Annotated in this window: 116 protein-coding genes, 1 tRNA gene and 1 pseudogene (1 of these 118 running past the window's edge); 58 read left to right on the top strand and 60 right to left on the bottom strand. The window is 66.2% G+C overall.

All coding sequences use genetic code 11. The annotated features are described in order from the left end of the window. Window positions 1-261 precede the first annotated feature (261 nt). From LJ725_RS19655 to LJ725_RS19665, 3 genes are all read right to left on the bottom strand, one after another. Window positions 262-1,188 carry a DMT family transporter gene (locus LJ725_RS19655; RefSeq protein ID WP_230552416.1) on the bottom strand — a complete coding sequence of 309 codons (927 nt, stop codon included), beginning with the start codon at window positions 1,186-1,188 and terminating at the stop codon, window positions 262-264. Between the two features lie 86 nt (window positions 1,189-1,274). After that, complete coding sequence (locus LJ725_RS19660; RefSeq protein WP_230552417.1) at window positions 1,275-1,994, bottom strand: gamma-glutamylcyclotransferase; 720 nt, start codon at window positions 1,992-1,994, stop codon at window positions 1,275-1,277. A gap of 10 nt (window positions 1,995-2,004) precedes the next feature. Further along, window positions 2,005-2,472, bottom strand: a complete 468-nt coding sequence (locus LJ725_RS19665; protein ID WP_230552419.1) for a MaoC family dehydratase — start codon at window positions 2,470-2,472, stop codon at window positions 2,005-2,007. Window positions 2,473-2,623: 151 nt separating this feature from the next. Between LJ725_RS19665 and LJ725_RS19670 the strand changes: the two genes are divergently transcribed. Beyond that, on the top strand, window positions 2,624-3,445 hold the full coding sequence (locus LJ725_RS19670; RefSeq protein ID WP_230552421.1) for an enoyl-CoA hydratase: 822 nt from the start codon (window positions 2,624-2,626) through the stop codon (window positions 3,443-3,445). Window positions 3,446-3,577: 132 nt separating this feature from the next. On the opposite strand, the gene LJ725_RS19675 is transcribed toward LJ725_RS19670, so the two are convergent. The 7 genes from LJ725_RS19675 to LJ725_RS19705 all read right to left on the bottom strand — a co-directional run bounded on the left by LJ725_RS19675 (window position 3,578) and on the right by LJ725_RS19705 (window position 9,328). Next, entirely contained in the window at window positions 3,578-4,375 is a 798-nt protein-coding gene (locus tag LJ725_RS19675) for an ABC transporter permease (RefSeq protein ID WP_230552422.1), read from the bottom strand. A 1-nt stretch (window position 4,376) separates the two neighbouring features. Next, window positions 4,377-5,204: an ABC transporter ATP-binding protein gene (locus LJ725_RS19680; protein ID WP_408015759.1), complete on the bottom strand. Its 828-nt coding sequence runs from the start codon at window positions 5,202-5,204 to the stop codon at window positions 4,377-4,379. Between the two features lie 6 nt (window positions 5,205-5,210). Next, window positions 5,211-6,245, bottom strand: coding sequence for an ABC transporter substrate-binding protein (locus tag LJ725_RS19685; protein ID WP_230552424.1), 1,035 nt, complete (start codon window positions 6,243-6,245; stop codon window positions 5,211-5,213). Window positions 6,246-6,332: 87 nt separating this feature from the next. Beyond that, window positions 6,333-7,196: a crotonase/enoyl-CoA hydratase family protein gene (locus LJ725_RS19690; protein ID WP_230552426.1), complete on the bottom strand. Its 864-nt coding sequence runs from the start codon at window positions 7,194-7,196 to the stop codon at window positions 6,333-6,335. An 11-nt stretch (window positions 7,197-7,207) separates the two neighbouring features. Next, window positions 7,208-7,540, bottom strand: coding sequence for a DMT family transporter (locus LJ725_RS19695; RefSeq protein ID WP_230552428.1), 333 nt, complete (start codon window positions 7,538-7,540; stop codon window positions 7,208-7,210). Window positions 7,541-7,554: 14 nt separating this feature from the next. Then, window positions 7,555-8,595 carry a glycosyltransferase family 2 protein gene (locus LJ725_RS19700; RefSeq protein WP_230552430.1) on the bottom strand — a complete coding sequence of 347 codons (1,041 nt, stop codon included), beginning with the start codon at window positions 8,593-8,595 and terminating at the stop codon, window positions 7,555-7,557. Further along, on the bottom strand, window positions 8,588-9,328 hold the full coding sequence (locus LJ725_RS19705) for a class I SAM-dependent methyltransferase (RefSeq protein WP_230552431.1): 741 nt from the start codon (window positions 9,326-9,328) through the stop codon (window positions 8,588-8,590). The genes LJ725_RS19700 and LJ725_RS19705 overlap by 8 nt, the downstream gene beginning before the upstream one ends. 122 nt (window positions 9,329-9,450) lie before the next feature. On the opposite strand from LJ725_RS19705, the gene LJ725_RS19710 reads away from it, so the two are divergent. Further along, window positions 9,451-10,974: a hypothetical protein gene (locus LJ725_RS19710; protein ID WP_230552433.1), complete on the top strand. Its 1,524-nt coding sequence runs from the start codon at window positions 9,451-9,453 to the stop codon at window positions 10,972-10,974. A 183-nt stretch (window positions 10,975-11,157) separates the two neighbouring features. Here the strand turns inward: LJ725_RS19710 and LJ725_RS19715 are convergent, their stop codons facing one another. Genes LJ725_RS19715 through LJ725_RS19730 form a run of 4 tightly spaced genes read right to left on the bottom strand, consistent with a single transcriptional unit; the run spans window position 11,158 to window position 13,389 of the window. Then, a complete protein-coding gene (locus tag LJ725_RS19715; protein WP_230552434.1) occupies window positions 11,158-11,643 on the bottom strand; it encodes a PaaI family thioesterase in 486 nt (161 codons plus the stop codon). After that, window positions 11,640-12,083: an acyl-CoA thioesterase gene (locus LJ725_RS19720; protein WP_230552435.1), complete on the bottom strand. Its 444-nt coding sequence runs from the start codon at window positions 12,081-12,083 to the stop codon at window positions 11,640-11,642. The genes LJ725_RS19715 and LJ725_RS19720 overlap by 4 nt, the downstream gene beginning before the upstream one ends. A gap of 5 nt (window positions 12,084-12,088) precedes the next feature. Then, entirely contained in the window at window positions 12,089-12,934 is an 846-nt protein-coding gene (locus LJ725_RS19725; RefSeq protein WP_230552436.1) for a VOC family protein, read from the bottom strand. After that, window positions 12,931-13,389 carry a MaoC family dehydratase gene (locus LJ725_RS19730; protein ID WP_230552437.1) on the bottom strand — a complete coding sequence of 153 codons (459 nt, stop codon included), beginning with the start codon at window positions 13,387-13,389 and terminating at the stop codon, window positions 12,931-12,933. The genes LJ725_RS19725 and LJ725_RS19730 overlap by 4 nt, the downstream gene beginning before the upstream one ends. Window positions 13,390-13,475: 86 nt before the next feature. Here LJ725_RS19730 and LJ725_RS19735 point away from each other — a divergent pair, with 86 nt between their 5' ends. Both LJ725_RS19735 and LJ725_RS19740 read left to right on the top strand, forming a co-directional pair. Then, window positions 13,476-15,116: an adenylate/guanylate cyclase domain-containing protein gene (locus LJ725_RS19735; RefSeq protein ID WP_230552438.1), complete on the top strand. Its 1,641-nt coding sequence runs from the start codon at window positions 13,476-13,478 to the stop codon at window positions 15,114-15,116. Between the two features lie 157 nt (window positions 15,117-15,273). Further along, window positions 15,274-15,477: a (2Fe-2S)-binding protein gene (locus LJ725_RS19740; RefSeq protein WP_230552439.1), complete on the top strand. Its 204-nt coding sequence runs from the start codon at window positions 15,274-15,276 to the stop codon at window positions 15,475-15,477. 212 nt (window positions 15,478-15,689) lie between these two features. Here the strand turns inward: LJ725_RS19740 and bfr are convergent, their stop codons facing one another. Next, window positions 15,690-16,175 (bottom strand): bacterioferritin, encoded by a 486-nt coding sequence (gene bfr, locus LJ725_RS19745; RefSeq protein WP_230552441.1) that lies wholly within the window; start codon window positions 16,173-16,175, stop codon window positions 15,690-15,692. Between the two features lie 387 nt (window positions 16,176-16,562). Between bfr and LJ725_RS19750 the strand changes: the two genes are divergently transcribed. Then, entirely contained in the window at window positions 16,563-17,159 is a 597-nt protein-coding gene (locus tag LJ725_RS19750) for a superoxide dismutase (RefSeq protein ID WP_230552443.1), read from the top strand. 10 nt (window positions 17,160-17,169) lie between these two features. Beyond that, the gene (locus tag LJ725_RS19755; RefSeq protein WP_230552445.1) at window positions 17,170-17,325 is read left to right on the top strand and encodes a DUF3309 family protein; all 156 of its coding nucleotides are present in this window, start codon (window positions 17,170-17,172) and stop codon (window positions 17,323-17,325) included. A gap of 65 nt (window positions 17,326-17,390) precedes the next feature. On the opposite strand, the gene LJ725_RS19760 is transcribed toward LJ725_RS19755, so the two are convergent. Next, on the bottom strand, window positions 17,391-18,641 hold the full coding sequence (locus LJ725_RS19760) for an MFS transporter (RefSeq protein WP_230552447.1): 1,251 nt from the start codon (window positions 18,639-18,641) through the stop codon (window positions 17,391-17,393). 297 nt (window positions 18,642-18,938) lie between these two features. Here LJ725_RS19760 and LJ725_RS19765 point away from each other — a divergent pair, with 297 nt between their 5' ends. Next, window positions 18,939-20,753 carry a B12-binding domain-containing radical SAM protein gene (locus LJ725_RS19765; RefSeq protein WP_230552449.1) on the top strand — a complete coding sequence of 605 codons (1,815 nt, stop codon included), beginning with the start codon at window positions 18,939-18,941 and terminating at the stop codon, window positions 20,751-20,753. A 234-nt stretch (window positions 20,754-20,987) separates the two neighbouring features. Here LJ725_RS19765 and LJ725_RS19770 read toward each other — a convergent pair whose 3' ends face one another. Then, window positions 20,988-21,866 carry a TauD/TfdA dioxygenase family protein gene (locus LJ725_RS19770; RefSeq protein WP_230552451.1) on the bottom strand — a complete coding sequence of 293 codons (879 nt, stop codon included), beginning with the start codon at window positions 21,864-21,866 and terminating at the stop codon, window positions 20,988-20,990. A 112-nt stretch (window positions 21,867-21,978) separates the two neighbouring features. Between LJ725_RS19770 and LJ725_RS19775 the strand changes: the two genes are divergently transcribed. Further along, a complete protein-coding gene (locus tag LJ725_RS19775; protein ID WP_230552452.1) occupies window positions 21,979-22,761 on the top strand; it encodes an NAD kinase in 783 nt (260 codons plus the stop codon). Continuing rightward, window positions 22,758-23,846 carry an AbrB family transcriptional regulator gene (locus LJ725_RS19780; RefSeq protein WP_230552453.1) on the top strand — a complete coding sequence of 363 codons (1,089 nt, stop codon included), beginning with the start codon at window positions 22,758-22,760 and terminating at the stop codon, window positions 23,844-23,846. Before LJ725_RS19775 ends, LJ725_RS19780 begins: the two co-directional genes overlap by 4 nt. A gap of 39 nt (window positions 23,847-23,885) precedes the next feature. Here the strand turns inward: LJ725_RS19780 and LJ725_RS19785 are convergent, their stop codons facing one another. After that, window positions 23,886-24,707 carry an SDR family NAD(P)-dependent oxidoreductase gene (locus LJ725_RS19785; protein WP_230552454.1) on the bottom strand — a complete coding sequence of 274 codons (822 nt, stop codon included), beginning with the start codon at window positions 24,705-24,707 and terminating at the stop codon, window positions 23,886-23,888. A 128-nt stretch (window positions 24,708-24,835) separates the two neighbouring features. Here LJ725_RS19785 and LJ725_RS19790 point away from each other — a divergent pair, with 128 nt between their 5' ends. Next, window positions 24,836-25,288: a nucleoside deaminase gene (locus LJ725_RS19790; protein WP_230552455.1), complete on the top strand. Its 453-nt coding sequence runs from the start codon at window positions 24,836-24,838 to the stop codon at window positions 25,286-25,288. A gap of 130 nt (window positions 25,289-25,418) precedes the next feature. After that, window positions 25,419-26,378 carry a Bug family tripartite tricarboxylate transporter substrate binding protein gene (locus tag LJ725_RS19795; protein WP_230552457.1) on the top strand — a complete coding sequence of 320 codons (960 nt, stop codon included), beginning with the start codon at window positions 25,419-25,421 and terminating at the stop codon, window positions 26,376-26,378. Window positions 26,379-26,390: 12 nt separating this feature from the next. Here LJ725_RS19795 and LJ725_RS19800 read toward each other — a convergent pair whose 3' ends face one another. The 3 genes from LJ725_RS19800 to LJ725_RS19810 form a co-directional block, all read right to left on the bottom strand. Continuing rightward, on the bottom strand, window positions 26,391-27,773 hold the full coding sequence (locus LJ725_RS19800; protein ID WP_230552458.1) for an MFS transporter: 1,383 nt from the start codon (window positions 27,771-27,773) through the stop codon (window positions 26,391-26,393). Between the two features lie 69 nt (window positions 27,774-27,842). Beyond that, complete coding sequence (locus LJ725_RS19805) at window positions 27,843-28,502, bottom strand: dienelactone hydrolase family protein (protein ID WP_230552459.1); 660 nt, start codon at window positions 28,500-28,502, stop codon at window positions 27,843-27,845. A gap of 156 nt (window positions 28,503-28,658) precedes the next feature. Then, window positions 28,659-30,179, bottom strand: coding sequence for an AMP-binding protein (locus LJ725_RS19810; RefSeq protein WP_230552460.1), 1,521 nt, complete (start codon window positions 30,177-30,179; stop codon window positions 28,659-28,661). A gap of 63 nt (window positions 30,180-30,242) precedes the next feature. Between LJ725_RS19810 and LJ725_RS19815 the strand changes: the two genes are divergently transcribed. Both LJ725_RS19815 and LJ725_RS19820 read left to right on the top strand, forming a co-directional pair. After that, a complete protein-coding gene (locus LJ725_RS19815) occupies window positions 30,243-31,379 on the top strand; it encodes an NAD(P)/FAD-dependent oxidoreductase (protein WP_230552461.1) in 1,137 nt (378 codons plus the stop codon). Between the two features lie 159 nt (window positions 31,380-31,538). Next, a tRNA-Leu gene (locus LJ725_RS19820) sits at window positions 31,539-31,627 on the top strand. A 10-nt stretch (window positions 31,628-31,637) separates the two neighbouring features. On the opposite strand, the gene LJ725_RS19825 is transcribed toward LJ725_RS19820, so the two are convergent. Then, entirely contained in the window at window positions 31,638-31,919 is a 282-nt protein-coding gene (locus LJ725_RS19825; protein WP_230552462.1) for a hypothetical protein, read from the bottom strand. Window positions 31,920-32,251: 332 nt separating this feature from the next. On the opposite strand from LJ725_RS19825, the gene LJ725_RS19830 reads away from it, so the two are divergent. Then, window positions 32,252-33,565, top strand: a complete 1,314-nt coding sequence (locus tag LJ725_RS19830) for a hypothetical protein (RefSeq protein ID WP_230552463.1) — start codon at window positions 32,252-32,254, stop codon at window positions 33,563-33,565. Between the two features lie 449 nt (window positions 33,566-34,014). Here LJ725_RS19830 and LJ725_RS19835 read toward each other — a convergent pair whose 3' ends face one another. From LJ725_RS19835 to LJ725_RS19855, 5 genes are all read right to left on the bottom strand, one after another. Further along, a complete protein-coding gene (locus LJ725_RS19835) occupies window positions 34,015-35,031 on the bottom strand; it encodes an ABC transporter ATP-binding protein (protein WP_329958380.1) in 1,017 nt (338 codons plus the stop codon). Further along, window positions 35,028-35,939 (bottom strand): ABC transporter ATP-binding protein, encoded by a 912-nt coding sequence (locus LJ725_RS19840; protein ID WP_230552764.1) that lies wholly within the window; start codon window positions 35,937-35,939, stop codon window positions 35,028-35,030. Before LJ725_RS19840 ends, LJ725_RS19835 begins: the two co-directional genes overlap by 4 nt. A 72-nt stretch (window positions 35,940-36,011) precedes the next feature. Further along, window positions 36,012-36,959 carry an ABC transporter permease gene (locus tag LJ725_RS19845; RefSeq protein ID WP_230552465.1) on the bottom strand — a complete coding sequence of 316 codons (948 nt, stop codon included), beginning with the start codon at window positions 36,957-36,959 and terminating at the stop codon, window positions 36,012-36,014. Further along, complete coding sequence (locus LJ725_RS19850) at window positions 36,925-37,887, bottom strand: ABC transporter permease (RefSeq protein WP_289298387.1); 963 nt, start codon at window positions 37,885-37,887, stop codon at window positions 36,925-36,927. The genes LJ725_RS19845 and LJ725_RS19850 overlap by 35 nt, the downstream gene beginning before the upstream one ends. A 60-nt stretch (window positions 37,888-37,947) precedes the next feature. After that, window positions 37,948-39,738, bottom strand: coding sequence for a peptide ABC transporter substrate-binding protein (locus LJ725_RS19855; protein WP_230552467.1), 1,791 nt, complete (start codon window positions 39,736-39,738; stop codon window positions 37,948-37,950). 129 nt (window positions 39,739-39,867) lie between these two features. On the opposite strand from LJ725_RS19855, the gene LJ725_RS19860 reads away from it, so the two are divergent. The 3 genes from LJ725_RS19860 to LJ725_RS19870 are packed head-to-tail and all read left to right on the top strand — an operon-like array spanning window position 39,868 to window position 41,551. Further along, complete coding sequence (locus LJ725_RS19860) at window positions 39,868-40,185, top strand: DMT family transporter (RefSeq protein WP_230552468.1); 318 nt, start codon at window positions 39,868-39,870, stop codon at window positions 40,183-40,185. A gap of 11 nt (window positions 40,186-40,196) precedes the next feature. Further along, complete coding sequence (locus tag LJ725_RS19865; RefSeq protein ID WP_230552469.1) at window positions 40,197-40,955, top strand: glucose 1-dehydrogenase; 759 nt, start codon at window positions 40,197-40,199, stop codon at window positions 40,953-40,955. Beyond that, window positions 40,955-41,551, top strand: coding sequence for an NUDIX hydrolase (locus LJ725_RS19870; RefSeq protein ID WP_230552470.1), 597 nt, complete (start codon window positions 40,955-40,957; stop codon window positions 41,549-41,551). The genes LJ725_RS19865 and LJ725_RS19870 overlap by 1 nt, the downstream gene beginning before the upstream one ends. Before the next feature lie 201 nt (window positions 41,552-41,752). Here the strand turns inward: LJ725_RS19870 and LJ725_RS19875 are convergent, their stop codons facing one another. Beyond that, window positions 41,753-42,178, bottom strand: a complete 426-nt coding sequence (locus LJ725_RS19875) for a DoxX family protein (protein WP_230552472.1) — start codon at window positions 42,176-42,178, stop codon at window positions 41,753-41,755. A 138-nt stretch (window positions 42,179-42,316) separates the two neighbouring features. On the opposite strand from LJ725_RS19875, the gene LJ725_RS19880 reads away from it, so the two are divergent. The 5 genes from LJ725_RS19880 (at window position 42,317) to LJ725_RS19900 (ending at window position 47,165) form a co-directional block, all read left to right on the top strand. Beyond that, a complete protein-coding gene (locus LJ725_RS19880; RefSeq protein WP_230552474.1) occupies window positions 42,317-42,709 on the top strand; it encodes a DUF2946 family protein in 393 nt (130 codons plus the stop codon). Window positions 42,710-42,773: 64 nt separating this feature from the next. Then, a complete protein-coding gene (locus LJ725_RS19885) occupies window positions 42,774-44,984 on the top strand; it encodes a TonB-dependent receptor (protein ID WP_230552476.1) in 2,211 nt (736 codons plus the stop codon). Further along, on the top strand, window positions 44,984-46,177 hold the full coding sequence (locus tag LJ725_RS19890) for a sialidase family protein (protein ID WP_230552478.1): 1,194 nt from the start codon (window positions 44,984-44,986) through the stop codon (window positions 46,175-46,177). The genes LJ725_RS19885 and LJ725_RS19890 overlap by 1 nt, the downstream gene beginning before the upstream one ends. Further along, window positions 46,174-46,659, top strand: a complete 486-nt coding sequence (locus LJ725_RS19895) for a TlpA family protein disulfide reductase (protein WP_230552480.1) — start codon at window positions 46,174-46,176, stop codon at window positions 46,657-46,659. Before LJ725_RS19890 ends, LJ725_RS19895 begins: the two co-directional genes overlap by 4 nt. Before the next feature lie 32 nt (window positions 46,660-46,691). Continuing rightward, entirely contained in the window at window positions 46,692-47,165 is a 474-nt protein-coding gene (locus tag LJ725_RS19900; RefSeq protein ID WP_230552482.1) for a copper chaperone PCu(A)C, read from the top strand. 177 nt (window positions 47,166-47,342) lie between these two features. Here LJ725_RS19900 and LJ725_RS19905 read toward each other — a convergent pair whose 3' ends face one another. From LJ725_RS19905 to LJ725_RS19925, 5 genes are all read right to left on the bottom strand, one after another. Further along, entirely contained in the window at window positions 47,343-47,738 is a 396-nt protein-coding gene (locus LJ725_RS19905; RefSeq protein ID WP_230552484.1) for an MAPEG family protein, read from the bottom strand. A 20-nt stretch (window positions 47,739-47,758) separates the two neighbouring features. Next, entirely contained in the window at window positions 47,759-48,397 is a 639-nt protein-coding gene (gene upp / locus LJ725_RS19910; RefSeq protein ID WP_230552486.1) for a uracil phosphoribosyltransferase, read from the bottom strand. A gap of 150 nt (window positions 48,398-48,547) precedes the next feature. After that, window positions 48,548-49,708 carry a URC4/urg3 family protein gene (locus tag LJ725_RS19915; protein WP_230552488.1) on the bottom strand — a complete coding sequence of 387 codons (1,161 nt, stop codon included), beginning with the start codon at window positions 49,706-49,708 and terminating at the stop codon, window positions 48,548-48,550. A 78-nt stretch (window positions 49,709-49,786) separates the two neighbouring features. Further along, window positions 49,787-51,022: a GTP cyclohydrolase II gene (locus LJ725_RS19920; RefSeq protein ID WP_230552489.1), complete on the bottom strand. Its 1,236-nt coding sequence runs from the start codon at window positions 51,020-51,022 to the stop codon at window positions 49,787-49,789. A 215-nt stretch (window positions 51,023-51,237) separates the two neighbouring features. Further along, window positions 51,238-52,140, bottom strand: coding sequence for a 2-hydroxyacid dehydrogenase (locus LJ725_RS19925; protein ID WP_230552490.1), 903 nt, complete (start codon window positions 52,138-52,140; stop codon window positions 51,238-51,240). A 66-nt stretch (window positions 52,141-52,206) separates the two neighbouring features. Here LJ725_RS19925 and LJ725_RS19930 point away from each other — a divergent pair, with 66 nt between their 5' ends. The 4 genes from LJ725_RS19930 to LJ725_RS19945 all read left to right on the top strand — a co-directional run bounded on the left by LJ725_RS19930 (window position 52,207) and on the right by LJ725_RS19945 (window position 54,007). Further along, a complete protein-coding gene (locus LJ725_RS19930) occupies window positions 52,207-52,641 on the top strand; it encodes a hypothetical protein (RefSeq protein WP_230552491.1) in 435 nt (144 codons plus the stop codon). A 129-nt stretch (window positions 52,642-52,770) separates the two neighbouring features. Continuing rightward, complete coding sequence (locus LJ725_RS19935) at window positions 52,771-53,109, top strand: hypothetical protein (RefSeq protein WP_230552492.1); 339 nt, start codon at window positions 52,771-52,773, stop codon at window positions 53,107-53,109. Between the two features lie 51 nt (window positions 53,110-53,160). After that, the gene (locus LJ725_RS19940) at window positions 53,161-53,601 is read left to right on the top strand and encodes a cupin domain-containing protein (RefSeq protein ID WP_230552493.1); all 441 of its coding nucleotides are present in this window, start codon (window positions 53,161-53,163) and stop codon (window positions 53,599-53,601) included. A 109-nt stretch (window positions 53,602-53,710) separates the two neighbouring features. Next, on the top strand, window positions 53,711-54,007 hold the full coding sequence (locus LJ725_RS19945) for a hypothetical protein (RefSeq protein WP_230552494.1): 297 nt from the start codon (window positions 53,711-53,713) through the stop codon (window positions 54,005-54,007). A gap of 4 nt (window positions 54,008-54,011) precedes the next feature. On the opposite strand, the gene LJ725_RS19950 is transcribed toward LJ725_RS19945, so the two are convergent. The 3 genes from LJ725_RS19950 to LJ725_RS19960 form a co-directional block, all read right to left on the bottom strand. Beyond that, a complete protein-coding gene (locus LJ725_RS19950; RefSeq protein ID WP_230552495.1) occupies window positions 54,012-55,709 on the bottom strand; it encodes an N-acyl-D-amino-acid deacylase family protein in 1,698 nt (565 codons plus the stop codon). A 76-nt stretch (window positions 55,710-55,785) separates the two neighbouring features. Further along, window positions 55,786-56,211, bottom strand: a complete 426-nt coding sequence (locus tag LJ725_RS19955) for a hypothetical protein (RefSeq protein ID WP_230552496.1) — start codon at window positions 56,209-56,211, stop codon at window positions 55,786-55,788. Window positions 56,212-56,281: 70 nt separating this feature from the next. Then, window positions 56,282-57,820, bottom strand: a complete 1,539-nt coding sequence (locus LJ725_RS19960; protein WP_230552498.1) for an SGNH/GDSL hydrolase family protein — start codon at window positions 57,818-57,820, stop codon at window positions 56,282-56,284. A gap of 103 nt (window positions 57,821-57,923) precedes the next feature. Between LJ725_RS19960 and LJ725_RS19965 the strand changes: the two genes are divergently transcribed. Next, a complete protein-coding gene (locus LJ725_RS19965; protein WP_230552499.1) occupies window positions 57,924-58,988 on the top strand; it encodes an LLM class flavin-dependent oxidoreductase in 1,065 nt (354 codons plus the stop codon). Between the two features lie 189 nt (window positions 58,989-59,177). Further along, window positions 59,178-60,008 (top strand): Crp/Fnr family transcriptional regulator, encoded by an 831-nt coding sequence (locus LJ725_RS29355; RefSeq protein ID WP_408015760.1) that lies wholly within the window; start codon window positions 59,178-59,180, stop codon window positions 60,006-60,008. Here LJ725_RS29355 and LJ725_RS19975 read toward each other — a convergent pair. The 3 genes and pseudogenes from LJ725_RS19975 to LJ725_RS19985 form a co-directional block, all read right to left on the bottom strand. Then, window positions 59,956-60,369, bottom strand: a pseudogene (locus tag LJ725_RS19975) (DUF3617 domain-containing protein); the annotation flags it as partial. The gene LJ725_RS29355 and the pseudogene LJ725_RS19975 sit on opposite strands and share 53 nt — an antisense overlap. Before the next feature lie 38 nt (window positions 60,370-60,407). Beyond that, complete coding sequence (locus LJ725_RS19980; RefSeq protein ID WP_230552502.1) at window positions 60,408-60,617, bottom strand: hypothetical protein; 210 nt, start codon at window positions 60,615-60,617, stop codon at window positions 60,408-60,410. A 230-nt stretch (window positions 60,618-60,847) separates the two neighbouring features. After that, window positions 60,848-61,393: a creatininase family protein gene (locus LJ725_RS19985; RefSeq protein WP_230552503.1), complete on the bottom strand. Its 546-nt coding sequence runs from the start codon at window positions 61,391-61,393 to the stop codon at window positions 60,848-60,850. A gap of 34 nt (window positions 61,394-61,427) precedes the next feature. Between LJ725_RS19985 and LJ725_RS19990 the strand changes: the two genes are divergently transcribed. The 4 genes from LJ725_RS19990 to LJ725_RS20005 are packed head-to-tail and all read left to right on the top strand — an operon-like array spanning window position 61,428 to window position 65,235. Further along, window positions 61,428-62,360: a hypothetical protein gene (locus LJ725_RS19990; RefSeq protein ID WP_230552504.1), complete on the top strand. Its 933-nt coding sequence runs from the start codon at window positions 61,428-61,430 to the stop codon at window positions 62,358-62,360. 47 nt (window positions 62,361-62,407) lie between these two features. Next, window positions 62,408-63,376, top strand: coding sequence for a TRAP transporter substrate-binding protein (locus tag LJ725_RS19995; RefSeq protein WP_230552505.1), 969 nt, complete (start codon window positions 62,408-62,410; stop codon window positions 63,374-63,376). A gap of 6 nt (window positions 63,377-63,382) precedes the next feature. After that, a complete protein-coding gene (locus LJ725_RS20000) occupies window positions 63,383-63,925 on the top strand; it encodes a TRAP transporter small permease (RefSeq protein ID WP_230552506.1) in 543 nt (180 codons plus the stop codon). A gap of 2 nt (window positions 63,926-63,927) precedes the next feature. Continuing rightward, window positions 63,928-65,235, top strand: coding sequence for a TRAP transporter large permease (locus LJ725_RS20005; RefSeq protein ID WP_230552507.1), 1,308 nt, complete (start codon window positions 63,928-63,930; stop codon window positions 65,233-65,235). Here LJ725_RS20005 and LJ725_RS20010 read toward each other — a convergent pair. The 3 genes from LJ725_RS20010 to LJ725_RS20020 are packed head-to-tail and all read right to left on the bottom strand — an operon-like array spanning window position 65,201 to window position 68,885. Beyond that, a complete protein-coding gene (locus LJ725_RS20010) occupies window positions 65,201-65,902 on the bottom strand; it encodes an aspartate/glutamate racemase family protein (protein WP_230552508.1) in 702 nt (233 codons plus the stop codon). The genes LJ725_RS20005 and LJ725_RS20010 overlap by 35 nt on opposite strands. Beyond that, the gene (locus LJ725_RS20015) at window positions 65,895-67,481 is read right to left on the bottom strand and encodes an FAD-dependent oxidoreductase (protein ID WP_230552510.1); all 1,587 of its coding nucleotides are present in this window, start codon (window positions 67,479-67,481) and stop codon (window positions 65,895-65,897) included. The genes LJ725_RS20010 and LJ725_RS20015 overlap by 8 nt, the downstream gene beginning before the upstream one ends. A gap of 12 nt (window positions 67,482-67,493) precedes the next feature. Then, the gene (locus tag LJ725_RS20020) at window positions 67,494-68,885 is read right to left on the bottom strand and encodes an amidase (RefSeq protein WP_230552512.1); all 1,392 of its coding nucleotides are present in this window, start codon (window positions 68,883-68,885) and stop codon (window positions 67,494-67,496) included. Between the two features lie 117 nt (window positions 68,886-69,002). Here LJ725_RS20020 and LJ725_RS20025 point away from each other — a divergent pair, with 117 nt between their 5' ends. Continuing rightward, window positions 69,003-70,310: a hemolysin family protein gene (locus LJ725_RS20025; RefSeq protein WP_230552513.1), complete on the top strand. Its 1,308-nt coding sequence runs from the start codon at window positions 69,003-69,005 to the stop codon at window positions 70,308-70,310. Between the two features lie 32 nt (window positions 70,311-70,342). On the opposite strand, the gene LJ725_RS20030 is transcribed toward LJ725_RS20025, so the two are convergent. Both LJ725_RS20030 and LJ725_RS20035 read right to left on the bottom strand, forming a co-directional pair. Further along, entirely contained in the window at window positions 70,343-71,407 is a 1,065-nt protein-coding gene (locus LJ725_RS20030) for an AbrB family transcriptional regulator (protein ID WP_230552515.1), read from the bottom strand. 151 nt (window positions 71,408-71,558) lie between these two features. Then, the gene (locus LJ725_RS20035) at window positions 71,559-72,320 is read right to left on the bottom strand and encodes a competence/damage-inducible protein A (RefSeq protein WP_230552517.1); all 762 of its coding nucleotides are present in this window, start codon (window positions 72,318-72,320) and stop codon (window positions 71,559-71,561) included. 112 nt (window positions 72,321-72,432) lie between these two features. Here LJ725_RS20035 and map point away from each other — a divergent pair, with 112 nt between their 5' ends. Together map and LJ725_RS20045 are read left to right on the top strand one after the other, a co-directional pair. After that, window positions 72,433-73,305, top strand: coding sequence for a type I methionyl aminopeptidase (gene map, locus LJ725_RS20040; RefSeq protein ID WP_230552518.1), 873 nt, complete (start codon window positions 72,433-72,435; stop codon window positions 73,303-73,305). Between the two features lie 63 nt (window positions 73,306-73,368). Further along, window positions 73,369-76,515 carry a multicopper oxidase domain-containing protein gene (locus tag LJ725_RS20045; RefSeq protein ID WP_230552520.1) on the top strand — a complete coding sequence of 1,049 codons (3,147 nt, stop codon included), beginning with the start codon at window positions 73,369-73,371 and terminating at the stop codon, window positions 76,513-76,515. A 6-nt stretch (window positions 76,516-76,521) separates the two neighbouring features. On the opposite strand, the gene LJ725_RS20050 is transcribed toward LJ725_RS20045, so the two are convergent. Continuing rightward, on the bottom strand, window positions 76,522-77,949 hold the full coding sequence (locus tag LJ725_RS20050; RefSeq protein ID WP_230552521.1) for a serine hydrolase domain-containing protein: 1,428 nt from the start codon (window positions 77,947-77,949) through the stop codon (window positions 76,522-76,524). Between the two features lie 40 nt (window positions 77,950-77,989). Then, window positions 77,990-79,384: a hypothetical protein gene (locus LJ725_RS20055; RefSeq protein ID WP_230552522.1), complete on the bottom strand. Its 1,395-nt coding sequence runs from the start codon at window positions 79,382-79,384 to the stop codon at window positions 77,990-77,992. A 120-nt stretch (window positions 79,385-79,504) separates the two neighbouring features. Between LJ725_RS20055 and radC the strand changes: the two genes are divergently transcribed. Then, entirely contained in the window at window positions 79,505-80,497 is a 993-nt protein-coding gene (radC, locus tag LJ725_RS20060; RefSeq protein WP_230552523.1) for a RadC family protein, read from the top strand. Between the two features lie 111 nt (window positions 80,498-80,608). Then, window positions 80,609-81,484, top strand: coding sequence for a TauD/TfdA dioxygenase family protein (locus tag LJ725_RS20065; protein ID WP_230552524.1), 876 nt, complete (start codon window positions 80,609-80,611; stop codon window positions 81,482-81,484). Between the two features lie 9 nt (window positions 81,485-81,493). Here the strand turns inward: LJ725_RS20065 and LJ725_RS20070 are convergent, their stop codons facing one another. Then, window positions 81,494-81,898 carry a response regulator gene (locus LJ725_RS20070; RefSeq protein WP_230552525.1) on the bottom strand — a complete coding sequence of 135 codons (405 nt, stop codon included), beginning with the start codon at window positions 81,896-81,898 and terminating at the stop codon, window positions 81,494-81,496. Between the two features lie 103 nt (window positions 81,899-82,001). On the opposite strand from LJ725_RS20070, the gene LJ725_RS20075 reads away from it, so the two are divergent. The 4 genes from LJ725_RS20075 to LJ725_RS20090 all read left to right on the top strand — a co-directional run bounded on the left by LJ725_RS20075 (window position 82,002) and on the right by LJ725_RS20090 (window position 84,735). Beyond that, window positions 82,002-82,742, top strand: a complete 741-nt coding sequence (locus tag LJ725_RS20075) for a DUF72 domain-containing protein (RefSeq protein ID WP_230552527.1) — start codon at window positions 82,002-82,004, stop codon at window positions 82,740-82,742. 173 nt (window positions 82,743-82,915) lie between these two features. Further along, entirely contained in the window at window positions 82,916-83,347 is a 432-nt protein-coding gene (locus LJ725_RS20080; protein ID WP_230552529.1) for an SRPBCC family protein, read from the top strand. Further along, window positions 83,344-84,210, top strand: coding sequence for a transglutaminase-like domain-containing protein (locus LJ725_RS20085; RefSeq protein WP_230552531.1), 867 nt, complete (start codon window positions 83,344-83,346; stop codon window positions 84,208-84,210). The genes LJ725_RS20080 and LJ725_RS20085 overlap by 4 nt, the downstream gene beginning before the upstream one ends. An 81-nt stretch (window positions 84,211-84,291) precedes the next feature. Continuing rightward, window positions 84,292-84,735, top strand: coding sequence for a VOC family protein (locus LJ725_RS20090; protein ID WP_230552532.1), 444 nt, complete (start codon window positions 84,292-84,294; stop codon window positions 84,733-84,735). A 26-nt stretch (window positions 84,736-84,761) separates the two neighbouring features. Here the strand turns inward: LJ725_RS20090 and LJ725_RS20095 are convergent, their stop codons facing one another. Together LJ725_RS20095 and LJ725_RS20100 are read right to left on the bottom strand one after the other, a co-directional pair. Continuing rightward, window positions 84,762-85,238: a gamma-glutamylcyclotransferase family protein gene (locus LJ725_RS20095; protein ID WP_230552533.1), complete on the bottom strand. Its 477-nt coding sequence runs from the start codon at window positions 85,236-85,238 to the stop codon at window positions 84,762-84,764. Beyond that, window positions 85,223-86,506 carry an adenylate/guanylate cyclase domain-containing protein gene (locus LJ725_RS20100; protein WP_230552534.1) on the bottom strand — a complete coding sequence of 428 codons (1,284 nt, stop codon included), beginning with the start codon at window positions 86,504-86,506 and terminating at the stop codon, window positions 85,223-85,225. Before LJ725_RS20100 ends, LJ725_RS20095 begins: the two co-directional genes overlap by 16 nt. Before the next feature lie 71 nt (window positions 86,507-86,577). Between LJ725_RS20100 and LJ725_RS20105 the strand changes: the two genes are divergently transcribed. Continuing rightward, a complete protein-coding gene (locus LJ725_RS20105) occupies window positions 86,578-87,636 on the top strand; it encodes an alpha/beta hydrolase (RefSeq protein WP_230552535.1) in 1,059 nt (352 codons plus the stop codon). 26 nt (window positions 87,637-87,662) lie between these two features. Then, window positions 87,663-88,298 (top strand): TetR/AcrR family transcriptional regulator, encoded by a 636-nt coding sequence (locus tag LJ725_RS20110; RefSeq protein WP_230552537.1) that lies wholly within the window; start codon window positions 87,663-87,665, stop codon window positions 88,296-88,298. 64 nt (window positions 88,299-88,362) lie between these two features. On the opposite strand, the gene LJ725_RS20115 is transcribed toward LJ725_RS20110, so the two are convergent. Continuing rightward, window positions 88,363-89,235 carry a fumarylacetoacetate hydrolase family protein gene (locus tag LJ725_RS20115; protein WP_230552538.1) on the bottom strand — a complete coding sequence of 291 codons (873 nt, stop codon included), beginning with the start codon at window positions 89,233-89,235 and terminating at the stop codon, window positions 88,363-88,365. A gap of 101 nt (window positions 89,236-89,336) precedes the next feature. Between LJ725_RS20115 and LJ725_RS20120 the strand changes: the two genes are divergently transcribed. After that, window positions 89,337-89,975, top strand: coding sequence for a family 16 glycoside hydrolase (locus LJ725_RS20120; RefSeq protein ID WP_230552539.1), 639 nt, complete (start codon window positions 89,337-89,339; stop codon window positions 89,973-89,975). Here the strand turns inward: LJ725_RS20120 and LJ725_RS20125 are convergent, their stop codons facing one another. The 6 genes from LJ725_RS20125 to LJ725_RS20150 form a co-directional block, all read right to left on the bottom strand. After that, window positions 89,976-90,773, bottom strand: coding sequence for an HAD-IIB family hydrolase (locus tag LJ725_RS20125; protein ID WP_230552540.1), 798 nt, complete (start codon window positions 90,771-90,773; stop codon window positions 89,976-89,978). A 26-nt stretch (window positions 90,774-90,799) separates the two neighbouring features. Further along, on the bottom strand, window positions 90,800-92,119 hold the full coding sequence (locus LJ725_RS20130; RefSeq protein WP_230552541.1) for a TRAP transporter large permease: 1,320 nt from the start codon (window positions 92,117-92,119) through the stop codon (window positions 90,800-90,802). Then, on the bottom strand, window positions 92,116-92,595 hold the full coding sequence (locus LJ725_RS20135; protein WP_230552542.1) for a TRAP transporter small permease: 480 nt from the start codon (window positions 92,593-92,595) through the stop codon (window positions 92,116-92,118). The genes LJ725_RS20130 and LJ725_RS20135 overlap by 4 nt, the downstream gene beginning before the upstream one ends. Before the next feature lie 7 nt (window positions 92,596-92,602). Next, window positions 92,603-93,655, bottom strand: a complete 1,053-nt coding sequence (locus LJ725_RS20140; RefSeq protein ID WP_230552543.1) for a TRAP transporter substrate-binding protein — start codon at window positions 93,653-93,655, stop codon at window positions 92,603-92,605. A gap of 109 nt (window positions 93,656-93,764) precedes the next feature. After that, complete coding sequence (locus LJ725_RS20145; protein WP_230552544.1) at window positions 93,765-94,040, bottom strand: hypothetical protein; 276 nt, start codon at window positions 94,038-94,040, stop codon at window positions 93,765-93,767. An 84-nt stretch (window positions 94,041-94,124) separates the two neighbouring features. After that, a complete protein-coding gene (locus tag LJ725_RS20150) occupies window positions 94,125-94,376 on the bottom strand; it encodes a hypothetical protein (protein WP_230552545.1) in 252 nt (83 codons plus the stop codon). 211 nt (window positions 94,377-94,587) lie between these two features. On the opposite strand from LJ725_RS20150, the gene LJ725_RS20155 reads away from it, so the two are divergent. Beyond that, complete coding sequence (locus LJ725_RS20155; RefSeq protein WP_230552546.1) at window positions 94,588-94,956, top strand: OmpA family protein; 369 nt, start codon at window positions 94,588-94,590, stop codon at window positions 94,954-94,956. Window positions 94,957-95,169: 213 nt separating this feature from the next. Here LJ725_RS20155 and LJ725_RS20160 read toward each other — a convergent pair whose 3' ends face one another. Continuing rightward, complete coding sequence (locus LJ725_RS20160; protein ID WP_230552549.1) at window positions 95,170-95,643, bottom strand: hypothetical protein; 474 nt, start codon at window positions 95,641-95,643, stop codon at window positions 95,170-95,172. 113 nt (window positions 95,644-95,756) lie between these two features. Here LJ725_RS20160 and LJ725_RS20165 point away from each other — a divergent pair, with 113 nt between their 5' ends. From LJ725_RS20165 to LJ725_RS20220, 12 genes are all read left to right on the top strand, one after another. Next, window positions 95,757-97,316, top strand: coding sequence for a benzoate-CoA ligase family protein (locus LJ725_RS20165; protein WP_230552551.1), 1,560 nt, complete (start codon window positions 95,757-95,759; stop codon window positions 97,314-97,316). Window positions 97,317-97,411: 95 nt separating this feature from the next. Beyond that, window positions 97,412-98,587 (top strand): ABC transporter substrate-binding protein, encoded by a 1,176-nt coding sequence (locus LJ725_RS20170; protein ID WP_230552553.1) that lies wholly within the window; start codon window positions 97,412-97,414, stop codon window positions 98,585-98,587. 176 nt (window positions 98,588-98,763) lie between these two features. Beyond that, window positions 98,764-99,678 (top strand): branched-chain amino acid ABC transporter permease, encoded by a 915-nt coding sequence (locus tag LJ725_RS20175; protein ID WP_230552555.1) that lies wholly within the window; start codon window positions 98,764-98,766, stop codon window positions 99,676-99,678. Then, the gene (locus LJ725_RS20180) at window positions 99,678-100,643 is read left to right on the top strand and encodes a branched-chain amino acid ABC transporter permease (RefSeq protein ID WP_230552765.1); all 966 of its coding nucleotides are present in this window, start codon (window positions 99,678-99,680) and stop codon (window positions 100,641-100,643) included. The genes LJ725_RS20175 and LJ725_RS20180 overlap by 1 nt, the downstream gene beginning before the upstream one ends. A gap of 7 nt (window positions 100,644-100,650) precedes the next feature. Beyond that, window positions 100,651-101,403 (top strand): ABC transporter ATP-binding protein, encoded by a 753-nt coding sequence (locus LJ725_RS20185; protein WP_230552766.1) that lies wholly within the window; start codon window positions 100,651-100,653, stop codon window positions 101,401-101,403. Next, complete coding sequence (locus LJ725_RS20190; protein WP_230552557.1) at window positions 101,403-102,104, top strand: ABC transporter ATP-binding protein; 702 nt, start codon at window positions 101,403-101,405, stop codon at window positions 102,102-102,104. Before LJ725_RS20185 ends, LJ725_RS20190 begins: the two co-directional genes overlap by 1 nt. Window positions 102,105-102,120: 16 nt before the next feature. Then, entirely contained in the window at window positions 102,121-103,206 is a 1,086-nt protein-coding gene (locus LJ725_RS20195; protein ID WP_230552558.1) for a polyamine ABC transporter substrate-binding protein, read from the top strand. Between the two features lies 1 nt (window position 103,207). Then, window positions 103,208-104,218: an ABC transporter ATP-binding protein gene (locus tag LJ725_RS20200; RefSeq protein WP_230552559.1), complete on the top strand. Its 1,011-nt coding sequence runs from the start codon at window positions 103,208-103,210 to the stop codon at window positions 104,216-104,218. Between the two features lie 214 nt (window positions 104,219-104,432). After that, window positions 104,433-105,272, top strand: a complete 840-nt coding sequence (locus LJ725_RS20205; protein WP_230552560.1) for an ABC transporter permease — start codon at window positions 104,433-104,435, stop codon at window positions 105,270-105,272. A gap of 10 nt (window positions 105,273-105,282) precedes the next feature. Next, the gene (locus LJ725_RS20210) at window positions 105,283-106,074 is read left to right on the top strand and encodes an ABC transporter permease (protein ID WP_230552561.1); all 792 of its coding nucleotides are present in this window, start codon (window positions 105,283-105,285) and stop codon (window positions 106,072-106,074) included. 86 nt (window positions 106,075-106,160) lie between these two features. Further along, window positions 106,161-107,330 (top strand): sulfite oxidase, encoded by a 1,170-nt coding sequence (locus LJ725_RS20215; protein ID WP_230552562.1) that lies wholly within the window; start codon window positions 106,161-106,163, stop codon window positions 107,328-107,330. Next, window positions 107,327-107,767 (top strand): hypothetical protein, encoded by a 441-nt coding sequence (locus LJ725_RS20220; protein ID WP_230552564.1) that lies wholly within the window; start codon window positions 107,327-107,329, stop codon window positions 107,765-107,767. The genes LJ725_RS20215 and LJ725_RS20220 overlap by 4 nt, the downstream gene beginning before the upstream one ends. Here LJ725_RS20220 and LJ725_RS20225 read toward each other — a convergent pair whose 3' ends face one another. Beyond that, window positions 107,768-108,079: a winged helix-turn-helix transcriptional regulator gene (locus tag LJ725_RS20225; protein WP_230552566.1), complete on the bottom strand. Its 312-nt coding sequence runs from the start codon at window positions 108,077-108,079 to the stop codon at window positions 107,768-107,770. It abuts the gene before it with no gap. 85 nt (window positions 108,080-108,164) lie between these two features. Here LJ725_RS20225 and LJ725_RS20230 point away from each other — a divergent pair, with 85 nt between their 5' ends. After that, window positions 108,165-108,719 carry a carboxymuconolactone decarboxylase family protein gene (locus LJ725_RS20230; protein ID WP_230552568.1) on the top strand — a complete coding sequence of 185 codons (555 nt, stop codon included), beginning with the start codon at window positions 108,165-108,167 and terminating at the stop codon, window positions 108,717-108,719. On the opposite strand, the gene LJ725_RS20235 is transcribed toward LJ725_RS20230, so the two are convergent. Then, on the bottom strand, window positions 108,700-109,863 hold the full coding sequence (locus LJ725_RS20235) for a benzoate/H(+) symporter BenE family transporter (RefSeq protein WP_230552570.1): 1,164 nt from the start codon (window positions 109,861-109,863) through the stop codon (window positions 108,700-108,702). The genes LJ725_RS20230 and LJ725_RS20235 overlap by 20 nt on opposite strands. Before the next feature lie 132 nt (window positions 109,864-109,995). After that, window positions 109,996-110,915, bottom strand: the 3' portion of a protein-coding gene (locus LJ725_RS20240) for a Zn-dependent hydrolase (RefSeq protein ID WP_230552572.1). It continues 322 nt past the right edge of the window; only the last 920 of its 1,242 coding nucleotides appear in the window; the start codon falls outside the window, past its right edge — the gene reads right to left on this strand; it ends in the stop codon at window positions 109,996-109,998.

The following is a 110,915-nucleotide window of genomic DNA, read 5'->3' on the forward strand; positions in this document are numbered from 1 at the left end:
AAATCAACGGTGGAGGCACCGAGCTCAGGAACGGGCTTGTAGGCCCCAGGAGACTCCGGGCTCTCCACCGAGACCGCGCCCGCAACTCTACGCCGACGCGGCCGTCTCTTGATACAAGGAGGCGCGAAGCGCCGTCTCGAAGGATGGGCAACGGGCAAGGGCGGGTTCCCATCCTTCGAGACGCGACCCTGCGGGTCGCTTCTCAGGATGAGGTCGTGAGTTGAGAAGCCGACACGTGTCGGCCCTCCCTCTCGACGCCTCTCACGCCTCCGGATTGGCCTGCGTGCCCGCTGTCTTGATCTGGGCCCGGCGCACCGCCTCGCGGTGGGAGATGTAGAGAGCGCTGCCGAAGATCACCGCCGCGCCGACGAAGGTCCAGATATCGGGCTTCTGGAAGAACAGGAAGTAGCCCAGCATCGTGTTCCAGATCAGCGACAGGAAACCGATGGGCTGCAGGAGCGTGATGTCGGCGAGCTGGTAGCCGCGCTGCTGGCAGATATGGCCGAGGGTTCCGGCCGCTCCCGCCAGCAGGAACCAGAGAATGTCGCCCCAGGCCGGCGTCTGCCAGAACCACAGCGCGAACGGCAGGGCGCAGATCACGATCACGATGTTCTGCCAGATCACGATGGTGGTCGAGGAGTCGGTGCGGGCCAGCGCCTTGGAGATCAGGTTCGAGGCCGAGAAGATCGGCGTTGAGATCAGGATGCAGATCACACCGAGATGGATGTCGCCGAAGCCCGGCCGGATGATGATCATCGCGCCGATGAAGCCCACGATGACGGCGATCCAGCGCCGGAGGCGAACGTCCTCGGCGAGGAACAGCGCCGCGCCGATGGTGACGAAGATCGGGCCGGTGAAGCCCAGCGCCGTGATCTCCGCCAGGGTCGTGAGCGGCAGGGCGACGAACCACAGCATCATGCCGGCCGTGTGGATGGCGCCGCGCGAGATGTGCAGCGGCAGGCGCCTGGTGTGGAGCGAGCGGTAGAGGCCGAGCCGCATGACGAACGGCACCAGGAACAGCGCGCCGAAGAAGTAGCGCAGGAACGCCATCACGTAGGGATTGAGATGCTGCGCGGGGATCAGCGTGAAGACGTTGAGCAGCGCGAACAGGACGCCCGAAAAAGCGACCCAGAGGATGCCGCGAAAATTCGGCGGCAAAGCGAGCCAGCGGGCGACGAGGACGGACACATCGCGACTATGTCACAGGCACTGAAAGCCTGCATCCTGCGACGGCGATTCCCTTCCGAGAGGCGAATCCGGAGGCGGTCGGGGACTTACTTGGCCGGTGCGTGCAGGGCCGCGCTTGCCGGCACGCAGGCCGGCGCCGGCTGCTCGCGAAGGCGCCTCACGCGGGCGACCATGTCCTCGATATAGGGATCGTGGATACCGAGCGAACGTGCATGCTCGGCGGTGTTGGTCAGATAGTCCCGGCACGCACCGCGGCGGCCCTCGGCGAAAGCGATGTGGTGAGCGGCGCGTTCGACGGGCAGATCGCCGCAATACTGGCAGTGCGCGGGATCGACGACGAAGGTGATGGCCGAGACCGTCCGCCCGTCCTTCAGCAGGGTCGGCACCCAGCGCGCCTTGTAAAGTCCCGCCAGCATCTCCCGATTCCACAGCAGGCCGAGTTCGGTCAGCACATGCGGCGCCGCGAGGCGATAGGCGATGCCCTCGCACCCCCCACCCTCCTCGAGGGCCAGCATCAAACCCGGCAGCTCCGGCGTCCCGCGCCCCATGGGCGTCCAGAAGCAGAACGACCTCCGCCAGCCGTCGACCTTGCACGATTGGGCTTCGACATATTCGAGCGCGGGGTTCCACATCAGCGAGCCGTAGGCGAAGACCCAGACATCGGCACCGGGCGGGTGGTCGGCCATCGTCTCCCGCAGGCTGGCTTCGCGCTCGGCCGAGGACAGGAAGAAGTGGTAGCCCGCGGCACGCGCATCGGCCACGATCTGGTCGATACGCTCCGACGTCAGGTCCTCGCGCGTCAGCAAACGCGAATCCTCAGGTGCCGTAGACGATGGACATGGTCTCGGCCACGCAGGCCGGGCGCTCCTGTCCTTCGATTTCGATGGTGACCTGGTTGGTCAGGCGTACGCCGCCCTTGTCCATCGGATCGGCGGCAATCAGCTTGGCGCGGGCGCGCACCCTCGAGCCGGCCTGGACCGGGCTGGTGAAACGCACCTTGTTGCAGCCGTAGTTGATGCCGTTGCGCACGTTGTTGATGTGCGAGATCTGGCTGTTGAGCATCGGGATCAGCGACAGCGTCAGGAAGCCGTGGGCAATCGTCTTGCCGCCCGGCATGTCCTTCTTGGCGCGCTCGACGTCGACGTGGATCCACTGATGGTCGCCGGTCGCATCGGCAAAGAGGTTGATTCGTTCCTGGGTGATCTCGACCCAGTCGCTGACACCGATTTCCTCTCCCACGTGCTTCTGCATTTCACTGGGATGGGCGAATTCACGCTTTGCCATCTACCTGCCTCGTCTTCATTGACTTCATTTTATCTGCAATTAATTGCCGAGGCGCACGTTTGCGCGTCTCCGGCGGCTCCCTCGGATTTGTATCGTCGCGGGGATTTGCCCATCATGCCATCCACAAGAATGCACAGGAGGAGACCCCCAGATGGCATACGAGACCGTCCTTTTCGACGTTTCGGAGCGGATCTGCACCATCACGCTGAACCGCCCGGAGAGGCTCAATGCCTGGACACGGCAGATGCATCTCGACCTCAAGGACGCCATGCACAGGGCCGGCTCCGATCCGGACGTCCGGGCGATCATCCTGACCGGCGCCGGCCGCGGCTTCTGCGCCGGCGCGGACATGGGCGGCCTGCAGGCGATCGGCTCCGGCGCCTCGGCCGACCGGTCGACGAAGGCCCAGGACGGCCTGCCGGGCGGCAGCACGCTGCCCGAATTCAGGATGAACTACTCCTATTTTCCGGCGATCCCGAAGTTCATCATCGCCGCCATCAACGGCCCGGCGGCGGGCCTCGGCATGGTCATCCCGCTCTATGCGGACCTCCGGTTCGCAGCGGAATCGGCGGTCTTCACGACCGCTTTCGCCCAGCGCGGCCTGATTGCCGAGCACGGGGTGAGCTGGCTCCTGCCGCGGCTGGTCGGCCTGCCGACGGCGCTTGACCTGCTCTGCTCGGCCCGCAAGTTCCGGGCGCCGGAGGCGCTGGCCATGGGACTGGTGAACCGGGTCATTCCCGACGACAGGCTGCTGGCCGAGGCCCGCGCCTATGCCACCCTGCTCGCCAACACCGTCTCGCCCCGCTCGGTCGCGGTGATGAAGCGCCAGCTCTGGGAGGCCCAGTTCCAGACCCTCGCCGAGGCGACGGTCCAGGCCAACCACGAAATGGAACTCTCGTTCCAGACCTCGGACTTCAAGGAAGGTGTCGCGCACTATCTCGAAAAGCGCGCGGCGCGATTTACGGGGAAGTAGCCCCCATCATGTTCCTCTACCCCGACAAGGGGGAGAGGTTAGGCGAGAGAGTTACACATGGCGAGAGTGTGCGCCGCCGCCTCACCCAGCCTCTCGCCCTAGCGGCGGAGAGGAGTCTGAAGCAGAGCGATTCTAGACCTTCTCCGTCTGCCCGGCTTTCGGCTGCCAGGTCATGAGGCGGCGCTCGACGGTTCCCACGAGACTGTCGAGCGCGAGGGCACACGCGGTCAGCACGAGGATGCCCGCGAATACTGTATTGATGTCGAATGTCCCCTCGGCCTGGAGAATCAGGTAGCCGACGCCCATCGAGGAGCCAAGATACTCGCCGACCACGGCGCCCACGAAGGCGAGACCCACGGCGTTGTGCAGGCTGGCGAACACCCAGCTCATGGCGCTCGGCAGGTAGATCGAGCGCAGGAGCTGGCGCTTCGAGGCGCCCAGCATGCGGGCATTGGCGATCAGGTTGGGGCTGACCTCGCGCACGCCCTGATAGACGTTGAAGAACACCACGAAGAAGACGAGCGTCACGCCCAGCGCAACCTTCGACCAGATGCCGAGCCCGAACCACACTGCGAAGATCGGGGCCAGTACGACACGCGGCATCGAATTGAAGCCCTTGATGTAGGGATCCATGATCGCCGAGGCGGTGGGCGACAGTGCCAGCCACAGGCCGATGCCGAGCCCCGAAGCCGCGCCGATGGCGAAACCCAGCGCCGTCTCCAGCAGCGTGATGCCGAGATGAGGGAAGATTTCGCCGCTCAGAAACCAGTCGACGACCACCCAGAAGACCTTCTGCGGCTCGCCGAAGAAGAAGGCGGCGCGATTGTCCTTGTCGAAATAGAAGGGCGGCACGAGGCCCGGCTTGGTCATCACGTACCAGAACAGCACGAGCAGGCCGAGCACGAGCAGTTGGGCGATCCTGAGCTTCATCTCAGACCGCCTTCTGCCGCTGATAGGCTTTCAGCACTTCTTCCTTCATGGCCGCCCAGATCTCGCGGTGGAGATCGAGGAAGGCCGGCGTCATGCGGATCTCCGAGACGTCCCGCGGCCGCGGCAGGTCGACCTTGAAGTCGCCGATTGGCCGCGTCCCGGGACCGGCCGAGAGAACGACCACGCGGTCCGACAGCGCGATCGCCTCCTCGAGATCGTGGGTGATGAACAGCACAGACTTGCGATCCTCCGCCCACAAGGCCAGCAGTTCGTTCTCCATGAGCTGGCGGGTCTGCACATCGAGCGCCGAGAAGGGTTCGTCCATCAGCAGGATGTCGGGGCTGAGGATCAGCGTCTGCGCCAGCGCGAGCCGCTTGCGCATGCCGCCCGACATCTGGTGCGGATAGCGGTCGCCGAACCCCGCGAGCCCGACACGGCGCAGCCAGGCCTCGCCCTGCGCCAGTGCCTCGGCGCGAGGCACGCCACGGAATTCCAGTCCCGCGATGACATTGTCGATGCCGGTACGCCACGGCATCAGCGCGTCGGCCTGGAACATGTAGCCCGCGCGCCGGTTCACGCCATGGGCCGACAGCAGCCGCTCACCGAACACCTCGACCGTACCGGTCGAGGGCTCCAGCAGGCCGGCCGCCACGTTCAGCAGGGTGGACTTGCCGCAGCCGGTCGGCCCGACCACCGACACGAACTCACCGCGCGCGATGTTCAGGGTCGTGTTGGCAACGGCGGTGTAGGGCTCGCTCGTCGCGTCGCGCGCGGCGAAGCGGCAGGTGATGTCGGCCAGCGCCAGCGCCGGCCCTTCCTTCGGCGTCACGTCGAACTAGCTGCGCTTGGCGGCGCGCTGGGCGAATTCGTTGTTCCAGGTATCGGCGAGCTTCACGGTCGCCGGCTTGATCGCCGGGTCGCTCTCCGCAAGGAACTTGAGGCAGTTCTCCATCGCCCCGGCGGGCATGGTGCCGTCGGGCGAGATGGTCTCGCGCACGCCGGCGAAGGACTTCTCGTAGACCGCGCGATCGCCCAGCAGGTAGCCTTCGGGGACCGCGTTCGCCACGTCGGCCGGCGTGGCGGTCTGAAGCCACTGGTTGGCGCGCACGATGCCGGTGGCGAGCGCCTGCACCGTGGCCGGGTTCTTCTTGATGAAGTCGGTTTGCGAATAGAGGCTGGCGGCCGGAAACGCCCCACCGAACACTTCCTGGTTGCCCTTGGTCGTGCGCGTGTCGACCAGCACCTTCACCAGGTTCTTGTCGGTGAGGATCGTGAGCGCGGGATCGGTCTGGGAAACGCCGTCGACCTCGCCCTTCTCGATCGCGGCGATGACCGAAGCGCCGGCGCCGACGCCGATCGCCACCACGTCGCTGGCCTTCAGGCCGCCCTTGGCCGCCCAGAAGTTCAGCAGCATGTGGGTCGAGGAGCCCGGCGCGGTGACGCCGAACTTCATGCCCTTGATGTCGGCAGGACCCTTCACCCGGGCGGCCACGTCGTTGCGCAGCGCGATGCAGATCTGCATGCCGCGGCCGATCAGGGCGAAGCCGGTCACGTCCTGGCCGCGCTGCTGCATGCGGATCGTGTGTTCGTAGGCGCCGGCGACCACGTCGGCACTGCCGCCCATCAGGGCCTGCAGCGACTTGGCGCCGCCCTGGAAGTCGTTGATCTCGACGTCGATCCCGGCTTCCTTGAAGAAGCCTTTGCGCTCCGCGATGGTCAGCGAGAGGTAGTAGAGTGCCGACTTGCCGCCGACCGCGAGGATCACCTTGCTCTTCTCGGGCTTGCCCTGGGCTCGCGCCACATGAGGCGCAGCCAGCATCACCGGGGCGGCCGCCAGCAGGGTCCGGCGCCACATCTGCAGCTTGGTCATCGTTTCCTCCGCGACAGGCTTGTTTTGCGGCAGCTTGCCGTAAGCCCCCCGTCGCGGCAACCGTCAGACCACTCGGCGGATTCTCCGCTACTTGAACTTACGCTCCTGCCACCACGGGAAGTAGGACGGCATCCCGTCGCTCACCTTCATGGGGAAGCGCGCCGGGCGCTTTTCCAGGAAGGCGGTCACGCCTTCCTTCACGTCGTCCGACTTGCCGCGCGAATAGATGCCCTTGGAATCGACCTTGTGTGCTTCCATCGGATGATCGGCACCCAGCATCTTCCAGATCATCTGGCGATTGAGCGCGACCGAAACCGGCGCGGTGTTGTCGGCGATCTCGCGCGCGAGCGCATAGGCGGCCGGCAGAAGATCGTCCGCCTTGTGGATCGAGCGCACGAGGCGGCCGTTCAGCGCCTCCTCGGCCGAGAAGACGCGGCCGGTCATCACCCATTCCAGCGCCTGCTGCGGCCCGACGAGGCGCGGCAGGAACCAGCTCGAGCAGGCTTCCATGACGATGGCGCGGCGGGTGAACACGAAACCGTAGCGCGCCGCCTCCGAGGCGAGGCGGATGTCCATGGCGAGCTGCATGGTGATGCCGACGCCGACCGCCGGGCCGTTGCAGGCGGCGATCGTCGGCTTCAGCGATTCGTAGAGGCGCAGCGTGAAGAGACCGCCGCCGTCGCGATGGCCATCGAGGCCGGGATCAATCGGCCCGCGATTCTCGGCGTTGAAGGTGTTGGCGCCGCCGGAGAGATCGGCACCGGCACAGAAGCCGCGGCCGGCACCGGTGAACACCACAGCGCGCACGTCGTCGTCGCGGTCGGCACGGTCCATCGCGTCGAGCAGTTCCGACAGCATCCTGCCGGTGAAGGCATTGAGCTTGTCGGGCCGGTTGAGCGTGATGGTGAGGATGCCGTCCCTGGTCTCGTACTTGATCTGCTCGTAATCCACGGAACGCTCCCTCACGCCTGGTTGATGAGAACGACACCGCCCACGATCAGGGCGATGCCGCCGATCTGCTTGATGCCGAATGGCTCGCCGAAAAGGAAGTGCCCGAGCACTGCAACGATCGCATAGGAGAGCGACACGCTGGGAAAGGCGACCGACACGGGAATCTTGCGCAGCGCGACAATATAGAGGAAAGCCGCCGATCCGTAGAGCGCCAGGCCCATGATGGTCGAGGGGCGGAACAGCTGGCTCATGAAGTCTGGCGCATCGGCGCCCGCCTTGAGGAGCATCTGCCCGCCGATGCCGGTCAGGATGCCGATCCCCAGCGCCACGTAGTAGATCATCATCCCCTGCTCTCCCCTCAACCCTGATCTTGCGGCGGCTCGCGATGCGGCTGGCCGGCCGCCCGCGTATCGACCTTCGGCCGTTCGATGTCGAGCCCCCCCGGGCCGGGACCGCGACGGAAAACTTCGCGCACCAGGTATTGCGGCTTGCGGTTCACGGCCAGGAACATGCTGCCGAGATACTCGCCGATCATGCCGATCACGAGCAGTTGCACGCCCGCCAGCACGAGCACGGCGACCATCAGCGACGCCCAGCCCTGGGGCGGCTTGTCGGAGAGGATCGCCTCGATGATCGTGATGCCGGCGGCCAGCGCGCCCAGGGCGCCAAACACCAGTCCGAGAATCGTCGCCCCGCGCAGCGGCATTACAGAGAAATTGAGGAACATCGCTAGCCACAGGCGCAGCAGCCGACGCAGCGTGTAGTTCGACCGCCCTTCGGCCCGTGGCAGGTGATTGACCTGCAACCGGCTCACGTTCTGGGTGATCTGGAAGATGAGCCCGTCGACGTAAGGAGACGGCCCCTCGTAGCTGGCGGTGACTCGCTCGACCAGGAACCGGGACATGCAGCGAAAGCTCGAGAGGTAAAGGCCGGGCGGCTTGTCGATCAGCTTGTCGGCGCACCAGTTGGTGAAACGGCTGCCGAGGTTGCGCCAGGCCGCGTGCTTCTTTTCCTCGTAGTAGGTGTAGACCGCGTCGTAGTTACCGTCGCGGGCATGCTCGAACAGGCGCCGTACTTCCTCCGGCGGGTTCTGCAGGTCGTCGTCCATGGTGATCGTGTAGGCGCCACGTGCCCGCGCGAGACCGGCCATGACCGCATTGTGCTCGCCGAAATTGCGGCTGAGGCTCAGCACGATCACCGGCGCACCGGGCTGTGCGGCCAACTGCTTGCAGACGTCGAGGCTGTTGTCGGGACTGCCGTCGACCACCAGCACGATCTCCAGCGCGCCGTCGATTTCGAGCGCCCGAAGCGCCGCGACGAGGTCGCCGACGGTGGCGGCGCCGTTGTAGACCGGAACGACGATGGAGAGCGCCGGTGCGGTTTCCGAAGTCTCAAGCATCACGTACCGCCACGATCATGAGGGAACCGCCGAAGGGAAGGTTGAGGCCTGCGCCGATGGCGGCGCGCTCGATGGCGAGCGCTGTCGAGAAAATCGCGTCCAGCCATCTGGGATAGTCGCGCACGTCGCTTTCGGCGTCGCCGCGTTCGACCAGTCGATGGAGAAGCATCAGGGGAAACAACAGCGTGTTCCAATAGCTCGCGCGAACGACGCGGAAGCCGTGGGCGGAGACGAGGGCGCGGGCCTCCCCGCGGGTGAAGCGGCGGGCATTGTGGACGCGCCTGTCGTGCGCCGACAGCATCCAGGAATAGGCAGGCAGATTGAAGACGGCGATCGCGCCGGGCCCAAGGCAGCGATGCGCCTCTTTCAGGGCACGCGCGGGATCCACGTTGGCATGGCAGAGCACATCGAGCGAGACATAGGCCGCGAGGACACCGTCGCGCAGCGGCAATTCGTTCACCGAACCCGAGACGACGGGGCGAGCGGCCTTCGTCCTCGCCATGGAGGCTGCGACGGGATCGTATTCGAGGCCGATGGCGGGCCGCCCCGCCACGTCCGGCCCCAGAAGACGCAACATCCCCCCGGTGCCGCATCCCGCGTCCAGCACGGAACCGGCGGCCCCGGAACGCGCCAGCGAGCGGGCAAGCTGCCCGGACGCCAGTCGGCGCAGGCCGCGATACCACCACATGCGGTCCTCGACCGCATGCATCAGCTCGTACTCGGCCCGTTCCATGAAGCGCGGCGTCTCCCAGGAAATGTCGTCTTCCCGTCCGCTTATGATATCTTCGCCCCGCCTTGCCAACCGCTCAGACCACCCCGCCGACAATCCCGCCGCGTATTGAGCGGCTTCTGTCCGTGCCGCTGTTCGCGCTGCCGATCCTGTGGCTGGCCGGCTACTTCTTCCCGCCCATCAATCACGACGTCGCCGCCATCCTCGACGTGTCGACCCGCTGGATCGGCGGGGAGAAGCTCTATGTCGAGGTTCTGGACGAGAACCTGCCGCTGACCTTCATTGTCCACGGCCTGCCGGTCCTCACCGCGAAGCTGTTGCCGGGGACCGTGGCATTCTGGTTCACCGCCTGGGTGGTCGCCGGCATCTTCGCTTCCTTCTGGGCCTGCCGGCGATTGATCCGCCTCGTGCCGTCGGCGGACCATGCGCTGACCGAGGCGCTGCTGCCCCCGGTGCTGCTGTTCCTCTTCTCGGTGCTGCCCAACGAGCATTTCGGCCAGCGCGAGCACATCATGTTCGTGGCCTGCGCGCCCTATCTGGTCGCCTCGATGGCGCGCGCGGAGGGCGTGAACCCGTCGCGCCTGGCCTCGATCCTGATCGGCCTCGTGGCCGGTGTGGCGCTGGCCATGAAGCCGCACTATCTCGCCATCCCGGCCGCGGTCGAGATCTACCTGCTGATGCGCCGGGGCTGGCGGGCGACCTTCACCGACCCGATCCCCTGGGCCATCGGCCTGCTGGCGGTCGCGCATCTCGCCATCATGTACCTGGTGTTCCCGGAGTTCGGGCACTTCGTCCTGCCGCTCGCCATCGAGGCCTATGCGCCGATCGGCGATTCGGGCTGGCGCGAGGTGCTGACCAGCAACGTGCTGGGCCCGACCCTGATCGCCCTCGCGATCTTCGGTCTGCTGGCCATTGTCTTCACCAAGACCATCGCCGCCCGCGTGCTGGTGGTGTTCGGCGTCGGCGCGGCCCTGTCGGCGATCGGCCAGGCCAAGGGCTGGCCCTATCACGTGCTGCCCGCGCTTTCGGCGGCGATCCTCCTCGCCGCCCTGACCGTCTCGCAGACCGTCGACCGCTACCTTCCGATCAGCCGCAGCGCCCACCGGCTGCCCGTGGCGGTGCTCTGCGCCACCTTCCTCGTCCTGCTCTACTTCCAGGCGGCGCTGTACAATCCGCCCTTCTACAAGCAGCGGCAGTTCGAGGATTCGATCGGCGGCCGTCTGCAGCACATCATCGAGCAGAACGCGCCCAACCGGACCTTCCTGGTCCTGTCGCCGGGCATCTACCCCTTCTGGCCGATGGTGAACTATCTCGGCGGGCGCATGACGACGCGCTTCCTCACGATGTGGGTGCTGCAGGGCGTCTATGCGACCTGCGACGACTTCCCCGCGCTCTACAATCCGCCCGACACGATGGGCGATTCGGAGAAGTTCGTTTTCGACACGCTGAGCGAGGATTTCGCACGCGAGCATCCCGACCTGCTGATCGTCGACCGCATTGCCGGGGTTCCCCGCTGCCAGGGCCGGGAATTCGACTATCTCGAATACTTCCTGCAGAACCGTGTCTTCGCCGACGCCTTCGAGAACTACGAACACCTCATGGATTTCGACCGCTACCGCATCTACCGGCGGAAAAAGCTGAAGAAGTAGCGGCAATTGCCCGTCTCGACCGGAGCGCCGTTTCCTGACGCAACACACAATCCCTCATCCTGAGGAGGCGCGCCGCGCCGTCTCGAAGGATGGGCAACGAAGACGGGTGCGCGTGCCCACCCTTCGAGACGCGGCCTGTGGTCGCTCAGGGTGAGGTGGTTACGGTTGGAAGGCTAAAGAAGACTACTGCTTCCACGGCGGCGATAGCGCAGTGGCACGCGCGGCTTCGGGGATCTTGTCGGGATCGGGCACCTTGAAGACGCCCGACGCCACCAGCACGATCTCGCCGCCGCAGACCAGGTCGCAACTGCAGAAGCAGAAATTGACCGTGCGCCGGGCGATGCGCGCCTTGCCCTCGAGCCATTGGCCGAGTTTCGCGCCGCGCACGAACTCGCTGGTGAGAGAAATGGTCGGGTGCGGCCAGAACATGCCGGTCGAGAAGCCGGAGCCGATGCCCATCACCATGTCGGCCACGGTGACCAGCAGGCCGCCATGCGCCCACCCCATCGGATTGCCGTGCCGCTTCTCGAGCGGCAGGCCGATTCTGAGCCCGTCCTCCTCCGCCTTGAACCAGAGCGGTCCCGCAAGCGCGATGAAGTCGTCGCGGACGTCGAGCTTGCGGAAGCCTTCGGGCACGAGGGCAGAAGCGGTGGGGGCGGAAGCGGTCATGGATCGATTCCCCCCTTCGACGCAACGAGACGGTCGAGCATGGCGCGCACCGCGGGATCGAACGGCGTGGCGCGATGCGTCTCCTCGTTGAGCGACACCATGATCACCTTCTGGACGGCGGTACAGTTGCCCTCGCCGTCGAACAGGCCCTGGCCGACCACGCACTTGCGGTCATGCGCCTCGATCAGGCGGCAGCAGGCGACGGCCGTGCCGGGGTAGAACATCTGCCGCTTGAAATCGGCCTCGATGCGCCCGACGACCATGCGGAAGCGCGGCAAACCCGTGCGCACGATCTGACGAAGGTATGAGACCCGCACGTTCTCCAGCAGTTCGAGGAATGCGCCGTTGTTGATGTGCCCGTTGGCGTCGACGTCGGCGAAGCGCAGGTTTTCGGTGGTCGAGAAGCCGTAGATGCCGCGGTCGGCAAGATCGAACGCCATGAAGACTAACGCTCCGAGAATTCCAGGGTGAGATGGGCGGCTTCGGCGGGCGGCACCACGAGGCGGCCGGAGTCGGGCTTCACGAAGGTGACGCCGTTCTTCTTGAGAAGATCCTCGCAGGCCGCGAGGTTCTCGACCCGGATCGTGAGCAGCGCCGGATGGTCGCCCGGCCGCACCGGCGTGATGCCGGGATAACGCACGGCATAGTCCTTGGGGGTCATGTATCGGATCGGCTGTGTGCCGGTATCGACCACCAGCCCGTCGCCCTCGCGCTTGGCTGCATCCGAGCCGAAGTATTTCTCCAGCTCCGGAATCCACTTGGTCGGCTGCTCCGCGATGACGGTGACCCCGAGGATCCCGCGCGCGCCGTTGGGATGCGCCGCCCATTCCGGCCGGTAGACGAATTCAGGCGTGAGATGCTCGCACACGAAGAACCCGACCACCGGCATGTTGGTCTTCGGGATGCGGACGGTGCGGAACTTGGCGAGTTCGGTCTTGCCGGCCACCTCGACGGCACGGTCGAAGAACAGCGGCGCATCCGGGTTGAGACCGGCGGCCTTGAATGCCTCGAATGCGACGTCCGCGCCTTCCGTCGCCAGCGCCACGTTGGCCAGCCCGCCGCCGTCCTTCAACCATTCACGGCGCTCGGCATTGAACTCGGTGTCCTCGACGATACCCAGGATCTCGAAATAATCGGTGTCGAAGATCATGAGATGGTTGGCCGTACCCAGCTTCTTGTGGAAGCCGCGCGGCTGGACCTGGAAGCCGAGCTTGCGGTAGGCCGCCTCGGCCGCGTCGATGCCATCGACCATGACCACGACATGGTCGAGTCCCGTCACCGCACGCTTCATACCGGCCTCCTACGCACCATGTTGACGCCCTTGGAGGTCATGACCAGTTCGCCGTTCTGGTTGACCGCGCTCCAGTGCTCGTGAATGACGCCCATGGTCGGACGGCTCTTCGACGGCACCTTGTCCGCGCACTCCACCCACGCCGTCAGCGTGTCGCCCGGCCGCACCGGCTTCAGCCAGCGAAGCTCGTCGACGCCGGGCGAGCCGAGCGCCGTGCGCTTGTCGATGTAGCTGTCGACGAACAGGCGCATCAGCTTGGCGGCGACATGCCAGCCCGAGGCGCACAGCCCCCCGAACAGCGAGGACTTGGCCGCCTCTGCATCGACGTGGAAGGACTGGGGGTCGAACTTTTCGGCGAACTCGATGATCTCTTCGGCCGTGAAACTGGTGGAGCCCAGCGGATACTTCCGGCCGACTTCGTAATCTTCCCAGTAGCGGGGCTGTTCGGACTGCATGTCCCGGTCTTCGCAGAGCGTGGCCGGTCACGCAAGCATGTCCTCGGTCGCGCCCTATGCTACCTTGGCGTCGGAACGGAAATGCGATGACAGACCCAAACCTCGTCCGGCGACTGACGACGATCCTTGCCATCGACGTCGTGGCGTTCAGCGCCATGTCCGCCCGCGACGAGGAACATGCGCTGGGGCTGCTCGGCACGCGCCTCGACACCGCAGGCACGCTGGTCCGCCAGCATCGCGGACGGGTCTTCAAGATGACCGGCGACGGGCTGCTGGCGGAATTCGCGAGCCCGGTGGAGGCCGTCCGGGCGGCGCTGGAAATCCAGGAGGCGATGCGATCCGCCAACGCCCCCGCCGGTCCCGACGATCAGCTCACGCTGCGCATCGGCGTCAACCTGGGCGACGTGGTGGAAAACGGCGACGATCTCATGGGCGACGCCGTGAACGTGGCCGTGCGGCTGGAATCGATTTCCGCCACGGGCGGCATCTGCATCTCCGGCTCGGTCTACGAGCAGATCGTCGGCAAGCTGATGCTGGGCGCCGAGGACATCGGCGAGCAGCACGTCAAGAACATCCCTCGTCCCATCCATGCCTATCGCCTAACGATCGACGGCCCCCGGCCGGGCGGATCGTCCCACCCGGCGCATGCCGCAGCGCGCCGGATGCCGCGCGCCAGGTCCCTGCTGGTCGGTGGGGTGGCCGGGGTGCTGGTGCTCGCGGCCCTCGCCGGGACCTTCTACCTGCGCGATCCCGCGCCGACACCGACGCTGCAGACCGCCGAGCCCACCTCGGACCTGCCGGTCATCAACCGGCCTCTGCCGGAAACCGTCGCGGGCACCGCCGCCTCCCGGACCGCTCCGGCGGCGGCCCCTCCGGCCGCCACACCAGATCCGGGGCCGCGCCGCTACATTGCGAAGGAAGTGCCGTTCGTTCCCGATTTCCGGATGCGGGCCCTGGAGAACTATGCCCGCGCCGAGGGTGCCAAGGCATTGGCGCTGAACGTGCGCGGCATCTTTGCCATGGCGACCCGCCGGGTCGACGAGGACGCCGCCCGCCATGCGGCCCTCGAGGAGTGCAACAGGGCGGTCGCGCGGGACGTGCCGCGGGTGCGCGACTACGATCGCTGCATGCTCTACGCCGTCGAGAACGACGTCGTCTGGTCGTTCCGCCCGCCGCCGATGCCGCCTCCGCCCTACGTGCCGGCGTCACGGCCGTCGCCGCCGATTGCTTTCGATCCCGCGACGGCGCCGCTTCTCCATCCCCAGGCACGCGAACGGCTGGCCCTGCGCTACGTGCCCAACCAGCATGATCGCGCCCTCGTGCTCGGTCACGCCCGCTTCGACTGGTGGACCCCCAGCGAAACCGATGCCGACGTGATCCGGCGCAACCTGCAGGTCTGTGGGCACCTCACCGGACGCCCGTGCGTCGTCTACGCCCTGAAGAACGAGGTTCTGGTCCGCACACCCCAGAGCATGCGCGCGACCGACGTGCTGACACCGCAGGACGTTACCGGCCTCGACGCGGGCCAGATCAAGGCCCTCGAGCAGTATCTGATCGCCAACGACTGGCGCGCCGTGGCCCTGGGCATGAACGGCCGCATCGGCCTGGCGAGCGGGCGGGCGACCGAACAGGACGCCACCGCCATGGCGCTCCAGGCGTGTCGCGACGCCGGGGGATCCGAATGCTCGATCATCGCGATCGGGCCGTTCTTGGTGGCGCCCCCGTAAGGCTGCCTCATCACCGCGACCGGCGCGGGGCGCCGGCGCCACGGGGTGCGGCCGGATCCGCAAAGGACCTCTCGAACCGCTTGACCGGTCGGGGCCGCCCCCCTATCGTCGCGGGTGCGAGTAAGTCGCAACAGCGGGAAGAAACGGCCAGCAAGGCATGTATATCTGCATCTGCAAAGCCATTCGCGAGCGTGAAGTCGACGCGGCCGTCCGGGCAGGCGCCCGGCGACCGGCCGACGTGTTCCGCGCCTGCGGCAAGAGCCCCCAATGCGGCTCCTGCGCCTGCGACATGCGGGAGCGTATTGCCGAAACGCTGGCCCGCGAGAGCGTGGCCCCGCAGGCGTTGATGGCGGCCGACTAGAGCCGCTCCAGTTCACATTGACCCACTTACCTCATCCTGAGGAGCGCGCCGAAGGCGTGCGTCTCGAAGGATGGGCAACAGGCAAGGTGCGGTGCCCACCCTTCGAGACGCATCGCTGCGCGATGCTCCTCAGGGTGAGGTCGTTGTTTGAATGTTCGGCTTGATTCAAGCTCGCCCAGAAGCGCTCTAGGACCGGCTGCGCTGCCGGGCGGTCAGCTCGGCCCCTTTCCTTCACCCATCTGGCTCTGCAGATAGTTCTGGACGCCGACCTTCTCGATGAGGCCGATCTCGGTCTCGAGGAAGTCGATATGCTCCTCGGCATCCTCGAGGATGCTGACCGCGATCTCGCGGCTGACATAGTCCTTCGCGGCCTCGCAGGCGGTCACCGCCTCGACCAGTGCGATGCGCGCCGCGCTCTCGAGCTTGAGATCGGCTTCGAGAGCCTCGGGCACCGTCTCCCCGATCGCGATCCGGCCCATGTCCTGGAGGTTGGGCAGTCCGTCGAGCATGAGGATGCGCTGGATGAGCTTGTCGGCATGCTTCATCTCGCCGATCGACTCTTCGTAGATCTTGTGACCGAGGCGATCGAAACCCCAGTGCTTCATCATGCGGGCGTGCAGGAAATACTGGTTGATCGCCGTGAGCTCGTTCTTCAGGAGCTTGTTCAACTCGGCGATGATCTGCGGGCTGCCCTTCATGGCGAACCTCCTGCGAAAATTGAGTAGGTCCTTACAGATACTCACCGATTTCGGGGACGCAACCGAAGAGTGAGCGACTGAGAAACGTTCGCTAAAAAAACTGCACAACGCCCATCGACGTGGAGCGAGCGGGAGCAACCTGCGTTCGTTCTCGTCAGAGCGTGACCGGAAAGCCGGCACGTCGGACGTCGCATCGGTACGCGGCCGTCTCGCTCATCGACCGGCTATTCCCGCCCGGATTCCCTACGCGCAGTCAGGGCTTTACGTCGAAACAGCCTCAAAAAACGTAGCGCGATCACAACTTGGAACGTCATAAGGTGAGGTGCGTTCATGACGGACGCCGCCCGCCCGGGTCGATCCGGGCCAGCCAGCTTGAGGACTCGCGTTATGTCGAATTTCACCCTTCCGAAACTGCCCTATGCCGATGACGCGCTCGCGCCGGTCGTTTCGGCCAACACCATCTCGTTCCACTACGGCAAGCATCACAAGGCCTATGTCGACAAGCTGAACGAGCTGGTCCCGGGCACGGCCTACGAGGGTCTGTCCCTCGAAGACATCGTGAAGAAGTCGGCCAAGGACGAGAAGGGCAAGGCGATCTTCAACAACGCCGGCCAGATCTGGAACCACACCTTCTACTGGAACAGCATGACGCCGAAGGGCGGCGAGCCGACCGGCAAGATCAAGTCGCTGCTCGACGACAGCTTCGGCGGGCTGGACGCCTTCAAGGCCGCCTTCAAGGCCGCCGCGGTGGGCCAGTTCGGCAGCGGCTGGGCGTGGCTCGTGAAGGGTGCGGACGGCAAGCTCAAGATCGAGACGACCGCCAATGCCGACACGCCGATGGCGCATGGCGGCAAGCCGCTCCTCGTCGCCGACGTGTGGGAGCACGCCTACTACCTCGACTTCCAGAACCGCCGCCCGGATCACATCCAGGCCTGGCTCGACAAGCTCGCGAACTGGTCGTTCGCCGACAAAAACCTCGACTAAGGAGAACTGAATGCTGGGCACCATCCTTTTGATCGTCCTGATCCTCATCCTGATCGGGGCGCTGCCGACCTGGCCGCACAGCAGCGGCTGGGGCTACTACCCAAGCGGCGGCATCGGACTGGTGCTCATCATCGTGATCATCCTGTTGCTGATGGGACGCATATAGCGACCCATCCGACGATCAGGGGGCACCTTCGGGTGCCCCCTTTTGTTTGGCCCCCCGGGTTGGCGTTACCTGGCGTTCACCGGCGCTGCACGATCCCAGAGATCCGTCCGCCACCACAAGGCGATGGAGACGGTGAAGAAGAGGCCCAGCAGGCTGTAGAAGCTGCCGGTCGCGCTGAAGCCCGTCCATTCGACGAGGGGACCGGAGAGGAGCAGCCCGAGAGGCAGGCCATAGACCGCGAGCATGCGAACCCCCATGACGCAGCCGCGCAGCGCCGGGTTGGTGACCCGCAGCAGGATCACCGCCATGGGGATCATGCAGAAGCTCTGGAAAAATCCGGAGACGAACAGAACGATCTCGCCCAGCAGCGGCGTGGTGAGCCATGAAAAGACGAGGTTGAGCGACATCCAGACCAACGCGCTCACAATCATGGTCCGTCCCGGCCGGATATGGGCGCCGTACATCGACACCATGATCGACCCGGTCAGCGCACCGCCGGCGAAAAAGGCGATCAGCCAGCCCAGCCCGGTCTGGTTCATGCCGTAGACGTCCTTGGCGACATAGGCGAGCAACGAGCCCGTCAGCGGATAGGCCGCGAAATTCACCAGGAAAGCGAGCAGCATCACGGCACGCACCACGGGCGTGGACCACACGTAGGCGAAGCCCTGTCGCAGGGCGCCCAGTGCCGTCGGCATCGTCTCGCCGTCGCTCACCACCCGCAGCCGGCGAATACCGACACCGAACGTCAAGGAGAGGCAAACGGCATAGACCGCGCAGACGGCGACATAGGCCAGCCCCGAACCGAGCGCGGCGACCAGCGCGGCCCCGGACAGCGCCCCGACGATGCGGGCGGAGTCCGCAGTCGTGCGCGACACGCCCATGGCGCGCATGAGGTAATCGGCGGGCATGGTCTCGCCGACCAGCAGGTTGCGCATGGTGATGTCCGAGGGGCGCACCAGCCCCATCACGGTGGCCAGGATGAAGACCGGGACGGGAGCCGCGAGACCGCTCAGGAAGAGCGCCGTCAGGCACAGGGCCAGGATCAGGTAGGCCAGCCGCATCAGCAGCAGGACGTTGCGATTGCCGATCCGGTCACCGGCCATGCCGAACAGAGGCGAGATCAGCGTCCCCAGGAACTGCAGCGAGCCGAACACGGCAAGCGCCAGCACCGAGCCGGTCGAGACCAGAACGAACCAGCCCAGGATCACCCCCTCCATTTCGAACGCCCATGAGGCAAGGAGGTCGGCCGGCCATTGGAAGCGGAAGCTGCGGATTCGGAAGGGCGCCAGCGCCGGCGCGCGCGCGATGAGGCTCACGTCTTGCTTTGTTCCCTCCCCCTGCGCCTTTTGGGCTCGGACGCTTCAAGGGACCACAAACCTGCGCGCCCCGAGGGGAGACTGCAATAATCGCCTCGGCATGGCGCGCCCGCACTAATGGCCGGGCTCGGCCTTACAAAACCCTAAATTTAGTAGCCTTATTGCGTCTCTCAGCCTGTGAATATCAGTCGCGCCCCGTTGCGTTGCGATGCGGCTCAGCGCATTGTGCTGATGGTTGCCGTCAAGCGGTAAAGGGCTCGAGGCCGCGCGCGGGTTTTGCCTTTGGAGAAGTCCGCGATGAGCGGTGCCGTAAAGCGTACGAAGTTTCATCTGATCCTGATCAAGCCGACTCATTACGACGATGATGGCTATCCGATCACTTGGCTGCGGTCGCACATTCCGTCCAATACCCTCGCCGCGCTCTACGGGCTGGGCGAGGATTGCCGCGCGCGCGAAGTTCTGGGCCCCGACGTCGACATCGTCATCCACCCGATCGACGAGACCAATACCCGCGTCCGTCCCGACCGGCTTCTGGCCCAGGTCGAACGCAGCGGCGGCAAGGGACTCGTCTGCCTGGTCGGCGTCCAGACCAACCAGTTCCCGCACGCGGTCGACCTCGCCCGCAAGTTCCTGAAGCTGGGTCGCCTGCCGGTGTCGATCGGCGGCTTCCACGTGTCGGGCTGCCTGTCGATGCTGCCGGTAACGCCGCCCGAGATCCAGGAAGCCATGGACATGGGCATCTCGATCTTCGCCGGCGAGGCCGAGGAAGGCCGCTTCGACCTCGTGCTGCGCGACGCGATGAACGGCACGATGAAGCCGCTCTACAACTACATGGACGACCTGCCGAACCTCGGAGGCGCCCCGACGCCGCACCTGCCGCCGTCGGCGCTGGCGCGCAACGAGGGCGGGATGTCGAGCTTCGACCTCGGCCGCGGCTGCCCGTTCCAGTGCTCGTTCTGCACCATCATCAACGTGCAGGGCCGCAAGAGCCGTTTCCGCACCGCCGACGATCTCGAAGCGATCATCCGCGAGAACTACAAGCAGGGCATCACGTCGTTCTTCATCACCGACGACAACATGGCCCGCAACAAGCACTGGGAAGACTTCTTCGACCGGCTCATCGAGCTGAAGGAGAACGAGGGCATCCAGCTGTCACTGATCATCCAGGTCGACACCCAGTGCCACCGCATTCCGAACTTCATCCATAAGGCGCGCTGGGCCGGCGTCTATCGCGTCTTCATCGGCCTCGAGAACGTCAACCCGGACAATCTGCTGGCCGCCAAGAAGCGCCAGAACAAGATCACCGAGTACCGCAAGATGCTGCAGGCCTGGCACAACAGCGGTGCCTCGACCTGGGCCGGCTACATCCTGGGCTTCCCGGGCGACACGCGCGAATCGATCCTGCGCGACATGGAGATCATCAAGAAGGAGCTGCCGCTCGACATCCTCGAGCTGTTCATGCTCACGCCGCTGCCGGGCTCGGAAGACCACCAGACCCTGTGGAAGCAGGGCGTCTGGATGGATCCCGACCTCAACAAGTACGACGTGCATCATCGCTGCGTGCATCATCCGAAGATGAGCGACGCGGAGTTCGAGCAGGTCTATCGCGAGGCGTGGAAGTCCTACTACACGCCCGAGCACATCGAGACGGTGGCGCGCCGCCACGGGGCGATCCCGGGCCGCGACCCGGCCGAGCCCGCGCGCTTCATGACCATGTTCAAGATCATGTTCGAGGCCGAGGGCGTGCATCCGCTGGAAGGCGGCGCGGTGCGCATGAAGTACCGGCTCGATCGCCGCCACGGAATGCCGATCGAGCCGATCGGCGTGTTCCATTACAAGGTGGCGAAGGATTTCTGGCGCAAGCTGAAGATCTACACGCGCCTCACGCTGCAGGGCATCGCCATCGGCCGCAAGGTCAAGAACGACCCGAAGCGCCTCGAATATACCGACCTCGCGCTGCAGCCAGTGGTCGACGAGGATATGGACAAGCTGTCGCTGTTCGCCGAGACGGCAGGTGGCGGTGCGGCCGTCAACAAGCGCCGCGGCGAGGACCTCGCCCGCGCCAAGGTCGCGGCCCAGCAGAACCAGCAGCGCCTCGCCGCCGCGGAATAGCGGCCCCAGAGCTGGCGGCGCGTCCTTGCGCCGGGCCGCCAGTCCGTCCCGCTTTCCCTGGAGTGTCTTTCGGCGAGATTAAATCGAGCCGAGCATTCCAACACTGACCTCACTCTGAGGAGCACTCCGCCGGAGCGCGTCTCGAAGGCTGGGCGCGCGCACCTTGCCTGTTGCCCATCCTTCGAGACGGTCGCTCAGGATGAGGCGAGTGGGTCGATGTGTGATGGAAGCGCTCTAGTGAACGACCGGCGGCTTCACTTCGCTTAGCCCGTCCGACTCGGTGGCCGAGATGGTGGTGCGCACCATCGAACGCTCGCGCGCATAGTCCCACGGACGGCCGCGATGGAGCATGGCGCGATTGTCCCACATGACGGCATCGCCCTGACGCCATTTGTGGCTGTAGACGAACTCCGGCCGGGTCGCCTCGTCGAGCAGATGCGCCAGCAACTGGCGAGCATCGCGATCGTCCATGCCGTCGATCGCATAGGCGTGGCTCGCGACATAGAGCGCCCGGCGGTCGTTGGTCGGATTGCGCCAGTTCAGCCGCCAGCGCACCGGCGGCAGCGCCTTGCGCTCCTCGGCGTTGGCGAGGTCGGGATGGATCTGGTCGCGGCTGTTTGCATAGGAATGTGTCGCGACGGCCGTCTTCAGCTTCTCCTGCAGATCGGCCGGCAGGCGCTCCCAGGCGAGCCGCGTCGAGGTGTATTCGGTCTCGCCGCCCTCGCCGGGCAGCACGCGCGCGGTCAGGACCGAGGCCAACGCCGGCGTCTTCTTGAACGACGAATCGGTGTGCCAGAGCGCGTTGGCCTTGGCGACCAGCACCTGGCGATGGTCCGGCGGCACGATCTCGCCCTGGGGACCGACATTGGTCAGGCGCGAATAGAAGCTGTTCTCGCCCAGCGATGCAGCCTTGGTCAGCTCGAGCGGCCCGAAGGCCCGGCTGTAGGCGACCTGGATGTCGTCGGCGATCTGCTGGTCTCGAAACACCAGAAGCGAATGTGTCTCGAAGGCCTTTCGGACCTCCGTGTAGGCCTGGGCGTCGATCGCCACGTCGAGCAGGGAAACGCCCTTCACTTCGACGCCGAAGCCATCGGCCAGCGGGACCAGTTCCATCGCGTTCCTCCTCGCGGTTTTCTTTGTGCGGGGATTTTATCGCAACGCCACGGGGGGCGGCTATAGTACGATTCCTGCATCCCCTGCACCCGAGACATTGCTGAACCGCAAGATGGCCGTCCGCCCCTCGTCCGCTCCCCGTATCGCCTTCGTCTGCGCCGCCACCTCGGTCGCGCGCGCGGCCAAGGCGCGTCTGGAAAAGCGCTATGGCGCGGCGACGACGGCCGAGGCGGACGTCATCGTGGCCCTGGGCGGCGACGGTCTCATGCTGCAGGCCCTGCACCGCAACATGCGGCGCCTGAAGCCGATCTACGGCATGAATCTCGGCACGGTCGGCTTCCTGCTCAACACCTTCAAGGAGAGCGGCCTGCTGCAGCGCCTGCAGAAGGCCCGGCAGGTCGAGCTGACGCCCCTGCGCATGGAGGCGACCAACACGCACGGCAGGACTTCGACCGTGCTCGCCATCAACGAGGTGTCGCTGCTGCGCTCCAGCCGCCAGACCGCCCGCATCGAAGTCGCGGTGGACGGCAAGAAGCGCCTGGAAGAGCTTCATTGCGACGGCGTGCTGGTGGCGACGCCCGCCGGCTCGACCGCCTACAACCTCTCCGCCCATGGGCCGATCCTGCCGCTGGGCGCCGGCCTCTTGGCGCTCACGCCGATCAACGCCTTCCGGCCGCGCCGGTGGCGCGGTGCGCTGCTCCCGCGCGCCTCCAGGGTGGAGTTCACGATCCTCGATCCGAAGAAGCGCCCGGTCGCGGCGGCGGCGGACTCGGTCGAGATCCCCAATGTCGCCCGTGTCGCCGTGACCGAGGCCATCGATACCCGGCTCACCCTGTTGTTCGATCCCGAGCACGATCTCGAGGAACGCATCCTCAAGGAGCAGTTCGATCCTTGAGCGGCAAGGACATCCCCTTCAAACCTGAAAAGAAGAAGATCATCGGTCACGAGGGCTGGCAGCCCCTCGTGCTGGCGCTCGTCATCGGCACCGCCGGCGGCTTCCTGTTCGACTGGCTGCGCATGCCGCTCGCCTGGATGCTGGGCGCCTGCGTCTTCTCGACCGTGGCGGCGTTCCTCGGCCTGCGCATCGGCATGAGGGTGCGGCTGCGCCAGGGCATGATCATCATCCTGGGCGTGCTGCTGGGCTCGGGCTTCACGCCCGAACTGGTGCAACGGCTGGGCGAATGGGCCGTCAGCCTCTGCGTGCTCACCGGCATGACCATGACCGGCGCGGCGCTCTGTTACGCCTGGTTGCGGCGATTCACCGGCTGGGACAGGGTGACATGCTACTTCGCCGCCATGCCGGGCGGCCTCAACGACATGACCATCATGGGGGGCGCCATGGGCGGCGAGGAACGCGCCATCGCCCTGGCCCACGCGCTGCGTATCCTCACCGTCGTGTTGACGATCCCCGTCTGGTACCGGCTGGTGAACGGTGCGCAGACCAGCGTGCTCACCATGGTCCATGGCCCGACGGGCAACGACTGGAAGGACTATGCCATCCTGATCGGCTGCGGCGTGGTCGGCGCGGTCGCCGGCCGCCTGCTGCGCCTGCCGGCCAGCTTCATGATGGGGCCGATGATCGTGAGCGCGATCGCCCATCTTGGCGGCCTAACCAACTCCCAGCCGCCGGGCTTCCTGGTGGCGGCCGCGCAGGTCGTGGTCGGCACCGGCATCGGCTGCCGCTTCGTCGGCGCCAACTTCGACAAGCTGCACAAGGAAATGGCCGCCTCGATCGGCGCCGCCTTCATCCTGATCGCCTGCGCCGTCGGCTTCGCCGAGATCACCCACGCGCTGACAGGCCTCAACCTCGACGCCACGGTCCTGAGCTACGCGCCTGGCGGCTTCGCGGAAATGAGCCTGATCGGCCTGGCCCTCGGCATCGAGATCGCGATGGTGGCGACCCACCATCTCTTCCGCCTGTTCCTGATCATCTTCACAGGCCCGATCGTCTTCCGGACCCTGCTGAAGCGCGATCATTGATCATCCGAGCGCACCACCGGAGGGCGCGCACCATGAGCCTCACGCCCGAAGCGTGATGCCGCCGTCGACCACCAGCAGATGCCCGTTCACATAGGACGACTGGTCCGACGCGAGGAACAGCGCGGCGTTGGCCGTATCCCAACCCGTGCCCATCTTGCCGGTCGGCGAGGCGCGGTCACGGATGGCGATCATCTTCTCGTAGGCCTGGTTATGGTCCTTCTCGCTCTTGGCGTACTGCTCGGCCAGGAAGTCGATCATCGGCGTGTGCATCAGGCCGGGCAGGATCGCATTGCAGCGGATGCCCTTCTCCGCGTACTGCGAGGCGATCGCCATGGTGAGTGAGTTCACCGCCCCCTTGCTGGCGTTGTAGGCGAGATACGAGATGCCCTTGGGGCTGCGGATCGAGGCGATCGAACTCACGTTCACGATCGCGCCCTTGCCCTGCCGTTCCATGATCGGCAGCACATGCTTCGCCGTGAGGAAGAAGCTCTTTACGTTGACGTCGAACACGCGGTGCCACTCGTCCTCGCTGAGCTCCACCGGACCGCCCTGCGACCCGATGCCGACATTGTTGTCGAGAATGTCGACCCGGCCCCACCTCGCCATGCAGGCATCGACCATCGCCTTCACGCTGGCATTGTGCGAGGCGTTGGCCTCGTGCGCGACGGCAACGCCGGGACCGACTTCCTTCTCGATCAGACCCACCGTCTCCTCGGCGGCGGCGCGCTTCAGGTCGACGCAGAATACCTTGGCGCCCTCGCGCGCGAAGGTGATCGCCGTGCACTTGCCGTTGCCCCAGCCCGGGCCGCTCGACCCCGCCCCGACCACGATCGCCACCCTGTCCTTAAGCTTGCCCGACATGCCGCTTCGCTCCCATTCCCTCTTTCCTCGCCCATCTCATGAATGGCGAGGATTGAGACCGAGCCTAGCACGAACGGCTGGTTCGGAATCAGGATGACGATGCGGCACGCCCCGTCCATGATCGCCCCATGGACAATCAGCATCACGAGACGATGATGCGGCAGGCGCTCGAACTCGCCGCCGTCGCGGACAAGGAAGGCGACATGGGCGTCGGCGCGGTGATCGTGCGCGACGGCAAGATCGTCGGCCGCGGCCGCAACCGCATCCACACCGGAAACCCACTGGTGCATGCGGAGACCGATGCCATCGCCGATGCCTGTCGCGCGCTCGGCACGGACGACCTGTCGGGCACCACGCTGTACACCACCGTGGAGCCCTGCCCGATGTGCGCCGGCGCCTTGTTGAACGCCAAGATCGATCATTGGGTGCTCGGCCTCCGCTTCGCGACGGTGGGACGCCGCTTCGGCCGCTATTCGGTCGAGACGTTCGCGGAGTTCGTGGACGCGGACATCAAGTTCACGACCGGCATCCTGGAGGAAGACTGCCTGGCTCTGCGCAACCGCTACTTCGCGCGCAAGTGATGGGCGGACGCGAGGCCGGTACCGAGCTCCAGCTCGCGCATCGGAGACCCTCCCGTCGGTGAGGCAAGGCTGGCGAGTCTGGCTCCCGCATGGAATGCTCCGGACAAGAACAAGAACCGGAGGAGCGTCCATGCGTCGTCGTGCGTTCACCGCCTCGGCCCTTGCAACTGCGCTGGCGTCCCCCGCGATCGCCCAGCCGCAATGGCCGAGCAAGCCGCTCCGCCTTGTCATCCCCTACCCACCCGGCGGCCCGTCGGACGTGTCGAGCCGCATCGTCATGGAGCGCGCCGCCCACCTGCTGGGCCAGAGCGTGCTGTTCGACAACAAGGCCGGCGCCTCGGGCATGATCGGCGCGGAGTTCGTGAAGAACCAGCCGGTCGATCATCACACGTTCCTGACGACCACCACGGCAATGGTCTGCATCACACGGCACCTGCAGCCGATCCCCTTCGATCCGGAGCGCGACATCGTCCCCGTATCCCGCATGGCGACCTCGTGGGGCGCCTTCGCCGTGCATCCGTCGGTGCCGGCCAACACGGTCGCGGAGTTCGTGGCCTACGCCAAGGCCAATCCCGGCAAGCTCAACTACGGCTCGGCCGGGCTCGCCACCATCACCCACCTGTTCGGGGAGATGCTCTGCCTCGAAGCCGGCATCAGGATGACCCACGTCCCCTATCGCGGCAGCGCGCCCGCCACCAACGCGCTTCTGGCCGGCGAGATCCAGGCCCAGTTCGACCAGACGACCCTGCCCCACATCAAGGCGGGCAGGCTGCGGGCGTTGGCGATGCTTGCCGAGGTACGCCACCCGGATTTCCCCGACGTCCCGACCCTCCAGGAGACGGGCTACGGCAAGGAAGGCGGCGATTCCTGGTTCGGCATCCTGGCACCGGCCGGCACCTCGCCCGAGGCGGTCACGCGCCTCGATCAGGCGATCGCCGAAGCCCTGCGCGCGCCGGACATCATGGCCAAAGTCCACAATGGCGGCATGCGGGTGACCTATCTCAACCCGGCAGACTTCAGGAAGCAGATCGGCGCCGAGAGCGACCTGTTCGGCGCGATCATCAGAAAGGGCGGCATCAAGCTGCCGTAAGGGCGAAGAACTTCATGATCTACGGCGGGAGCGAGGCTGCGAAGACCAGACGCCCGGCCACAGCAGCGACGTCAGCAGGACGACCAGCAGGCCACCACCCGCCGCCACGAAGGCGAAGCGGTAGCCGGCGAGGAAGCCGGCCATGTTCATGAAGCCCTGCGCGCCATGGGCCTGCAGCGCCGTCAGGACCGAGGCGCCGGCCACGATGCCGATGGTGCGGGTCAACAGAGAGAGGCTGCCCGCGACGCCGCGATCGCGTGGCGGCAGAGTCGCCGTCACGATGTCGGTATAGGCGACGGTGAGCAGGCCCTGGCCCACGCCCTCCAGCACCAGCAGCGCCGCCACGACGAGAACGGGCGTGTTGATCTCGGTAAAGCCCAGCGGAAGCAATCCCAGGCCGACGCAGGCAACGCCGGCGAACACCGTCGGGCGCTGGCCGATGCGGGCCACCAGGAAAGCCGAGAGCGGTGCACCGGTCAGGCTGCCGCCATAGGCCATCGCCAGCACGATGCCGACGCCCAGCGGCGACAGTTTCAGCACGTTCACGAGGTAGTAGGGAGTGAGCAGCAGGATCGCGAAGCCCGCGAGGTTGGCCAGCGCGTTCAGGACGTTGGGGATCGTGAAGCGCGGATCGGCGAAGAGCGAGGGCCGAATGATCGGCTCGGGCACACTGTTGGCGCGGCGCACATAGGCAACTAGAAGGAAGACGGCCACGGCGGCCAACGCCAAGGCCCAGAGACCGGCGACCTCTCTGCGCTGCGAGAAGACCAATGAGAGCAGCAGCGTGCTCATGCAGGCCGCCAGCAGCACCGCGCCGAGCGCATCGAACGGGCGCGAGTCCGGTTTGGGCGACGGCAGCAGGCCCGAAAGCGCGAGCGTCGCGAGCGCGATGGGCACACGCACCCAGTAGACCGCGGGCCAGCCCCACAGTTCGACCAGGACGCCACCGAGAAACGGACCGACCGCGGCGGCGATGGCCATCGAGCTGGCGAACCCCGCCAGCGCCTTCGTGCGCTCGCTCTCGGGAAACAGCGAAGTCGCGAGCGCCGGCGTGCAGGACAGCGCCAGCGCCGTGCCGATCCCCTGCGCGCCGCGCGCCCACAGGAACAACCCCCAGTCCGGCGCCGCCGCGCAGGCCGCGCAGCCGAGGGCGGAGATCGCGAGACCGATGCGAAAGATCAACCGATGCCCGAACAAGTCGCCGAGCTTGCCGCAGACCAGCATCAGCGAGCCGTAGACCAGCACGTAGCAGATCACGAGCCACTGCACGTCGCCCAGCGCCAGCTTGAAGTGCGCCGTGATCGCGGGCAGCGCCACGTTCACCGCGATGTCGAGAGGCGCCAGCGACGCGCCCAGCCCGACGATGGCGAGGCCGAAACCAGGTCGGATCGTCATGGGAGCGCGCAACTCCAGTTGCGCTCATGAGTCATGAGAAGAGCGCCACGAAGTGGCGCGCTCCGATGATTACAGATGCTTCTTCAGGAATTCGAGCATCCGCTCCCACGCCGCGTTGGCCGACTTCACGTCGTAGGCTTCGCTGCGCTCGTTGGAGAAAGCGTGCGCGGCGTCGTAGCGGAAGATTTCCGGGCTCTGGCCGGCGCCCTTCATCGTCTTCTCGAGCGCGTCGACGGCGGCCGGTGTGCACCAGTCGTCCTTGTTGGCGAAGTGACCCTGCAGCGGCACCGCGATCTTCGCGGGATCGGCCAGCTGGCCGGGCGGGATGCCGTAGAAGGGCACGCCGCAGGAGATACCTTCGATACGCGCGCAGGCCGCGATGGTGAGCGCGCCGCCCATGCAGAAGCCCATCACGCCGACCTTGCCGCCCAGGCCGGCCAGATGCTTCACTGCACCGGCGATGTCCTGGTCGGAGGCGCCGACGAAGTCGAGACCGCTCATCATGTGGTTGGCCTCGTCCGGCTTCTGCGTCACGCGGCCCTTGTAGAGATCCGGCGCCAGCGCGTTGAAACCCTGCCGCGCGAAGCGATCGGCGACGCCGCAGATCTGGTCGTTGAGGCCCCACCATTCCTGGATCACGACGATCCCCGGCTTGCCCTTGCCGGCCTCGGCCAGATAGCCCTTGCAGCTCGATCCGTCGGGACGCTTGAAGTCGATCAGACTGCCCATGTTCCTGTTCTCCTTGCTCTGTCTCGAAACCTACACCGACCTCACCCTGAGGAGCACACCGAAGGTGTGCGTCTCGAAGGGTGGGATGGAGTACCGTGCCTGCAGCCCATCCTTCGAGACGCGGGCTGCGCCCGCTCCTCAGGATGAGGTCGTTCGCTAAAGCAGCTTCCGCAGCTCCGTCTTGAGGATCTTGCCGTAGTTGTTCTTCGGGAGCGCCTCGATGAACTTGTAGTCCTTCGGGCGCTTGAAGCGGGCGATGTTGTCGAGGCAGAGCTTGTCGAGTTCGGCGGGCGGCAGGGCCTGCCCGCCGCGTGTCACGACGAAGGCCACGACCTCCTCGCCCCATTCGGGATGCGGCCGGCCGACCACCGAGCATTCGGCGACGCCGGCATGGAGGTTCAGCACGTCCTCGATCTCGCGCGGGTAGATGTTGGAGCCGCCGGAGATGATCATGTCCTTCGAACGGTCCTTCAGCGTCAGCAGCCCCTCCTCGTCGAAGGCGCCGACGTCGCCGGTCCACAGCCAGCCGTCGCGCAGCGAGCGCGCCGTGGCTTCCGGATTGTTCCAGTAGCCGGCCATGACGGGATCGCCCTTGGCGATGATCTCGCCGACTTCGCCCACGGGAAGCGGCCGCCCCTCCTCGTCGACGATCCGGACTTCCATGCAGGAATCGGCGCGCCCGGCCGAGGCGAGACGCTGTTCCCACCGCGGATGGGTGCGGTCCCAGTGATACTCGCGGCTGAGATGGGTGATGGTCATGGGGCTCTCGCCCTGGCCGTAGAGCTGCATCAGCTTGTTGCCCAGGACGTCGAGCGCGCGCTTGAGGTCCGACACGTACATCGGCGCGCCGCCGTAGGTGATGAGCCGCAGTGCATCGGGCTTCAGGTCGGCGACGCTGCCGTGCTCGATCAGCCGCTTCACCATCGTCGGGGCCAGGAAGATCGAGCATTCGGGCCAGCGGTTCATCAGCTCGACCGTCTCGGGCACCTCGTACTTGCCGCTCTCCGGGAACACCTGCACCGAGCCGCGCGCCAGCATCGGGAAGTTCCACAGGCCCGAGCCGTGACTGATCGGAGCGGCATGCACGATCGAGCCGCCGGGCGGCGGCCGGTCGACATCGGCGAAGTAGTTGAGCGTCATCGCCAGCAGGTTGCGGTGCGTGAGCATGGCGCCCTTCGGACGTCCCGTCGTGCCCGAGGTGTAGAACAGCCAGGCGAGATCGGTGGGCTCCGCGTCGGCGATCGGGCTGGGGTCGCCCACCGCCATGAAGCCATAGGAGCGGGTCGTGACGTCGACGATCTCCTTCAGCTCGGACGCCTCCTTCGCGGCCTCCGCAATCGTCTCGGCGAGGTCGGGCGTCACGAAGCAGAGCTTCGCGCCGGAATTCTCCAGGATGAACGCGAATTCCCGGGCATGCAGCTTGGCGTTCATCGGCACGGCGCAGAGGCCGGCGTGCCAGATCGCGTACATGACCTCGATCGATTCCACGCAGTTGGACATGGCGAAGGCCACCCGGTCGCCGCGCGACAGGCCGAAGCGTCCCGTCAGGTGCGTGCTCATCACCGAGACCTTGCGCCACAGTTCGCGATAGGTGAGGTGCGGTGACGTCCCGCGCGCCAGCGCGGGCAGGTCGCGGAACTCCTGCGCGGAGCCCAGCAGCAGATGGGCGATGTTCATTGAATTCGTTTCCTCGCCCGCCGACTATTGCAGGCACGGCATCGACCTTGCAATGTGCCGCCCATGCAGGATTTCGATTTCGCCATCGTCGGCGCCGGCATCGCCGGGGTCTCCGCCGCCTATCACCTCGCGCCCCATGCGAAAGTGATCATCCTCGAGCGCGAGAACGTGCCGGCCTATCACACGACCGGCCGCTCCGCCGCGCTGCACTCCGAGACCTACGGCAGCGCCCAGATCCGCGCGATCACGGTGGCCTCGGGCCGATTCTACCGCAATCCGCCGGCCGGCTTCTCCGACCACCCCCTGCTGACGCCGCGCGGCGCGCTGATCGCGGGCCAGGCCGGCCAGGAGGCCGCCGTGAAGGCCGCCGCCGCCGACTATGCCCGGCTGGTGCCCTCGGTGCGCTGGCTCGAGCCGGCCGAGGTGCTGCGCCGCCTTCCCATCCTCAAGCCCGAGGCAGCCGGCGGTGGCGCGGTGTTCGAGCCCGAGGCCGACGACATGGACGTGGCCGCCATCCATGGCGGCTTCCTGAAGGGCGCGCGGGCCGCCGGCACCTTGCTGCGCCTCAACGCCGAGGTGCTGGGCCTGGAGCGCCGCGAGGGAATGTGGAACGTGACCCTGCGCGACGGCGAGACCGTGCGCGCGGCCAATGTCATCGACGCAGCAGGCGCCTGGGCCGACGTGCTGGGCGGCCTCGCCGGCTGCGTGCCCATCGGACTGGTACCGAAGCGGCGCACCGCCTTCACCTTCGACGCGCCACCGGGACTCGATCTCGGGCCGCTGCCGATGATGATCGACTTCGACGAGAGCTTCTATTTCAAGCCCGAGGTCGGCCAGTTCCTGGGCTCGCTGGCCGACGAGACGCCCTCGCCGCCTTGCGACGCGCAGCCCGAGGAGATCGACGTCGCCACCGCCGTCGAACGCATCGAGACGGCGAGCACGCTCGAGATCCGCCGCATCAAGAACAAGTGGGCCGGCCTGCGCTCCTTCGTCCACGACAAGAACCTGGTCGCCGGCTACGACCCCAAGATCGAGGGCTTCTTCTGGCTGGCCGGCCAGGGCGGCTACGGCATCCAGACCGGCTACGCCGCCGGCCAGCTCGCCGCCGCGCTGGCACGGGGCAAGCCCCTCCCCGCCGAGGTTGCCGACCTGGGCGTCACCGAAGAGTCGCTGTCTCCTGCGCGCTTCGCGGTGGAGTGATTCATGTTCCTCTCCCCCGCTAGGGGGAGAGGCCAGGTGAGGGGTTTGCAGGCGGTGCGTCCCCCCTCACCCATCCTCTCCCCCTGGCGGGGGAGAGGTGAATGAGACACCTCGTGGGATGACACGGGAATCGACCCTGACTATGGTCGCCCCCGCGGGGCCCCCGTGGCGGAATTGGTAGACGCCAGCGACTTAAAATCGCTTGATCCGAAAGGATCGTGCCGGTTCGAGTCCGGCCGGGGGCACCAACAGCGCCACCTACGAATTTGCCTTTGAGCTTTCCCGCAGGCCTGCCAGACGGGCGGCATCGCGGCTGGAGGCGAAGGCCGCGATCCGGATCGATTCGGCCATGATCGCCGCCTTCTTCTTGCCGTTCGAGTGGAAGGCGTTCTTCAGGTAGGTCAGTTGATCGTCCAGCTGCTTGCCCTTGACCGGGTCGCCCGCGGCAACGGTCGCAATCACGATCTTCATGATCTGGAAGAGAGCTTCCTCGTTCTCGGTGAGGATCGCACTCGCGGCCTTCTTGCTGTCCTCTGACATGGGAGCCTCGCCTGTTGGGGCCAGACTTCTAGCTGGTGTCCCCATCCTGCGAAAGGATCAGCACAGATCAATACCGGGGGCGCGCCAGAGCAGGCGCACCGATCTGTATTGGCGCCGAAGCCACAATGGTGTCCGCGAAGGAGGTCTAGTCCGAACTCTCCTCATTCTCTGGGATGTATACGCGTTATGTTATGCTCCCATACGTTGTCGATGATTGCTCGCTGTGCTAGCCTCTGAACTTAGAATACGGTTCGGGGGCACTCATGGCATTGCGGATTGGGTCGGTGGCTGCATTGGCGGCCGCCGTTGTTGCCAGCGCTTGCAGCGAGTCGATGAACGTGCGTGAGAAATGGGGCGTCAGTCTTGCACACTGGGGCCTCAGGCCATTGTATCCTATGCGCGAAAACGTCTATCTGGGTGATGTATACCTCTTCATGGAAAATCCATGTCGCGGTTCAAACATCGCCCGCATGCCTCAAAGCATTCTGCTCGGTGCTCTCCCGGAGCGCGATATTCAGCTGGCCTTCGAACAATTCTACGGCTCGCGGCCGCACTATCCACGTAGTGCCGCAACCAGCGGTTCCTCGACACCTTCTCCTGCAAAGACGGCGAGTGGCGAGAGCAAGGTCTCCGTCAGCATAAGTGGCCCAGGCTCAGTGACAGCCACGAGTGGGGCGACACCAAGTAGTTCAACATCTTCGAGCTCCGCATCAGGCGACAAAGGAAGAGACTCTCCATCATCAGACGAGAAGAATCCCATCTTTACTCCCGGCACTCCGCGTTTCACACGATTGCCAATGGCGTCCCTTCCCGACATCAAGCTCTATGACTATGTGGGCGGCACTGCAGGTGGTCTTTTTGGCCCCTTGTCGCTCGCTTTCGCAGGCGATAAATCGCGAGTGGTCAAAGTATCGGCGCAGCAAGTGGAAATGACCGAGTTGCCAGCGGGCGTTTTCTTGGCAATGGTCGATCGATACAAGGCAAGTGATACCTACCAAGAGATTCTACGGAATCTACCACGGCTTGCCTACAATCTGGAACTCGAGTTGCGTTCAGAACCCAACTGCCGTCCCAGAGATGAGCGCCCTCAAGCCTTCATTACATTCGTCAACAGCGTCTACTATACGCGCAATCTCTCATTCGAGTTTGGCGAGGATAGTTCATTCGCCGCCAAGCTCGCAGCAACTCTTCCGGCGACTTTGGCTTCTACGCCCGCGACCAGTCCATTCAGTCCGCCCAATTTGCCTGCTAGCGCTGCAAGCACCAATCCTGCTCAGGTGTCTTCCCAAGGTCTATTGTCGAGCCTAGGCACGATGTCGGGTGGACCAGGTGGGGGCTTTTCATTCGGAATAGGAACCAGCGGCAACCTTGCCCTCAACCAGACCTTCGCCCGCCCCATGGCCTTTGCTACGCATCACTCGATATTCGAACCGGTTTCGACGTCTGGCTCTCAGGTTGTCAGTCAGCCGACTGTACCGGACAGCCCAATTCCGACTATCGCTCCACCTGAGCAGCCCGCTATCCAGAGGCCTCCAGAGAGACTTAATCCACCTTCTTCCCCTGGGACCGTAGTGACACCTAAGCCCACACCAGTGCCTTATCCAGACCGGTCAAATCCCTTGAGCGTAGATATTCCCAAGATGTAGCGGCGAAGCCAACCGCGTGTTTATCGGCAGAAGAGACACTGTGCCGTACTAAGCAGCGGTCGGCCGATGCGGGCACTATTCCAAAGTGTCGCCGTCTGGCATGCACCCCTGGCTACCTCGGCTCTTGCTTCCAACAATCGAGTTCAATCTCGTACCCGCTTCAAAAGCTTCATTCATTCCATACTAAGCCGGCATCAGCGGTTGATATCCATGGTTTCCTACCGGCAAGGGCTTGCTCAGGATACCCTTACCGCCCTGCCGCTTCAGGTGAACCTCAGGACGCGCCAAAAATCTTGGTACAATGTTTCGGCGCAGCACGCTCGGCGATCTTCGCTTTACTCAACCGAAACGGCCAAACTCATGAAGGCAAATCACCATCCGCTCGTGAGCGTTCCCCTCGCGGCGCCGATCAACGCCGGGGGGGCAACCGGAGTAGCGTTCCGCCGGCGCTATTCTCTGTAGTGACAGGCGGCCCAATGGCCGGGGCGCTTCTCTTCGAGCAACGGCGCGCGCTGCGAGCAGTCGGGGCGGGCGATCGGGCAGCGGGTGTGGAAGTGGCAGCCCGAGGGCGGACGGATCGGGTTGGGCACGTCGCCTTCCAGCATGATGCGCTTGCGCTTGATCGTCGGATCGGGGATCGGCACGGCCGAGAGCAGCGCTTCCGAATAGGGATGGATCGGGGTGTCGTAGAGTTCCGCCGCGGGCGCGATTTCCACGACGCGGCCGAGATACATCACCGCGATGCGCGTCGAGATGTGCTCCACCACGCTGAGGTCGTGCGCGATGAAGAGATAGGTGAGGCCGAACTGCTCCTGCAGATCCTCCAGCAGGTTGATCACCTGCGCCTGGATCGACACGTCGAGCGCCGACACCGGCTCGTCGCAGATCAGCAGCTTGGGCTCGACCGCGAGGGCGCGGGCGATGCCGATGCGCTGGCGCTGGCCGCCGGAGAATTCGTGCGGGAAGCGGCGCATGTGGTCGGGCCGCAGCCCCACGGTCTCGAGGAGCTGCACGACGCGGTCTTCCATTTCCTGGCGGGATTTCACCAGCTTATGGATGATCAACGCCTCGCCGATGATGGCACCGATCGTGAGCCGCGGATTCAGCGACGCATAGGGGTCCTGGAAGATGATCTGCATGTCGCGCCGCATCGCCTGCAGCGCGTTGTGGTCCATCTTCATGACGTCGGCGCCCTGGAACCAGATCTCGCCGGAGCTGGGCTCGATCAGGCGCAGGATGCAGCGGCCGGTGGTCGACTTGCCGCAACCGGATTCGCCCACGACGCCCAGTGTCTCGCCCGCCGCGATATCGAAGCTGACGCCGTCGACGGCGTGCACCTTGTCGACCACGCGCGAAAGGATGCCGCCGCGGACGGCGAAGTGCTTGCGCAGGTCGCGGACCGAGAGGAGCGGCTTGGCGTCGGCGCGCGCCGGGGCGGCCGCGGGAGAAGCAACGGGGGCGCTCACAGCACGCACCTCACGAAGTGACCCGGCCCGACTTCCTTGAGCGGCGGCACGGCCTGGGTGCAGACATCCATGGCGAACTTGCAGCGGGCGGCGAAGCGGCAGCCCGGCGGCGGGTCGAGCAGGTTGGGCACGGTTCCGGCGATCGCCTCCAGCCGCTGTTTCTTCTCGGCCGAGCGGTCGACGCGCGGGATCGAGCGGATCAGGCCCTGCGTGTAGGGATGGCGGGGATCGCCGAACAGCGCCTCGACCGGCGCCTCCTCGACGACCTTGCCGGCATACATCACGGTGACGCGCTGACAGGTCTCGGCGACCACGCCCATCGCGTGGGTGATCAGCATGATCGCCATGCCGAACCGCTCCTTCATCTCCTGCATCAGCTCCAGGATCTGCGCCTGGATCGTGACGTCGAGGGCGGTCGTCGGTTCGTCGGCGATCAGCAGCTTGGGCTGGCAGGACAGCGCCATGGCGATCATCACGCGCTGGCGCATGCCGCCGGAGAACTGGTGCGGATAGTCGTGCACGCGGCGCTGCGGGTTGGGGATGTTCACGAGCCGCAGCATCTCCGCCGCGCCCGCGATCGCCTGCTTGCGCGACAGCTTCTGGTGCAGCTCGATCACCTCGGCGATCTGGTCGCCCACCGTGTAGACCGGATTGAGCGAGGTCATCGGCTCCTGGAAGATGATGGCAATCTCCTTGGCCCGGATCTTGTCCATCTCCTCCATGGAGAGCGGGATCAGGTCCCTGCCCTGCCACAGGATCTGCCCGTCCTCGAAGCGGCCGGGCGGCATGTCGATCAGCTTCAGCACCGAGCGGGCAGTGACGGTCTTGCCGCAGCCCGATTCGCCCACGACCCCCAGCGTCTCGCCGCGATCGATGTGGAGATCGACCCCGTCGACGGCGCGCACCATGCCGTCGTCGGTCTTGAACCAGGTCTTGAGACCGCGAATGTCCAGCAAAGGTTCGGTCACGCTACACCAGTCCTAGAGAACGCGTCGCGGATCGAGCGCGTCGCGCAGTCCGTCGCCGATGAAGTTGATGGCCAGCACCGTGATGAAGATCAGCGAGCCGGGGAACAGCGCCCAGTGCGGCGCGATGTCGAGATAATCCTTGGCGTCGCGCAGCACGCTGCCCCAGGTCGGCACGTCCGACGGGAAGCCGAGACCGAGGAACGACAGGGTCGACTCCGCGATGATCGCCGCGGCGACGTCGATGGTCGCGACCACGATCACCGGCCCCAGCGCATTGGGCAGGATGTGCTGCATCACCTGGCGCAGCCGCGAGGCACCCAGCGCGCGGGCCGCCTCGACGAATTCCTTTTCGCGCAAGGAGAGGAACTGCGCACGCACCAGGCGGGCCGCCGACATCCAGCGCGTGCCGCCGATGACGGCCACGATAAGCACGAAAGCGCCGCCCTCGACGCCCATCACGCCCTTCACCGGCTCGCGGAACAGGTAGATGACCAGCAGCAGCAGCGGCAGCTGGGGCAGCGACAGGAAGAGGTCGGTGACCCACATCAGCGCCGCGTCGACGCGTCCGCTCGACATGCCGGCGACGGCGCCGACCAGCACGCCGAAGAATATGGCCACGACCATCGCCGCGAAACCGACCGCGATCGAGATGCGGCCGCCGTAGATCAGCCGCGACAGGAGGTCCTGCCCCAGGTCGTCGGTGCCCAGCGGATGGGCCCAGGACGGCCCCTGCAGCTTGGCGGCGAAGTCGATCTCGTTGATCGGTACCCGCCAGATGAGCGGCCCGGCCAGGACGCCGAACAGGATCAGGCCCAGGGCGAAAGCCGAGAACAGCGCCATCCTGTGCCGCCTGAAGCGGCGCCACGCCTCCTGCCACGGCGAGAAGCTCTGCGCCTTGCGCGCGGCCGGGCCGCCGGCGGGAGCGCTAGCGGAAAGCGATGCGGGGGTCGAGCCAGCCATAAAGGATATCTGCGATGAGGTTGAAGATGACGACCAGGCAGGCCGAGACGAAGGTGACGCCCATGACGACGGGCGTGTCGTTGGAGAGCATCGAGGTGATCAGCAGAGAACCGATGCCCGGCACGCGGAAAATCTGCTCCGTGACGATGGCGCCGCTGAACACGATGGGCATCTGCAGGGCGACCAGGGTCACGACCGGGATCAGCGCGGTGCGCACCACGTGCCGGGTGATGACCTTGCGCTCACCGATGCCCTTGGACCGCGCGGTGGTGACATAGTCGAGCCGGATGACGTCGAGCACCGAGGAGCGCACGAAGCGCACCAGCGCCGCGCCCTGGAAGAGCCCCAGCACCGTCACCGGCATGATCGACTGCTTGATGTGCTCCCAATAGAAAGCCCAGCCGGTCGCAGCGATGTCGGCGCGATAGACGAAGGGCAGCCAGTCGAGCTGGATCGAGAAGATCAGGATCAGCACCAGGCCCGTGAAGAAGGTCGGCAGCGAGAAGCCGATGAAGGCGAAGGTGTTGGCGATCTGGTCGAACAGCGAATAGGGCCGCGTCGCCGCCAGCACGCCGACCGGAATGGCGATGAGGATCGCGAGGATCTGCGAGGCGCCGATCACGACCAGAGTCACCGGCAGGCGCTGCAGGATGAGCGTGCTCACGTCCATGCGGCTGACGAAGGAGAAGCCCCAGTCGCCCTGAAGCAGCGCGATCAGCCAGTGCCAGTAGCGCATCCAGATCGGGTCATCGAGGCCGAACTTGGCACGCAGGGCCGCGCGCACCTCGGGTGGCACCGCCGGGTTGGTGGCCAGTTCGTCGAAAGGATCTCCCGGCGCCAGGGCCAGGAGGGCGAAGAGCACGATGCTGATCCCGAGAAGACTCGGGATCATGATCAGGAGCTTCCGGATTACGTACTGCCTGCTCACGCGATCGACCTGCAAAAAAGAAGGCCCTCCCCACCTGTCGTGGGGAGGGCGTTTTCCGACTTAGGCGTCCTTGAACCAGTCGCTGAGGTCCGAGGTGTTGTTGTCCCAGCCGCTGATGTTGCAGTTGAGCTTGGCGGTCTTCGCCGAAACCGTCGGGCGCTGCACGATGCCCATGACGATCTGGTTCTGGATCGCGAGGTCGTTCAGCTTGATGAACGACGCGGCGCGCTTGACGGGATCGAGCTCGGCCTCGGTCTCGCGGTACAACTTGTCGGCCTCAGGGCTCTGCCAGCGGGTGATGTTGCGCCCCTGCCACTTGTTGTCCTTGGTCGCCGCTTCCCACGAGACGAACTGCAGCATGTGCGTGCCCGGATCGGGCTGGCCCATGGTGGTCGTGTACATCTCGAGGTCGGTGTAGAACTTCGTGTAGGTGTCCGGGTTGGCCACGTCCGACGAGAAGAACACCGATGCCGTCACCGACTTCAGCTCGATGTCGATGCCGGCCTTCTGGGCCGCCTGCTTGATGATGGCCTGCGTCTTCTGGCGCGGCTGGTTGATCGAGGTCTGGTAGACGAACTTGAGCTTCTTGCCGTCCTTTGCGCGGATGCCGTCGGCACCCTTCTTCCAGCCCGCCTTCTCGAGGATGTCGTTGGCCTTGTCGACGTTGAACTCGATCGGGTTGTTCTTGGAGTCGAAGCGCGACGGTCCATAGAGGAAGTTGCGCGTCGCCGGGCCGGTGCGGCCGTAGATGTGATCCTGGATCGACTTGTTGTCGACCAGCAGCGCCAAGGCCTTGCGGACCTCCGGGTCGCTGAGCGTCGGATGCTTGGTCTTGAGGCTCGACCGTTCGCCGTCGACTTCCGTCCAGGGATCGGTCGTGTTCATGAGGAGAAACTCGATATTGCCGCCCGGCGTGATCGAGACGCTGCCCTTGCCGCCTTTTTCGAGGCGCTGGAGGATTTCGTCCTCGACCTGCAGGTTCCAAGCGAAATCGAACTCGCCGGTCTGCAGCACCGCGCGCGCCGCCGAAACGGCGTCGCCGCCGCCCTTCATCTCGACCGAGTCGAAGTAGGGCTTGTTGGCCTGGTGGTAGTTCGGGTTCATCACGCCCGTCACCAGATCGCCCGGCTTGAAGTCCTTGAACATGTACGGGCCGGTGCCGACCGGCTTCAGGTTCGTGGGTGCGTCGCGCGACTTGGCGCCGATGAAGTCGGCGAACAGGTGCTTCGGAATCAGCATGCCGCGCGTGCCGACGAAGGCATCGGCCCAGAACGGGGTCGCCTTCTTGAAGGTCACCTTCACCGTGTACTGGTCGATCTTCTCGACATTCACGTCCTGGTAGGAGGCGATCGTATAGGCCGCCGTCGCCGGATCCTTGGCGTATTCCCAGTTGAAGACGACGTCGTCGGCCGTGAACGGCTTGCCGTCATGCCAGGTGACGCCCTGCTTCAGTTTCCAGGTGACCGACATGCCGTCGGCGGAAAGGCCACCGTTTTCCTTGGTTGGGATCTCGGCCGCGAGCTTGGGCTTGAGGTTGCCTTCGCCGTCCCATGCCGCCAGCGGCTCGTAGAACAGGCGCGAACCGTCCTGGTCCTTGGTGCCCACCGCAAAGTGCGGATTGAGCAGCGTCGGACCCTGCCACCACAGCAGCTTGAGCGGGCCGCCGCCGCCGCGCTTGGTCGGCTTGTAGGTCGAGGCCGGCTGGGCCATGGCCACGCCGGAGGACAGCAGGATCTGGCCCGCGGCGGGCGCCCCGATGCCAACGGCCATCATCGCCTGCACGAATCCGCGTCGCGACAGCTTGCCGGCCTTCACCTTCCCGATCAGGCCGCGCAGTTCACGTTCGTTCATGTCAATACTCCCAAGATCGATGCCTTCCCGATGCCGCCCTCGCTATGCTGCAAGATGCGTGCAATCCTTGATCGTTACAGGCTGTAACGTTGCCGTCAATGACAGCACTTGTGCAGGGGAGACACTGGTATGGCTTGGATAGCTCTTTTTCTGGCAGGACTGTGCGAAATCGGCTGGCCGGTCGGGCTCAAGCTCGGCTGGACCGACGAGGGAATCCGTCCAGGGTGGCTGCTTCTGGCGATCGTTGCCATCGTGGTGAGCGGCGCGCTGCTTATGTGGGCACAGCGTACCATCCCGATGGGCACCGCCTACGCGATCTGGACCGGAATCGGCGCCGTCGGCGCCTTCACCGTGGGCATCCTGGCGTTCGGCGATACCGCGTCGACGATCCGTATCGTCTCGATCGCCCTCATCGTGGCCGGCATCGTCGGCCTCAAGCTGGCCTGAGGGAGCCCTCCATGAGGATGAAGGACAAGGTCGCGCTGATCACCGGCGCGGCCAGCGGAATGGGTGCAGCCACCGCGCGCCTTTTTGCCCGCGAGGGCGCAAAGGCGGTGGTGGTGGCCGACGTGCTCGACAAGGAGGGCGAAGCCGTCGTTGCGGAGATCGGGAAGGCCGGCGGCACGGCGACCTACGTGCATCTCGACGTCACCAGCGAAGCAGAGTGGCAGGCCGCCGTGGACAGAACCGTGGCGACCCATGGCGGACTGCACGTGCTGGTGAACAATGCCGGCATCTCGGGCTCGGCCGCCGAGGATCTCTACGACACGGCGATCTGGCACAAGCTGATGGACATCAATTCGACCGGCGTCTTCCTCGGCATGAAGTACGGGATTGCCGCCATCCGCAGGACCGGCGGGCCGGGTTCGGTCATCAACCTGTCCTCGATCTCCGGCATCGTCGGCCAAGGCTACATCCATGTCGGCTACAACGCCTCGAAGGGCGCGGTCCGGTTGATGACCAAGGCGGCCGCGGCACAGCACGGCAAGGAAGGCATCCGCGTGAACTCCGTGCATCCCGGCCTGATGCCGCCGATGCGCACCTCGGGCCGCACCGCCGATCCGGTGCAGCGCGCCAAGACCCTGAAAGGCGTGCCGCTCGGCCGTGCCGGCGAAGTCGACGAGGTCGCCAATGCCATCCTGTTCCTGGCATCGGATGAGTCATCCTACGTCACCGGGGCTGAACTGGTGGTCGACGGCGGCTGGACGGCGGTCTGATGGCGGAGGAGCACAAGACCGTCCCGCCCTGGAAGGTCCTGGAGTCGAAATACAGCTACCGCGACCGCTGGCTGACCCTGCGCTCCGACACGGTCGAGTTGCCCAACGGCCGGGTGCTTTCGCCCTTCCACGTCATCGAGCAGCCGGACTGGAGTACCGCGATCGCCCTCACCTGGGACGGCAACGTGGTCCTGGTCGAGGAGTACCGCCACGGCGCGGCCGAAACCGTGATCGAGCTGCCCAGCGGCATCATCGAGGGGCCGGGCGAGCCGGTCGAGCACATGAAGCGCGAGCTCCTGGAGGAGACCGGGTTCGCCAGCGACGAATGGCATCCGCTCGGTAGCTTCTTCGCCAACGCCCCGCGCCTCAACAACCGAGTCCACTGCTTCGTGGCGCTCGACGCCCGCAAGGTCGCGGAGCCGAAGCTGGAGGACAGCGAGGTCATCGTCACCCACGAGGTCCCGTTCGACCGCTTCCTGCAGGAGCTTCGCGACGGCAGCCGGACATTCCACGGCTTCCAGGTCGGCACGATGTGGCTGCTGCATACCTTCGCCCGAAGGACACGGGACGAGCGCCTGGCGGCCATACTCTCCTGAGACGGAACGCCTAGAGCCGTTCCAGTTCACATTGACCCACTTACCTCATCCTGAGGAGTGCTGCGGAGCAGCGCGTCTCGAAGGATGGGCAACAGGCAAGGTGCGCGTTCCCACCCTTCGAGACGCATCGCTGCGCGATGCTCCTCAGGGTGAGGTCGTTGTTTGAATGTTCGGCTTGATTCAATCTCGCCCAGAAGCGCTCTAGCGGCGAAGCTCGCGCAGGCGCCCCGCGAAGGCGCATGCCATCAGGCCGCCGATCAGCGAGATATGCTCCATGGCGACGCGGAAGTGCGGCGTGCGGGCGGGCTCCTGCATCGTCCAGAATGGATGGGCGAGCAGGATGGCGACCACCAGGAAGCCGCTCAGGATCCCGCAGCCCAGCCACAGCCAGCGATCGAGCAGGATCATCAGGGAGCCGATCAGCAGGGTCGCGACCAGGACGATGTTGAGAACGCCCGCCGGTTCGAGCTTGAGCGACTTCAGTTCGGCGACGCTGTGCTGGAATTCGATCAGGTGCGCGAGGCCGGCGCTCCAGAACACGAAGGTCAGGACCAGCCGCGCCAAAAACCAACCGATGCCGCTGTCCAGAAAGGCTGCGATGGCGCGCGGCGTGTCGTTCCGACCCATTGTGTCTATCTCCCCCGGAAGTGTGCGGCGGACCAATATCCCGCCGGAAGGTCCTTGCCTAGACGGTCGGTGTCGCCGGCAGCCCGGGCGACAAGCTGTCCCCTTTCGCCGTCGTCGCATTTGGGCATAAATATGGCGATGGTTCGCAAACGACCCGATCAGGGCTGGCGCGCGGCGGCATTTGCCGTCGCCCTGTTTGCGATCACGCTCAACTTCCTGCAGCCCCTGGCCCACGCCGTCCTGATGCGCGACGGCGGTCCAGAGGCCGCCGCCAGGACCTGGGGCGTCTTCTGCCTCCCGACCGTCGACGAGGATGGGTCGCAGGCACCCGGCCAGACGGCCGGCAAGCTCCACGAATGCTGCCTTGGCCTCGCACACGCGCCCGTGCTCGGGGAGCCCGCAACCACCGCTTTCCTGCTTGTCGAGCCCGCCGCCGAGGCGATCGTCTTCGCTGGCAACGACGAGGCCCTGGCCCCCGTCGGCATCCGCGACGGGCCCCACCGACCGCGCGGCCCCCCTTCCCACGTCTGACGTCTGAAACCGCGACGCGCCTTGCCGTGCGTCGCGTTCGTCCGTCTTTCGTGGGGAGATTTTCATGCTGTCCGTACGCGCGGCCACAGGCGCCGCCTTTGCAATCCTGGCCCTCATCCCGACTCTTGCGCGGGCGCAGACCGCGCCGACCATCGTGGCCCCGGTCGGTGCACCCGCCACCGATCCTGCCGCACCGCCCGCCAACACTTCACCGGTGACGATGGCGCCGGTCACTGTCAGTGCCGGCCGCGGATCGAGCCTCGACAATCTCGACGTCAGCACCACGGTGATGACGCGCGAGCAGATCCAGAACAGCCCGGAGACCGGTGTCGACCAGATCGTGAACCGCATTCCGGGCGTGTGGCTGCCCAACATCCCGACCGGCCAGCTCCACCCGACCGCCCAGCCGGTGAACATCCGCGGCTTCGGCACGAGCACCACCATCAACACCCTGGTCATGGTCGACGGCGTGCCGGTCAACGATCCCTACTTCCGGACCATGAACTGGAGCGCCATCCCCAAGAACTCGGTCGAGCGCATCGAGGTCATCCGCGGCGGTGGTGCCACCAGCCTGTGGGGCAACATGGCGATGGGTGGCGTGATCAACATCATCACGCGCCAGCCCGAGAAGACCGGCGCCTCAGCCGACGTGAGCTACGGCAGCTACAACAGCTCGACCGCCGAAGCCGCCGCAAGCTACGTCATCAGCGACAAGGCCAGGATGGGCCTGTCGTACAATCACGCGCAGAGTTCGGGCTACAACCTCACGCCCGCACAATATCGAAACGTCAATCTCGTGCCGACAGCCTCAAAGGCCGACAACGTGGCCGCCAACGTCTACTTGGCGCCCAATGAAAGCCTCACGCTGTTCGCCAAGGCCTACTGGAACCAGGCCTACGAGGACGGGCTGGTCTGGCAGTTCGCGCACAACAACTGGTCGACCTACCGGCTGCTGGCCGGCGGCAGCTACAAGTTCAGCGAGAACCAGTCGCTGAACTTCAGCGGCTGGGTGAGCGGCGGCTCGTTCGGCACCATCAACGTGGCAAATGGCGGTTACACGCTGAACAACACCACCGCCACCAACCAGTTCGTCAGCCAGATCGAAGGAGCGCCCAATTCCGACATCGGCGGCTCGGCCTTCTATGAGGCCAATTTCGGCCCTCTGCGCGACGTGAAGATCGGCATCGATGCGCGGCGCACCCTGGTCACCGACAGGAACAACCTCTATTCCGGCGTATCGGCCAATCCCACGACCTTCGTGGTCAACGGCGAGCACCGCTTCCAGGGCATCTTCGGCCAGGGCACCTACCGCTTCACCGGCATCCCGATCGACGTCACGGTCGGCGTCCGCGGCGACTTCTGGCAGGCGATGAATGCCAGCGTTCTGACCCAGAACTCCAGCACGCTCAACGTGGTACCCAATGCGAGCGCCTCGAGCTTCGATCCGCGCATCGGCCTGAAGTTCTATGCCAGCGACGAGTTGACCCTGCGCGCCGCGATCTATCGCAACTTCTCGGCGCCCGGCATGAACCAGATGTACCGCGTGTTCGCGAGCGGCACCGGCTACACCACCATCAATCCCAATCTTCAGCCGATGACCAATTTCGGCCAGGAGGTCGGGTTCGACTTCGTGTGGAAGAGCTTCAACCTCTCCGGCACCTACTTCAACAACAACCTGAACAACTTCATCGACTTCATCACGGTCTGCAACACCAACCCCGCCTGCGCCGCACCCTATGTCTCGGCGGCCGGGCTCAGCCCCGCCTTCACGACGGTCCGCCAGTACCAGAATGTCGGCAACGCCACCTTCCAGGGTGTCGAACTGATCGCGACATGGCAGCCGTTCGAGCAGCTGCGGCTGACCGGCGGCTTCACCCAGACCACGGCCTATCTCACGAGTTCGGTGAACCCGACTCTCGTGCGCACCGGCGTGCAGCTCGGTCAGGTTCCGAACTACATGTTCACGGCCGGTGTCGAGTGGCGGCCGATCGAGAACCTCGTGCTCACGGCTGCGCTGAAGTCGTTCCCGCAATACTGGAACGACACCAACCACACCCAGTTGAACGATGGCGCGACCCTGATCGATCTCGGGCTGCGCTGGTCGCCGATGAAAGACGTCGATGTCTATGGCAGTATCCAGAACCTGACCAACGTCCAGTACCTGGCGCAGGGCTATACCCGCACTTCGTTCGAGGGCTCGACGGTCAATGCGTCGGCCATCCCGCAGCTCGGCATGCCGCTGACTGCGACCGCCGGCCTGAGGGTGAAGTTCTGATGCGCGCACTGCTTGCCTTCGCAGCGTTTCTCCTGCTCGCCGGCCCTGCCGGCGCGCAGCATCAGCACCAGCACGGCAAGCCGGCCGCCGCGACACCGGAGGCCTTCACCGCGACGCCGGCCTTCGGGCCGGACGGCACGCTGTGGCTCGCCCGGGCCATGGCCGACCGGATCGTCGTCGTGCGCTCGACTGACCTGGGGAAGACCTTCTCCGAGCCGGTCGCCGTTACGCCCGAGCCGATGAACCTCGACTGGGGGCCCGACGCGCGGGCCCGCATCGTGGTCGACCCGAAGGGCGGCCTGGTCGTCACCTTCGCGATCTTCCAGGATCGCAACTTCAACGGACGCGCCTTCTACGCGCGTTCGAAGGACAACGGCGCGAGCTTCGGCAAGCCGCAGCCGATCACCGCCGATGCCACCAGCCAGCGTTTCGAGACGGCGGCCGTCGATCCCTCGACGGGTCGCGTCTTCGCGACATGGCTCGACAAGCGCAACGGGCCGAAAGCCCGCGCCGCCGGCAAGCCCTATCCCGGCGCGGCGCTCGCCTATGCCTGGGAGGATGGCGAGGCAGGCTTCGGCCCGACCAGCATCGCCCTCGACAATACCTGCGAATGCTGCCGGCTCGGCGTCGCGTTCGCCGGCCCCGGCCGGCCGGCGGTGGTGTTCCGCAACATCTTCCCCGGCTCGATCCGCGACCATGGCGTCGTCACCTTCAAGGACGAGAAGACGCCGGGACCGGTGCGTCGCGTCAGCGCCGACGAGTGGAAGATCGAGGCCTGCCCGCATCATGGCCCTAGCCTAGCGATCCTGCCCGACGGCTCCTATCACGTCGCCTGGTTCACCGACGGCTCGGCGCGCAAGGGCCTGTTCTATGCCCGTGCCGATAATGGCGACACGCCGTTCGGCGCGCCGCGCGCGCTCTCCACCGCGAGGCGCCAGCCGGCCCGGCCGTATATTCTCGCCAATGGCACCGCGCTCCATCTTGTCTGGAAGGAATTCGACGGCACGAAGTCCACGGTGCGCTGGCAGGTGAGCCATGACAGTGGCCGCCAGTGGAGCGAACCGCGCACCGTCGCCGACACCGAGGATGCCTCCGACCATCCGCTGCTCGTCGCCCATGCCGGCCGCGCCTATCTCTCGTGGCTCACCCAGGCCGACGGCTACCGCCTGATCCCGCTGGAGGACCAGCCATGAAGCTTCATCGTCTCCTCCTCGCGCTGCTGCTTGCGGTCGCAGCGACCGGCGCCAAGGCCGCCGATCTCCAATCGTTCGGCCGGGGGAGCTGGTCCAAGCTGCGCGCCGCCCACGACGGCCAGCCGACCGTCATCCATTTCTGGGGACTGACCTGCGCACCCTGCCTCGTCGAGATGCCGGAATGGGGCAAGCTGAGTGCCGAGCGGCCCGATATGCGCCTTGTGATGATTGCGGCCGATCCGGTGCCGCAGGATCCCGCGCGCGTGAACGACATGTTGGCGCGCGCCGGTCTCGGCAAGGCCGAGAACTGGGCCTTCACCGACCGCTTCAACGAGCGGCTGCGCTACGAGGTCGATCCCGCCTGGGCCGGCGAACTGCCGCGCACCCTGCTGATCGATCGCGACGGCAAGGAGACCGTGCTTGCCGGCGTAGCCGAACTCGCGGAGGTGCGGGCCTGGCTCGACGCCCAGAAGAAACGCTGATCACCCGAATTCATTCATCAGGAGCACGTACCATGTTCGCCCGTCGCCTCATTCTCGCCGCCGCCGTTTCTCTCCTCACCGTCCCGGCGATGGCCCAGGACTACAAGCTCGGTTCGCTCGAGATCACTGCGCCATGGACCCGCGCCACCGCCCCGACCGCCCGCAGCGGCGGCGGCTTCATGACGATCACCAACAAGGGCACCACCGCCGACCGGCTGGTTTCCGCCCGCAGCACCGTGTCCGACAAGGTCGAGATCCACGAGATGCAGATGGACGGCAGCGTCATGCGCATGCGCGAACTGGCGAAGGGCCTCGACATCCCCCCCGGCGCGACCGTCATGCTCAAGCCCGGCAGCTATCACATCATGTTCATGGAACTGAAGGCGCCGCTCGCGAAGGACGCCAAGGTGCCGGTCACGCTGGTCTTCGAGAAGGCCGGCAGCATCGACGTGCAACTCGATGTCCAGGCGATGGGCGCCATGCCGCACGGGCACGGGAAGAACTAGAATCGCCCCGCCTCAAACCCCGCACCACCTCATTCTGAGGAGCCGTGCGGAGCGCGGCGTCTCGAAGGATGGTCAACCAAGATGGTGCGCGTGCCCATGCTTCGAGACGGCTGCTTCGCAGCCTCCTCAGCATGAGGTCGGTGTTTATGGTCGACTATGAAAGCCGACCATCGTTCGCTACATCGCCTTCAGCAGTTCGAGGGCGATCAAGACCATGCCGATCACCGACACGAACCAGGCCAGCGTGCGCAGCCACGCGATCCCTGCGACATAGATCACGGCGTAGGCGACGCGGCCCCAGAAGAAGATCGCCGCGCCCATAGCGGTCATGGCGTTGGCCTTGCCGGCCACCGCGGCGATCAGGACCAGCGCCGCGAACAGCACCATGTTCTCGACCATGTTGAGATGGGCGCGCTTGGCGCGTCCCGCCCAGCCCTTGATCTCGGGCAGGCCCTCGCGGTTGCCGGCAAGCGTGTTGATACCGACGGCCTGGTTGGCGCCGGTGGCCGCCACGAGCATCTGGACGAACGTCAGGATCACGGAGAAGAGAAGGTACTTCAGGTCCGGAGACATTTGCGTTTCTCCCCTTATCGTTATTTGGTCCCGAAGAGACGGTCGCCCGCATCGCCGAGCCCGGGAACAATGTAGCCGTGATCGTTGAGCTTTGCATCGATCGCCGCGGCGAAGACCGGCACGTCGGGATGGACCTCGGCGAAGGTCCGCGCGCCCTGCTCCGAGCCCAGCACGCAGATGAACTTGATCCGCTTGGCGCCGGACTCCTTCAAGCGGTCGACCGCGGCAATGGCCGAATGGGCCGTGGCCAGCATCGGGTCGCAGACGATGACGTCGCGATCGGAGATGTCCTGGGGAATCTTGAGGTAATACTCGACCGCCTGCAGCGTGCGCGGGTCGCGGTAGAGACCGACATGCCCGACACGCGCCAGCGGCACGAGGTCGATCACGCCCTCTGCGAGGCCGAGGCCCGCACGCAGGATCGGCACGACGACCAGCTTCTTGCCGTCGAGCATCGGCGCATCCATCGCCTCGATCGGCGTCTCGATGCGTGCCTGCATCATCGGCAGGTCGCGCGTCGCGTCGTAGCCCAGCAGCAGGCCGATCTCGCGCAGCAGGCGCCGGAAGTTCGTGCTCGACGTCGCCTTGTCGCGAAGCTTCGTGAGCTTGTGCTGCACCAGCGGATGCGACACGACATGGATCGAGTGCGGCAGTGACATGAAACGACTTCCCTCTTTGTGGCCCACCCTTCGAGACGCGGTCCTCCGGACCGCTCCTCAGGGTGAGGTCTATCTCAAACCAACACTTCCAACCTCATCCTGAGGAGTGCGTGAAACGCGCGTCTCGAAGGATGGGCGACGGACGCAATGCTAGAACACCGTGCCGTCGCTTTCGACGGTGATGGGCGGCCCTCCGCCCGGACGCCGGTCGGCGGCCAGGCGGCGTCCCGCAAACCATGTGCCGGCTTCCAGCACCTTCACCAGCGGCAGGTGCTGGGCATCCATACCCAGATGCAGCCGGACATGCCCGGCAATCTCGTCGAGCAGCGCCACGGTGAGCGCCCGCCATTCCACGATCGCCTCGTCGCCGGGCGCAAAGCTCTTTTGCAGCAGCACGCGCTGCTTGGGCCGCAGCGCGCCGGCGTCGACCAGCAGGCCGCCATTGCGATACTCGGGCAGGCCGGTCAGCGCATCGAGGGCCACGACCTTCAGGCCCGCGCCCTCGATCGGCTCGACCAGCGAGTAGCTCATCCACTGTGACAGCTTGTGGAACGGCACCAGCCCGACCACCGGATGCTCCCACACGTCGCCGCGCGGCGAGGGCCAGATGGGCGAGAGCCTGTCCAGGACAGCGGCGAGGATGGATTCGGCCTTCACCTCGCCGCCGCCGGTTGCATTGTCCGCCACGATGTCGAACAGCGCGCCGGGCCGCTCCAGGCCAACGCCGCCCAGCTTGCGCAGCAGATCGGCGCGTCCCTCGAGGCCGAGCAGCGGATTGTGCGCCTTCACCTGGAAGCCCATGGCGACGTCCATCGGCGTCAGCGTCGCCAGCCGCTCGGCATCGACACGCAACGGATCGCCCTTGGCGTCACGACTGAAGGCACCGTTGGCGAACATGTGCAGGCTGGCGACGCCCAGCCCTTCGGAGCGGGCATAGGTTTCGCCCGTGCCCGGCTCGCGGTAGCTCCAGTCCGGGCCGGCGCCCGCGTCGAGCAGGACGGACACGACCGCGAGGTCGATGCGACGGCGCGCAATCTCCTCGGCCGGAAGATGGGCGAGCCTATTGGCCAGTGCGCTCCAACGGTCGCGGCCGCCGACTTCGAAATGCCGCCAGCGCGAATGGAACGGGATTGCCGCCGGATCGGGAAAGCGCTCGCGCGCGACGGCGAGCGTCGCCTGCACGGCGTTTTCCAATCCGCTGGCATCGAGCTGGAACCATTGCGATTGCCCGTCCTGGACGAACTTCAGGACCTTCGACGCCCGTTCGCGGATCGCGACGGGCGTGCGGAGATAGGCCAGATCGTTTCTCAAGACCGGCGCCCGCGAACCGGTGTCGTCCTGGGTCCAGCGAAGGATCCTTCGCTGCGCTCAGGATGACAGAAAAATGAATCACTCATCGAGGCCACGTCCCTTGGCCCGGGCCAGTTCGTTCGAACCCGGCTTGGTCGGGCTGAAATAGCCTGCGGCCTTCTTGGCATCCATTTCGACGAGCGCGTCGGCGGGGATCAGGTGCTCGGGGATCGGCACCTGCTCGACGATCTCGATGCCCTGCTCGCGCAGCGCATCGGACTTCATGTTGCTCATCGAGGCGAAGCGGTCGATGCGGCCGATGCCCAGCCAGTGGAAGATGTCGGGCATCAGCTCCTGGAAGCGCATGTCCTGCACGCCCGCGACGCATTCGGTGCGGTTGAAGTATTGCGCCGCCGAATCGCCGCCGGGCTGGCGCTTGCGTGCGTTGTAGACGAGGAACTTCGTCACCTCGCCCAGCGCCCTTCCTTCCTTGCGATTGTAGATGACGACGCCGACTCCGCCCTTCTGGGCCATGTCGATGCAGATCTCGATGCCGTGTGCGAGATAGGGCCGGCAGGTGCAGATGTCGGAGCCGAAGACGTCGGAGCCGTTGCATTCGTCGTGGAGGCGGCAGGCGATCCTCGTCTCCTGCTTGCCGAGCTTCGACACGTCGCCGAAGAAATAGACCGTGGCGCCGCCGATCGGCGGCAGGAACAGTTCGAGGTCGGGCCGTGTCACCAGTTCGGTGTACATGCCGCCGGTCTGCTCGAAGAGCGTGCGGCGCAGGTCGGTCTCCTTGACGCCGAAACGCTCGGCGATGCCGGGCAGCCACCAGACCGGCTCGATCGCCGCCTTCGTCACCTTTACGTCGCCGGTGCCGCTCAGTATGTCGTTGTCGGGTTTCAGCCGGCCGGCCGCCAAGGCCTCCATGATCTCCGGCATGTTCACATGCGCCTTGGTGATGGCAATGGTCGGGCGGATGTCCCAGCCCGCCGCCAGCTTGTCGGCGAAGACTTCGGAAACCAGATGGCCCCACGGGTCCAGCGACACGATCTTCTTCGGGGCGAACCAGGCCTCGAAGGGCCCGATGCGCTCGGCCGGCGAAGTATTGGTGAGGTCCGGCCGATGGTCGGCCTTGAGCTCCTTCGCCGCGATCGCCAGCGCGCGATAGATGCCGTAGCTGCCGGAATGGACGCCGATGACGTTGCGGTGGGAGCTCAGGCCGACCGTGCCCACGACAGGGCCCCTGACCGCGGGATCGCGCGCACCCCACACCACCGGAGGAGCCGGCTGGCCGCCCTGGCTGGGATGCGTATTCAGTCTGATGTGCGCCATGTGCTTTCCGGTCCTCTGGGAGCGGGAAAGCGAGGAAGCTTACAGCGGCCAGATGACCAAAGGAAGACGCTGGTGAAACCGGCAAAAGCGTGCGGCGGCAAACTTTCATGCGCCATGATGAAGAGCGCCATCGCCTAATGCACCGAGCGAGTGCCTGGCTCACTTTCCGCCGCCGCCACCACCGCCATCGCCCCCACCACCGTCACCCGTTCTCCCTATCCATTTGCCGCGAGGTCGATGGCGCGGCGGTACATGGTCATCGCGGCTTCGGGCGTGTTGTAGCCCGCATGCGCCGTCAGCGTGACATTGTCGAGTTTGAGCAACGGCTCGTCGGGCGGCGTGGGCTCCAGGCCGAAGACGTCGGTCGCATAGTGACCGATGCGGCCCGCGCGCAGCAGGTCAACCAGCGCTGGCTCGTCGACTATGCCCGCACGTGCGGTGTTGACGATGATGACGCCCGGCTTCGTTTTTTCCAGCTTCGCACGATCGAGGAAGCCGCGCGTGGCGTCGTTGAGGGCGAGGTGCAGGCTCACGATGTCGGACTGCGCCAACAGTTCGTCGATCGTGACCGTCTTCACCGAACTGTCCGCGACAGGCGAGCGGTTATAGGCGATCACGTTCAGGCCGATGCCCTGGGCAATGCGCGCCAGTTCGCGCCCGATGCCGCCCAGCCCGACCACCCCCAGCGTCTTGCCGCGGAGTTCCATGCCCTGCATCGGCCGCCAGCCGCCGCCGCGCACGATGCCGTGCATGGTCGCGATGTGCCGGGCCGCGGCAAAGACCAGACCCATCGCATGCTCGGCCACCGTCGTGTCGCCATAACCGCCGATGGTCGAGACCTTGATGCCCAGCCGCTCGGCCGCCGCGACATCGACATAGCTCGAGGCGCCCGTGCCGAGGAAAACGATGTGCTTCAGCCCGCTGCAGCGCCTGAGGGTCGGCTCGCTGAAATAGGTCGCATCGTTGATGATGGTGTCGTAGCCCGCGGCCTTGTCCGGCACGTGTTCTTCCGGCACCGGTCCCATGTTGATCGTAACCGGGATGTCCGCGGGGCCGTGAACCTGCTTCCACACGCGATCGATGTCTGGGGTCGAATCGATGAACAATGTCCTGGCCATGGGCAGTCCTCCACACGGGAACGACGATAGTCCGCAGATTGCCAACCGTCTGCTAGGATGGCGTCGATGAACCGACGCTCCTTCCTCGGCGCCCTGCCGATCCTCGCCGCTGCGCCCGTTTCCGCGCAGTCGCTTCCCGCCATCCGGACCCTCTCCCTGTCGGCCGCGCCCGCCAGCACGACGGTGACCGGCACGCTCGCCGACATCAAAGCCCGCGGGCTCTACTATGTGCCCGGGCGCGCGGGCGAGACGATGAACGTCATGGTGACCTCTCCGGGAAACAACGTCGTGTTCCAGATCTGGGAGCCCGGCACTCTCGTCCGACTGAATCCGGATGGGACGCCGAGCCTCGACGGCAAGCCGATGCACGATGCCGGACCGACAGACGAACCCGCGGCATGGATAGGCGCCCTCCCCAAGACCGGTCCGTATCTGCTGATGGCCTACAGCCGCCGGGACGCGGCGAGCTACACGCTCACCATCAGTGTCACAAGCCAGTAATCCCAAGGCATATTTTTAAAGGTTGCGCCTCCACTGCAATATGCATAGCCTGCCCGCGTGTGTGGGTGGGCCGGCATGGGGATGCCGGACCCGTCAGTTCGACCTCTGGAATTGACGCAGGAGCTGGACATGAAAATGCTCTTTGCGGGCGCGTCGGCGCTCGCGGTGGCGGTCGTCGTGGCCGCCGGCACCATTGCCTATTCGCAACAGAGCGCCGTGCCCGGAAGGTCAGCGCCAGGCCAGGGGATACAGCCTTCCGGCCAGAGCCAGCAGGCGTGCCTGACGCAGTACAATCCCATGCCCGGACAGTCCGCGATCACGATGATCCGCGCCGGTTACGAGATCAAGGCAGCGGTCCCCAACGGCCTCTGGCTCCAGAAGGACAAGGACCTGTACTACTGCAATTCCGGCCGGCCGGTGGAAGGCGACGTGCAGTGCTGGCAGATGCGCGAAGTCACACGCTGCTGACCGGCGAGCCGGAACCGGGCATTCTCAGCCACAAACTTTGCGGAGGATCCAATGCCCGACCTGTTTCCCACGACCGGCGAAGCCGAACAGGAAAAACTGAAAGAGGAGACGGCGGCCGGCGCCGGCGGGATCGTCAACCATCTCGGCCCTGACTCCTTCAGGAAGGACGGGCTGCGTCCCTTCTTCGAATACAGGCCGCTCGGATTGAAGGAACTGACCGGCGGCAAGGTCGGTGCCCATGTCATCCGCGCCGTGCCGGGCCAGCATCCCGACGCGCCACGGCACAGTCACGCGCTCGAGTTCCAGTTCGTCTACATCCTCAAGGGCTGGGCGATCTTCGAGTACGAGGGCTACGGGCAGCACAAGCTGGTGGCCGGCTCGACCGTCTACCAGCCGCCCGGCGTGAAGCATAAGGAGATCGACCATTCCGACGATCTGGAATTGATCGAGATCACCATGCCCGCCGACTTCGAAACCACCGTCGTCGAGTAGTCACGAGGGTTCACATTTCCGAGTACAGGACGGACGCGGGGCGCCCGTTCGTTGAACGTGCGCGCCGATTCACATAGGGTTTTGGTGATTTCGGCTGAATAGGATCGGAATGAAGTCGCTGCTGGCCATTCTCCTCACTTCCCTGGCAATCGGGACGGCGTGGGCGCAGCCGCAGCAACCTCCGCAGGGCAAGCCGCCCACCTGTGTCTCGCAGTATTCGGAAGCGGCCGCAATGTCGCCGGGTCTGCTGATCTCCACGGGTTTCGACATCAAGGCCGCCATTCCCGGCGGTGTGTGGCTGCAGAAGGACCGGGAGGTCTACTTCTGCAATACGGGCCGCGCCGCCGATGGCGAGACCCTGTGCTGGAAGCTGCGCGTCCCGGTCAAGGGCCAGCCCTGTCAGTAGCCGCTCAGGCGCCGTGGCGCAGCAGGCGGCCGGAATGGGTGTTGGTCGGACGGTCGTCGCGCATCGTGACCTCGCCATTCACCAGAATGTACTTGTAGCCCGAAGCACGCTGCACGCGTCGCCACTCGCCGCCGGGGAGGTCGTGCGCGATCTCATCGGGCAGGACCTTCAGCCCATCGTAGTCGTAGATCACGATGTCGGCCGGCGAGCCCTTCTTCAGCATGCCGCGGCCGCGGAAGCCGGCGACCTCGGCCGGCAGCGCCGACAGGCGCCAATGTACGTCCTCCAGGCTCAGCATCCCGTGCTGGCGCACCACCTTGCAGATCGTCTCGGTGGGATAGCGGCCGGCCGTCAGGAACTTGGTGTGGGCACCGCCATCGGAGACGCCGAACAGGATGTAGGGATCGTCGACCAGTTCCTTGAGATACTCGATGCTGCCGTTGGGAGGTGCTGCGAAGAACTCGGTCTCGAGATTCTCCTCGACCGCCATGTCCAGCATGACATCGACCGGATGCTTGCCCATCTTCTCGCCGGCATGGGCCAGCGTGTGGTCGAGCCATTTCTTGTTGCGTTCGAGCTTGGGCCCGACGATGGCGATCTGCGGCAGCGGGCCGGTCGCGGTGATCGGCAGGTTCTCCCGCAGCTTCGCGCGGCGCGCCGGGTCGGCGAGCTTGGCCAGCCGCTCCTCGTGCGTTCCCGTCGTCGCGTCGCACCAGTCCTGCGAATCGTCGAACAGGTTCCAGTCCTCGAAGGTGAAGGTGAAGCCGGCGTCGGTCGTGAGCCCCTGCCCGACCACGCGGATGCCGCGCTCGCGGCAGCTCTTCAGCCAGGCAAGCGCGCGGCGATGGATCTCGGGCCGGTGATCGAAGGCCTGGACGACGTTCATGATCATCGGCCGGCCGCTCAACGTCGCCAGTTCCTCGTAGAAGGCGCGATCCCTGGCATTGTCGCCCGAGATCAGCAGCATCTGCATGAAGCCCTCGTTACGCTCGGCCAGGACGCGGGCGAACTCGCGGCAGGTCTCGTCATGCATGACGTCAGTCGGCATCGGCGTGCCGTCGTAGTCGCGCTGCACCGCCGACGGGCCGGTCGGCAGCATGCGTTGCGCCGACCAGCCGCAGGCACCCGCATCCATCGCCTCGTTGAGCAGGCGCCTCATTTCCGCATGCTGCTCCGGCGTCGGCAGCTTGCCGGCCTTGGCCGCCTCGAAGCCCATCACCCAGATCAAGAGCGGTGAAATCGGCACATAGGGCAGCACGTTCACCGCCTTGGGCGCTGCGTCCACACTGTCGAGGAACTCCGGGAAGGTCACCCAGTTCCAGGGCATGCCCTCCTTCATGGAGGCCATGGGAATCGCCTCGACACGGGTCATCGACATCATGGCGCGTTCACGCTCGGCCGGACGCACCGGCGCGAAGCCGAAGCCGCAATTGCCGATCACGACCGAGGTGATGCCGTGCCACGACGACAGCGTGCAGTAGGGATCCCAGAAGAGCTGGGCATCATAATGGGTATGGAGGTCGACGAAGCCCGGCGCCACGATCAGACCGCCGGCATCGATGACATCATCGGCGGCGCTCGCCGCGATCTGGCCGATCTCGGCAATGCGACCGTCCTTGATGCCGATGTCGCCACGAAACCGCGGCAGCCGGCTTCCATCGACGATCATGCCGCCGCGGATCACGCGATCGTAACGCGCCATTCGTTCCCTCCGGTTTTGCCGGAAGCGTGCGGATGGCCCGTCGGCCTGTCAACGCGGTTGGGTCGCGCCGCAGAACTCAGTTGCGCTTGGTTATATGGATGAAGCCGTTGTTGGTGTTGGGCCGGTAGCTGACGTTGTAATGCCCGCCATTGCCGACCTGGGCACAGCTGTTGCCCGCCGTCTGCACGCGCGCGATGGCATACTTCGTCCAGGCGCTCCCCTTCGACATGTCGACGTCGAGTTCGAACACGAGGTCAGGCGAACTCCTCTGCGCGTTCGCGTACTGCCAGCACAAGGCAGTCTGGTAGCCCGGCCGCAGCGACGTGGTCTTCCACTCGCCATCGCCCCACTTGTAGCGGTAGCTGATCTGGGCCTGCGTCTGATTGTGCAGACAGGCGCAGCCATGCGTGATCTGCTGGGCGGCCGCCGGCCGGGAAAACGACGCGCCGCCCACACCGACGAGCGCCACAGCCACGGCGGCCGCCTTTAACCCTGATTTCATTGAACTCCCCCGAGTGACGCTCCGAGCCTAAAGTTACTGCCCTGAGGCTGCAAGCTTCACGAATTGGCGTTCAACCAGATTTGTTCCGGCAATCGAAGGTGACCACGCGGGGCGCGTAGGGCTGCAGCGGCGGGGCGTCCGGAAAGCTCTTCTTCGGCCACGTTCCGTCGGCCAGGTGGCGATCGATCACCGGCACAAGGAGCTGCAGCACGATCCAGGCCCGAAGCCTCTCCCCCTCCGGCGTGCCATGGATGGCGTCGACGAAGAGGTCGGGGTCGGAGGGCATCAGCCTGGCGACGTCGAGAAAGTCGATGCCGCGCAGCCGGGCGAACTTCTCCAGCACGCGGTTCTGGAACAGCGCCAGGCGCTCGAGGTCGCGATAGCGGAACGGCGCATAGCCATAGTTGAGATATTCGAGGATCAGCCGGTGCCGCGCGGGATCCAGGACCATGCCGTCGGACACCAACCACTTGTACGAGGCGATCGCCAGCTCGCCGCCGGCCTTTCGGGCCGTTGCATCGATCCGGCCAAGGTCGGCGAGGATGGTCGCGAGATTCACCGGCAGATCGACGCGCGCGATGTCGGGATCCTTCTCGTCGAGACCCTTCGGCCAGACGACCTTATAGTCGGGCTTCGGCCACTCGCGTCCCTCGGTGATCGCCCTGGCGGTTGCGTCGCCCCGTGCATCGCCGGATTTCTCCCCCGGAGCTGAGCCGTATTGCGCCAGGAAGTTCTCAAGCCGACGGGCCAGCGCGAAGGTATAGCCAAGATCCACCAGCACACGGTGCAACAGGCCGGGCTCCGGCTGTGGCTTGATCCGCAGGCTGGGCTGAGGCGGCGGCATGTCGGGTACGATCGTCTGCAGGAAGAACTGGTTGGCGCCCTCGTAGTAGACGACAAGATCGGGCGAGAGCGGCGCCACCTCGTTCTTCATGATGGCCGCTATGTCGGGCGATGCGATGCTTTCACGGCCGGCGTTCAGCACCTCAAACCGGAGGTCGAGTTTCTTCGCCGCCGCCCAGCGGTTGAGCCAGTAGCCCACATGCTCGGGATACGAATAGAGAAAGTTGTGCGAACTGACCGTGGTCGAGGCGCCGATGAAGGCGATCCGGATCGTCTTCGGTTGCCGCGCCACCGGCACGGGCGGTCCGCGAAAGCCGTACTCGTTGGTCACCAGCCCGATCGGCGTCGTCCTGTTCGGAAGGAAGCGGAAGCGTGGCCAGCGTTCCCCATCCGCCGGATCGTAGACGTAGATCTGACCCGGAGCGTCCTTGAGGTAGAAGTGCTTGCACGGATCGGGACCCACGAAGGCGCTGTTCCACGCCTTGAACATGTCCGACCGCCGGGTGCCTTCCGTCACGCCGCTCGCTTCGACGCGGCGGATCAGTTCGATGTCCTCGGGCCTGGCCGGCTGGCGGTTCGGAAGCGGCGCCGGGTTCTCGCCGAACCAGGCGCGCTGAACGCCTTCCGCCAGTGGAATTTCAGCGAGATGCTTCAGCGCATCGCTCGGCGCTTCCGCTTCGAGCCATCGCACCAGCCCTTCGGCCGCCGCGGTGCAAAGCACCACGGAAAACAGGACCAGAAGCGCGTTCTTCAGCAGGGTCGGCACAGCTGGATGTTTAGTACGCCCCCCGGCCCAAGGCCAGCAAGGCGGGCGATCTCGCCGCGCCGGCGACCGTGCTATAACGGCGAGGCACCCCGCGGAGAGTTCGATGCAGTTCGGCTGGCTTACCCTTGCGATGTCCCCCTCGCCGGACGAAGACGCTTCCCGGATCGACCAGATCGTGGCGCAGGCCTGCGAGGCCGAGCGGCTGGGCTTCTCCGACGTCTGGCTGACCGAGCACTATTTCACCGGCGAGAGCGTCTACTGCGATTCCCTGATGTTCGCCGCTGCGCTGGCGATGAAGACCAGCAAGGTCAGGCTGGGGTTCGCGGTGGTGCAGACTCCCTTCCACCATCCGGTCCGCCTCGCCGTCCAGCTCGCGCTGCTCGACAATCTCAGCAAGGGTCGCATCGACGTCGGCATCGGCAAGGGCACCGCCTACAACGAGTACGAATTCGTCGGCCACGGCCTGCGCAGCACCGACAGCCGCGAGCGCATGGAGGAGGCCGTCGACATCCTGCAGCGCGCCTGGGCCCAGTCGCCGCTCGACTACGAAGGCCGTTTCCACAAGCTGCATGTGCCCGCGATCCGGCCGAAGCCGGTGCAACAGCCCGGCCCGCCGCTGTGGCGCAGCGTGATCTCGCCGGGTTCGTTCAAGGAATGCGGCAGGCTCGGCGTGCCGATCCTGACGGCGCGCCTGCCGGTCGAGCGCATCAAGGAACGCTGGGCGACCTACGCCGCCGGCATCGACGAAGGCGGCCATGATTCCGCAACGAAGGCGCGCCTGCTCGCGCAGAGCGCGCTGTGGCGCAACGTCTACGTTGCGGAGTCCGACGCCGAGGCGGAAGACACGCTCTCCGCCCTGCTCGTCGAAACGCGCGCCCACATGATGCATGTGCGCGAGGCCTACAATCCGGACGACTTCGAGCCCGAGCCCGCCACGCTCAATGCCTGGACCGATCCCAAGGTCCCGGACTCCGAAGCGGTGCCGTTCGTGTTGCGCACCGGCTCGCTGTACGGTTCGGCGAAGCGGGTTCGCGAACAGGTGGCCGAACTGCGCGACGTCGGCGTACAGCATCTGCTCTGCCAGACCGGCTTCGGCGCTATGGATCACGTCCAGAACCTTGCCTCCATGCGCCGCTTCGGCGAGCAGGTGATGCCCGCTTTTTCCTGAGGCACCGTCCGGGAACGCACTGGCCGACGCGCCATCGTCTGCGATGGGTGGAGGCTCCTGCGAGGAGGCGGACGCCCGACGACTGTCGATCGCCCCTCCCACCCCATGGCGAGTGACGGTGGCATGCCGAGAGTTCAGGCGCTGTCTCCCGATCGCCGGAGAATGCCCGTGAACCCAGGAGACGAGCCCTTGCAAAACCGCCTGCTGGCGGCGCTGTCGACCTCCGACCTCGACTTGCTGAAATCATCGCTTCACGGGGTCGATCTCGGCGTCCGACAGGTCCTCGAATCGCCAGGCCAACCGATCCTCGACGTCTGCTTCCTGCAGAGCGGATTGGTTTCCGTCGTCGCCACCACCCGACCGGATCACCGCATCGAGGTCGGCATGGTCGGCCACGAGGGCATGACCGGCCTGGCGGTCGTTCTCGGCGACGATCGTGCGGCCAACGAGACGGTCGTCCAATCAGCCGGCAGCGGCCTGTGCATCGGTGCCGAAGCGCTGCGCTCCGCTATGCAGCGCAGTGCGTCGCTGACCGCCCTGCTGCTGCGCTACGTCCACTTGTTCCTGCTGCAGGGCAGCCAGACGGCGCTGGCGAACGGGCGGGGCCGGCTGGATGAGCGGCTCGCCCGCTGGCTGCTGATGTGGCACGACCGGCTGAACACCGACGACCTCGTCATCACGCACGAGTTCCTGGCGCGGCTGCTCGGCGTGCGGCGCCAGGGCGTCACGGAAACGCTGCATGCCCTCGAGGGAACCGGACTGATCCGCTCGAAGCGCAATCTGATCAGGATCGTCGACCGCGAGGGGCTTCAACGCGCCGCCAAGGGCTTCTACGGCATCCCCGAAGCCGAGTACGACCGCTCGATCCCCAGCCTTGCCGGAACGCCGGGCGGAAGGGCTACTTCGGACAGTCGCCCAGACGCTTGCCGCTCAGTTCACTCTTGCCCTGGACCGTGGTCCCCGACTTGTCGGCCGCCTCGAGCTGGCCGAGCCCCTGGTAGCTGGTCGCCGTGTAGCTGACCTCGGCCTTCGCCGTGACGCCAGGCAGCTGGTCGTTGGGCGGACAGATCAGGGTCGCGGCGAGCACGCCGGCCTTCATCGCACCCGGCTCGTACTTGCAGCCATGCTTCTTCATGTCGTCCGGCGCCGGGAACAGCAGGCGCTCGAGCTGGGCCTCGTCGGCGGCAAGGCAGACCTTCTTCGACGTCGCGGGCATCTCCGGCATGCCTTCCATGGAAGTCTTCTCGGTCGTCTCCCACTCGCCCGCCTGGATGGCCGTCTGGGCACCCGCGGGGACAGCGACGGCGATCGATCCGATCAGTAGCGCGCCGGCAAGGGCCGACGCTCGCGACAGCTTCATTGAAGACTCCTGACTACACATGCATTGGGACCTTACCCGATGCCCGGGCGCCGCGTCGCCTACCTCGGCAGGCCATCGATCCAGCGTCGCGCCGGTTCGACGTCGGAAAAAACCCGCATGGGCCGGTCGGCAGCGGCGAGAATGCCGAGGACACGTGAGACGAGGTCGGCCTTGTCGGGCGGGATCACGATTGCAAGCGGACCGGGCGTTGCGGCGGCGTGGCGTTCGCGGAGGCGCACCCCGATGGCCAGCAGGTCCTCGGGCGTCATGTCCGTTTCTCCCCGGCTGCCGTCGAACAGCTTGCGATAGGGCTAGGTGCCGGCCCCGTTCATGGCCCGGATGTAGTCCTCGACATCCTGACGCGTGACGTGACCCTCGGCGATCGTGATCACCAGCCTTTCCTTGGAATCGACCGTCCAGTGCAGGGGCATGCCGAGCATTCTGACGGGCCGGCGGAAAAATACTATCTGTCAGTGCAAATTTTTTGGCCGACGTCCTGTCACAAGGACTTGAGCAGCGCGCGCGCTGCCTCGACGTCCGCCGCCATCATGCGCTCACCGGCGAAAGCCTGTACCCGCGGGCTGTTCGGGAGAAGCTGCATCCGGACGCTCCTCGGATCGATCGCCAGCATGCAGCAGGTCGCATAGTCGGGCGCCGCCGCGCTATTGCAGACACTCAGCACCGGCACCTCCGCGGCGAGGCCGGCTTCGCGCGCATCGCCCTCGCCCAGATCGACGATCGCGAGCCGCCGGACGCCGCGCGCGCGCAAACCGTCCAGCCGTTCCCGCAGGATGTGCCGGAAGCCCTCGGACACCGTGTCGCCTTCCCAGACGAGAAGAGGCGTCATGACGACGGGCAGATCCTCGACGAGCTTCTGCGCCAGGGCTCGGGCGATCGCGGTCGCGCTCTTCATCGGCAGGTGCGCCGCGGTTCGCACGGGCCGGCTCCAGACCACGGGCACCAGAACGACGGGATCGTTGGCGAGACGGGAGGCGGCCTCCTCCCAGGTGAGATCGTCGAGCCAGACGCCGTGCGGAGTGTTCATCGGCGGCAAGCTAGCACGTGCTAGGGTGTCCGCAATGAATCCGCTCGTTCTGTTGCAACGAATGGGAAGGCACGCCACGACCCTGCTGCCCTTCTCGCTGCTGCTCGGCCTCTTGTTTCAGGATCTTGCCGCCGCCGCACGACCGCTGCTGCTGCCGCTCGTCGTCATCCTCCTGATGCTGGCCTTGACGCGCATGGACTGGGACCGGCTCCGCGCCCTGATGCGCCGCCCCGGCCCCGCCCTGCTTCTGGCGATCCTCAATCTCGTCGCGGTGCCGCTGGTCGTCTGGCCGATCTGGCAGGGATTGGGCCTCTGGCCGAGCCTCGTGACCGCGCTCTGTCTCAGCGCCATGGCGCCCGGCATCATCTCGGCGGCGACAACGGCCAGCTTCCTGCGACTTGATTCGTCGCTGGCGCTCCTGCTGTCGATCTTCACCAATTTCCTCGTACCGTTCACCCTGCCGCCGCTGGCGCTGTGGCTGCTGGGCTTCGATCTGAAGATCGGGCTGATCGACCTCAGCCTCAGGCTGGCGATAATCGTGACACTCGCCGTCGCGGGCGCCTTCGTCATCCGCCGCTGGCTGGGCACGCGCCTCGTGGAAACTGGCACGACTCTTGATGGCATCTCAGTGCTGGTTCTGATGGTCTTCGCCATTCCCCTGATGGATGGCGTGGTGGCCCGCGCGACGGCGGAACCGGTGAAACTCGCGGGCTTCATCGCCGGCTCTTTCGGAGGAATGCTTCTTTGCAACCTGGTGATGGCGGTCGCGACCCTGCCCTTTCTCGATCGCAGGAGCGCGCTCACGGTGGGGTATTGCTCGGGCGGTCGCCACAATGCCCTCCTGATGGCCGTGCTGCCGGCGACAGCAGACCCCGACATCTTCCTGTTCATCGCCGCCGTGCAGTTTCCGATCTACATCATTCCGGCTCTGCTGCAGCCGCTCTACCGCCGCTTGCTGGCCCGGTGAGGCCGTTGTAACGATCCGGCCACAGGGGAACCTTGGGAGATCTTTCCATGAAGCGCCGTCTTCTTCTCGCCACCGCCGCGACACTGCTCGCGACGCCCGTCCTGGCCCAGACCAAGTGGGATATGCCGACCGGCTATCCCGCGACCAACTATCATACAGAGAACATCCAGGCCTTCGCAGACGATGTGAAGAAGGCGACCGACGGCAAGCTCACCATCCAGGTCCATTCCAACGCCTCGCTGTTCAAGGTCCCCGAGATAAAGCGCGCCGTTCAGTCGGGTCAGGCCCAGATCGGCGAGCTGCTGATGTCGAACCTCGAGAACGAGAACGCGCTGTTCGGCGCTGACGTCGTCCCCTTCCTCGCCTCGTCCTATCCCGAGGCGATGAAGCTATGGAAGGCCCAGAAGCCCTTCATCGAAAAGAAGCTCGAGGTGCAAGGCATGATGCTGCTGTTTGCCGTGCCGTGGCCGCCGCAAGGTCTCTACACAAAGAAGGACGTGAACTCGGCGGCCGACCTCAAGGGCCTCAAGTTCCGCGCCTACAATGTCGGCACGACCCGCCTCGCCGAGCTCGCCGGCATGGTGCCCGTCACCATCCAGGCCGCCGACCTGCCGCAGGCGCTTGCGACCGGCGTCGCCAACTCCTTCATCTCCTCGGGCTCGACCGGCTACGACAGCAAGGTCTGGGAGTCGCTCGACCACTTCTACGACACCAAGGCGTGGCTCCCGAAGAACATGATCTTCGTGAACAAGGAAGCCTTCGGAAAGCTCGACAAGGCACAGCAGGACGCGCTGCTCAAGGCGGCGGCAGAAGCCGAAGTGCGCGGCTGGAAGCTCTGCGAGGAAAAGACGAACTGGTACACCGACCAGCTCAAAGCCAAGGGCATGAAGACGCTCGAGCCCTCGCCGCAGCTCATGGCCGACCTCAAGAAGTTCGGCGACCAGCTGACCAAAGACTGGCTGGCGAAGGCCGGTGCCGAGGGTCAGCAGCTGGTCGACTCCTACAAGAAGCAGTAGCCGGTCTTGCGCCGCTTTCTCGACGCTCTCTACTGGGTCTGCGGTGCTCTGGCCGGACTGATGCTGATCGCCATCTGCGTCGTGATGATGCTGATGTCGGTTGGCCGCGAGTTCGGCATCAACCTTAAGGGCGGCGACGAGATCTCCGGATGGCTCTGCGCCGCCATGTGCTTCCTGGGTCTCGCGCACACCTTCAAGCACGGTGACCTCATTCGGGTGACGCTGCTGGTAGACCGCTTCGAAGGCGGGCGGCGCCGCGCGATGGAACTGGTCGCACTCTTCACCGGCGGCGCGTTCCTCGCGCTGTTCGCGTGGTTCCTGTCGAAGATGGTCTACGATTCCTGGCGCTTCAACGAGTTCGCCCAGGGCGTGATCGCCATACCCATCTGGATTCCCCAGTCGGCACTGGCCGTCGGCGTGGTCCTGCTGCTGGTCGCCTTCATCGACGAGTTCGTACGCGTGCTGATGGGCAACAAGCCCTGCTATATGCGCGATCCGCCGAAGACCGCGGACGAGATCATCGAACGCGCGGCCGAGAGCGGGGTCTGACCATGGACCTGCTCGAGATGGGCCTCCTGTTGCTCGGCGTGCTCACGCTGCTGCTGGGCGGGGGCGTCTGGATCGCGATGTCGCTGATGGCGTGCGGCTGGGTTTCCCTGTTGCTGGCCGGAAAGATGACGGCCGGCCAGATCCTCGCCACCACGACGTGGGGCGGCGCCAATTCCTGGACACTGGCCGCCCTGCCCCTCTTCATCTGGATGGGCGAGATCCTGTTCCGGACCAAACTTTCCGAAGAGATGTTTCGCGGTCTCGCGCCGTGGGTCGGCTGGCTGCCGGGCCGTCTGATGCATGTGAACGTTCTGGGCTGCGGTATCTTCGGATCGGTCTCGGGTTCCTCGGCCGCAACCTGCGCCACCATCGCCAAGATCGCACTGCCCGAGCTGAAGCGGCGGGGCTACAATGAGGAAATGAGCCTCGGCTCGCTGGCCGGCGCCGGCACGCTCGGGATCCTCATCCCACCCTCGATCACCATGGTGGTCTATGCGGTGGCGGCCGAGGTTTCGATCATCCAGGTCTTTCTCGCGGGCTTCATTCCCGGCCTGATCGTCATGGCCCTCTACTCGGGTTACATCATCTGGTGGTCGCTGCGGAACCCAGACAAGACGCCGCCCGACGATCTGAAGCACCTGACTTTCCGCGAGCGGCTGAGGGAATCGGCCAACCTCATTCCCTGCACGCTGCTGATCCTGCTCGTCTTCGCCTCGCTGATCTTCGGCTGGGCGACGGCAACCGAGTGCGCCGCTTGGGGCGTGATGGGCTCACTCGCCATCTCGGCCTGGTCGCGCATGCTCACCTGGAAGTCGTTCTGGGAGAGCGTGATGGGCACGGTGCGCCTCACCTGCATGATCATGCTGATCCTGGCGGGCGCGTCGTTCATGGCCGTCGCAATGGGCTACACCGGCGTGCCGCTGGCGCTGGCGGCGTGGGTAAACAGCCTGGGCCTCAGTCCCTTCATGCTGATCGCCGTTCTCACGGTCATGTACATCGTGCTGGGCACCGCGCTCGACGGCATCTCGATGATCCTTCTCACCACTTCGATCGTGCTGCCCATGATCAAGGCCGCGGGTTTCGACCTCGTCTGGTTCGGCATCTTCATGGTGCTGGTGATCGAGATGGCGGAAGTCTCGCCGCCGGTCGGCTTCAACCTGTTCGTGCTTCAGGCCATGAGCGGCAAGGACAGCATGTACGTGGCCAAGGCCTCGCTGCCCTTCTTCTTCCTCCTGGTGGCGGCCGTCGCCATCATCACGGTCTGGCCCTGGACGGTCATGGTCTTGCCGAAGCTCGCCTTCCCAGGCTGACATAGAAGCCCTTCAGCAGGTCGAGAACGTCGAGGACGGGAAGACCAAGCACCTTTTCAAGCGCGGCCTTGTAGGGCGGCAGGTTGGTGCATTCGAGCACCAGCGTATCCACCTCGGGATGCCGGGCGACGAGGTCGCGGCCGGCCGTCACGACTTCCCGTTCCACCGCCTCGCGATCGAGCGTCGTCCCGTTGCGCAGGAACGTGGCTGCAAACGAACTGTCCTCCGGCAGCCCGACGACAGGCGTATCGACGGGCGCGCCGACGGCGGCGAAATGGGCCGGCGTCAGGTTCTTGCCCGATGCCGTGATCACGCCAGCCTTGCGGCCCGCGAGCGTCCGGATGTGCAGCAACGCCGAGGTCGCGACGGGCACCGGCGAAACGGCGGCGAGGTCCTCCTGATAGAGCGCCAGGAATCCGCAGCTCGTGCCGAGCCCGACGGCACCCTCCGCCGCCAGCGCCTCGGCATTCGCCTTCAGAGCCGCCAGCACGCGCGGCCGGTCCGGGTGCGCCGCCACCGCGTCGCCCGGTCCGATCCCCTGCATCGTCCGGAAGATCACGGGGAAGTCGTAGGACGCGGCATTCCCCACATCGCCCACGATCCGCGGGAAGCGCGTGTCGAGCATTAGGATGCCCAGCGGTGGCCCGGGCGCTCGACGATCAGACATTGCGCCTCGCGATCTCGCGGCCCGCGACATAGCCGAAGGTGAGGCAGGGTCCGATCGTCGTACCGGCGCCGACCGACTTGGTGCCGATCGGGCTCGCCATCGCGATGCCGGCGCAATAGAGCCCGCCGATCACGCTGCGGTCGGGCCGCAACACGCGGCAGTACCGGTCGGTGCGCGGACCGCCTTTCGTACCGAGGCTCACATAGAGGAAGGGCGCGGCGTAGAACGGTGCCTGCTCGACCGTGCCGAGCGCGCGATCCTTCGTATAGAAGCGCTCCCAGTAGGTTTCGCCGCGACGGAAATCGCGATCGACGCCTTCCTTCGACCAGCCGTTGAAGCGGTCGACGGTCGCCCGCAGCGCCGCGGGATCGAGGCCGATCTGCCCCGCCAGCGCCTCGATCGTGTCGGCCTTGCGGATGAAGCCCTTCTCCTTCGAGCCGAAGTGCATCGAAAGCGTCATCGCCCTGGCATAGCGCGAATCGAAGATCCGCCACGCCGGCAGATGCAGGTGACGACCGTCGGGGCCACGCTCGTCGATCGCGACACCGAGGGCTGGACTGCCTTCGCTCACGAACCGCCGGGCCTCGCGGTTCACCAGGATCACGTGCGGCGCGTAGGTCTCGAGCAGCGGCTGGGCGTGGCGACGGCCTTCGTAGGTCGTGAACGTCGCCGGCGAGATCAGCGCCTGGTCCATGTGCGCAAGTTCGGCGCCGACCTCGGCCGCCATCACCTGGCCGTCGCCGGTATTGGTATCGGGCGCACCCGTGAGGTCGATGCCCGGGAAGTGCTTCGCCATCAGGTCGCGGTTCCAGTCGAAGCCGCCGGTCGCCAGCACGACGCCGCGCCGCGCGCGAATGACACGCCGCTCGCCGCCGACCGTGGCCTCGACGCCCGCGACCGTGTCGGCCTCCATGACCAGCCGATGGACCGGCGCTTCGAGTTCGATGCGGCATCCCTTGTCGAGGCAGCCGCGCACCAGTCCGACCACCAGCGCATTGCCCGCGCCCACTCGGGCCGTCAGCAGGCGCCAGAGCAGGGTCGGCGCCATGCCGAGCGCGCCACGAACCGGGTTCTTGAGGACGCCGTCGACCAGTTCGCGATAAGTGAAGAGCTGCGTCTTCACCGAGGCGCGCACGCGATTCCACCAGCGGCCCAGCAGGAACTTGCTCAAGGGCGTGGTCGAGACCATGCGGCCGAAGGGTCGCCCGCCCGGCCTGTCGGCATAGGGATCCGGATGGTTGACCAGTTCGAACCGCAGTGGCGTCTCGTCCTCGAGGAACCGCAGCATCGGCGCCGACTGCTCGGCCAGCACCTGCCAGAGCTCGTCCTCGGTCTCCTCCCATCCTTCCGGCGCGACGCCCCGGATGTAGCGCAGCGTTTCCTCGGGCGAATCCTCGATGCCTGCCGCCTTCATGTGATGGTTGCAGGGCACCCACGTGCCCGCCCCCGACATCGCCGTAGTGCCGCCCAGCCAGCGCGACTTTTCCAGCACCATCACCCGCGCCCCGTCATGCGCCGCGGCCAGTGCCGCCGACAGGCCGGCGGCCCCGGAGCCCACCACGATGACGTCATAGTCCATCGGGGGACGCGCCTACTTCGGCGGCTCGGGCCAGTTCTTCTGGGCGCCGCGCACCCCCTCGAACCACTTCGACATCCGCATCACGCCGGAATCGTCGAAGCGGCGGCCGGAGATCTGGAGGCCGATCGGCTTGCCCTCCTTCGTGTAGCCGCAGTTGATCGAGGCGGCCGGCTGTTCGCTCATGTTGTAGGGCATGGTGAAGGAGATGTGCTCCAGCGGACGATTCACATCGTTGGTCGGCGTCTCCCAGTCGGCGCGATAGGTCGGCACGGGCGAGACCGGCGACAGCACGAAGTCGAACGGCTGCGTGGCCCGTGTCGTGGCGGCACGGATGGCCATGTAGTTGTTCACGCCGCGGATCACCTGGGCCCCCGAAACGTCGGCACCGCCGCGGCACCAGTCGGCGATGAAGGGCAGCACCTTCGCCTGCTTGGCATGCGAGAGCGCCGAGAAATCGACCCAGCTCCGTACCCTCCAGAACAGGTCCTGCAGGTGCAGCATCTCGGGCGAGAGGAAGGGTGCCACCGGCTCGATGTGCGCGCCCGCGTCGGCGAACAGTTTTGCCGCCGCCTCGATCGCTTCCTTGACCTCGTGGTCCACCGGGAGGCCCGAGCCGGCGTCGAGATGCAGGCCGATCCTGAGGCCCTTGGGCGACAGCGCCGCGGCATTCCAGTCGATGTCGGCCGGCGGCAGGTTCATGTGGTCGCGCGCGTCGGGCTTCGACAGTTCGGCCATCAGCAGCGCGGAGTCCGCCACCGTGCGCGTCATCGGCCCGATGGCGCGGCCGAAGAACGGCGGATCGACCGGGACGCGGCCAAGGCTGGGCTTCAGCGTGAAGATGCCGTTCCAGCTTGCCGGGAGGCGCACCGAACCACCGATGTCGGTGCCGAGATGAAGCGGTCCGTAACCCGCCGCCGCCGCCGCGCCCGCACCCGCGCTGGAGCCGCCGGGATTCCAGTCGAGGTTCCACGGGTTGCGTGTCAGGGGATGGAAGGAACTGCGGCCCGACGACAGCATCCCGTAATCGGGCATCGTCGTCTTGGAGAGGATCACCGCCCCCGCCTCGCGCACGCGCGCCGAGGCCGGCGCGTCGGCCGCGGCCGGCACCAGATCGGTCGCTGCGGTGCCGAGCGGCACGGGCACGCCCTTGGTGGCGATGTTCTCCTTGATCGTGATCGGCACGCCGTCGAGCGCCCCCTGCGGTGCCCCCTTCTGCCAGCGCGCCTCCGAGGCCTTCGCGGCCTTGCGTGCGCCCTCGAAATCAGGGGCGTAGAGCGCCTTCAGCTTCGGTTCCCACGCTTCGATGCGGGCGATCACGGCGTCGGTCGCCTCGACGGGCGACAGCGACTTGGATTTGTAGGCGGCGAGCAGCTCGCCGGCGGTCATGTCATGCAATGCGGTCATGGGAGCGAAGGTACACGATTCTGGAGAGAGGATTGCGCGGCGATTTTCCCGTCGCACCGTTGCAAGAACCGCACCCGCGCGCCTTCGTTCGGACCCGAATCGCAGTTAGTCTGAACCATGGTCTATATCGAGCTGCTGATCGCCGTCGCACTCATCTTCATCAATGGAATTCTCGCAATGTCGGAGCTGGCCGTGGTCTCGGCGCGGCGAGGCCGGCTCAAGTCCATGGCGGATGGCGGTTCACGCGGCGCCGCGGCGGCGATGCGGTTGGCCGAAGATCCCGGCCGCTTCCTGTCGACCGTGCAGATCGGCATCACGCTGGTCGGAATCCTGGCCGGCGCCTTCTCCGGCGCCACGCTGGGCGCGCGTCTCACCACGGTGCTGGTCGATACCGGCATGCCGCTGCGCTTCGCCGAGCCGCTCGCCTATGGCGGCGTCGTCGCCCTCATCACCTATCTGTCGCTGATCGTCGGCGAGCTGGTGCCGAAGCAGATCGCCCTGCGCAACGCCGAGGCCGTCGCCGCAACGGTGGCGCCGGGCATGACCCTGCTGGCCCGCATCTCCGCGCCGCTCGTGTGGCTGCTGGACGTCTCGGGCAAGGCGATCCTCCGCCTGCTGGGCGGCCGGCAGAGCGGCGACTCGGCCGTCACCGCCGAAGAGATCAAGGCCCTGATCGCCGATGGCGAATCCTCCGGTGTGATCGAGCCGCGCGAACGCGGCATGATCAGCGCGGTGATGCGGCTCGGCGACCGGCCGGCACGCGCCATCATGACGCCACGGCACGAGCTCGACATCGTCGACCTGTCGCTCGAACCGCAGGCCCTGCTTCAGACCGTGCAGTCGAGCGTGCACTCGCGCCTGGTCGCCTGGGATCCGGCCGCCAATCACGCCACCGGCGTCGTCCGCAAGAACGACCTGCTGGACGCCTTCATCCGCGACGGCAGCGCCGATCCGCGCGCCCTCGTCAGGCCGGCGCCCATCGTGCCCGACACGATGGACGGGTTCGACGTGCTCGATACGCTCAAGAACTCACCCGCTCACATGGTCCTGGTGCAGGACGAATACGGCGAGCTGCTGGGCATCGTCACGACTGCCGACATCCTGGAAGCGATCGTCGGCACCTTTCAGACCGACGAAGGCCCGGCCGAACCCGAGGCCAGGGAGCGGGACGATGGGTCCTGGCTGATCGCGGGTGCAATGCCCGCCGACGAACTCGCCGAACTGCTCGGCATCACGGCCAGGCCGACCGCCGACTTCCATACCGTCGCCGGCATGGTGCTGGCCGCCATGCGCCGCCTGCCCAAGGAGGGAGACGCCGTCGCGATCGGCGGCTGGCGCTTCGAGGTCCTCGACATGGATGGTCGCCGCATCGACAAGCTTCTGGCAACCCGCGCGAAGACGGTGCATCGCGCCGCCAATACTTGACCACGAAGCCATGCGGATGGGAAACGGCAGCTTCAGCCGCTGCTGATGCCACCGATCCGCTCCGCGATGATCCTTGTGAGGTAGGGCGCGGCGAACAGCACGACGAGCAGGCGGACGGTCTGCATGGCCATCACGAAAGACACGTCCACGTCGGTCGAGGCCGCGATGATGGCGATGGAATCCGCGCCGCCGGGACTGGTGGCAAGATAGGCAGTGAGCGGATCGATGCCGGCCACGAACACCATGAAGGCCGCGACCGCACCGCACATCGCCAGCATGACGAAGATACAGAACAGGATGCCGGGCAGCTGCCGCAGCACGTAGCCCAGCAGGGCACGCGTGAAGCGCAGGCCGACGTTCCAGCCGACCAGCGCGTAACAGCCGGCGAGCAGCCACGTGGGCAGTTCGATGCGGAGCCAGCCGAGATGCGTAAGCACGATGCCGCCGACCAGCGGGACCAGGAAGGCGCCGGCCGGTATACCGAGCCGTCGCGCCAGCCAGGAGCCCACGCCTGCCATGGCCACGGTCTCGAGCAGCGGCAGCCAGGCGACATCGGGAAACCAGACGATCGCGTCCGGCGCATGCTGCGAGGCGCCGCCGAAGTAGCGCGCCACCCCCGCCGCGACGCCGGCCACCATGACGACCCTCAGATACTGCATGAAGGCCACCATGCGCATGTCGGCGCCGTAGGCCTCCGCCATATAGGTCATCACCGAGGCGGCTCCCGGGCTCACGCCCCACAGCGCCGTCGTTCCGGGCAGCATCTGCCAGCGCGTCATCTGCCAGCCGACCCAGCTGCTGGCCGCGACGACCGAGACGACGCCCACGGTGAACAGCGCCCAGTGTCCCAGGATGTCGCCGACGATGGTGAGCGGCACCATCTTGGCGATCATGATGCCCACGACGCCTTGCGCCACCGCGAAGACCGGTACGGGATAGTGCACCTTGCCGCCCCAGGAGGCGAAGGCGACACCGGCGAGCAGCGGCCCCAGCATCAGCGCGGCCGGCGCGTGCAGCCACAGCATCAATGCCGTCACCGGCACGGTCAGAGCGATCAGCGCGGACCACGAGCCGAGGTGGCGGGCGAGCCCTTTCATCCGCCTCGCCGCGATCTGAATCCAAGCGAAAGGTCCTTCGCTGCGCCCAGGATGACCATCCCGTCGCCGGCGGCGCACGGCGCCTTCACCCACAACGGTGTCATCCTGAACGCAGCGAAGGACCCTTGCCCTGCTCGTCCGATCGGTTGCCTCAGGTCACGAACTCCTCGGCCTCGCCGTTCATGCCGCGGATCGTTTCCATCAGTTCGACCGCCGCTGCGGCCAGCCTTGCATCATCCGTGCCGCGCAGGACCAGCGAGACGCTGGGCTTGCCGTTGCGGAAGGCGGGATAGGAACCGATGTCGACATCCTCGTAGCGCTTCTGCAGCGCGCCCAGCGGCTCGGCGATGATGCCCTCGGGCAGGTTCGTGCGCACGGTACGCGAAACGACGGGCACGCCCCCAACCAGCCGGTGCTTCATCGACTGGAACATCGCCTCGGCGACCTTTGGAATGCCGGCGAATGTGAAGACGTTTTCCATCTGGAAACCGGGCGCCACGGAGACCGGATTGTCGACCAGCACGCCGCCATGCGGCACCCGTGCCATGCGCCGCCGGGCGGGCGTGAACAGGGCCGGGTCGCCATAGTGCTTGGTCATGCGCGCGACCGCGTCCGGATGCTCCGAGATGCCGACGCCGAAGGCCTTGGCGATGCAGTCGGCGGTGATGTCGTCGTGGGTCGGCCCGATGCCGCCCGTGGTGAACACGTAGTCGAACTTCGCACGCACTTCGTTCACGGTCGCGACCACGGTGGCTTCGACGTCCGGAACGACCCGCGCCTCCATCACCCGGACGCCGAGCTTGCCCAGCTCGGTCGCGAGGTACTGGATGTTGGAGTCCCGGGTGCGGCCGCTCAGGATTTCGTTGCCGATCACGAGGATGCAGGCGGTGACGATTTTTGCCGGATCTGACATGCGGTGCCTGCGTATTTATCGTTTGGTTTCAGGACCCTAGCGGACACGCACGCAGCGGCCAAGCCGTCGTCCCGGTCTTGTTACCGCCCGTATCGCATGCCAAATAGGACGGATGACCAATTCCCGCGAGCTCATCGACGACAGCGCCGATTACTGGCGCCGCGACGAGCGGACCATCAAGTTGCACGGCCCGGAAGGATTTGCCGGCATGCGCCGCGCCGGCCGGCTGGCCGCCGAAACGCTCGATTTCATCACGCCCTACGTCCAGCCGGGCGTGACGACGGACGAGCTGAACACGCTCTGTCACGACTACATCCTCGATCACAAGGCGATCCCCGCCCCGCTGAACTATCGCGGCTTCCCCAAGTCGATCTGCACCTCGATCAACCATGTCGTCTGTCATGGCATTCCGGGAGACAAGCGGCTGCAGAACGGCGACATCGTCAACATCGACGTCACGGTCATCCTCGACGGCTGGTATGGCGACACGAGCCGCATGTTTTTCGCGGGCGACGTCGGCGTGAAGGCACGGCGCCTTTGCGACGTCACCTACGAAGCGATGATGCGTGGCATCGCAGCGGCCAAGCCGGGCGGCCATGTCGGCGACATCGGCCACGCCATCCAGACCTATGTGGAGGCGCAGCGCTTCTCGGTCGTGCGCGACTTTTCGGGCCATGGGCTCGGCCGGATATTCCACGATGCGCCGAACATCCTGCACTACGGCAAGAAGGGCACCGGCCCGATCCTGAAGCCCGGCATGTTCTTCACCGTCGAGCCGATGGTGAATGCCGGTACCTGGCAGGTGAAGATCCTGAGCGATGGCTGGACCGCCGTGACCCGCGACAAGCAGCTCTCCGCGCAGTTCGAGCATTCGGTGGGCATCACCGAGACCGGCGTCGAGTTCTTCACGCTCTCGCCGAAGGAACTGAGCAAGCCGCCCTACGACCTCAAGGATACGAATACGTTGCAGGCGGCCCCCGTCTGACCAGCAACGTTGCCTGCCTGAGTCTTCCGACCTAGCATTCCTTAAGGGGACGGGGGGACGCACATGCGGGAATTGCAGCGGCGCGGGCTGCTTGCCGGCGCCACGGCCGCGGCTTCGATGCTGGGCGTCGGTGGAACGATCGCCGACGCCGGGGCGCAGCCGCAAACTGCTCGCCCGTCGAGACCGGATCTGCGCGAGCCGGTGGTGCTGGCCTCCCGCGAGGGCGTGCTCGAAGTCAGGCTTTCCGCGGGCCAGGGTGAGGCGCGACTCGATACGGTCGTTCAGCCGGTGAAGAACTTCCTGCTGTTCAGCTACGAACTCGTGCGCGGGACGGCATCCGACGGGCAGAAAACGGGCAGGAATCTCTACCCCGCCCCCACGCTACAGGTCTTCCCGGGCGAACGACTGATCGTGCATCTCGAGAACGGGCTGAGCGGCCTCACGATCCGCGACTTCTACAGTCCGGCCTATGTCGCCAGGGACCAGACGGTGCCGCTCTATCCGGAGCAGCTCACGGAATCGCCGCTCAACCTGCACACGCACGGCCTGCACGTGAGCCCCAAGGGCAACGCCGACAACGTGATGCTGCACATGGCGGCGGGGACTTCGAACACATACACCTACGACATCCCGAAGACGCACCCGCAGGGCGCCTACTGGTATCACAGCCACCTGCACATGCTGACGACGGCGCACGTCTATCTCGGCATGGTCGGCCTGCTGGCGATCGGTCGTCTCGACGGCGGCCTTCCGATCGTCACCGAGAAGCGGATTCCGATCCGCAACATGATACTGCAGTACAACTACGTCTTCGATCGTGCCGGCGGCAGCGCCCAGCTCAACAATCCCTATTGGCCGCAATTCGTCAGCACCATCGCGCCCCCGGCGGACGGCGAGCTGGCCAAAGGCACTTATCGTCCCTCGCTGGCCCCCACGAACTTCACCGAGACGAAGAAGGGCACGCGCTACACGACCGTCTGGTATGCGGGCCCGCTCTCCATCAACAACCGCCGCGGCGCGTTCCAGTACATCCCGACCAATCTCATGAGCTTCACGGCGGCGGGCGGGCGGACCGACCTCGACATGCCGGCCGATCCTTCATTGCCCGACGACAGGCGCGACATGCAGTTCACGGTGAACGGGCAGTTCCAGCCGGTCGTCCGCAGCAAACCCGGGCAGACCGAGATCTGGGTTCTCTCCAACGTGAGCGACATCGCCTACATAACCGTCCAGCTCACCGAGACGGCGACCGGGCGGCATCCGCCGATCGCCATCGTCGGCCAGGACGGCGAACCCTACGGCGCGGTTGAGTATCCGCCGACCCACGACGGCACGCGGCTGCTGATCCCGCCGGCCAGCCGCTTCGCCATCGCCGTGACGATGCCGGCCAGGGGCGATCTGATCCTCGAAATGCCGGACCGCGGTGGCGGCGCCCGGACGATGACCATGCCCGGCATCCTCTACACCAACGACGGCACCGAGAATCCGCCTGCGATCCTCGGCAGCATCACCGTGCTGCCCTCGGCGATCAGCTACGCCGACGGCTTCTTCGTCTTCCCGACACAGGTGCTCGCGCGCGCGACGGCGGCGCCGGGATCGGCACCCGGCGTGACGGTGCCGTTTCCCAAAGGTCAGCCCCTGCGCGGCCAGACGCCGTTCGTCGACCTGTCGAAGGCCACGCCCGACGTCACGCGCAAGATCATGATCCGCGGCGGCTTTCTCAACGACCTCGTGACGAAGTCCGACGCCAAGTCGTTCACCTATGCCTTCGACGGCGCCGCCTTCCCCAACATGCCGCTCATCCAGGCGCGACTGGGGTCGATCGAGGAATGGCAGTTCCTCAATCACAACAACGACGAGCATCCGATCCACGTGCACGTCAACGACTTCCAGGTAACGGCCTATCACGACCCGACGACCGGCCTGCGCACCGGGCCCGACAGGTTCTTCGTCGACAATGCCAACGTGCCGGCGCCGGTCATGATGCCCGACGAGACTGTCGTGCAGCCGGGCTACATGGCGATGCGGACTCGGTTCGACGATTTCATCGGCCTGTACGTCATGCACTGCCACCGTCTCAACCACGAGGACAACGGGCTGATGGCCCTGGTCAACGTGATCCCCGCCGTCTCGGCCTATGCGGTCGTCGTGCCGGGCGGCGGCGGCAAGGCCACCACGGTTCGGGTGCTCGACGCGAACGGCGACAAGCTCATCGCCACGGTCATGCCCTTCCCGGGCTACGAGGGCAGCGTCAGCGTCGCCCTGGGCGATCTCGACGGCGATGGCGTCCTCGACCTGGTGGTCGGCGCGGGCAAGGACCATGCACCGGAGATCGTCGCCTATTCAGGCCAGGCTCAAGCCGGCAAGTCCGCCTACGCGGTCGAACTGGCGCGCTTCCAGGCCTTCGGTTCCGACGCGCGCGGTGGCATCAGCGTCGCCGCCGCTCAGATCGACGGCGCGACGTCGGACAATATCATCGTGGGTTCCGGCCCCGGCATGGCCAGCGAGATCAAGGTCTACGCCACCAGACTTCCGAAGCCCGGTACGGCACCGCCGCTCTTCACGTCCTTCGCGCCCTTCGCGGGCGATTCGACCGGCGTCACCCTGACCACCGGCTTCGTCGACTTCACGACCGGCCGCAACAGCATCGTGGCCGCTCCGGGACCGGGCAGCGTGGCCGAGGTGAAGGTGTTCGTCTTCCCCCTGCTCGACAAGATCGGTGCGGCTCCACTCGCGTCACCGCAACCGGATGTGACCGCAAGCCTGCGGCCGTTCGGCGATGCCTATGCCGGCGGCGTATCCCTGGCGACGGGCTGGCTGGCGGGCAACCTGGGGGGCGCCAAGCGCATCGTCGTCGGCCAACTCTCCGACGGCGCCCAGGTGAAGGTCTATTCCAGCGGATCGGCGCTCGATGGCGGCCCCGCGATGTACCTGCACAATCCCGCGCATCACATGCACGCCGACTTCCGCGAGATCGCGAGCTTTGCGCCCTTCGAGGGGACCGGCGGCGTTCATGTGGCGACGATCAGCACCACCACAGGCGCCGAACTGCTGGTGAGCGGCGTCTCGGCGCAGGGCATCGCAAGCGTGGCGCGATACGACTTCAATCGCTCCGACCCCAAGGCAACCACGTTGAAGGCCGTGAAGCTGGCGGACGTCGCTTCGGCGGGTGCGGCGGGGAACGCGCCGGCGCCGATTGCCGGCGACTGAAGCCCGTCAATCGACGGCGGCCGACAGAACCAGCTTCTGGATTCCGCCGTCCGCCTCGGGCGACAGCGTGACCGTCCCGTTCAGGCGGCCGTTCGCGCAGGCCAGGACGAACCGGCCGGCCAGCGCATGGATCGGCGCGATGCTTTCCAGACGCCCCTCGCCCAGCCGCTCCTTCAGGCCCGCAAGCTCGGCGTCGCGCAGGCGGGCCGGCGTGTCGAGCAGGAAGTTGACTGCGAACGGCCGGTCCCCCGCTTCGATGCGTCCCGACGCATAGGCCGCGACAACCGCGTCGATCGCACGCATCAACGCCGGTGACGGAGCCGCGACGGGAGGCGGCAGCGATGCGGCATGCAGCATCTCGGCGATCTGCAGCGTGAGTCGCGACATCGGCGCGTAGGTGCGGTTGCCGAAGGCGAAGACGCCCCAGCCGCGCTCCGGCAGCATCAGCACGTGCGACCCATACCCCGGCAGGCCGCCGGCATGGTGGATCCGCATGCCGAGCAGCGCATCGCTGGAATGGGTGAGACCGTAGCCATAGGCGCTGGGCTGCGGCGCGCGCGCCCCGGGCAGCGGGTCGGGCACGAAGGGCGGCGCATGCCACAGCACCATCTCGCGCACGCTCGAGCGGCGGACCGGCCCGGTTTCCGGATCGTCGCGCGCCGGCCAGGCGTCCAGGAGGAGGGCGACGTATCGCGCGTAGTCCAGCACGGTGGTCGCGAGGCCGCCCATGGCCCCCACCTCTCCATCCGGCTCGACACGCTCGCGCGACCAGACCTCACCGTCCAGCCGATAGCCCCACGCATAGTCGCCCCTGGCCGCGGCGGGCGCGTCGAAGGTCGTGTGGGCCATGCCGAGCGGCTCGAGGAAGGTGCGGCGCATATAGGCCTGGTAGGGCTCGCCGCTGACATTCGTCAGAACGCGGCCCAGCAGCGCGTAGCCAAGGTTGCTGTACTCGAAGGCGAGCCCGGGCGGCCTTGCGAACAGATGACCGGTCGCGATCACCTCGTCGAGCTCGGCCGGGCTCATGCCCAGCACGCGATCGCCCCAGGGATCGTCGGTCACGAACCCGGCGGTGTGAGTGATCAGATGGCGCACCGTGACCGGCGCGCTGTCTCGCGTCGCCGGCTTCACCGCGGCGAACTGCGGCACATACTGCGCAAGCGGCGCGTCGAGCTGCAGCTGGCCCCGGTCGCGCAGGGAAAGAATCGCGAGCGCCGTCATGTTCTTGGTCATCGACGCGATGCGGAAGGCCGTCCCAGTCGCCACGGGCCGGCCGGCCTCGCGATCGGCAAGGCCGAGCGCCGTCGCATGGACGAGACGGCCTTGCTGAACGATCCCGGCCGCAAGGCCCGGTACATGCTCCTGTCCGGCAAACGCGGTGCAGGCTGCATCGATCCCGGCAAGAACCGTCCGGGAAAACGCTGGCTGGGTCATCCGCTCATCCTATCAGGACGAGCCGCGACCCAAAGAACTATCAGCCTCCCACGATGAGGCCGAACTGGCAGCGCACCCGCGGCGGGATCTGCATACCCCGCACCATTCTCTGGGGAGACAGAGGAACGACGTCGATGGTCACGCAGAACAGATCGAGTCGGCCGCTTCCCGGCGGAATGAGAGGATCGAAGTCCAGCGTGTAGGTGAACGATCTGTCGGCGGCGAAGGTTATGCGCGGATCCATCGCAACAGGCCGGGTCGGGATCGGAGTGGCGGCGGTGGTGGCAAATCCTTGCGCCGGAAAAGGCGTGATGGACGCAACGAGGGCATAGCCCCTCAGCACGGGCGGCAACCTCGCCGCACCCGATTTGACGACGAGGCGGGCAGGCATGGCACCGGCGACATGGAAGATCGAATCCGAGTCGGGCGTGAGCGCGATGCCACCGAAGCTGACCTGGAGGTAGTCCATGGCGCGCACCATGTTGATCCCCACGGTGCGGGGCCGGGTCCCGTCCCGGTTCGTTGCGGACCACTCCGCCATGGCCGAATCGACGATGGTCAGGGATCCGAGATTGCGCGTTTCAAGACCGGCGGCCCTTCCGCAGGGGCTGCCGGCACGGGGGAATACACACTTCAGCGGGACGGAGACTTCCCGCGCCCCTTCGGGAATCTCCACCGGCAGCGTGCCCGCATCGCCGAATGGCGCCACCGGCGTCGCGTTGACCCCGAACGAGAATCCGCCGACATCCACCGACGTGAACCGCACGAGGACGCGGGACTTGTTCGGCAGGCCCTCATGCGCGAGACGGATCTTCAGCGTTCCGGATGCCGTGGTCTCGAGCGGCGGGATGCGGTCCGTGGTACTCAACGTCGCTTCGCCCAGCAGCAGGTTGCCTTCGAAGAAGCGGAACCTCTGGGAATCGCCTCCCGGATTCATGCTGAGGCCGCCCAGCTTGACGGGGTCGGTGCTCGGGTCGTTGTCGTCGGGATTGGCCTCGAGCCACCTGAGACGCTGGGCGTTCGGCGACCGCGACGGATCGAACGGCTGATAGGCGCCGAGAGCCACGAGATCCCCGTGCCTGATCCGCGCACCAGGAGAGCCGGACAGCTTCCTGATCTTGAACTGCGCATGGCCGGCGAAGGGCGCATCGATGGTCAGTCGTTGCTCCCGGGGCGTCATGTACTTGTTCGTCGGCCCCTTGATCGTGACCTTGTCGTTGCTGTTCAGTGTTCCGTCGCCGGCATCCACGTCGAATTCGTTGGTCCTGAGAGGGTCGGCGGAGTACCGCACGCCCCGGTCGATGGACGAGCCATTGTCATAGCAAAGGTCCATCGCGGTTCCAGGCCCGGGGTGGGTACTGACCGTGTACGGCCCCACATTGGACGGAAACGTCACATAGCCGTTGGCGTGCTGCGAAAACAGGTGAAATAGCATCGACCCTCTCCCCCCGATTCACGTCACCGCAACTCTCGGTCGTGGGCTGCGACCCGGTCAAGGGCGGGACACCGCAAATCGCCGTGATTTCGCCTTTCTCGGACGCCAAGGTTGCAAAGCATGGCAAAGTCCCGGTCTTCCCCGAAGCTCGTCACGATGGCCGTCGAGGCTCGGGTAGCGGAGACGGCAGGTCACGACGATGCCGCGCTTCTCACCTTGCTGGCGCAGGGCTTGCGTCTGCAGGCCTCGGAAAACCTTTGGCGTGTCAGCGGCAACACCCTCCCGCATCGCGTGCTGCTGCGCGAGGCCGGCGGAACCTGGAACCGGCTCGACCAGTGCTGGGACTTCACGGGCGAGGATCCGACGGCAAGGCTCGCCGCGGCGCTGGAAGCGGCCCCGCCCCCGGTGGCGGGGCACAACAGCGGCGAGACTGAAGCGCCCAGACCGCACTATCACGGCCATCGCGCCCGCGTGCGCGAGCGGGTGATGAAGGCGGGCGTCGAGCCGCTGGCCGACTACGAACTGCTGGAACTGCTGCTCTTCTATTCGATCGAGCGGATCGACACCAAGCCGATGGCCAAGGCCCTGCTGGACCGGTTCGGCACGCTGGGCGACGTGTTCGCCGCCGAGCCGGCGCAGCTGCGGGAATTCGAGATCGACCAGCGCACGCTCGTCCATTTCAAGGCGATGCGCGAGGTCGGGCGGCGGCTGGCCGAGCGCAAGGTGAAGGACATGCCGGTCCTCACGAACTGGCAGCAGCTCATCGACTACTGCCACGCGGCGCTGGCGCACGAAAAGACCGAGCAGTTCCGCATTCTCTTCCTCGACCGCAAGAACGTGCTCATCGCCGACGAGGTGCAGCAGCGCGGCACCATCGACCACACGCCGGTCTATCCCCGCGAGGTCGTGAAGCGCGCCCTCGCCCTCAATGCCGCCGCCTTGATCCTCGTCCACAATCACCCGTCGGGCGATCCCAAGCCGAGCCGCGACGACATCGAAATGACGCGGGAGATCAAGGCTGCTTCCGAGGCACTGGGTATCACGATACACGACCATCTCGTGATCGGCCGCAAGGGCCATGCGAGCTTCAGGAGCCTTGGGCTACTGACATAGAGGGCGGCTCCCACCGGGCGGGGAGCCCCCGCCTGTCGGAAAATCCGGGTTGGTCGGCGTGCGCTCTTCCCTCAGGATGGCGCCAATCGTTCTCCGGGAGGGAGCCCCCATATGACCGTCACCATCACGCAGCTCACGCCTGTGTTCGCGGGTGAAGTGGGTCCGATCGATCTGCGCGACGTTCACGATCGCGAATCGCTCGAGGCGATCCGGGCGGGCATGGACAAGTACGCCGTCCTGGTGTTCCGCGACCAGAAGTTCACCAACGAGGAGCAGCTCGACTTCGCCCAACGCTTCGACGGGACACTGCATGCCCGCACCTCCTCGTCGGCCATCGGCAACAACCGGTTCGGCAACGAGGCCTTGGCCGACGTCTCGAACGTCGACAAGGACGGCAACATCCGCGACGCCAATAACCGCATGCGCGCCTCCTCCGTCGCCAACCGGCTGTGGCATACCGATGCGTCCTTCGTCGACCCACCGGGACGCTATTCGATGCTGTCGGCACGCGTGGTGCCGACGGTGCGGGCCGACACCGAATTCGCGGACATGCGCGCGGCTTACGACGCGCTGGACGAGGAAACCCGCCGCTCCATCGAAGGGCTGCGTGTGTTCCACTCCATCGTCTATTCGCGGCACGTGCTGGGCTTCGACTTCAACGACGACGAGAAGGACAAGTTGAAGGGCGCCGTGCATCCATTGGTCCGTACCATTCCCGGCTCGGGCCGCCGCGCGCTCTACCTCGCGTCCCATGCCGAGCATATCGTCGACATGCCGGTGCCCGAAGGCCGCCTGTTGCTGCGCGACCTGACCGACCATGCCACGCAGCCGCACTTCGTCTATCAGCACGTCTGGCGGCCGCATGACTTCGTGATCTGGGACAATCGCTGCACCATGCATCGCGCCCGGCCCTTCGACGACCAGAAGCACCGCCGCGAGATGCGCCGCACCACCACGCTCGACCTCCCCCTGCCGGTCACGGCTTGAGGCGATCGGTCAGGCCCCCGGGATCGCCGTCACGGCCACGGGCGCCAGGACGCGCTCGAGGTCCTTCAGGTCGAAGGGCTTCTTGAGGATCGGCAAACCGGCCATCGCGCTGTCCGAGGGAAACCAGTGCGAGAGCGTCGTGGAACTCAGGACGATGCGGGTCTCGGGTCTGTTGGTCCGGGCCCATCGCGCCAGTGCCGCGCCATCGCTGACCCCGATCCAGTCCAGATCCGCCAGCATGTAGTCGAAGGGTTCGATCACGGCTGTGCGGATGGCGGGACCGCCATGCTCGGACTCGACGATCCTGAAACCATGGCGCTGCAAGTGATCTAACAGGACGGTTCGCGCCGCGGGATCGCTTTCCACCACGAGGATCGAGAGGCCTGAAGCCCCTGCCTCACCAATGTCCACCACACACACCTCAATCGAAAAGTGTGGCGTCCCACGGCCACACGGTCGCCTTTAGAACGCAGGCGCCCACAGGCCGTTCCCGTCGAACCGGGCTATACTCCGGTGCATGAGTGGAAAGATCCTTATCGGAATCGGCGGCTGGACCTTCGAGCCGTGGCGCGGCGTCTTCTATCCCGACGACCTGACGCAGAAGCGCGAGCTGGAATATGCCAGCCGCCAGCTCACCTCGATCGAGATCAACGGCACCTACTACTCGAGCTTCAAGCCGGCCAGCTGGGCCAAGTGGCGCGACGAGACACCCGACGGCTTCGTGTTCGCGGTGAAGGCGTCGCGCTTCTGCACCAACCGCAAGGTGCTGGCGGATGCCGGCGAATCGGTGCAGCGCTTCGTGACGCAGGGGCTCGTCGAACTCAAGGATCGCCTCGGCCCGATCAACTGGCAGTTCATGGGCACCAAGAAGTTCGATCCGGTCGACTTCGAGGCTTTCCTGAAGCTCCTGCCGCGCGAGGTCGGCAAGCTGCCGCTGCGTCACGCGCTGGAAGTGCGGCACGACAGCTTCAAGGACGAGCGCTTCTACGATCTCGCCCGCAAATACAAGGCGGCGATCGTCTATGCCCATGACAAGGACTTCCCCGAGATCGACGAGCCGACGGCGGACTTCACCTATGCCCGTCTGATGCAGTCCGAGGAGAAGGTGAAGACCGGCTACAAGCCTGCCGACATCGACGCCTGGGCCAAGCGCGCCAGGGGCTGGGCGAAGAAGGGCGACGCCTTCGTCTATTTCATTTCCGGCGCCAAGGTGCGCAATCCGGCGGCAGCACAGGCGCTGATCAGGAAGATCGGCTGATCGGAGGCTTGACTTGCAGGATCGACGCCCGATATTTAACCATATGGTTCACTACTGTGGCGGCATCGACTCGATCCTGAGCGTGCAGGTCACGGGGCGCCCCGATTTCGATTGCGGAACGATTGGTCGAGCGCGCGGTTCGACCGCCTCTCCGCCTTCCTGAAGGGCGACAAATGGCCAGCAAGCCCAGCCTCGCGCTCAAGCGCCGCCTCAATGCGCCGCCCGAGAAAGTCTACGAAGCCTGGACACAGCCCGAAAAGATGATCCAGTGGTGGGGCGTCACCGGCCATCACCGCGCGCCCATCGCCGAGACAGACCTGCGTGTCGGTGGCCGCTTCCGGGTCCAGTTCTGGACGCCTGACGACGAGCATCACAGCGTGAGCGGCGTCTATCGCGAGATCGTGCCGTCGAGCAGGCTCGTCTTCTCCTGGGCCTGGCAGAGCACACCGGAGCGCGAGTCGCAGGTCACGGTCGACCTGAAGCCCGACAATGACGGCACGATCCTCATCCTGACCCACGAACAGTTCTTCAGCGAAAAGGCGCGCGACGACCATCGCGGCGGCTGGATCATGGGACTCGACCGGCTGGAGGCCTACTTCGGATGAACACCCAACCCTGGCTGAAACCCGTCGGACTGAGTTCACCCGGCCAGCGCGCCGGTCTCCTCGCCGATCTGCCGCGCGGCCCCGCGGCATTGGCAGAGGTCATCCAGGGCCTGTTGATCCACGAGCACATCGCGCCGACCTATGGCGTGCGGCTCGACGCGAACCAGCATGCCCAGGCGCATGTCCGGTCCATAGAAGCGCTGCTCGACGGCGTAGCCACGCACGACGCACGACCGCTCCCTGCGGCAAGGGCGCCGTGCGAGCGACAGGTCGGCGTCTGTCGCCACTTCTCGCTGCTCCATGTCGCGATGTTGCGCGCGCAAGGTATTCCGGCGCGTGCGCGCTGCGGCTTCGGCGCCTATTTCGAGAAGGGCAAGTTCTACGACCATTGGGTCACCGAATACTGGAACGAGGCCGAACGGCGTTGGGTCCTGGTCGATGCGCAGATGGATCCGCACCAGCGCAAGCTCTTCCATCTCGCCATCGATCCGCTCGACGTCCCGCGGGATCAGTTCCTCGTCGCCGGCGATGCGTGGACGCTCTGCCGCGAGGGCAAGGCCGATCCCGACGCCTTCTGCATCCTCGACATGAGGGGCTGGTGGTTCATCGCCAGCAACGTGATCCGCGATATCGCCGCGCTGAACGGTCACGAGATGCTGCCGTGGGACGTGTGGGGCGCCATGGTGCCGGACAATGACAAGATCGACAGGGCGTTCATCGACCGGCTGGCCGAGCAGTCGAGCCATCCCGACGCCGACCCCGCCGCATTGCGTGCCGCTTACGAGGACAGGCGGGTCGCGGTGCCGCCGATCGTCTTCAACAATGTCCTGGGCCGCGACGAGCCCGTCGCGCAGAGCGGCTGAAGCCGGCGATTCCCGCTGCCCCGGCCCCGCCGGATCGTTGTAAGCTGGGCTCCGTCCGGATCACCAGATTGGGAGAAGCCCATGCCCGCACTCTCGCTCGACCACTACAACATCTACTGCACCGATCTCGAGGCCACCGTGCGCTTCTATGAACGCTATGTCGGCCTGACCAACGGCGACCGGCCTCCCTTCCCCTTCCCCGGCGCCTGGATGTATGCCGGCGAAAAGGCGATCCTCCACCTCGTGTCGGAGACCGGCCGCAAGGACCAGGGCAGCGGCGCCATCGACCATGTCGCCATCAACTGCGCCGACATCCGCGGGACGCTGGACCAAATCAAGAAGGATGGCGTCCCCTTCGAGGTCAAGAAGGTCCCGGCACGGCCGCTGCAGCAGGTCTTCGTGCACGATCCCGACGGCGTCATGATCGAGCTGAACTTCTGGCACGAGGAAGACGTGGCCGAACTGGCCGGCTACGACCCGATGTCGAACAAGGTCACGGCCGAGAAGCAGAAGGTCCCGGCGTAGGCCGTGCCACCTCCGCCGCGCGATCCTCAATCGGCGGTCGGCACTCGCGACAGCCAGTCGACATAGTCGGGCGGCAGAAGATCGCGGCCCGCGAGCAGGCAGTCGAGATAGGCCCGCGGCGGCTTCAGGCCGGCTTCCTGGATCAATCCGACATAGACGATCGCGTCGACGTCCTCGCCGCGGTCGGCGCGCCTGACCCGGATCGTGCGCCGTTCGTAGTGGCCGGCGGCGACACCCTCGTAGATGTCCAGCACCTCCAGGCCGGCCTCGGGCAGGGCATTCAGCGTGCCATGCACCACGCCCGTCCTGTCCGGCACGATGTTGGCGGCCGCGCCGCCCTTCTGCAGCCTCGAGGGCTTGTCGAAGACGAGGCGCCAGCCGTCGAGCCGGCCGGCGATGCGCTCGCCGCGCGGCACGCCCTTCGGTGCCAGGCGCTGGTCGAACAGGCGCGCGGCGTCCATGTTGGAGCCGTAGGCGAAGTACCAGATCAGGTTATCCGCCATACCCGCACCTTCTCGTCGTAGCCTCGGATCGCGACCGGCCCGAGATCGACGGCCCCGTCACAGGGCGCCGCATCCAGTACCGACTGCGACACCAGGAGCTGGGCCCCCATCTCCTTGGTGAGCTGCTCCAGCCGCGCCGCCAGGTTCACCGTGTCGCCGATCACCGTGTATTCCTTGCGCTGCGGCGAGCCCACCGTGCCGGTCACGGCCTCGCCGAGATGGATGCCGATGCCGACGCGCAGCGCCCAACCGGGATGGGCGTCGTTCCATCCCGCGACCGTGTCGATCATCTCCTGCGCGGCCGCCAGCGCGTTGCGGGCCGCCGCGGGATCGGCGAGCGGCGCGCCGAACAACGCCAGGAAGCCGTCGCCCAGGAACTTGTTGATGATGCCGTTGTTGCGGTCCACGACGTCGATCATCCGCGCGAAGAACGCGTTGAGAAGCGCCACCGTTTCTTCGGCCGAGCGCCGTCGGGTCATCGCCGTGAAGCCCCTTATGTCGAGAAACAGCACGCAGACCGTCCGGATCTCGCTCGGGGGTTCGCTCTGGGTGGCCAGCAGCCGGTCGACCACCGCCGGCGAGACGTGCTGGCCGAACAGGTTGGTGACCCGGTCGCGCGCGGCCACCGCCCGCACCGACTTCTCGAACTGGCTGCGCAGGCTGTTGGCGACGAACCCCGCCACCAGACCGCTGGTAAACAGCACGAGCGTGCGGCTGAAATGAAACAGGAGCGTTTCCTGCGGGATGTCGCCCCATGGCTGGATCGGCAGCAGCCACAGGACCAGGACCATCTGTTGAACGGCCGCGACGCTGCCGGTCCAGACGGACAGCCAGAAATCGAGCCGCAGGGTCGAGAGCAGGATGAAGATGAAATAGAGGAGCGGCGGCCAGAAGCCGAAGACCAGCAACGGGTCCATGTAGTGGCTGAGCGTGATGATGATGGCCGACGGCAGGGACGTCTCGATCAGGGCATTGCCGAAGCGTGCGTATTGCGGAAAGTCCTGGCCCTTCGATGCGCGATACCCGAGAAACTTGAGCGACCCCAGCTCGTACAGAAGGAAGGGGCCGATGCCGACGAACGGAAGCCAGCCGGGCACGTCGCGCTCGAAGATGCGGGACGTATAGGACGGAAACAGGTTGGCGACCCCGAGCGCCAGGGCCAGCAGCGACGCCAGGATGATGGCGACGGCGCGCATGCGCTCCCGCTCGCTGCGGATGATCTCGCGGCGGAGCGCGTCTGAGAAGAAGTCGGGCGCCGCGGCAGCCATCGCGGCCAAACTAGCCAGAGCCGGCGGGCTCCACAACGGCCCGGGGCGGTGCTAGGTACTGGACCATGTCGATGAAGGAGATCGCACGGGAGCTGCAGGGCAAGGTCGCCAACCTGGCACTGCGCATGCCGATTTCCTGGGTCCACATCCTGGCCGGCGCACCGGTCGCGGTCGACGGCCGCACGCTCGACGGCCGCATACAATGGTTCCTGAAGCTGCTGGCCTACAGCGGACAGGCGCCACTCCATTCCCTGAGCGTCGCCGAGGCCCGCGAGGACTACGACGCCTTCATGCAGCTGCTGGGCGGACGCCCCGCTCCGGTGAGTTCCATCCTCGACCGCACCCTGCCCGGCCCGGCCGGCCCGGTGCGCATCCGCATCTACCGGCCGGCCGGAACCGTGGCGCGGCTGCTGCCGACCATCGTCTATTTTCACGGTGGCGGGTGGGTGATCGGCAGTCTCGAAGGCTACGATCTCGCCTGTCGCTATTTTTCCGCCCGCTCCGGCTGCGCCGTCGTCTCGGTCGACTACCGGCTGGCGCCCGAGCACAAGTTTCCCGCCGCGGTCGACGATGCCCTGGCCTCCTATCGCTGGCTGGCGAGCGAGGCGGTTTCGCTCGGCCTCGATCCCGATCGCATCGTCGTGGCCGGAGATTCCGCGGGCGGCGCTCTGGCCGCCGTGGTCGCCCAGACCGTGCGCCACGAACCGCACCCGCCCTGCCTGCAGTGGCTGATCTACCCGGCGACCGACATGGCCGGGGACAGCGCGTCCCACAAGAGCTGCGGCGAGGGCTTCCTGCTGACCCAGTCAGACATGGCCTGGTTCCGCATGCACTATCTGAACGACGCCGGCGCGGAAGCCGGGGATCCCCGCGCCTCGCCGCTGCGGGCCGCGGATCTCACCGGCGTGGCGCCCGCGCTCGTGTACACGGCCGGCTTCGATCCTCTGCGCGACGAGGGACAGGCCTATGCCGTCCGGCTGCAGTCTGCCGGTGTGAAGGCGATCCATCGCGAGTTCGAGACGCTGATCCACGGTTTCGTCGGCATGCGAGGCGCCGTCCATGCGGCAGCCCGGGCCATGGACGACATGGTAGCGGGCGTGCGCCACGAACTCGCGCAGCTCGGGCGATGACGGAACGCCGGGAGGAACGACGGGAAATGGGTGGCGACGGCACGACACAGGCGGAACAGCGCAGCGAACGCAGCGGTCGACGCGAACAGAACAAGGCGGAGAACCGTACCGCCCTGCTCAAGGCGGCGCGCGCCGTGTTCGCGGAGATGGGCTATGGCGCGGCCAGCGTGCGCGACATCGTGCGCCGTACCGACCTCGCCTCGGGCACCTTCTACAACTACTTCAAGGACAAGGACGAGATCTTCGAGGCCGTTGTCGGCGAGCTGACCGGCATCCTGCTGCAGCGCCATCGCGACGGCCGTGGCCGTGCGAAGTCGACCGAGGAGTTCGTGCGCCTGCACTATGCCGCCTACTTCAATTTCCTGGCGGAGGATCCCGAACTGCTGGCGCTGGGCCGGTCGAGCTTCACCGCGGTGCGCACCCTGCTCGACAAACCCGATGTGCGCGCGCTCGCCAAGGCACTGAACGACGACATACGCGCGGCCATCTCCGAGGGGATCCTGCCGAACGTCGACGTCTCCTATCTCAGCGCGTCCATGGCCGGCATCGCCTTCGAGATCTCGATGGTCATGGTCGCCCGCGATCCGGTCGACCCCGACACCGCCGCGGAGTTCGCGACCCGCCTCATGCTGGGCGGCCTCGACAAGCTGCCGCGACGCTGACCCAAAAGCAAAACGGCGGCCCCATGCGGAGCCGCCGTTTTTCCAGCACAGGTATCAGGAGCGCTCAGGCGCCCTGCGCAATCGTATTGCGCAGCACGCCGATCCCCTCGATCTCGACTTCGCAGACGTCGCCCGGCTTCAGCCAGGGCTGCGGCTTGCGGGCCATCGCCACGCCCGACGGCGTGCCGGTGATGATGATGTCGCCCGGATCGAGCGTCATGCACTTGCTGAGCTCGTGCACCAGCGTCGGCACATCGAAGATCAGGTCGTCGGTGTTGCTGTCCTGCATGGTGACGCCGTTGACGCGGGTCATGATGCGCAGCGGGGCCGCGCCCTTCGGCAGCTCGTCCGCCGTCACGATGTCGGGACCGAAGCCGCCGGTCGCGTCGAAGTTCTTGCCCAGCGTGAACTGGCCGCCCGACTTGCGCTGCCAGTCGCGGATCGAGCCGTCGTTGAAGCAGGCGTAGCCGGCGATCACCGAGAGCGCCTTCTCCTTCGGCACGTTGCGGCACTTCTTGCCGATGACGATGGTGAGCTCGGCTTCCCAGTCGAATTCCTTCGAGTGCGTCGTCGACAGCATCTTGCCGTTGTGCGGCACCAGCGTGTTGTTGAAGCGCGTGAAGACCACCGGGTAGGTCGGGATCGGGCTGCCGGTCTCCTCGGCATGCTTGCGGTAGTTGAGGCCGATGCAGAGGATCTTGCCCGGCGCGGGGATCGGCGTCAGGTACTTGGCCGACTTCTCCGATACGGTGGCGCCGGCCTTGGGCTTGGCACAGGCCTTCAGCACCGCCTGCTGCAGCTTCTTGCCGCCCGCCAGGATCTCGACGACCGACTTCGGTCCGCGCGGCATCTGCTTGCTGAGATCGACGATCTTGCCGTCGCCCAGCTTGACGCCGACGGCCGGCTTGCCGCCGCTCAGGATGGTGCAAAGACGCATGTGTTTCCCCCGTGAAAATTCGTCTGAAATGTGGCGGGGCGTAAACTCCACCCTCCCGCATCTTCGGTCAAGCGCGCGCGGATTTTTGCTAGTCTGCAGCCATGCGATCCCTCCTCCTCGCACTGCCCCTCCTGTTCGCCACCCTGCCTGCGTCGGCACAACTCGTCGTACCGCTGACGACCCCCGACGGTCGCGTCGCCTGCACCCAGGGCAAGACGGGCATCGGCCGTCCCGCCGACTGGCGGGCGGTGGCAGATCCCGACGGGCCCGACGGGTGGGCCCTCGCCGAACGCGAACCGGATGCGACCGACCAGCGCTTCCCGCTGTGCATTTCAGAGCAGGCGCAGGGGCGCGACTTCGACGCCACGCTGCGGTTCAAGATCGTTTCGGGCTCGCGCGACCAGGTGGCCGGGTTCATGTTCCGGGCGCAGAGCGCCAGCGACTACTACGTCGTGCGGGTGAATGCCCGCGACAACTCGGTGCGCCTCTACCGCATGGACAAGGGCAAGCGCAGCCAGCTGGGCACCAAGGAGACTCCCGTCGAGCTCGGCAAATGGCATTCGCTGCGCGTGATCGCCGCGAACGATCGCATCGAGATCGCGCTCGACGGCAAGCCTCTGTACGGCATCAACGATCGGACGCTGGTCCAGGCCGGCGCCCTCGGCGTGTGGAGCCAGGGCGACAGCGTCACCCACTACGGGTCCCTGCTGGTCGCCCCACCGCCGCCGCCGGCGCGCTGATCAGCGCCGGGCCGCCAGCAGCGCCTCGGCGAGCTCGACGAACCCCTCGCCCGATCGGCCTGCAGTGATCCAGCGCGGTCGATGCTGCAGACGGTCCGCGAAGTCCGCGACGTTGGCCACGCCGACGGCGTTGGGAAACCAGCCGAACATCGGCGCGTCGTTGGGCGAATCGCCCGCAAACACGTAGCGCGCCCGTTCGGCGGTCAGATCGACGCCGAACAGTTCCTGCATCATCGCTCGGCTGGTCGTCAGCTTGTCGTAGTCGCCGAACCAGCCGTTGACGTGGATCGAACTCACCTTGGCATGAGCGCCATGCCGCTCGAAGATTTCCACGATGCGCTGGATATCGGAGGGAGGCAGCGCCGGCACGTCCTCGCGAAAATCCACGGCGAGATCGGCCACGCGATAGGGCTGGTCGGAGGCGATCCCGGCGCCCGGCACTTCGGCGAGCACGTCGGCCCTCACCCGCTCGAGTCGGCGGCGCCCCTCGGCCCGCGCGGCATCGGACTGGATGAAGCGAGTGCGCAGCCGCTTCTGCTGGTGGTCGTGCCACATCCAGAAGGCACCATTTTCCCCGACCACAGCGTCGACCGGCCAGAAGCGCGCGATGTGATCGCACCACCCAGCCGGGCGGCCCGTCACCGGCACGACCAACAGGCCGGCCTTCTTCAAGGCCTCCAGGGCGCCATAGGCGGCCGCGGACAGCGTACCTTCGGTGGAGACGGTGTCGTCGATGTCCGTCAGGACGCCGCGAACCGCGGCGAGGGTTTCGCGGGGGCAGTTCTTCAGGGGTTCCATGCGCGGCCTTCTAGCATGGCATCGCTTCACGACAGCAGGCGCACCATCACGAGCGCCAGCCCGGGGAACGCCATCACCAGCCCGAGGCGCACGATGTCCGCGGCGATGAAGGGCAGCACGGCGCGGTAGATTCGCGTGAGCGCGACGTGACGGGCGAGCGCCGACACGACGAAGACGTTGAGGCCGATCGGAGGCGCGGTGAGGCCGATCCCGACCACGATCAGCACCAGGATGCCGAACCAGATCGCGACGTCGTCGGGGGCCATGCCGAAATCGAGCGCCTGCACGATCGGGAAGAAGATCGGCAGGGTGAGCAGGATCATCGCCAGCTCGTCCATGACGGCGCCGAGCAGGATGTAGAACAACAGGATCAGCGCCATCACGCCGTAGGGCGTGAACCCCGAGCCGCCGATCCACTCGGCCGCCGCCACCGGCAGCTGCGACAGGGCCAGAAAGGCATTGAAGACATCGGCGCCCAGCAGGATCAGGAAGATCATGCCGGCGGTCTCGGCGGTCTGCAGCAGGGCGGCCTTCAGCCCGGCCCAGCGCATGCCACCGACCAGCACCGCCACCACCAGCATCGCCGCGACGCCGACCGCCGCGCCCTCGGTCGGCGAGAACACGCCGCCATAAATTCCCCCCAGAACCACCAGCGCCACGAGGATCGCGGGCCAGACGGCGGCGAAGTCGCGCAGCCGTCTCTTCATCGGCACGCGCGGCAAGGCCGGCCCCAGTTCGGGTCGGCGGCGCACCACCAGCGCGATCACCAGGCAGTAGAAGAGCGCAGCCATGAAGCCCGGGATGAAGGCCGCCATGAAGAGCTTGGCGATGTTCTGCTCGGTCGAGATGCCATAGACGACGAGGATCACCGAGGGCGGGATCAGGATGCCAAGGGTACCACCGACCGCGATGACGCCGGTCGCGAAGCCGGCATCGTAGCGATAGCGCTCGAACTCCGGCAGCGCGGCGCGCGCAAAGGTGGCCGTGGTAGCGACGGAGGATCCGCAGATCGCGCCGAAGGCCGTGCAGGCGCCGATCAGGCCCATCGCCAGACCGCCAGGACGATGGCCGACCAGGCTCGAGGCGGCGCGAAACAAGGCGGTCGAGAGGCCCGACTTCTCCGCCAGCGCGCCCATCAGAATGAAGAGCGGGATTACCGACAGCGTGTAGTTCGAGAAGTCGTGATAGGGCGTCGTCTTGATGTAGTTCAGGAAGACGGGCCAGCCGCCCAGCCACGCATAGCCCGCGCCGCCGACGAACAGGAGCGAAAGACCGATCGGCATACGCGCCGCCATCAGCAACAGCATGATGACGAAGCCCAGGATCGCGGCGGACGTGCCGGTCACGGTTCGGTCCGGAAGCGGCCGGCGGCGGTGACGAGCGCCGCCAGCGCGAGGAGGCCCGCCATGGCGGCACAGGCCATGATCGCCCAGCCGACCGGCATCCCCAGCACCATGGTGGACGTGCGCGAGCCGATCGCATCCGCCGCCCCCACCGCCAGACGCCAGCCGAGCAGCGCGGCGGCGGCGGCATAGACGATGTCCCAGAAGGCGTCGATCGCAGACAGCACACGCGCCGGCAGCCGGATGGTGAACGTATCGACCAGCATGTTACCGCGCCGAAGCTGCGTGTAGGGCAGGAAGGAGAAGATCGCGAGCGCGACCGCCATCTGCACCATCTCGAAGTCGCCCGGCAGGCCGCTGGAGGTCGCCCAGCGCAGTCCCACGCTCGCCGTCACCAGGCCGGCGATGAACAGCGATAGGGCGGCGCCCGCCAGGGCAAGCGCCGCGCCCAGCCTTTCGGCGGTCCGCATCCAGCCCATGCGGGGCTCAGGACACCTTGTACTTCTGCACCAGCACTCGCACGGCCTCGACCAGCTTGGCGCCGTCGAGATTGCGATCCTTCACAGAGGCGACCCAGGCATCGATCACCGGCTGCGTCGTCTTGCGCCACCGCGCCGCCTCGTCGACCGAGATCTCGCTGATGACGTTGCCGCTGCGCTTGGCGACCATCTCGGCCACCGCGGCGCCGGCGTCGTCCCAGGTCTTGCCGGCCATGGTGGCCGCCGCCATGCCCGAGTTCGCGTCGAGCACCTTCTTCAGGTCGGCCGGCACCTTGTCGTAGCTGCCCTTGTTCATCGCCAGCACGAAGGTGGCGGTATAGAGCGTCGGCGAGCCCGGGATACCCGTATGGTACTTCAGGAGCTCCTGGACCTTGATCGCGGGCACGACCTCCCAGGGCACGACGCAGCCGTCGATCACCTTCTGCGCGAGGCTTTCGGGGACCTGCGGGATCGGCATGCCGATCGCGCTGGCGCCCAGCGCCTTCAGCGCCTCGCCGGCCTGCCGGGTGGGAAAGCGCAACTTCAGACCCTTCAGGTCTTCCATCGTCTTCACCTGCTTGTTGGCATGGATCAATCCGGCATCGTGCGCCCAGGCACAGATGAGGTGAACCTCCTTGAACTCGTCCTTGAGGTAGGTGTCGGCATACTCCTGGAAAGCCTTGGCGTTCACGATCCCGAGCTTGTCGGCGACGAACGGCAGTTCCATCGCCTCGCTGGCCGGAAAGCGGCCCGGCGTGTTGCCCGGCAGGGTCCAGATGATGTCGGCCACGCCGTCGCGCGCCTGGTCGTAGAGCTGCGGCGGCGCGCCGCCCAGCTGCATCGCCGGGAAGATCGTGATCTTGATCCGCCCGTTCGATTCGGCCTCGATCTTGCGCACCAGCGGCGTCAGGAACTTCTGGTGAATGTTCGAGGCTGCCGGCAGGAAGTGGTGAAGCTTGAGATTGACCTCGGCGGCCTGCGCGTAGCCTTCGCGCAACAACGCGGGAGCGGCCACGGCCACGCCTGCCAACGCAAAAACCCTGCGACGCTTTATCGGCATCAATGCCTCCCTGGTCTTTTCTTATGGCCGGGAGGCTAGCACAGGCGGGAGGAACTTGAGAGGCCCAACCGCAGATTCGACAGCGGCCCCGCCGGTCTTCGTCCGGTCGCTAGAGAGTGCCGCCCGCCAGCATGTCGAAGCGGTTGCGGATTTCCGCGACGCTCGGCGCCTGGTCGATGGCCACCTCGGGAATTTCCCTCGCCACTTCGGCGCGGTCGAACTCATCGAGATGAAGGTCGGCGGCGGCGTGATCGTCCGGAAGAGCCTTCAGGGCATTGTGCAGGTGAAAGAGGTGCCAGTGCGCCGGCCCCGCCAGCGCGCCCGATTCGAGATGCGCCAGTCGTTCCTGAAAGCGCTGGAAAACTTTCTTTCGCTCTTCCGACATCGCCCGCCCCGTTACCGCTGAAATCCTTCACATGGTGCGCGACGCGGCGCCAAACGGCAAGCCGGCGAAAACTGCCGGGACGACTCAGCGCTTGAAGACGGCGAAGGCCAGAAGTGCGACGAAGGCCGCAGTCCCCGACGCGAGACCGGCCCCGATCGTGAGCGGAATTCGTCGCCGCCGGTGCTTCTTGCTGAGAAGGCTGAGATGTTCCCGGCGCGTCATCCCACCCGGAAAGTCATACTTGTCGGGCGGGTTGTTGATGTTCTGCGTGCCCCGCCACCATCCCCAGGCAGCACCGCCCAAGGTAAACACGGCCACGACGATCAGTATCTCCATGTCTCATCTTAGCAAAACAAAATGAACGATGCTGCAGACTTCGCGCACACCCAAGCGACGGGGCAACAGTTACCGCAGCACTTTTCACTTCCAGTGAACACTCTCTCGTAAGAAAAGCGTAACGCCCTTGGCCCGTGCTGGTTGCGAGGCGGTTTCTCGAAACATTCACGGTGTCTTCTGCGTTCTATCGGCACACGGAAGGAGAAGCACCATGCGAACGATAAGCTCACTCTTCGTCCTCGCCGGCCTCGCCTGCGCGCCCCTGGGCGCCATGGCTCAGGACCTCGCCTTCGCATCCAACGCACCGGTATCCGATCGCCTCGTGTTCATGGGGCCTAGCGACGTGCGTGTTCCACCGTCCGCGATCGAGACGATCCGAAGCGCGGCCGACGCCGCGAAGTCGGCACCGGTGCTCATCGAGGGCAGGGCCGATCGGGCGAGTGCGGTGAAGCAGGAACTCATTCGGCAGGGCGCGCCTGCGGAAGCCATCACTGTGAGGCCTACGCCAACCCGCCCGCTTGCGCAGGTCGGTGACGGCATCGACGATCCGACCGAGCGGCGAGTGAACATCCGATTCTAGGAAACAGCGATCGGCTGGGGAGACGCCCGCCGCATGCGGCGGGCGTTTCCTTGCGTGCCCGCCACAAAAGGAAAGCCCGCCCTGGCGGACCAGGACGGGCTCCTGCAGCCCCTCGGGGGAGAGGGACGGTTTCTTGAACCGCCAAAGGCTGCATCCATCCAACGCGCCAGGGAACGGCGGGTTGCACCGGCCAGCGCCGACCGGACACTTTTTCTAGTCGGCCGACACGCGCCCTTCGCGATCGACCGTAAGCACGACCTCGGTCTTGCCGCGCAGCGCGCGTGCGCGCCACGTCCCGTCAGGCCCGGGCGTAATGTTCCTGACCAACTTGTAACCATCGGCTTCAATCGCGCCCCGGGCGAAGCCATTTCCCTCGGCATCCCCGGAGATCTGTTGGGCGGGTGTCGTAGCCGAAGCGGTTTCGACGACGGCTGTCGCAGGCGCGGGCGTGGAAATTGGCGGACGCTCCCGCACGACGAGCGGCACGGGTGCCTGGCGCATCTCGACGAGGACGGGCTTCGCGGAAGAAAGCTGCGGAGAAGAAACCTGGGGGGACTGCATCGCTCCGGTCGCCGCCTTGGCCGATCCGCGCTGCGTTCCATCGGGCAGCGGCGCCACCACATGGGCAGCCGCCACCGTTACGGCCAGCGCGGCGGTGGCGAGTGCGAACACGATGCCTTGGTTCATTGTCGTCGGTCCCTGATATTCGGCCTCCTTAACGCTGCTGCCGTCCCCGGCGTTGCGTGCAGGCCGGACGATCAGTAACGATGGAACTCGAGCAACCCCTCCCAGGCACCCCAATGGCGCTTCCGTCAGGCATTTCCTTCTCCCCGGCACACTCGGTCGAGCTGTCGGACCGATTCAACGTCGCCGTCCCTTTCATCGATCGGCATGTCGGCGAAGGTCGTGGCGCCAAGGCGGCGATCCGGACGTCGACGGAGTCGGTAAGCTACGCGGACCTTGCCGAACGGGTGAGCCGGGCGGGCAATGCGTTGCTTGCGGCCGGGCTGAGGCCCGGCGACCGGTTGCTCATGGTGGTGAAGGATTGCCCGGCCTTCTTCTATCTCTTCTGGGGAGCCATCAAGGCGGGCATTGTGCCGGTGCCGCCGAACACGCTGCTGCGCGCGCCGGACTATGCCTACATGTTCGAGGATTCCGGGTGCCGGCTGGTCGTCTATTCGCCGGAGTTCACGGGCGAAATCGGGCCGGCTCTGGAACAACTCGGCGCCAGGGCACCAAACGCCCTGGACGTCGATGGCTTCCTGACCGCGATGGCAGCGGCCTCCCCTGCTCTGGAGGCGCGGCTCGCCGCGCCCGAGGACGACTGCTTCTGGCTCTATTCCTCGGGCTCGACCGGCCGGCCCAAAGGCGCCGTTCACGCACATCGCGACATGGTCGTGACCAGCGAACTCTACGGCGTGCGCGTGCTCGGCATCAGCGAGACGGATGTCAGCTACTCCGCCGCCAAGCTGTTCTTTGCCTACGGGCTGGGCAACGGCATGACCTTCCCGCTGTGGGTCGGCGGTACCGCCATCCTCGACGATCGGCGGCCGACACCCGAAACGACCTTCTCCAACATCGAGACGTTCCGGCCGACGATCTACTACGGCGTGCCCACCCTCTATGCCGCCCAGCTCGCGGCGCTCGAGACGCAGAAGCGCGATCTCTCCTCGCTGCGCGCCTGCGTGTCGGCCGGCGAGGCGCTGCCCGCCGACATGTTCCGCCGCTGGAAGGAGCAGACCGGCACCACCATCCTGGACGGCATCGGCTCGACCGAGGCCCTGCACATCTTCATCGGCAACCGGCTCGACGACTGCCGGCCCGGCACCAGCGGCAAGCCGGTCCCGGGCTACGAAGCGCGCATCCTGGACGAGAACGGCGATCCCGTTGCGAGGGGGGAGAGCGGCCGGCTGTGGATCAAGGCGGAATCGGCGGCCAAGTACTATTGGAACAAGCCCGAGAAGACGGCCGAGACGATGGTGAACGGCTGGCTCAACACCGGCGACACCTATCGCCAGGATGAAGACGGCTACTTCATCTACGAGGGCCGCAGCGACGACATGCTCAAGGTCGGGGGCATCTGGTGCTCTCCCGTCGAGATCGAGAATTGCCTGGTCGGACATCCGGCCGTCCTCGAGGCCGCCGTGATCGGCCAGACCGACGAACAGTCGCTGATCAAGCCCAAGGCCATCGTCGTCCTGAAGCAGCCCGGCGATGCGGGCGCGGCCATGACCGACGCGCTGATGGCGCACTGCAAGCGGACGCTCGCCCCCTACAAGTACCCGAGGTGGATCGAATACGTCCCGGAGCTGCCCAAGACCGCGACGGGGAAGATCCAGCGCTTCAGGCTGCGCGCCTGAAGCAAAGCGGCGGCGGCCGCGGGACCCAATCTGCCGTTGTTGGGGGCTTTCTTTTCCGCTTTTATACGAGCAAGGGAAACAGGGAGCGTGGGCTCATGAAAAGCAAGTTGTTCGGTACCGCGACGATCGCGGCGCTCGCCCTCGGCCTGCCGGCGGCGGCGCAGAGCCCGATCAAGGTCGGCTTCGTCAGCACGTTTTCGGGGCCGCAGGCCGCCATCGGCGAGGACATGCGCCGCTCGGTCGAGCTGGCCAAGGAGCATCTCGGCGGCAAGATGGGCGGCAAGCCTTTCGAGATCGTCTACGAGGACGACCAGTTCAAGCCGGATGTCGGCAAGGCGCGCTCCGAGAAGCTCGTCCAGCAGGACAAGGTGAACTTCGTCGCCGGCTACATCTGGTCGAACGTTCTTCTGGCCTCGCTCAAGACCGTGGTCGACGAGGGCGACACGATCCTGGTGTCGGCCAATGCCGGCCCCTCTGCGATCGCAGGCGAACTCTGCAACAAGAACTTCTTCTCGACGTCGTGGCAGAACGACCAGACGCCGATGGCGATGGGCGACTACCTCAACAACAAGGGCGTGAAGAGCCTCTACCTGGTCGGCCCGAACTATGCCGCCGGCAAGGACATGCTGGCGGGCGTGAAGCGAACCTACAAGGGCAAGATCGTCAGCGAGGACTTCACCAAGTGGCCCGACCAGCTCGACTTCTCGGCCGAGCTCACCAAGGTCGCCGCCGCCAAGCCGGACGGCATCTTCATCTTCTATCCCGGCGCACACGGCGTTCAGTTCGTGAAGCAGTGGGCGCAGTCGGGTCTCAACAAGACCGTGCCGCTGTACCAGGTGTTCTCGATCGATGCGATCACGCTGCCGCAGCAGGGCGACCTGGCGCTTGGCACGCTGGGCGCGCAGGAATGGGTCAACGATCTGCCGAACGAGGCCAACAAGAAGTACGTCGATGACTTCAAGAAGAAGCACGGCGTCTACCCGTCCTACTACGGCGCGCAGAGCTACGATGCGATCATGCTGATGGCCTCGGCCGCCGAGGCGCTGAAGGGCGACCTGTCGAACAAGGACAAGGTCCGCGCCGAGATGAAGAAGGCCAACTTCAAATCCGTGCGCGGCGACTTCAAGTTCGGCAACAACAATTTCCCGATCCAGAACTTCTACATCCAGGAAGCGGTCAAGGATCCGCAGGGCATGATGACGGTCAAGACGATCGCCACCGCCGTCAAGAATGCGGTCGATCCCTTCGCCGAAAAGTGCCCGATGAAGTGAGATCATGCTCCTCCCCAGTCATCTGGGGAGGTGTCAGCGTCTTCGCTGACGGAGGGGGCGGGAGACTTTGACCCCTCCGTCGCCGTAAGACGGCGACACCTCCCCATTTGAATGGGGAGGAAGTTTATGGGGAGCGCGCAGGCGCTCCCGTTTCGTTTGAGGGTGTGACGGGATCGATGGAATATCTGCTGCTCCAGGTGCTGAACGGCGTCCAGCTCGGCCTGCTGATGTTCCTGCTCGCCGCCGGCCTGACCCTGACGCTCGGCATCATGGACCTGGTCAACCTGGCGCACGGCTCGCTTTACATGATCGGGGCCTACATCGCCTGGACCCTGATCGGCGTCACCGACTCCTTCGTGCTGGGCGCGCTGCTGGCGCTGCCCGCGACGTTCCTGGTCGGCGTAGCCGTGGAGATCGCCGTGATCCGGCGCCTCTATGCGCGCGACCATCTCACCCAGGTGCTGGCGACCTTCGGCCTGATCCTGTTCTTCAACGAACTGGTGCGGGCCCTCTGGGGACCCGGCGGCAAGAGCATCGCGGTGCCGGCCTTCCTCAATCGCACCATCGAGATTCTGCCGGGCGTCCCCTACCCCGCCTACCGCTTCGCCATCATCCTGGTCGGCGCCCTGGTGGCGATCCTGCTGGCCTGGCTGGTGGCGCGCACGCGGCTCGGCATGCTGATCCGCGCCGGCGCCTCCAACCGCCGCATGATCGGCGCCCTGGGCGTCAACATCGAGCTGCTGTTCAGCCTGGTCTTCGGCCTGGGCGCCGTGTTCGCCGGGCTGGCCGGCCTGATGGCGGCCCCCATCGCCTCCGTGCGGATCGGCATGGGCGACGACATCCTGATCCTCGCCCTGGTGATCATCGTCATCGGCGGCATCGGCTCGATCAAGGGCGCCTTCATCGCCGCCATGGTCGTGGGCCAGATCGACATCGTCGGCCGCGCCTTCCTGCCCGACATGCTGAAGACCTTCATGAGCTCCAGCGCCGCCTCGAGCGCGGCGCCCGCGATCTCGCAGGTGCTGGTCTACGTGCTGATGGCTGCGGTGCTGGTGTGGCGCCCGACCGGCCTGTTCGGCCAGCGCACATGATGGCGGCTCTCCGCACCCCGCGCGGCATCGCGACGGCCCTGATCCTGCTGGTGCTGGCGGCGCTGCCGCTGCTCACCCAGGCGTTTGATCAGCGCTATCTCCTGTCGATCGGCACGCGCATCATCATCTGGTCGATCGCCGCGGTCAGCCTCAACATGATCCTGGGCTATGGCGGGATGGTGAGTTTCGGCCACGCCATGTTCTTCGGCATCGGCGGCTACGCGGTCGGCATCCTGTCGGCGCACGGCGTCTCCAGCGGCTGGATCCAGTGGCCGGTCGCCCTGCTGGCTGCCACCGCCTGGGCGGCGCTGATCGGCCTGCTGTCGCTCCGGACGCGCGGTCTCTACTTCATCATGATCACGCTCGCCTTCGCCCAGCTCGTCTACTACGTCGGCAGCGGGCTCGAAGCCTATGGCGGCGACGACGGGCTCAACATCAGCCGCAGCCGCTTCCCGGGCCTGATCGACCTGCGCGACAAGGCGAGCTTCTACTGGCTGTGCTTTGCGCTGCTGTGCGCCAGCCTGTGGTTCTGCAGCCGCTACGCCAACTCCCGCTTCGGCCTCGTGATCCGCGGCGCCAAGTCCAACGAGCTGCGCATGACCGCGCTGGGCTTCCCGGTGTTCCGCTATCGATTGGCCGCATTCACCATCGCCGGCGCGCTGGGCGGCCTCTCGGGCATCCTGCTGGCCAACGAAGGCGCCTACATTTCGCCCGCGATGATGTCGTGGATGAAGTCGGGCGATCTCATCGTCATCATCGTGTTGGGCGGCATGGGCACGCTGTTCGGCCCGCTCTACGGCACCATCGCCTTCTTCGTGCTGGAAGAAGCGCTGCCGCCGGTCCTCAACCTCGTCCACAAGGGCTGGGGCGAATACTGGATGATCGTGTTCGGCCCGCTGCTGGTCCTGATCGCGCTCTATGCGCGGGGCGGCATCGATTCGCTGCTGGGGCGGCGCCATGACTGAGCCTGCCATGAAGGAGCCGCTGCTGCGCACCGAGCGCCTGGTGAAGCGCTATGGCGGCCTGCTGGCGACCGACAATGTCTCGATCGACGTGCGGCCGGGCGAGATCCACGCCCTGATCGGTCCGAACGGCGCCGGCAAGACCACGTTGGTGCACCAGCTTACAGGAGTCGTCGCCCCGGACTCCGGCACGATCCACTTCGCCGGCCATGACATCACCCGCCTCCCCACCCATGCGCGCGTCCGGCTGGGCCTCGGCCGCTCCTTCCAGATCACGTCCGTGCTGCGCGAGTTCACGGCGCTGGAGAACGTGGCGCTGGCGGTGCAGGGCCATGCCGGCCATTCCTTCCGCTTCCTCGCCGATGCCCGCCGCGACGAGACCCTGCGCGCACCCGCCCGCCGCCTGCTCGACGAGGTCGGCCTCGGCGCCCGAGGCAGCGTACTCGCCTCGGCGCTCAGCCATGGCGAGCAGCGCCAGCTCGAACTCGCGATGGCGCTGGCCGGCGATCCGACCGTGCTGCTGCTCGACGAGCCGATGGCCGGCATGGGCGTCGAGGAGAGCCAGCGGCTGATCGGTTTCCTGCGGGCACTGAAGCAGAAGCATGCCATGCTGCTGATCGAGCACGACATGGACGCCGTGTTCCAGCTCGCCGACCGCATCACCGTGCTGGTCTACGGCCGCGCCATCGCCAGCGGCACACCCGGCGAGATCCGCGCCAACGCGGAGGTGCGTCAGGCCTATCTCGGCGAGGAGATGGCCTGATGCTGAAGGTCCGCGACCTCGACGCCTTCTACGGGCCGAGCCAGGCGCTGTTCGGCATGGAACTGGCCATCGAGGCCGGCCAGGTCGTGACCCTGATGGGCCGCAACGGCATGGGCAAGACGACCACGGTGCATACGATCATGGGCCTGATGCCGGCCCGTCGCGGGACGGTCGAGTTCGAGGGGGCGCGAGTCGACGGCCTTCCCGCCTTCCGCATCGCCCGGCTCGGCCTCGGACTGGTGCCCGAGGGGCGGCAGATCTTCCCCAACCTCTCGGTCCGCGAGAACCTCGTGGCCGCCAGCGCCAACCGCACCGCCCGGCCGAACCCGTGGACCATCGCCCGCGTCTTCGAGTTCTTCCCTCGCCTGGCCGAGCGCCAGCGCAACATGGGCAACCAGCTCTCCGGCGGCGAGCAGCAGATGCTGGCGATCGGCCGCGCCCTGATGACCAACCCGAAGCTGCTGATCCTCGACGAGGCCACCGAGGGTCTGGCGCCGCTGATCCGCCAGGAGATCTGGTCCTGCCTTGCCCGGCTGAAGAGCGAGGGCCAGGCAATCCTGGTCATCGACAAGAACGTGTCGGCGCTCATTCCCCTCGCCGACCGCCACCACATCGTCGAGAAGGGCCGCGTCGTCTGGGCCGGTTCTTCCCAGGCGCTGGCCGGGGACAAGGACCTGCAGCACAGGTATCTTGGCGTCTGATCCTGCGGAGTTGCCGATGCGTCTGCTTGCCGTTGCCTCCCTGCTTGCCTCTGCCCTTGCCCCTCCGGCCTTCGCCCAGGGCTCGGTGAACGTCTACAACTGGTCGGATTACATCGCCGAGGACCAGCTCAAGGACTTCGCCAAAGACACCGGCATCAAGGTCAACTACACGACCTACGACAGCAACGAGATCCTCGACGCCAAGCTCAGGACCGGCAAGTCGGGCTACGACATCGTCGTGCCGACCGCCTCGCCGTTCTTCGTCCGCCAGCTCCAGGCCAACATCTTCCTGCCCCTCGACAAGTCGAAGCTGAAGAACTGGAACAACCTCGATCCCGAGATCATGAAGGCGCTGGCCGCCTACGATCCAGGCAACGCCCATGCCGCTCCCTGGATGTGGGGCACGATCGGCATCGGCTACAACGTCGCCGAGATCAAAAAGCGCCTGCCGGATGCGCCGGTCGATTCGCTGCGCATGATCTTCGATCCGGCGGTCGTCTCGAAGTTCCAGGATTGCGGCGTGATGCTGCTCGACAGCGCCACCGACATGCTGCCGGCCGCGCTCAAGTATCTCGGCCTCGATCCCGATTCGAAGAAGCCCGAGGATCTCGCCAAGGCGGCCGATGTCATCAAGGCCGTGCGGCCCTATGTCCGCAAGTTCCATTCGTCGGAGTACATCAACGCGCTGGCCGGCGGGAACATCTGTCTCGCCTTCGGCTTCTCCGGCGACATCTTCCAGGCGCGCGACCGGGGCGCCAAGGCCGCCAGCAAGGTCGAGATCGAGTACGCGATCCCGAAGGAAGGCGCGATGCTCTGGATCGACGTCGTCGCCATTCCCAAGGACGCGCCGAACCAGGCCAACGCCTACCGCTTCCTCGATTTCATGCTGGAAGCCAAGGTCGCCGCGGCCTCGACCGAACTCACCGGCTACGCCAACGGCAACAAGGCGGCCTTCGCGCTGCTGCCGAAGGACATTTCGGAGAACCCGCTGATCTATCCCCCTCAGGACGTGCGCGCGAGATTCTACACGATCACCGCCGGCACGGCCGAACAGACGCGCGAGCGCACGCGCCTGTGGACCTCGGTGAAGACGGGTCGCTGAATTGAGCATTGCTTCTCGCGACGGTCCGATCGTCCGCATCGAGGGTCTGACCAAGCGATTTGGACCGATCGTCGCCGTCGATCGCGTCGACCTGGAGATCGCGCGCGGCGAGCTGTTCGCGCTGCTGGGCGGCTCGGGCTGCGGCAAGACCACCCTGCTGCGCATGCTGGCGGGCTTCGAGACGCCCGACGCCGGCCGCCTCTTCATCGACGGCCAGGACATGACCGACGTGCCGCCCTACCGGCGGCCGGTGAACATGATGTTCCAGTCCTATGCCCTGTTCCCGCACATGGATGTGGCGGCGAACGTCGGCTACGGGCTGCGCCGCGACGGGGTGAAGGCGCCCGAGATCGCCGCGCGGGTCGCGGAGATTCTGGAGCTGGTGCATCTGCAGGACCACGCCAGGCGCAAGCCGTCGCAGCTTTCCGGCGGCCAGCGTCAGCGGGTGGCGCTCGCACGCGCGCTGGTGAAGCGGCCAAAGATCCTGCTGCTGGACGAGCCGCTCGCCGCACTCGACCGCAAGCTGCGCGAGGCCACGCGGTTCGAAATGGTGCGCCTGCAGGAGCAGCTCGGCCTCACCTTCGTGATGGTGACGCACGACCAGGAAGAGGCGATGTCGATGGCGACCCGGCTCGCGGTGATGAACGCCGGCCGCATCGTGCAGATCGGCACGCCGCACGCGATCTACGAACATCCGGTGTCGCGCTTCGTCGCCGACTTCATTGGCATCGCCAACATACTCGCCCTGCCGGAAGGCGGCTGGATGGCGCTGCGTCCGGAGAAGATCACGCTCGCGGCCGCGCGGCCCGACCTGCCGCAGTCCGTTTCCGGCAGGATCGTAGACCTCGCCTATGAGGGAGATCGCTCGCTCTACCATGTCGCGACCGAGCCGCATGGCACGATGATCGTCTCGACAGCCAACACCAGCCGCGCCGCCGGCGGCGCCTTCTCGCGCGGACAGCAGGTGTGGCTGGGCTGGGCCGACGAGGCCGGCCAGCGGCTGGAGGCGTAGAGCGCTGATGAGCGAGATTGGATTGAGCCGAGCATTCCAGCACCGGCCTCACCCTGAGGAGCATCGCGCAGCGATGCGTCTCGTCGCGCGGAGCACCTCCGCGCTGGGGTGGGAACCGGCACCCTGCCTGTTGCCCATCCTTCGAGACGCGCCGCTTCACGGCGCTCCTCAGGATGAGGTAAGTGGGTCAATGTAAATGGAAGGACTCTAGGCGATGCGGTTCGTCATCGGCCTGCCCTTCCTGTGGCTCGGCCTCTTCTTTCTGCTGCCCTGCCTGCTGGTGCTGGCGATCGCGCTGGGCACCAACGCGCCCGATTCGGTGCCGCCGGTCGAGCTTGGATTCAGCTTCAAGAGCTTCGCGCTGCTCTTTTCCGACGATCTCTACCTCGCGGCCTGGCTCTCCTCGATCAGGATCGCGGCGACCTCGACGCTGGTCGCGCTGCTGCTGGGCTATCCCATGGCCTATGCCATCGCCCGTACCGCACCGAACCGCAGGCCGTTGCTGCTGATGCTGGTCGTGCTGCCCTTCTGGACCTCGTTCCTGATCCGCATCTACGCCTGGATGGGCCTGCTGGCCGACAACGGGCTGATCGAGCAGTTCCTGCGCTGGAGCGGCCTCGCCAGCAATCCCGGGACGATCCTCGGCACCGAATGGGCGGTGCATCTGGGCATCGTCTACGCCTACCTCCCGTTCATGGTCCTGCCGCTGTATGCCACGCTGGAGAAACTCGACGACAGCCTGCTCGAAGCCGCGGCCGACCTCGGCGCCCGGCCGCTCGCCGCCTTCCTCACCGTCACGCTCCCCCTATCGCTGCCGGGCATCGTCGCGGGTTGCCTGCTCGTCTTCATCCCGGCGGTCGGCGAGTTCGTGATCCCCGACCTGCTGGGCGGCACCGGGACCCTGATGATCGGCAAGGTCCTGTGGGACGAATTCTTCACCAATGGCGACTGGCCGCTCGCCTCGGCGGTGGCGGTCTGCCTGCTGGTTCTGCTGGTCGGGCCGATCGCGATCTTCCAACGCAACCAGGCGCGCAGCCTCGAGAAGCGATCATGAGGACGGACACATGACCGGCCGCGCCCGCTTCGCCTTCGGCATGCTGGCTTTCGGTTATGCCTTCCTCTACCTGCCGATCGCGCTGGTGATCGTCTACTCGTTCAACGAGTCGAGACTGGTCACCGTCTGGTCGGGCTTCTCGCTCAAATGGTGGCGAGCGCTGTTCGCCAACGAGGCGATGCTGGAAGCCGCCTGGCTGTCGCTGCGGATCGCGCTGGTGAGCGCGACCGGCGCCGCCCTACTGGGCCTCGCCGCAGGATATGCGCTGGTGCGCGCGCCGCGTTTCCCCGGCCGCACCCTGTTCGGCAGTCTCGTCGTGGCGCCGATGGTGATGCCCGAAGTGGTGATGGGCATTTCGATGCTGCTGCTGTTCGTCGGCTCCGAGCGACTGTTCGGCGGACCGGATCGCGGGTTCCTGACCATCGCCATCGCCCACACGACCTTCTCGGTCGCCTTCGTGGCGATCGTCGTGCAGGCCCGCCTCACCGACTTCGACCGGGCACTGGAGGAAGCCGCCATGGATCTCGGCGCCACACCCTGGGTCACCTTCCGCACCATCACGCTGCCGCTGATCGCGCCGGCCGTCGGTTCGGGCTGGCTGCTGGCCTTCACCTTGTCGTTGGACGACCTGATCCTGACCCAGTTCGTCGCCGGCGCGCAGTCGCAGACGCTGCCGATGCGCGTCTATTCCAGCGTCCGCCTCGGCGTCGACCCTCAAATCAACGTGCTCGCGACCATCGTCGTGACGATCGCCGCCTGTGCACTGGTTCTGTCCGGCTGGCTGACGCGGCGGAAAGTTTGAGCTAAGAATCCTCCGTCAGGGAGGAAAAAATGCCGCGTTCCGGAACGTCCAAGGCGTCGCGTCGTAATGTGCTGAAGGGGGTCGGTATGGCCACTATTGGTGCTTCGTTGCCGCCCGTCGGGTCGGCCCTGGCGCAAGGCGCACCGGCCGCCAAGGGGCCAAAACTTCTCGACATGGAAGGCAAGGCCAAGCTGGCGGTCCTGGGCGACAAGCCGCTCGTTGCCGAGACGCAGGCCGAACTGCTGGACGACAGCGTCACGCCGACGGCCAAGCTCTTCATTCGCAACAACGGCCAGGTTCCCGACGTCACTGGCGATCCCAAGGCCTGGAAGGTCAAGATCGACGGCGAGGTCAATACGCCGATGGAGATCACCGTCGGCGACCTCATGAGCAAGTTCCCCGCCGTCACCTACCAGCTCATGCTGGAATGCGGCGGCAACGGTCGCTCCTTCTTCACGCCGGAGGCGCGCGGCAACCAGTGGACCAACGGCGGCGCGGGCTGTCCGATGTGGACCGGCGTGCGCCTCGCCGACGTGCTGAAGGCCGCGGGCCTCAAGTCCTCCGCCGTCTATATCGGCAGTTACGGCGCCGATCCGACGCTGGCCGGCGACACGGACAAGCCTTCCATCTCGCGCGGCGTGCCGATCGCCAAGGCGATGGAGGAGCATACGCTGATCGCCTTCAAGCTGAACGGCCAGGACATGCCGCTCATCCATGGAGCCCCGGTCCGCCTCGTCATCCCCGGCTGGCCCGCGTCGGTGTCGACCAAGTGGCTGAAGCGCATCTGGGTGCGCGACAAGGAACACGACGGTCCGGGCATGGGCGGCTTCTCGTACCGTGTGCCGAAGAAGCCGATCGTGCCCGGCAGCAAGGGCGACGAGAAGGACATGGCGATCCTGGAATCGATGCCCGTCCGCTCGGTGATCACCTTCCCGGCCGACGGCACGCGTCTCACATCGCGCAAGCTCGACCTGCGCGGCCATGCCTGGGCCGGCGACTTCGACATCAAGACCGTCGACATCTCGACCGACTACGGCGTCACCTGGAAGCCGGCCAAGGTCGATGCGCCCGCCAACAAGTATGCCTGGCAGAACTTCAGCGCGTCGATCGAACTGCCGACCACGGGCTACTACGAAGTGTGGGCCAAGGCGACGGACAGCAAGGGCGTGACGCAGCCCTTCCAGGCCGCCAACTGGAACCCGCAGGGCTACGGCGCCAACCCGATCAACCGCATCCGGGTGCTCGTCGAATCTTGAGCCAGCTCAATGTCATCCACGCCGCCGTCATCGGCTTGGCGGCGACGTTCGTAGTGCTCGCCTTCGACCGCGCCGGCGAACTGCGCAAGGACCAGTACGTCTATGTGCCGCCGGCGCCCAAGGTGGCGGCGGCACCGGCCGCCGTCGATCCCGACAAGGGCAAGCCGCCGCCGCACAATGACAAGGTCGAGGATCTGCCCGAGGGCAAGAATCGCGAACTGACTTTCTATACCTGCACGGCCTGCCATGGCGTGGCGTTGATCAAGGCACAGGGCCTGACGCGCGACCTCTGGGATTCGACGCTCGACCTGATGGTCGAGAAGCATCGCATGCCGCCGATCAAGCCGGAGGAACGCACCGAGATCCTCGACTATCTGGCCGAGCAGTTTCCGCCGCGGCGCAAGGGCCGTGGCTCCGACAATCCGTTCCTGAAATAGTCACCCAACCGCCTTCGCCCACTTCTCCGACCAGAGGTGCAGCGGCAGGAACAGCTGCAGCAACTCGCTGCCCAGCGCCGTGAGACGGTAGCCCGTCGCCTCGTCGAGCTCGACCAGCCTGGCCTCGCGCAGTTCGGCCAGCCGTGTGTTCACGATGGTCGGGCTGGCGCCGATCAGGTCCTGCAGCTCGCGGAACCTCCGGGGCTCCTCGCGCAGTTCCCAGACGATGCGCAGCGTCCAGCGCCGGCCCAGCAGGTCGAGCAGCGCCATGATCGGGCGGCCGGTCGTCGAGCCGCGCACGCGCTTCACCATCTATTTCACTCCGTTACTACAGTTTCTGTAGCGATTCGCCGTCACTGATGCTACGGAAACTGTAGCACTTTCACCGGAGACTTTCATGCCCCGCATCGCACCTGCCGAAGCGCCCTATCCGCCGCAGATCGCGGCCTCCCTGGAACGCATCATGCCGGCGGGCGTGGCGCCGCTGGTCCTGTTCCGGACGATGGCGCGCAACCCGCGCGTCTTCGAGAAGATGTTTGCGGGCGGACTGCTCGACAAGGGCACGCTGTCCCTGCGCCAGCGCGAACTGGTGATCGACCGCACGACGGCGCGGCTCGGCGCCGAGTATGAGTGGGGCGTCCACATCGCCTTCTTCGCGGAGAAAGTCGGGCTCGATGCCCAGCAGATCGCGGCGATCGTCCACGGTCCCGCCGATGCACCCTGCTGGTCGGCCGAAGAGCAGGCCCTGCTGGCGGCAGTCGACGATCTTGTCGAGCAGCGCACGCTCGGCGAGGCTTCATGGTCGACGCTCTCGGCGCATTTCGACGAGGCCCAGATCCTCGAAGTGATCGCGCTTGCGGGCTACTATCACACGATCAGTTTCTTCTGCCGCGCCCTCGACCTGCCGCTCGAAGCCTACGGCGCGCGCTTTCCTAGCGCCTCGCCTTCGTGAGACGGTCGATCCCGAGGATCAGCAGCCCGAAGACGAGGCCCCAGAAGGCCGAGCCGACGCCCATCAGCGTGACGCCCGAGACGGTGACGGCCAGCGTGCCCGCCGCCGCCAGGCGGTCCTGGTCCCCCGCCAGCGCGATGCCCAGCGCGCCCGCCGTGGAGCCCAGCAAGGCGGTGCCCGCGACGGTCGCGAGCAGCGCCGGGGGCAGCGCCCCGAACAGGCCGACCAGCGAGGCGCCGAACAGGGCGATGAGTCCCCAGAAGATCGCGTAGAAGGGACCTGCCTTCCACCGTTGCGCCGGATCGGGATGGGCATCGGGGCCGGTGCATAGCGCCGCGGAGATCGCCGCCAGATTGGAGGTGTGCGCCCCGAGGAACGCCGTCCCCAAAGACGCCGCACCGGTGACCACGAGGATGGGCTGTGTCGGCGGCTGATAGCCCGAACCGCGCAGCACCGCGAACCCTGGAAGGTTCTGCGAGGCCATCGTCACGAGATAGAGCGGCACGCCCAGCCCGATCAGAGTGGCGATGTCCCACACGGGTGCAGTGACGACCAGCGTGGACAGGCCGATCGGCGGCAGCGGCTTCACCAGGCCCAGCGACCAGGCGAGCGATGCGCCCGCCACCAGCACGATCAGCGACACCAGCGCCGGGAAGAAGGCGCGCGCCACGAGGAACAGCGCAATCAACGGCAGGACCAACAGGGGCGAGGTCGGCACGTGCTCGACCATCGCCATCACAAGGCGCAGCAGGATGCCCGCCAGCATGGCGGCGGCGATACTGGCCGGGATCTTCTCGATCAGCCGTCCGATGGGACGCACCGCCGCCGTAAGGAGGATCAGCAGCGCCGCCAGCACGAAGGCGCCGACCGCCGCCGCGAAGTTCGGCACACCGGCGGTGGAGGCGATCAGCGCGGCGCCCGGCGTCGACCAGGCGGTGATGATCGGCATGCGGTAGCGGACGCTGAGCAACAGCGCGCTCGCCGCCGTGGCGAGGCCCAGCCCCGACACCCACGAACTCGCCTGATCGGGCGTCGCCCCCACCGCCTGCGCCGCCGCCAGCACGACGGGCAGGGTGCCGCCCACGCCGGCAATCGTCGCGACCAGGGCGGCGGCCGCGACGGAGATCAGACCGGTGGATTTCAAAGGCGCACGCCTGTCGATTTCAAAGCCGCTGTTATCCCGAGCCGCAGGCTCGGGACCTTTACTCGATAACGCGAAAGGTCCCGAGCTGCGATCGGGATGACAAGAGAGGCTGGTTGCTCAGCCTGCGCCAAATCAGGCATTCGCGCGCTCGACCATGGCCTGCAGCAGGATCTGCGCCCCGGCGCCGACGTCGCTCTTGCTCGCGTCCTCGATCTCGTTGTGACTGACGCCGTCCTTGCAGGGCACGAACACCATGGCGGTGGGCGCAACGCGGCTGACATAGCAGGCGTCGTGGCCGGCGCCGCTCACGATGTCCATGTGGGGATAGCCCGCCTGCTCGGCGCCGCGTCGCACTGCGTCGACCAGCTCCTTCGCGAAGGGAGACGGCGGGAAATACCAGATCTGCTCGATCTTCACCTCGAGCCGGTGCCGCTTTGCGATGTCCGCCGCGGCGGCGCGCATCTCGGCATCCATCTTCGTCAGTTCGGCATCGTCGGGATGACGGAAATCGACCGTCATGAAGACGCGGCCGGGAATGGTGTTGCGCGCCTGCGGCTGGCTTTCGATCACACCGATGGTCGAGCGGCCGTTGGGACGGTTACCGATGCTGCGCGCGGCGACGATCAGTTCCGCCGCACCGACCAGCGCGTCGCGGCGGCCTTCCATCGGCGTCGTGCCGGCATGGCTCTCCATGCCGGTCCAGTTGATCTCGTACCAGCGCTGGCCCTGTGCGCCGGTGACCACGCCGATTGTCTTCTTCTCGCGCTCCAGGATCGGCCCCTGCTCGATATGCGCCTCGAAGAAGGCGCCGATCGGGCGGCCGCCCACCGGCTCCTTGCCGTCGTAACCGATCTGCTTCAGCGCCTCGCCGAACGTGACGCCGTCGCGATCCTTGATCGAGAGCGCATGTTCGAGGGTGAAGGCGCCGCCGAACACGCCCGACGCGACCATCGCCGGCGCGAAGCGGCAGCCTTCCTCGTTGGTCCAGACCGCGACCTCGATCGGCGCCTCGGTGACGTAGTTGGAATCGTGCAGCACGCGCAGCACTTCGA

It is taken from the genome of Reyranella aquatilis, assembly GCF_020880995.1.
Classification (GTDB): domain Bacteria; phylum Pseudomonadota; class Alphaproteobacteria; order Reyranellales; family Reyranellaceae; genus Reyranella; species Reyranella aquatilis.

Coding starts and splice junctions, on each gene's coding strand:
- LJ725_RS19715 (WP_230552434.1), bottom strand. CDS start 11,643: ATGACCGCTTCCGCCCCCACCGCTTCTGCCCTCGTGCCCGAAGGCTTC.
- LJ725_RS20110 (WP_230552537.1), top strand. CDS start 87,663: ATGGGTGGCGACGGCACGACACAGGCGGAACAGCGCAGCGAACGCAGC.
- LJ725_RS19855 (WP_230552467.1), bottom strand. CDS start 39,738: ATGAACGAACGTGAACTGCGCGGCCTGATCGGGAAGGTGAAGGCCGGC.
- LJ725_RS20075 (WP_230552527.1), top strand. CDS start 82,002: ATGAGTGGAAAGATCCTTATCGGAATCGGCGGCTGGACCTTCGAGCCG.
- LJ725_RS19965 (WP_230552499.1), top strand. CDS start 57,924: ATGCAGTTCGGCTGGCTTACCCTTGCGATGTCCCCCTCGCCGGACGAA.
- LJ725_RS20030 (WP_230552515.1), bottom strand. CDS start 71,407: ATGAAAGGGCTCGCCCGCCACCTCGGCTCGTGGTCCGCGCTGATCGCT.
- LJ725_RS20095 (WP_230552533.1), bottom strand. CDS start 85,238: ATGGCGGATAACCTGATCTGGTACTTCGCCTACGGCTCCAACATGGAC.
- LJ725_RS20165 (WP_230552551.1), top strand. CDS start 95,757: ATGGCGCTTCCGTCAGGCATTTCCTTCTCCCCGGCACACTCGGTCGAG.
- LJ725_RS20150 (WP_230552545.1), bottom strand. CDS start 94,376: ATGGAGATACTGATCGTCGTGGCCGTGTTTACCTTGGGCGGTGCTGCC.
- LJ725_RS19985 (WP_230552503.1), bottom strand. CDS start 61,393: ATGAACACTCCGCACGGCGTCTGGCTCGACGATCTCACCTGGGAGGAG.
- LJ725_RS20135 (WP_230552542.1), bottom strand. CDS start 92,595: ATGGGCTGGATGCGGACCGCCGAAAGGCTGGGCGCGGCGCTTGCCCTG.
- LJ725_RS19810 (WP_230552460.1), bottom strand. CDS start 30,179: ATGAACATCGCCCATCTGCTGCTGGGCTCCGCGCAGGAGTTCCGCGAC.
- LJ725_RS19880 (WP_230552474.1), top strand. CDS start 42,317: ATGGTTCGCAAACGACCCGATCAGGGCTGGCGCGCGGCGGCATTTGCC.
- LJ725_RS19845 (WP_230552465.1), bottom strand. CDS start 36,959: ATGGCTGGCTCGACCCCCGCATCGCTTTCCGCTAGCGCTCCCGCCGGC.
- LJ725_RS20140 (WP_230552543.1), bottom strand. CDS start 93,655: ATGCCGATAAAGCGTCGCAGGGTTTTTGCGTTGGCAGGCGTGGCCGTG.
- LJ725_RS19675 (WP_230552422.1), bottom strand. CDS start 4,375: ATGAAGCTCAGGATCGCCCAACTGCTCGTGCTCGGCCTGCTCGTGCTG.
- LJ725_RS19790 (WP_230552455.1), top strand. CDS start 24,836: ATGGACAATCAGCATCACGAGACGATGATGCGGCAGGCGCTCGAACTC.
- LJ725_RS19775 (WP_230552452.1), top strand. CDS start 21,979: ATGGCCGTCCGCCCCTCGTCCGCTCCCCGTATCGCCTTCGTCTGCGCC.
- LJ725_RS19730 (WP_230552437.1), bottom strand. CDS start 13,389: ATGCAGTCCGAACAGCCCCGCTACTGGGAAGATTACGAAGTCGGCCGG.
- map (WP_230552518.1), top strand. CDS start 72,433: ATGACCAATTCCCGCGAGCTCATCGACGACAGCGCCGATTACTGGCGC.
- LJ725_RS20230 (WP_230552568.1), top strand. CDS start 108,165: ATGCCCCGCATCGCACCTGCCGAAGCGCCCTATCCGCCGCAGATCGCG.
- LJ725_RS19930 (WP_230552491.1), top strand. CDS start 52,207: ATGAACCGACGCTCCTTCCTCGGCGCCCTGCCGATCCTCGCCGCTGCG.
- LJ725_RS19980 (WP_230552502.1), bottom strand. CDS start 60,617: ATGACGCCCGAGGACCTGCTGGCCATCGGGGTGCGCCTCCGCGAACGC.
- LJ725_RS19735 (WP_230552438.1), top strand. CDS start 13,476: ATGACAGACCCAAACCTCGTCCGGCGACTGACGACGATCCTTGCCATC.
- LJ725_RS20105 (WP_230552535.1), top strand. CDS start 86,578: ATGAAGGAGATCGCACGGGAGCTGCAGGGCAAGGTCGCCAACCTGGCA.
- LJ725_RS19685 (WP_230552424.1), bottom strand. CDS start 6,245: ATGACCAAGCTGCAGATGTGGCGCCGGACCCTGCTGGCGGCCGCCCCG.
- LJ725_RS19825 (WP_230552462.1), bottom strand. CDS start 31,919: ATGTCAGAGGACAGCAAGAAGGCCGCGAGTGCGATCCTCACCGAGAAC.
- LJ725_RS19995 (WP_230552505.1), top strand. CDS start 62,408: ATGAAGCGCCGTCTTCTTCTCGCCACCGCCGCGACACTGCTCGCGACG.
- LJ725_RS19920 (WP_230552489.1), bottom strand. CDS start 51,022: ATGGCGCACATCAGACTGAATACGCATCCCAGCCAGGGCGGCCAGCCG.
- LJ725_RS20010 (WP_230552508.1), bottom strand. CDS start 65,902: ATGTCTGATCGTCGAGCGCCCGGGCCACCGCTGGGCATCCTAATGCTC.
- LJ725_RS19670 (WP_230552421.1), top strand. CDS start 2,624: ATGGCATACGAGACCGTCCTTTTCGACGTTTCGGAGCGGATCTGCACC.
- LJ725_RS19785 (WP_230552454.1), bottom strand. CDS start 24,707: ATGTCGGGCAAGCTTAAGGACAGGGTGGCGATCGTGGTCGGGGCGGGG.
- LJ725_RS19830 (WP_230552463.1), top strand. CDS start 32,252: ATGAACGTGCGTGAGAAATGGGGCGTCAGTCTTGCACACTGGGGCCTC.
- LJ725_RS19940 (WP_230552493.1), top strand. CDS start 53,161: ATGCCCGACCTGTTTCCCACGACCGGCGAAGCCGAACAGGAAAAACTG.
- LJ725_RS19665 (WP_230552419.1), bottom strand. CDS start 2,472: ATGGCAAAGCGTGAATTCGCCCATCCCAGTGAAATGCAGAAGCACGTG.
- LJ725_RS19740 (WP_230552439.1), top strand. CDS start 15,274: ATGTATATCTGCATCTGCAAAGCCATTCGCGAGCGTGAAGTCGACGCG.
- LJ725_RS20080 (WP_230552529.1), top strand. CDS start 82,916: ATGGCCAGCAAGCCCAGCCTCGCGCTCAAGCGCCGCCTCAATGCGCCG.
- LJ725_RS19700 (WP_230552430.1), bottom strand. CDS start 8,595: ATGCTTGAGACTTCGGAAACCGCACCGGCGCTCTCCATCGTCGTTCCG.
- LJ725_RS20215 (WP_230552562.1), top strand. CDS start 106,161: ATGGCCACTATTGGTGCTTCGTTGCCGCCCGTCGGGTCGGCCCTGGCG.
- LJ725_RS20155 (WP_230552546.1), top strand. CDS start 94,588: ATGCGAACGATAAGCTCACTCTTCGTCCTCGCCGGCCTCGCCTGCGCG.
- LJ725_RS19725 (WP_230552436.1), bottom strand. CDS start 12,934: ATGAAGCGTGCGGTGACGGGACTCGACCATGTCGTGGTCATGGTCGAT.
- LJ725_RS19750 (WP_230552443.1), top strand. CDS start 16,563: ATGTCGAATTTCACCCTTCCGAAACTGCCCTATGCCGATGACGCGCTC.
- LJ725_RS20175 (WP_230552555.1), top strand. CDS start 98,764: ATGGAATATCTGCTGCTCCAGGTGCTGAACGGCGTCCAGCTCGGCCTG.
- LJ725_RS20145 (WP_230552544.1), bottom strand. CDS start 94,040: ATGTCGGAAGAGCGAAAGAAAGTTTTCCAGCGCTTTCAGGAACGACTG.
- LJ725_RS19955 (WP_230552496.1), bottom strand. CDS start 56,211: ATGAAATCAGGGTTAAAGGCGGCCGCCGTGGCTGTGGCGCTCGTCGGT.
- LJ725_RS20120 (WP_230552539.1), top strand. CDS start 89,337: ATGCGATCCCTCCTCCTCGCACTGCCCCTCCTGTTCGCCACCCTGCCT.
- LJ725_RS20190 (WP_230552557.1), top strand. CDS start 101,403: ATGCTGAAGGTCCGCGACCTCGACGCCTTCTACGGGCCGAGCCAGGCG.
- LJ725_RS20185 (WP_230552766.1), top strand. CDS start 100,651: ATGAAGGAGCCGCTGCTGCGCACCGAGCGCCTGGTGAAGCGCTATGGC.
- LJ725_RS20065 (WP_230552524.1), top strand. CDS start 80,609: ATGACCGTCACCATCACGCAGCTCACGCCTGTGTTCGCGGGTGAAGTG.
- LJ725_RS19795 (WP_230552457.1), top strand. CDS start 25,419: ATGCGTCGTCGTGCGTTCACCGCCTCGGCCCTTGCAACTGCGCTGGCG.
- LJ725_RS19720 (WP_230552435.1), bottom strand. CDS start 12,083: ATGGCGTTCGATCTTGCCGACCGCGGCATCTACGGCTTCTCGACCACC.
- LJ725_RS20100 (WP_230552534.1), bottom strand. CDS start 86,506: ATGGCTGCCGCGGCGCCCGACTTCTTCTCAGACGCGCTCCGCCGCGAG.
- LJ725_RS19890 (WP_230552478.1), top strand. CDS start 44,984: ATGCGCGCACTGCTTGCCTTCGCAGCGTTTCTCCTGCTCGCCGGCCCT.
- LJ725_RS19695 (WP_230552428.1), bottom strand. CDS start 7,540: ATGATGATCTACTACGTGGCGCTGGGGATCGGCATCCTGACCGGCATC.
- LJ725_RS20160 (WP_230552549.1), bottom strand. CDS start 95,643: ATGAACCAAGGCATCGTGTTCGCACTCGCCACCGCCGCGCTGGCCGTA.
- LJ725_RS20125 (WP_230552540.1), bottom strand. CDS start 90,773: ATGGAACCCCTGAAGAACTGCCCCCGCGAAACCCTCGCCGCGGTTCGC.
- LJ725_RS19870 (WP_230552470.1), top strand. CDS start 40,955: ATGGCGGAGGAGCACAAGACCGTCCCGCCCTGGAAGGTCCTGGAGTCG.
- LJ725_RS19875 (WP_230552472.1), bottom strand. CDS start 42,178: ATGGGTCGGAACGACACGCCGCGCGCCATCGCAGCCTTTCTGGACAGC.
- LJ725_RS20195 (WP_230552558.1), top strand. CDS start 102,121: ATGCGTCTGCTTGCCGTTGCCTCCCTGCTTGCCTCTGCCCTTGCCCCT.
- LJ725_RS20055 (WP_230552522.1), bottom strand. CDS start 79,384: ATGCTATTTCACCTGTTTTCGCAGCACGCCAACGGCTATGTGACGTTT.
- LJ725_RS20045 (WP_230552520.1), top strand. CDS start 73,369: ATGCGGGAATTGCAGCGGCGCGGGCTGCTTGCCGGCGCCACGGCCGCG.
- LJ725_RS20170 (WP_230552553.1), top strand. CDS start 97,412: ATGAAAAGCAAGTTGTTCGGTACCGCGACGATCGCGGCGCTCGCCCTC.
- LJ725_RS19885 (WP_230552476.1), top strand. CDS start 42,774: ATGCTGTCCGTACGCGCGGCCACAGGCGCCGCCTTTGCAATCCTGGCC.
- LJ725_RS20085 (WP_230552531.1), top strand. CDS start 83,344: ATGAACACCCAACCCTGGCTGAAACCCGTCGGACTGAGTTCACCCGGC.
- LJ725_RS20025 (WP_230552513.1), top strand. CDS start 69,003: ATGGTCTATATCGAGCTGCTGATCGCCGTCGCACTCATCTTCATCAAT.
- LJ725_RS20035 (WP_230552517.1), bottom strand. CDS start 72,320: ATGTCAGATCCGGCAAAAATCGTCACCGCCTGCATCCTCGTGATCGGC.
- LJ725_RS20225 (WP_230552566.1), bottom strand. CDS start 108,079: ATGGTGAAGCGCGTGCGCGGCTCGACGACCGGCCGCCCGATCATGGCG.
- LJ725_RS20020 (WP_230552512.1), bottom strand. CDS start 68,885: ATGACCGCATTGCATGACATGACCGCCGGCGAGCTGCTCGCCGCCTAC.
- LJ725_RS19895 (WP_230552480.1), top strand. CDS start 46,174: ATGAAGCTTCATCGTCTCCTCCTCGCGCTGCTGCTTGCGGTCGCAGCG.
- LJ725_RS19770 (WP_230552451.1), bottom strand. CDS start 21,866: ATGGAACTGGTCCCGCTGGCCGATGGCTTCGGCGTCGAAGTGAAGGGC.
- radC (WP_230552523.1), top strand. CDS start 79,505: ATGGCAAAGTCCCGGTCTTCCCCGAAGCTCGTCACGATGGCCGTCGAG.
- LJ725_RS20015 (WP_230552510.1), bottom strand. CDS start 67,481: ATGGACTATGACGTCATCGTGGTGGGCTCCGGGGCCGCCGGCCTGTCG.
- LJ725_RS19805 (WP_230552459.1), bottom strand. CDS start 28,502: ATGGGCAGTCTGATCGACTTCAAGCGTCCCGACGGATCGAGCTGCAAG.
- LJ725_RS20180 (WP_230552765.1), top strand. CDS start 99,678: ATGGCGGCTCTCCGCACCCCGCGCGGCATCGCGACGGCCCTGATCCTG.
- LJ725_RS19935 (WP_230552492.1), top strand. CDS start 52,771: ATGAAAATGCTCTTTGCGGGCGCGTCGGCGCTCGCGGTGGCGGTCGTC.
- LJ725_RS19900 (WP_230552482.1), top strand. CDS start 46,692: ATGTTCGCCCGTCGCCTCATTCTCGCCGCCGCCGTTTCTCTCCTCACC.
- LJ725_RS19925 (WP_230552490.1), bottom strand. CDS start 52,140: ATGGCCAGGACATTGTTCATCGATTCGACCCCAGACATCGATCGCGTG.
- LJ725_RS20090 (WP_230552532.1), top strand. CDS start 84,292: ATGCCCGCACTCTCGCTCGACCACTACAACATCTACTGCACCGATCTC.
- LJ725_RS19865 (WP_230552469.1), top strand. CDS start 40,197: ATGAGGATGAAGGACAAGGTCGCGCTGATCACCGGCGCGGCCAGCGGA.
- LJ725_RS19945 (WP_230552494.1), top strand. CDS start 53,711: ATGAAGTCGCTGCTGGCCATTCTCCTCACTTCCCTGGCAATCGGGACG.
- LJ725_RS20115 (WP_230552538.1), bottom strand. CDS start 89,235: ATGCGTCTTTGCACCATCCTGAGCGGCGGCAAGCCGGCCGTCGGCGTC.
- LJ725_RS19705 (WP_230552431.1), bottom strand. CDS start 9,328: ATGGAACGGGCCGAGTACGAGCTGATGCATGCGGTCGAGGACCGCATG.
- LJ725_RS19840 (WP_230552764.1), bottom strand. CDS start 35,939: ATGGTGCGCGCCGTCGACGGGGTCGATCTCCACATCGATCGCGGCGAG.
- LJ725_RS19905 (WP_230552484.1), bottom strand. CDS start 47,738: ATGTCTCCGGACCTGAAGTACCTTCTCTTCTCCGTGATCCTGACGTTC.
- LJ725_RS20205 (WP_230552560.1), top strand. CDS start 104,433: ATGCGGTTCGTCATCGGCCTGCCCTTCCTGTGGCTCGGCCTCTTCTTT.
- LJ725_RS19815 (WP_230552461.1), top strand. CDS start 30,243: ATGCAGGATTTCGATTTCGCCATCGTCGGCGCCGGCATCGCCGGGGTC.
- LJ725_RS20050 (WP_230552521.1), bottom strand. CDS start 77,949: ATGACCCAGCCAGCGTTTTCCCGGACGGTTCTTGCCGGGATCGATGCA.
- LJ725_RS20005 (WP_230552507.1), top strand. CDS start 63,928: ATGGACCTGCTCGAGATGGGCCTCCTGTTGCTCGGCGTGCTCACGCTG.
- bfr (WP_230552441.1), bottom strand. CDS start 16,175: ATGAAGGGCAGCCCGCAGATCATCGCCGAGTTGAACAAGCTCCTGAAG.
- LJ725_RS19860 (WP_230552468.1), top strand. CDS start 39,868: ATGGCTTGGATAGCTCTTTTTCTGGCAGGACTGTGCGAAATCGGCTGG.
- LJ725_RS19990 (WP_230552504.1), top strand. CDS start 61,428: ATGAATCCGCTCGTTCTGTTGCAACGAATGGGAAGGCACGCCACGACC.
- LJ725_RS19765 (WP_230552449.1), top strand. CDS start 18,939: ATGAGCGGTGCCGTAAAGCGTACGAAGTTTCATCTGATCCTGATCAAG.
- LJ725_RS19950 (WP_230552495.1), bottom strand. CDS start 55,709: ATGGCGCGTTACGATCGCGTGATCCGCGGCGGCATGATCGTCGATGGA.
- LJ725_RS20210 (WP_230552561.1), top strand. CDS start 105,283: ATGACCGGCCGCGCCCGCTTCGCCTTCGGCATGCTGGCTTTCGGTTAT.
- upp (WP_230552486.1), bottom strand. CDS start 48,397: ATGTCACTGCCGCACTCGATCCATGTCGTGTCGCATCCGCTGGTGCAG.
- LJ725_RS19800 (WP_230552458.1), bottom strand. CDS start 27,773: ATGACGATCCGACCTGGTTTCGGCCTCGCCATCGTCGGGCTGGGCGCG.
- LJ725_RS19755 (WP_230552445.1), top strand. CDS start 17,170: ATGCTGGGCACCATCCTTTTGATCGTCCTGATCCTCATCCTGATCGGG.